Raw genomic sequence first — 115,343 nt, forward strand, 5'->3', positions numbered from 1 at the left:
ATGGTGCCTGCATGGAAGTCAACGCTTGAAAAGCTTAAAAATACACTAAGGGATCAAGAGTTTAGAACTTGGATTGAGCCACTAAAAATAACACATGAGGATAAATTATTCACAATTTATGCACCAAATAACTTTTTCCTTGATTGGATAAATCGTTATTATCGAAAGCAAATTGTGGATATTTTTAATCAACAGACTGAAACTCAGTGTTATCAAGTCTCTTTTAAAGTGGGTCAGCCAGATAAAGTTGTCCTTATAAAAGAGCCTGAGCTTATTGAAAAAACTGAAAAAGAATTACCTATTGTAGTAGATAGAACTGAAGTGAGTAAAGATAGAGTATTAAATCATCAACAGTTAAAAGCAACAAATGGTGCGCAGCTTGAAATTTTTTCTGATCCTAGTGAAGAAGCGCAAGGTTTAGCTGAGTCAATTAATACAAATGAGTATAAAAATAGGGCACCAACAAGCTATGAAGCTTATGAAAAAAAGGTAGTTACTGAAACCGTTGTTGAAAATAAACAAGCTGAACATAACATGGCACAACCTTATGGTATGTTATTAAAGCCATTGTATACATTTGATAATTTTGTCGAAGGTAAATCAAATGAAGTCGCTAAAGCTGCAGCAATTCATGTAACTGTCAATCCAGGTGCTCAATATAACCCATTATTTATCTATGGTGGTAGTGGCTTAGGTAAAACACATTTGATGCATGCTATTGGTAATAAAATTCGTCAAAGTCATCCGCATATGCGGATCTTGTATGTATCATCAGAGCGCTTTGTTAGAGACTTTGTTGATGCGCTAAGGTTACAAGCAATGGAACAGTTCCAGGATTGCTATCGTTCGGTTGATGTTTTATTAGTTGACGATATTCAATTTATCGCTGGTAAAGGTCGTTCTCAGGAAGAATTCTTTCATACCTTTAATGTATTATTAGATAATGGCAAACAAATTGTTTTATCCTGTGATCGATATCCAAAAGAGATTGAGGGCATTGAAGATCGTCTACGTTCACGTTTTGGTCATGGCTTAACTTGTACAATTGATTTACCGGATCTTGAGACACGTGGTGCAATTTTAATGCATAAAGCACGTCAATTTGGTATTGAAATTAGTCACGAAATTGCATTTTTTATTGCCAATAATATACGTTCTAATGTCCGTGAGTTAGAAGGTGCATTGAATCGAGTATTAACATTCTCTCGATTTGAAAGAAAACCAATCACAGTTAAATATGTTAAAGAGATATTACAAGATATAATCTCAGTGCAAGAACGTTTAGTTAAAGTGGATAATATTCAAAAGATTGTTGCTGATTTTTATGGGATTAAAGTGCAGGATTTACTCTCGAAACAAAAATCTCGTGATATTGCACGCCCACGTCAAATTGCAATGGCTTTAGCTAAAGAATTGACTTCTCATAGTTTGCCTGAAATTGGCAATTTTTTTGGTGGTCGAGATCATACAACGGTACTACATGCTGTTAGAACGATTGAAAAGTTAAGACAAAGTAATATTGATATCCGTGAAGACTATCAAACACTCTCTAGGAAGCTTGCTAGCTAAATATAATAAGGCACATTTTATTTTAAATTTTTAATTGATTTAATTTGGAGAAAACTATGAAATTTGCAGTTGATCGCAATGTATTGTTAAAGCCATTACAGGCGATTATTTCCGTTGCAGATAAAAAGCATACCATGACTATTTTAAGTAATATATTATGTAAAGTAGAAGACAATAAATTATTTCTAAAGGCATCGGATTTAGATACTGAAGTGGTCGCTGAGATTGATGTTGATTTAGTCTCTGAAGCAGGTAATGCTGCTATTTCAGCAAGAAAGTTAATTGAAATTGTAAGGCATTTATCTGAAGGTGCACAAGTTAGCATAGATACTAAAGATGCTAAAACTACAATTAAAGCAGATAAAGGTCGTTTTGTATTATCATCAATGGATCCAGAGAGCTTTCCTGATATGCAGCATGATTTATCAAAAACATCGATTCAGTTACCGCAAAGTAAATTAGCAAGCTTATTAAAGCGTGTTAGTTTTGCAATGGCGCATAATGATGTACGTTATTTTTTAAATGGTATGTTATGGGAGATTTCAGATACAACGTTTAAGGTTGTTGCAACAGATGGCCACCGTTTAGCAATGAGCCAGATTGATATTGATTCATTACCAACTGATCAAACGCAACGTATTATCGTTCCTCGCAAAGCAGTATTAGAGTTGATGAAGATGCTTGAAGATAATAATGATGAATTAATTGCTATTCGCTTTGGTAGTCAACACTTCCAAGTGAAATTGCCACAGTATATTTTTACCTCAAAATTAATTGATGGCCGTTATCCAGATTATAATCGTGTTGTACCTCAGGGGAATCGTAAGCTATTAACAGCACAAAGAGATAATCTAAAACAAGCCTTAGTTCGAACCGCCATTTTATCGAATGAAAAATATCGAGGTGTCAGGCTAAATATTGAACCAAATGTATTGCGTTTAGCCGCAACAAACCCTGAGCAAGAACAAGCCAATGATGAAGTTGAAGTAAACTATGAGTTTGATTCAATGGAAATTGGTTTTAATGTTAGCTATTTACTCGATGTCATTAATACATTAGATTCAGACGAAGTGGTATTAAAATTAGCAGATGATCCAACAAAAAGTATCTTAATTGAAGAGCAAGGCTTATGCCATAGTCAATATGTTGTTATGCCAATTCGTTTGTAATTTTTATCGCGCTTATTTTTTAATTTTATTCTTGTTTATTATTTTATTTTAAATTGATTGATTTTAAGGAATAACTTTGTTTTAATGTATTAATTGATTAATACATTGATGCAAGAATTAAGGTAATTGATAATGCAATCAAAACAAGCACAAAAAAAAGATTTACAAGCGTTATATCAAGCATTTACTCAGATAAAAACACCTAAAGAAGCTTATCAATTTTTAGAGGATTTATGTACACCAGCAGAGCTTTCAGCAATGGCTGATCGTTGGAAAGTTGTTAAAGAGATAAAACAAAATAAACCCTATCGCCAAATTTACGCACAAACCGGTGTTAGTGTGACTACTGTTGGAAGAATTGCACGTTGTATTACCCATGGCCATGGTGGTTATAACCTTATATATAATAGAATGCCATCTAATGATCAAGATGAATAAACTGTTTTAATCATAAAATAAAAGTTAATGAATTATTAAGGTGTTATAACTATGGAAATTACCTCATCTGGTAAAGTACTAACCTTATTTCGATTGGTTATGATTAATATTATTGCAGTCGATAGTTTAAGAAACCTATCTTTAACCGCCCAAGCAGGTTGGATGGCAATTAGTTTTTATGTGATTGCTGGGATATTATTTTTACTACCTTTAGCACTAATTGTTTCTGAATTAGCCACTAGATGGCCACAAACCGGGGGTATTTACTTATGGACAAAACAAGCCTTCGGCGCTAAATTTGGCTTTATTATTTTATTTTTACAATGGATTTATAATTTAGTCTGGTTTCCATCAATTTGTGGCTTTATTGCAGGAATTATAGCTTATTTGGTTGCGCCAGGTTTTGGCATTTCAGCTTTAAGTTTAATCAATAACCCCTACTATATGATTGCAATGAGTTTGTTGATGTATTGGAGTGCAACCGTAATTAGTCTTTTTGGTTTAAAAACATCCTCAAGTGTTAGTTTAATTGGTGCAATTGTAGGTACCTTAATTCCAATGATCATTATTATTATATTGGCACTAATCTGGTGGTTAAGCGGTTATCCAATTGCACACCCGCCTGTGGTTTCTCAAACCATTCCATCGGTGAATAATATCAGCCATTGGGCCGTTTTTTTAACCGTGATGTTTAGCCTTTTAGGCCTTGAAATGAGCGCAATTCATGCAGGTAATGTCAAAAACCCACAGAAAAACTTTCCCAAAGCAATGATGATTTCAGCTTTAGTGATTGTCTTATCGTTAATCTTAGCTAATTGTGCGTTGTTGGTTGTTTCATCAAACCTGAATCAGTCGGTTGACTCAGTTGCGGGTTTAATTGAAGCTTTTAGTTATTTCTTTGATCAATTTCATATTGGCTGGATGCGTTATGTCATTGCAGTTACTTTAGTTTTGGGCGCTTTTGCAACGATGTCTACTTGGATTATGGGATTATCACGGGGATTTTTAGTTGCAGGTGAAGATAAATTATTACCTAAATTATTGGTTAAACGTAATCGCAACAATGCCCCAAGCCGTATTTTAATTACACAAGGTATTATTTTTTCAATCTTATGTTTAAGTTATATCATTTTACCTTCAGTACATTCAGCCTATTGGTTTTTAAGTGCGCTGACCGCTCAGTTAGCTTTAATTGCTTATATGGGGATGTTTGTAGCAGCAATTAAACTTAAATTGAAATATAAAACCCTAGCCAATCAATTTGTTATTCCTGGTGGCTTAATTATGATGATTATACTTTCAGTTATTGCTTTAAGTGTGTGTGTTATTTCAATTATCGTAGGCTTTATACCAACACCTGATGTATTAATGTCTACTAAACATTTTGTTGAAATTTTATTAACGGGCATTTTAATTGCATTGATCATCCCGTATCTATGGACGAAATTAGTCAAAGTAGAAGCAAAGCCATTGACAAAATAAGCTTAATCTAAAGCGCTATAAGCGATTTTTTTCAATCACCTAACCCATCTGGTTAACTACGGCACTTAATGTCATATCAGGCTTTTCTGAGCGCATTAACAGCGTGCCAACTAAAATGCCATCAAATTGACAAGCGGTTCGATAAATATCTTCAGCTGTTTTGGCACCCGATAATGATAGGACAACAGTCTCTTTAGGTAGATGGCTTGATAGATTGGTTGCATTATTCATATCCATTTTTAAAGAGTCTAGGTTACGATTGTTAATACCAATTAATTTTGGATTTACTTTTAATGCACGCGTTAGATCTTCTTGATCAAAAATTTCAATTAAGGCTGTCATGCCTAAAGATTCAATTTCACTTTTTAATTCTACTAATTGCTTATCACTTAGAATACGAACAATTAATAAACAAGCACTGGCTCCAGATTCCCTAGCTAAATAGACTTGACGTTTATCTATAATAAAGTCTTTACATAAAGTTGGAAGATGAATATTTTCAGAGACTAGTTTTAAATCATCGAATGAACCATTAAAAAAAGCTTGATCGGTTAAAACTGAAATACAACAAGCTCCCCCCTTTTCATACAACTTAGCAAGTTTTAAGGGTTGGTAGTCTTCACAGATAACACCTTCAGATGGAGATTTGGCTTTTAGTTCAGCAATAATAGCAATTTTTTTATTTACAATTGCGCTAATAAAATCTTTATTGTTTTGCTGTAACTCATCTTTATCAATAGCTTTAATTGTACCAATATATTTTTTTGTTTCACTCACTATTTTTTCAAGTACTTTCATTTTTATTACCCTTAATTTAAGTGCAATTGTATTTATGCTTTATCTAATGGATTAAGTTTAGGTGAAACGCCACGCCAAATAGAAAAAATTTCTTTCGATAATTCATATAGCATGCCTGAACCATCATAAGCAATGCAGCTTTGATCTTTCATCCATTGAACAAATATTGTATCGTTGAGTTTATTATAGGCAAGATCATAACCAAATGATTTTTTTGTCATGACAAAATTTTTATTAACTGTAGGCAATTGATTAGAAAGAGATGATGATGTTGCATTAATAATAACATCAAATTTAAAAGGTATATTATTAATATTTAATAAATTTATATTATAGATACCTTTAAATTCATTAATTAAATCAACTGCTTTTTGTTGCGTTCTATTTAGTAGATAAATCGTTTTTGGCTTTTGGTGAATAATGGGTAATAAACAGCCTCGTGTTGCTCCACCAGCACCTAAAATAAGAATGTTTTTATTGGTTAAATCAATATGTTTTGCATGCATATCAAGTATCAAAGCATAGCCATCTAAATTATGACCATAGAGTTTACGGTTATTATCAAAACTAATATTACTGACTGCCTGGACTTTTTTGGCATATTCATCAGCATGGTCACACAATTTAAATGCTTCTTCTTTAAAAGGGACAGTAATGCTTAGACCTTTTACAGAGTGATCATCTTGAAGCTTGGTAATTGTGTCTTTAAACTTTGATGGTTCAACCTCAAGAAAGTCATAATTTAAATTCTGCTTTGTCTCTTGTGCAAATGCATGATGTATTTTTGGAGATAAGCTATGCTTAACCGGATAGCCAATTACATAGTATTGATCTTTTTTTGTCATGGCAAAATTTTCGCATTTAATGATTGATTAATAGACATTATATAAAACAATAAGCCGTAGAAGCAATGAATTATTGATGTAACGTTACAAAATATAATTTAAAATAGTTATTTCACATAAATAACTTTCAAAATAAAACGCAATGAGTTATATTTTATATAAGCAGTATTTTAGGGGCGAGCAATGATGATACAATATATCAGATTTATTTTATATGTAATTTCAATTAATTTATTATCTGTGACAATAGCTTATGCTGATAGAGACTGGTATATAGATTTAAAAAATAACGGTAATGTGACTGTAAAATTTAGCATTACAGGCTTTAGCTGTATGGAAAAAGTTGATGGTATGGATGATCAAGACTATTGGAATAATAAAATAATGACAGGTAAGTCAACGTATAGCATAGTATCTAAAGCATCGACACGAATTGAGTTTCGTGATAACAATGATGGTGGTTGTGATGATGAAGAAAAAAGTCTTTACTTTAGAGTTGAATTTTCAGGAGAAAATTCGAAAGATTATGTAGAATGGGCTCATAAAAAGTGGGATGGCCATTGGCATACAAGAATCTATGGGCCAGAGAGTTTAAATGAGACCTTTTCAGGTAGTGAGCCTGGTAATTTAATGGTTATTTCTGCAGTATGTGAAGGCCAAGATTGTTATGAAAAATGGAATGATAATAAAGATAAAAAAGATAATGTATTAACAGTAGCAAAAAGTTTTGATCAAGTGACATCAATTGGACTTGGTGATGTATATATTTATGATGGTGTAGGCCATCTTGTTGAAGAGCAAAATGATTTTTATATGGATAAAGAAAATCCTTATATTATTCGTTTTACTGCTTCTCAAGCTGCTTGTAGTTTAATTGCGGGTTTTCTAAGCTGTGATCATGGTATAAATTTTTCTTTTCGTACCAATTCACTGGTATTTTTCTGTAGACAAGGCGATAAAAATGATAGTGCTTGCCCTTGGGCTATGCCAAGCGGTGTAAGTGCTAATTATAATAACGTTAATATTTATTAACATTTGGTTAATCATTTTTATAAAATAGTTTTCAATGTTTATTTGATCATAAGCATTTTATACTGCAATTGGTTAATTATTTCATTGGGAGGTTGTATGTATGTTAACAGATACGTTTTATTATTATCGATTATTTTAGGTTTTGTATTAACATTTGTGAGTGGTTATTCTAATAATAACGGTTATGTAGAGATTAAAAATTACACAGATTATACTTTAACACTCAAACGTTATGAATGTGATGATTTAGATTGCTTGCATGGCGATGGTAATGAAGGCTCTGAATTTTATATTGGTCCATCGAAAGCTGTAACTAGGATGTTTTCTGATGATATTACAGATGAAGATGATCGTTATATTATCGGTTATAATGTCTATGTTGATGGGCATTTGGTTGCGAAATTTGAATTAGATAGTGAAGACTCAGGTAAGCACTTTAAAGTTCCTTCTTGTAGAAATGATGGTGATAAGATGCCTGATTGTAACTACTTTGAATCTGCAAATAGAAATACCTATCGTCAATATAGCTGGTATGTTAAATTTTTTAATAATAGTCTAAGAGATGGTGATGTTTATATGCCAAAGTCACTTGGGTTGGGTAGAGTTACTATTGAAAGAAATGCATTACCATATAAAAAGTCTACAATTACATTAGCTAGAGAGCATGCATATGACTTTTATTTCACAGGCAATACAGACATTTGTCATTTAAAGTTTAGAGAATTACACTATGTTTTGTATTGCGATGGTAATGATGTTAAACCGGTTTTACATCCACAGACAAAACATCTAGCTTTCTTATGTCAAAAACTAGATGCAAATGACTCAAATTGCCCAGTAGTTCATTCAATTACCTCATTAAACCAAAGCATCTCTCCAGTTAATTATCTATAAATGACATCTACATTGCTTTATTGGCATTAATCTAAGATAATAATAAAGGGTTCAATATAGATTGATAATAATTAGATTGTGATGCTTCGTGTTAAACTGATTCAAACTAGTGTTGATATTTTAATGTATATAACAATGATTATTTTCATTGTCTTATTGTTTTGCACTTTTCAGCTTAAAGCGCAGTTTAATTTTCTCTATCAACATCTGTGGGTAATGCTTGTTTTTCCGATCTTTTCAGCTTGGCTTGTATTTGCACGTAACCGTTTAATTGATCATTTTACTAGTGTAGATAAAGTAGATGAAAAAAGTGACCAACTAGAGCCATCAACGCTTGAATCTGACCCTGCTGTGACAGCGGATAAAGACAAAAGCTAAACTTTACGGTATCATAGCCGCTTAAGATAAAAAGACTTCAATAAATTTATATTTTAAACTTAAAAATCATTTGAAGCTTACAAAATAGATAATACGTTAAGGATTGATCATGCGCATGTCACAGACATTATTAGCAACAAAAAAAGAAATGCCAAAAGATGCGGAATTAATTTCTCATCAGCTGATGTTGCGTGCAGGTTTGATTAGAAAACTAACATCAGGTATTTATAGTTGGCTACCAACAGGCCTAAAAGTGATCAAAAAAGTTGAAGCCATTGTCAGAGAAGAAATGAATCAATCGGGCGCCAGTGAAATATTAATGCCAAGTGTTTTGCCAAAAGAGTTAATTGATGAGACCAATCGTTGGCAGAAATTTGGACCAGAGTTATTAAAAATTAATGATCGTCATAATCGAGAGTACTGTTATGGTCCAACACATGAAGAAGTTATCACCGATATTGCACGTAATGAGATTAGAAGTTATAAGCAATTACCCTTAAATTTATACCAAATTCAAACTAAATTCAGAGATGAAATTCGCCCGCGTTTTGGTGTGATGCGTGCGCGTGAATTTATTATGAAAGATGCCTATTCTTTTCATATTGATAAACAATCATTAAATGAAACTTATCAAGTGATGTATCAAACTTATGTCAATATTCTAAATCGCTTAGGGCTTAAGTTTCGTGCGGTAGAGGCAGACGCTGGTGCCATTGGTGGCTCAACAACGCATGAGTTTCAGGTATTAGCAGATGCTGGTGAAGATCTAATTTTTTACTCAGATAGTAGTGATTATGCAGCTAATGTTGAAAAGGCAAGTTATTTACAGCCTGATTTAGAGACAAAAGCCAATGCGAGTGAGACTTTAACAAAGATTGAAACACCGGATATTAAAACCATTGATCAATTGGCAAACTTTTTATCGATTGATAAACAACAGACAGTCAAAACATTGGTTATTAAGGATCAGAAAGAGAAATTTTTTGCAGTCATATTACGTGGCGATCATCAATTAAATGAATTGAAGCTTGCTAATATTGATTTAATTTCGCAACCATTTGAAATGGCAACTGAGGCTGAAGTCCATGCATTATTTAATGCTAATATTGGCTCGATTGGACCGATTAACTGCCCAATTGATATGATTGTTGATTATGATGCTTTGATGTTAAGTGACTTCGTTTCAGGTGCTAATGAGGATAATTTTCATTATCGCGGTTGTAATTGGGATCAAGATATTAAAGACTATCATAGTTTTGATATACGTAATGTAGAAGAAGGTGACTTATCACCTGATGGTCAAGGGCGTTTAAAAAGTATTCGTGGTATTGAAGTAGGTCATGTCTTTCAGCTTGGTGATACCTATAGCGTTGATATGAATGCGTGTGTTTTAGATGAACAAGGCAAAGCAAAGGCGATGCGCATGGGCTGCTATGGCTTTGGTGTCTCAAGAGTAGTAGCAGCAAGTATTGAGCAATTACATGATGAAAAGGGCATTATTTGGCCTGAGGCGATTGCACCCTATCAGATTAACTTAATTGGTTTAAATGCGCATAAAAATGAACAAGTAAAAGCCGCTTGTGAAACGCTTTATGAAAAACTTATCAATGATGGGTTTGATGTGATTTATGATAATCGTAATGAAAGAGCAGGGGTTATGTTTGCTGATAGCGATTTAATTGGTATACCACATCGATTGGTTATTGGACCAAATGGCTTAAAAGATCAAACGATAGAATACAAGCACCGTCAATCAGATGAAAAGCATCATATCCCATTAGATCAAATAGTTGAGTATTTAAAAACGCGAATGAATCATTCATAACTTTTCTTATATTTTTTAAGGTATTTGTCATGGCAAAGTACTTTGATGTCATCATTATTGGTGCTGGTACTTCAGGGTTATCAGCAGCACTTAAATTAGCAGATGATCATATAAAGGTCGCTATTTTATGTAAATCTGAACTAGGTGAAGGTTCAAGTTTGTATGCACAAGGTGGGATTGCTACAGTAATGGATGAAGATGACTCACTTGATGCGCATATTGAAGATACATTAAATGCAGGTGGCGGGCTTTGTGATTTAGATGCGGTTCGTTTTACCGTTGAAAATGCAAAAAAAAGCATTCAATGGTTAATCGATCGAGGTGTTGAATTTACCTTAACAGAGCCACTAAATGATAAGCAGCCTTTTCATTTAACGCGTGAAGGTGGTCATAGCCACAGACGTATTTTACATGCAAAAGACCAGACAGGTCGCGCGGTTCAAAGTCGTTTAAGCCATTTAGTAAAACATCATCCAAATATTACGATTTTTGAGCATTATCATGTTATTGATGTGATTAAAAAAAGAAGCTTTTGTATTGGTGTTTATGCACTAAATACACAAACGACATTAATTGAAACGTTTTTATCTAAAGCAACGATCTTAGCAACAGGTGGTGCTTCGCGCTGTTATTTATACTCAACTAATCCAGCTGTCGCAAGTGGCGATGGCATTGCCATTGCTTATCGAGCAGGTTGCCGTGTTGCTAATCTTGAATTTAATCAATTTCATCCAACGTCTTTATATCACCCTAAAGCCGGTGCTTTTTTACTCACTGAAGCCTTACGTGGAGAAGGTGCTTATTTACGTCTAGCAGATGGTGCACGCTTTATGGAGCGCTTTGATTCAAGGCTAGAACTTGCACCACGTGATATTGTCGCTCGAGCGATTGATCATGAAATGAAACGTTTGGGGTCTCCTTGCGTTTATTTAGATATTACCCATAAAACGGATGAATTTATTCAAGCGCATTTTCCAGGGATCGAGCAGGCATTAAAACAATTTGATTTAAGCTTAAGTCGTGATTTAATCCCAGTTGTGCCAGCAGCACATTATACTTGTGGCGGTGTAATGGTTGATAAAAAAGCGCAAACCGATACACCAGGGCTCTATGCGATAGGAGAAGTAACTTATACAGGCTTACATGGTGCAAATCGCATGGCGAGTAACTCATTATTAGAATGCTTGGTTTATGCTGATAGTGCAGTGGAAGATATTAAAGAAAATATTAATAGCTTCCCTAAGGTTACTCATGTAAAAGATTGGGATGATGGTTGGGTTACAGATTCGAATGAAGCGGTTTTTATCCAGCATAACTGGCATGAATTACGCTATATTATGTCAAACTTTATGGGCATTGTTAGAAGTGATAAACGCCTAAAACGTGCTCAACGGCGTATTAAAGTATTAAAAGAAGAAGTTTTCGAATATTATTCTGATTTTAAAGTAACGCCTAATTTATTAGAATTAAGAAATTTAGTATTAGTCGCTGATTTAATGATTGAGTCGGCCAGAAGACGTAAAGAGTCTCGAGGACTTCATTATACATTAGACTACCCGAAAACATCAAAGCGCTTTTTATATCCAACGATTATCCAACCTGGTAGTCGTTGATAATAGTAATTTAAATAGTTGTAAAGCTTAAAAGGTTTTAATCATGATAGATAAAAAAATAACTCCAGATCCAACAGATGAGGATCAAACAGAACAAAGACCTTTAAGAAGTGTTAAAAGCTTTGTACAAAGAAAAGGGCGTTTGACTAAGGGACAAAAGCGAGCCTTAGAGTGCTTAAGCGATTTATATATGCTCCCATATTGTGCTGATAAGCCATTATCCTTTGATCAAGTCTTTGTAAAAGATCAAAAGATTGTTATTGAAATTGGCTTTGGTATGGGGGATTCTTTAGTTGAGATGGCAAAGAACAATCCAAAGGTTAATTATTTAGGCATTGAAGTACATCCACCGGGTGTTGGTAATATTCTCAATCAAATTCATCAAGATCAACTAGCAAATATAAAAGTGATTATGTATGATGCGATAGATGTATTAAAACAGATGATTGTTGATCATTCCGTTTTTGGCTTTCAAGTTTTTTTTCCTGATCCCTGGCATAAAAAGCGCCACCATAAGCGACGTTTAATTCAAGCTGGGTTTGTCGAATTAATGCTAAAAAAACTACAGCTAGGTGGGTTTATTCACTGTGCCACTGATTGGCAGGCCTATGCTGAACATATGTTAGATGTTTTATCTAAAAATCAAAAACTTAAAAATCAGTTTTGTGATTATGCACCACGCCCTGAATCAAGGCCATTAACCAAATTTGAAAAGCGGGGAGAGCGACTAAACCATGGCGTATGGGATTTGATATTTAATAAAATTTAGTGGCTTTTAATAAATTTTGTCATGACAAAATAAAGTTTATTTTGAGGTAATTTAAGGGAATAATAATGATAAATATTGATCAAAATCAAGTAATAAACTTTTGGTTTGAAGAGCTATCAAGCCGTGATTGGTTTAAAAAAAGTGATGCCTTAGATGCACAAATAAAAATGCGATTTTTGGATGTTTACAACCAAGCAATACAAGACGAATTGTGGCAGTGGCGAGAAAATGCTGAAGGTGCTTTAGCAGAGATTATTATTTTAGATCAATTCTCACGTAATATTTATCGAAATCAAAAAGAAGCATTTATGTATGATTCACTGGCATTAGCTTTAGCACAAAATGCGGTTAGTTTAAACTTTCATTTAAAGTTAGATGCTCCAAAGCATGCATTTTTATTGATGCCATATATGCACAGTGAATCAATAGTCATACACCATCAAGCGATTAAATTGTTTGATGTGCCTGGTTTGGAAAATAATTTAGCTTATGAATATAAGCATTTTGAGATTATTAAACAATTTTCTCGTTATCCGCATCGAAATGAAATATTAGGCAGAGAATCAACTGCAGATGAACTAAAGTTTCTTCAAACACATGGTGGCTTTTGATAATAGTTTGAAAGCTAATAAGGCGACTAAAAAGAAATTAGCTTAAATTAAAAGGATATATTGATGGATCAAGTAAGAAAAACTGCTCTTGTAACAGGTGCTTCTGGTGGTATTGGTATGGCAACGGCAAAGCTATTTGCACAAAATGGTTATGACATTATTATCCATTATCATCATCATGTTGAAAAAGCACAAAAGCTTTATGATGAGATTATTACAATTGAATCTGAGGCACTCATTGTTAAAGCTGATCTTTCATCAGAAGTTGAAGTCAAACAGATGTTTGATCAAATTAAAAGCTTTAAGGGTAGAATTGATGTATTGGTTAATAATGCTGGAATTTTAGATAAGACATCCAGATTAGATCAAATGAATCAAGCTCGCCTAGAGAAGATCTTTAAAACAAATATCGTTAGTTATTTTTTGTGTTCTAAGTATGCAGTTTTACAAATGTCTACAAAATATAATGGCTTAGGTGGTGTAATTATTAATGTTTCATCAAAAGCATCAGTGTTAGGTTCAGCCAATGAATATATCGATTATGCTGCATCAAAAGGTGCAATTGATACCTTAACAAAAGGCTTAGCACAAGAGGTCGCCGAAGAAGGCATTCGTGTTAATGGCATAAGGCCTGGTTTTATCGATACGGCAATTCATCTAGATCCTAATCGTTTAGAAAAAGTTAAAAATAATATTCCATTAAAACGCATTGGTAAGCCTTTAGAAGTTGCCGATGCAATTTTATTTTTAGCATCAAACCAGTCATCTTATATTACAGGTAGCATGATTGATATTGCCGGTGGCAGATAGGTTTTCTTTAACCGTTATAAATATTGCCAATGCTACTAGCATCACCACTGCCTTTTTTAAATAGCCATGGGCAAGCACTTTCACCATTAGAAGCTTGCTGACAGGCAAAAATAACATCGCGGTTAGTATCATAAGTATAACCAATACTAGTATGATCACATGTAGTTGATTTAATATTACCTGATTGATCGACTAAAACATTGCATCCCCAGCCAGCGGTATTTGAAAAAGTTATACGTAAGGTATTAGTGACATCAGTCCCAGCATTGGTACAGTCAATATAAGGTTTGCCACTAATCGGCGCTAGTAATAAAGTTTGACCGCAAGCTGATTCAAAAACCTTACCTAAATTACCAATGGTCTTAATTTGAAAGTTTAATGGCGAACCTGGTGGGTTGATCGTAATATTTGCACTTGCTTGATGACCACTATATGGTGTTGCTCCATTACAATTAACAGAGGTGGTTACAGCAGAATTGTTTGATGAAATATGGCAGTCATCTGAACCTTTGATTTGTACTGATGCATTCGTTCTTTGGTCACTAACTGATAGATTAATCGAACCATCACCACTATAGACTGGGAATCCAATATAGCAGCCACCTGAATTTTTTTGTTCGGTATAAAAACCTTGGCTAGCTCCTGGTTGAATTGTATGACTACCATCTAAGTCTTTTGCATACCAGCAATCAGTACCACTATTAGAGATTGTCACAGGCCATGGTGCATTATTCGTAATCGTCACATTCCAGCCTTGCCCAGCAAAAGCATTATAGCTAACTAAACTACAACAGATGATTATTAAAATTTTTAATTTCATTAGATAGCAACCCCTTAAATTTGCTTATGCTAAATCGTAGATGATTGTAACATTAAATTTAGGCATAAAAAAATCAGTCATATTGCATAAAATTGTTTCATGTATTTAAAGGATGTATATCAATAGATTAATTTAAAAATAATCAGACAAATATTTCAATTTTATCAAATATAGTAACAATTAAGTATAGTTAAAATAATTGTGTCATATTTGTATATGGCTAAGCATTTTAGTGCTGTATTAATGCTAAGCAGGATTGAAAATAGCATGATTTTAGACTACATCTTTAATAAACAATCAGCTGATAAAAAAGGATATATTAATGATTAAAGTACATTTAACCAGAAAAAATAATCCTATATCGTGGATTTTATGTGTTGGTATGGCCTCAAGATATTCACATTGCGAGATTGAAATTAATGGTACTTGCTATGGTTCAGTACCAATGAAAGGGGTTTATAAGCATCCTGTTGAGGATTTAATGGGACAATATGATGTAATAGAAACTTGGCAGATTCAATTAAGTCATCAAAATGATGAAAGTCAGATTGAAGATCAATTAATTCAGTGGTTAGAAAGTCAAATCGGTGCAGGTTACGATTACTTACCGGCATTGGCACTAGGATTTTTAAGAAGAAACTGGCAACAAGATCAACGCAAGTGGTTTTGTTCTGAATTAGTTGATGCCGCCTGTAAGGAAGTTGATTTACCACTAACTAATCAACATTTCTTACCCTTTCGAGTGACCCCCAATGATTTACGTTCGAGTATTCGTCTTGATTTAAAGTCACTGATTAAGCATAAAAAGTAAGTCACCTCTTTTAACATTAGCGAATAAAAAAATAATTTGTTAGAATAAATTTCCATCAATTTAATTCAATATAGAAAAATAGAAAAGATTATTAGTATGATTAGTATTGATCAGGCTTACGATGTGATGACTGCACATATTCCATTATTATTAGCAATTGTCGCAGTACTATGGATTGTCCATATTATCAATGTATCTATGAATCATCGTTTGAATGTTTTTGGAATTATTCCTAGGCGGCGTATTGGTTTATTTGGTATTATCTTTAGCCCATTTTTACATGGGGATTTTGGTCATTTAATTACCAATTCTGTGATGTTTCTTCTTTTGGGTATGTTGGTTGCTTCATATGGGCTTGATATCTTTATTGCAGCATCTATTTTAATTATTCTATTTAGTGGTATCTTAACTTGGCTTTTTGGCCGCAAAGCCATTCATATTGGCGCATCATCATTATTAATGGGCTATTGGAGCTTTTTATTGGTCTTGGCATATTTTTACCCATCAGCCTTTACAATTTTTGTTGCAGCAATTTGTATTATACAATTAGGTTATTTGGTATATAGTTTGTTACCAACAGGTGGACAAGTCTCTTGGGAAGGGCATTTATTTGGTTTTATTAGTGGTATAGGCGTATGTTTGCTTTTACCTTTGATCATGCCTTTTATTTATCAGTTAGTACACTAACATAAGGGTAATTGACAATTTAGCGTGATCACTCCACTATATGAAGCTAATTAAATATGTGATTAATTAAAGGTTGAACTTATGAAAATTTTAAGTGTTGATTATAATGATGCTAATGCATCTAAAGACTTTGCAACATCGTTAAAAGAAACAGGCTTTGCAGTATTAAAAACACACCCAATTTCTTGGCAATTAATTGAAGAGATTTATCAAGAATGGCGTGAATTTTTTAATTCTCAAGCAATTAAAAAATATCATTACTGCTCTGAGAAACAAGATGGTTATTTTCCAATGGATGTATCTGAAATTGCCAAAGGTGAGACCGTTAAAGATATTAAGCATTATTATCATTTATATTTTCCATGGGGGCGTTATCCAAGCGAAATCTCTAAAAAAGCTGAAGATTTGTTTAAAGCAATGTTTGATTTAGGAGCAACTTTACTGCAGTGGATTGATGATCATATGGATGATCAAGTACGTCAAAAATTACCACATGCGCTAGTTGATACGATATCTTATGAAAAAACCTTACTTAGAATTTTACATTATCCAGCACTAACCGGTGATGAAGAAGTCGGTGCCATTCGAGCAGCAGCGCATGAAGATATTAATTTGATTACCCTTTTACCGACAGCCTCATCACCTGGCTTGGAAGTTTTTTCACCCTATGATAAGAAATGGTATCAAGTGCCTGTGCATGAACAATCAATTATCATCAATATTGGGGATATGCTTCAAGAGATGACACAAGGTGAGTATATTGCAACAAAGCATCGTGTTGTGAAACCACAAGGTGAAGCTTCAGGCATTGATCGCTTATCAACGCCATGCTTTATCCATCCTAAAGCAGATGTTTATCTATCCAAGCGTTATCCAACTTCACAGGATTTTTTAGATGAGCGCTTGCGTGAATTAGGCGTTAAAGTATAAATTCACCTTTAATTAATGTGATAGCGCTACCTGTTAAATCAACACGATCACTATGGTATTGGATTTGAATTTCACCACCTCGTTTTGAAGCTTGATAGGCAAATAAATTATTTTTATTTAATACCTTGGCCCAATAAGGTGCAAGCATACAGTGAGCTGAACCGGTAACAGGGTCTTCATTTAAACCAATATTTGGGCAGAAAAATCTTGAGATGAAGTCATACTTTTGATTAGACTTAGCTGAGACAATAATTTTATCTTGATCTTTAAGGGCATTAAAATTAGGCTCCATCGTTAAAATATCTGTCTCATCATCGTAGATAAATAAATAGTCACGACCCTTATAAGCTGCAATTGGTTTTTTTTCTGATAAGGCATTTAAAATGGATGGATCAATACGCTCAATTGCGAGCTTTTGGTATTCGTAGCAGGGAAAATCAAGTGTATAAGCCTTATCTTTTTTTGTGATTGTCAGTGGACCTTTCGTCAATGAATCAAAGGTAATACTGCCTGCTTGAGGGTTAATTTCATTAAAATAAATATGGCTTGATGCAAGGGTTGCATGACCACATAAATCAATTTCATAGCTTGGTGTAAACCATCGAATCAATGGGTTTTGCTGATCGCGCATTTCAACAAAGGCGGTTTCAGCTATATTATTTTCAAAAGCAATCTGTTGCATGGTTGTTTCATCTAATGGTGAGTCCAAATAAATTACCGCTGCTGGATTGCCATGAAATGCTTTAGATGTAAATGCATCGACTTGCCAAAATTTCATTGTTCTCATAAAGTGGTTGCTCCTAGTAAAACTTAAGGAAAATAATTTATATAAATAAGTGTGGTTTTAAATTTTGAATGTTAAAAAATATATGTTATTTTAAACAAATTTGTCAAATAAAATAAGGTTATTTTTATGGCTAATCACTATATTGATGAAGTTAAAAGTCAGTATCAGAATTTAGCAAGCTATGTCAGAAAAACACCAATACTACCATGGCAAAGTAAGCTTAAAAATAGCTTACTTGGTGAAGGTACACAAATTTACTTTAAGTGTGAGTTATTTCAACAAACAGGTACATTTAAATTCAGAGGTGTATTATCACGCCTATTAAGTCTAACAGGTGAAGAAAAGAAACCAGGGGTTATTGCGGGCACTGGCGGCAATCATGGTATTGCCTTAGCTTATGCTGCATCTCTATTAAATATTGATTCAACAATTATTATTCCTAGGTCAATTAACCCATTAAGGTTAACACGTATCAAGGCTTATGCAACTGAAATTATTCAAGTAGATAATATTAATGAAGTCTTAGATACCATGCATAGTTTAGCTGAAAAAAAAGCTAAAACCATTGTCCATCCATTTGATCATCCATTAACGACTTTAGGTACAGCCACACTTGGCTATGAATGGTTAAATCAATTACCTAAGCTTGATGTATTATTAATTGCAACAGGGGGCGGTGGCTTATTATCAGGAGTGGCAAAATTTGCCAAGCTATTTAACCCAAACATTCAAGTTTTTGGTATTGAGCCTGAGCTTGCACCAACGATGTCATTATCCTTTGAAAAAAATAAGCCAATAAAATTAATCGATGGTGCTAAAAGTATTGCTGACTCATTAAATGCACCGAATACGTTAGACTATAGTTTTGGTATTTGTAGAGAGTATGTAGATGATATAATCTTAGTCAATGATAAGGCAATTAAACAAGCCATGAAGTTATTAGTAGAAGAGACAAATTTAGTCTGTGAGCCAGCTGCAGCTGCAACAACAGCAGCTTTAATCGGACCATTAAAAAATAGATTATCTGGATTGAAAATAGGTAACTTATTATGTGGTTCAAATATAGATATAAATACATTTTATCAGTACTGTAACGAGGTTGAATCAATTTTGCCATGACAAAAAAAATAGCCGAAAAATTTCAAATTTTAGTCGATGCTGATGCATGTCCTAAGCCGATAAAAGAAATTATTTATCGTGCTGCAATTAATCGAAAAATCATAGCGCTTTTTGTTGCCAATCAATATCTTAACTTACCAGATTCCGACTATGTATTATCAAAAATCGTCTCTCAAGGCTTTGATGTGGCAGATCAGTATATTATCGATCAAGCTAAAGCTTGTGATTTGGTGATTACATCCGATATTCCTTTAGCTGATGCGGTGATTGAAAAAGGTGCTTTTGTTATTACGCCTTATGGTAAAGTTTATGATCAAAATAATATTAAACAAGCATTGGCAAAACGTAATTTTTTAACTGAGATGCGTGATGCAGGTTTAATACAAAGTCGCACCAAAGCATTTTCAAATAAAGCATCTTATGGTTTTGCAACGGCCTTTGATCGTTATCTAACGCAAATACTTAAGATTAACAATTAGATTTATTTCTCAAGTAATACGCCACCTGGTGCTTTTGTCGCTAGATGATCATCTGCATTGATTAATTGATATTTTTCAACTGAAAGACAACCGCAGCCAATGCAGCTAGTTAGTTGATCTCTAAGACGCGTTAATTGAGTAATGCGTAGGCTTAACTCATCATGTCATCTAGCTGATAACTTTGCCCAATCTGCTTTTTTTGGTGTTCTATTTTGAGGCAGTGTTTTAAACGCTTGTTGAATTGATACAAGTGGCATACCAAGATTTTTTGCAGCTTTAATAATTGCTAATCGTCTTAAGGTATCACATTTAAATATACGATTATTGCTTAAGTTTCGTTGACTTATAATAAGGCCTTTAGTCTCATAGAAATGAATGGCAGAAATACTCAGTCCCGAACGTTTTGCTAAAGTGCCAACAGTTAAATATTCATAAGTTATTTAATATAGATTACCTCTTAATTTAAATTATTTATTTGAAATATGCATTTTTTACTTTACCTCAAGTTAACTTAAGGTTGTAGGCTAAGTATAACCTAAATTTTAAAATTAATAATGATTCATAAATAAAAATAAAATAGGTAAATGATATGACTAAAATCGCAGTAGTTTATTTTTCAAAAACAGGTTTAACAGAAAGTTTAGCACAAGCTGTTGTTAAAGGAATACAATCACTAGATAATACAGAAGCTTTGATCTATTGTATTTCAGAAACAGATATTCATGGGGCGTTTATTCCATAGATAAAGGCTATAAAAGTGATCGCTAATTTTAATGTTTAATCGATTGTTTGTTAATCATATACATTTTAGGTAAAAAACCATCATTTATAAATCGTAGATTTTTGTTTTTTCTGTATTTTCTGATTAAATTTCCTTGCAATTGTATCAGTAATCAGCCATAATCAAATTCAAGGTAAAGACTGGTTGAACTTGACCGTTATCAGCTAGCTTACCAGGAGAGCGATTGATACGATGCCAGGATGGAACCATAGCTTGAAAAGCTCTCCTAATTTTAAGTTTTGAAATACCCTAAGAGGCTAAATTAAAGAGAGAGGGTATGGTAGTAACCTAACTACCAGGAATCAAGAGTCAATTAAATTAATTTCAGATGGACAGTTAATTTAGTTGATTCTTAATTCCAAATATCACATTTTATGCGCTTATATATTGTATTTATTAATTATCGACTAAACTAATTAATGTGTTTGATAAACTAGGTTTAGCGATTATGTGTTTTTCGGCTTCAGCAAGCTTTACGGCAGGGACATTTTTAATTCCAATTGGTGTTTATTGTGTTTATTCGGCATTTACTTTAAAACGCTATCACTACATTATGTTTGCCTTTGTGCCGATATTTTTTGGTATTCAACAATTGATTGAAGGAGGGGTTTGGCTTGCATTAGCCACAAGTTCACAACATTGGATACGTCATTTTTCAGTAGGTTTTGTCTTTTTTTCACACTTTTGGTGGCCATTTTGGATTCCATTGGCAGCTTATTTTGTTGCCAAAAATAGGCTGTGTGCAAGAGCTTGGATTAAGCTTTTATTTGCAATTGTAGGTGCACTATTAGGCCTTATTGCCTTTATTCCTTATTTAATCAATGAGCATATGGTACAAACCAACATGTGTGCAAGCTCAATTCAATATAGTTATACAACGATTTATGATGCACTTTTAGGCACATCGATTCCAAAATATATGTATATTGCCATTATCATTATACCGTTATTGATTAGTCGTGATATTGCGATGAAAATTTTTGGTCTTTTAATTTTATTATCAGTGATTGCAACCTATCTTTTTTATAGTTATGCCTTTAATTCAGTTTGGTGCTTTTTCTCAGCGATAATCTCAATGTATACTGTTTATTTGATTCGAAGGACTAAAGATCATGGGCGTAATTTTGTTATCAAAGAGACTAAAGATTAATGACCATGACAATAATTTTATCAATTATCTATGCCAATAGTTATTTTATCTTATTATTAGCCGCTGCATTTAATAGTGCAACGGTTGCAATTATGGGAGGTGTTGCAGCACATGCAGGCTATGTTGATATTTTTTTAGGTATTATGTTTTTAACCTTAGGTGCAGGCTTATTTAATCAAGTTTATTTTTATCTAGGTAAGCGTTCAGTTGATTTTCTAAATAAAGATAAATTACAGTCTAGTAAAGCAAATAAAGTAATGCACTTAATTAAAAAGCATCAAATTGGTTTTATTTTTATTTATCGATTTCTACCTGGAATTCGCTTTATATCACCTTTTATTTTAGGTGCATCTGTACCCTTATCGATGATTAAGTTTTTAATTTATGATTTGATTGCATCTTTTATTTGGAGTTGTATTTTTTTTAGCATTGGCTTTCTTTGTGGTGCTGTTGCCAAACGTGCTTTTGCTCATGTTCAACACTATGAGAATATAGCATTCTTAATCATTATTTTGGTTGTTTTAATGATTTTTATTATCAAAAAATTTTATCTTAAGAAAAATAAATCTTGAAAAATACGGTCAGAGCGATCAACATCCATGTTGATAATTCCTTAATCCTTAAGAAACCTCGCTCTTTCCTAGGGGGTTGCAATTGTTATTGTTACATATCATAAGAGACTCTGTAATGGTAAATTGCTATTTATGCTTTGAGAGATTGTCCATTGCTTGTAAGTGATTAACTTAATATTCATAAAAAATATTTATAAATTAACAGTTTATATATTCTGAAAAACACGTTAATCATAATCGTTAAATTATTTGATAGGTTAACTTTTTAATGCTTCTAACTCAGCCCATAAGTCATAAAGACTTTCAAGTTTTGCCTCTAATTCGGCCAATTTTAACTGTGCTTGTTTAATTGTTTGAGCGTCATTTTGATAGAAGGATGCATCTGCTAATGATTCAGAAATGGCCTTGATTTCTGTTTCAGTTGTTTCAATTTCTATGGGTAATGACTCTAATTGCCTTTTTTGCTTATAGCTTAATTTGCTTGTACTTTTTTTCTCTATTTTCTTTTGGGTTTTGTCAACTTTAGGCTCGGGTTGTTTTTGATCTATTGTTTCTATTGCCTGTCTTTGTCTAAGCCAGTCATCATAACCACCAACATACTCTTGTAATTGGCCATTGCCTTCAAAGACAATGGTGCTTGTGACTATATGGTTGATAAATTTTCGATCATGGCTGACTAATAGTAGTGTACCTGGATAGTCAACGAGCATGCTTTCAAGAATTTCTAAAGTCTCAATATCTAAATCATTGGTTGGTTCATCTAGGATTAATAGATTATTTGGCTTACTTAAGACTTTAGCTAAAAGTGCACGGTTTTTCTCACCACCAGATAGAGCATTAACAGGTGTTCTTGCACGTATGGGTGAAAATAAAAAATCACTTAAGTAGGATAAGATATGCTTTTTCTTATTATTAACATCGACATACTCACTACCTTCGGCAATATTATCAATAATGGATAGTGATTCATCGAGTTGCTCTCGTAGTTGGTCAAAATAGGCAAGCTCTAATTTACTACCTAAGGTGACACTACCTTCTGTAGGTTGAAGTTTTTTAAGTAACATATTTAATAATGTGCTTTTACCACAGCCATTGGGCCCTAATATACCAATTTTATCACCGCGTTGAATTTCAGTTGAAAATTCTCTAAAGAGCCAATCATGGTTATATTTAAAGCTAATATTCTCAGCTAAAATAACATTTTTACCTGAGCGTTCAGATTGTGATAATGCAAGCTTAGCTTGGCCTTGTATGTTACGTCGATCACCACGTTTTTGGCGCATTGCCTCTAATGCACGCACACGCCCTTCATTTCTTGTACGTCTGGCTTTAATGCCTTGGCGAATCCATTTCTCTTCTTGTTGTAATTTTTTATCAAACAATGCATTATGCGTTTGCTCGACTTCAAGTAAATGTTCTTTATGACGTAGAAATTGTTCGTAATTACCATCAAAGTCGATTAAATGACCACGATCAAGCTCAAAAATACGATTAGAAAGCTTCTCTAAAAACACCCGATCATGGCTGATAAATAAAATACTACCTTGATACTCGGGTAGGAAATCTTCTAACCATTGAATTGATTCAATATCTAAGTGATTGGTTGGCTCATCTAATAATAATAAATCTGGCTGGCTAACGAGTGCTTTAGCTAATAATACACGTCGCTTTAAGCCACCAGAAAGTGCACTAAACTCTATTTCACCATCAAGGTTTAATTTAGAGAGTACTTTTTCAACATGGTGGGTTAAATCCCAAGCATTATTAGCTTCAATGACTTCCTGATAATCTGCAAGTGCTTGATAATCATTAACACTTAAATTATCTTGTTTAATTAACTTTTCATAGGATAAAACCGTTTGTGAAATATCACCTAGACCAGATAGTACAACATCAAAAATCGTACCAATTGCATCATCTGGTACGGCTTGTTCAAGGGTATGAATTTTTAGATTTTTTTGATAGATAATTTGACCACTATCAGGGTTTAATAAGCCTTGAATTAGTTTTAAAAGACTACTTTTACCAGCACCATTACGACCAATTAAACAGATACGTTCGCCTTCATTGATATTAAGGTTGACTTGATCTAATAGTATTTGATCACCATAGTTTAAACTGACTTTATCGAAACTAACTAATGCCATTGTATGATAACTTATATTTATTTTGATGACAGTGTACTTGAGAATGTTAAATACGTATAGGCTTAATTGTTGTAGCTACTTGTAGTAGTCAAAAAATTGCTTTAATTTTATGACTAAAAACTTGATCGTGGTATGAGTGATTTATGTGAGATTTAAATATTATTACTCTGACCAATTAAAATAGGCTTTTTCAGTTGTACAGTTAATAAGCTTTGTTTTAAGTGTATTTTGATTAATATAAATCTGTTTATAATTAGAAGTTGGATATTGTAAGTACTCTGAACATTTTATACTTTGACCAGTACCGATAATTAATGTGGCACCTTCTGTAATAGTACAGCTTATTAGTCGATCTAATGGAGACCACTGATAGCATATACCATAGTTAGCTCGATAGTCAGAGATAAGGCCTTGAGGCTTATCAAATACCCACCAGTGGCCGAGTTGACTGTTATTATTGGTACTATTCCATAGTCGATATATTGTAAAACGCTTAACAACCTGATACGTTCTACCTTGGCATAATGCACCACTTAATGGCTCTTTAATCGCTTTATGATGCCGCTTTTTATCATTAATCGATTTTAAGTTGTTAGATAACTGACTGGGGGGACTAAGATCACCAGTGCATTGGTTTAAGTTTGTAGTTAACGGTTTATAATTTGTACAAGCAGATAACAAAAGCGTGCTGCTAAATAGTGTAATAAGTTGAATCTTCATAAATAAGCCTTGCTGCCTTCTTAATTTAGCATAGCAAATTAAGATCAAATGACATTAAAATATATACCTTCTAGCAAATTGCTAAAATAGCGTGTACTTAGTTTATCAATAGTCCATCTTTTAGATGATAACGATGACCAATGCCAATAGCTTGTAGAAAAGCATCTTCATGAGAGATAATAATCATTGCAGTTGGATAAGCTTTTAGTACCTCAATGACATGGTTTTTCGTTTCGATATCGAGATTATTGGTAATCTCATCTAATATAAGTAGGCTGGGTGTTCTAGCTGCAATAAGAGACAGTGACAGTCTAACTTTTTCACCGCCTGAAAGCACCTTAGTAGATTTAGCAATGTCAGTATTATTTGAAAATAAAAAATCATTTAAATGGCATCTTAACTGTTTTTCATCCCACTGTGGTTGTATTTCTCTAAGATGATCAATGACTGAAAGATTAGCTACTAGATGATCATAGTGTTGGTCCAAATAACCAATATTTTGATTGTTAGGTGTCTGCCACTGGCCTTGTCTAACAATCGCATCATCATTTAAAATTGCCTTTAACAAGGTCGATTTTCCAGAAGCATTATCACCGAAAATTGCAATACGTTCATCTGCGCCAAGCGTGAGATTGATATTTTTAAGTATTTTATCTGTTTGGCTATAACCAATTTCAGCATTATAGATAGAAAGTATATTACCTTGAGTCATTTTATTTGAGGTAAGTGAAAATTTAGCTTTGATGACTTTAGGCACATGAAGTGACGTCTGTTGATTAATTAAATTATCTCGTTTTTGGTTGATAAGCGCTCTTTTTTTATTCGATGTTTGTTGAGATCTTGAAGCTTTTGTATGACTTACAACGGTTGGCCATTTTTTCTGATGAATGCTTTTTTTACCCTTTTGTTTACTTTTTGCTGCACGCTGTTGTTCTTTCATTAAGTCAGTATGTAGTTGCTTTTTTTGTTTTTTTAAAAGTAATAGTTCTTTTTCAATAGCAATATGTTTTTGCTCAATTTCTCGGATGTAATCAGCATAATTACCAGAAAATGGTGTAATTGTTTGATGATTAATATGCCAAAAGGTATCGATACAACTATTTAATAGCGCGATATCATGAGTAACGATAATCAGCGTGCCGTGATAATGCGCTAGCATGCGCATTAAACTTTTACGATTGGCATAATCTAAATGATTGGTTGGCTCATCTAATAATAATATATCAGGCGATAAAGCTAATGCTTGTGAGAGCTTTTTATTTAATCGTTGACCACCACTTAAGTTGTGATATTGACTGATTGTTTGTTCAACATAGCCCACTGTTAAATCGGCAGGTCTTATTATCTGACCACTTGTTGGGGCTAGTTTACCAGCTAAAATATTTAATAAGCTTGATTTACCACTACCATTATTACCAATAATAGCAATGCGACTAAAAGGGTGTATATGATTTGTAAAATCTTCAAAGCAGCAGTGATCAGCGAATGATAGACTAATTTGATTCAGGAATATTGGTTGATGCATGTAGGATCTCTCTTAAATCTTTGGGCGTTACAAATTATGTGAATAGGTTAAAAAATATATTCAACTAGCATTGCCCGTTTATATGGGCAGATTTAAGCGATCGTGTTCATGGTCTTAACTCAACCTTAGCAGTAATTGGAAAATAATTATTAAACATTATTAATATTTTTCACTGTAATGTCAAAGTAATTTTAAGCATTTTTAGTAAAATTGATCAAAAATGTGTGTTCAACTAATAAATTGTATAAAAACATTCTAAAATAAATCCTTAAGTTAGAGATAAGGAGGTTAGATCATATGCTTAAACAAATTATAGCATCTTTGTTGGCATTGGCTTTAGGGGTTACATCAAGTGCATCTTTTGCAGAAACTCAGCCAAAAACTAATGAATATTGGTGGCCTAAAAAGCTAAATTTAGACCCATTACGTAATCTTAATCCAATTGATAGCCCGATGAGTAAACATTACCGTTATCAAAAAGCATTTAAAAAGTTAGATGTTAATGCCTTAAAAGCAGATATGATTAAATTACTCACCACATCTCAAGACTGGTGGCCGGCTGATTTTGGTAATTATGGACCATTTTTTATCCGACTGTCATGGCATAGTGCGGGTACTTATCGTGTATTTGATGGTCGAGGTGGTGCTGATGGTGGACAGATTCGCTTTGCGCCTTTAAATAGCTGGCCTGATAACGTTAACTTGGATAAAGCAAGACGTCTATTATGGCCAATTAAACAAAAATATGGTGATGAAGTTTCATGGTCAGATTTAATTGTTTATGCAGGTACCGTTGCAATGGAGTCGATGGGTGTTAAAACCATAGGTTTTGCCTTTGGTCGTGAAGATGATTGGCAGAGTGATCAAGTTAATTGGGGTACAGGTGATCAGTGGCTTACAAGCAATCTTAATAAAAAGTCAGATCTTAAAAAACCATATGCTGCCACACAAATGGGCTTAATCTATGTTAATCCTGAGGGACCAGGCGGTAATCCTGACCCTCTATTAGCAGCAAAGCAAATTCGCCAGACATTTAAACGAATGGGGATGAATGATGAAGAAACAGTTGCCTTAATTGCAGGTGGTCATTCATTTGGGAAAGCACATGGCGCTGCAAGTGCTAAATACCTTGGAGCTGCACCGGAGGCTGCGCCCATTCAAGAACAGGCACTGGGTTGGAAGAATAGTTTTGGTACAGGTAATGCAGATGATACCATTACCAGTGGTCTTGAAGGTTCTTGGACTGTAACACCAGCTAAATGGAATGAGACAAACTATTTTGAAAATCTTTATACATTTGAGTGGGTTAAAACTAAAAGTCCAGCCGGAGCTACGCAATGGCGACCAAAAAGTAAGTCAGCAGATAATCTAGTTCCAGATGCCTTTAATCCAAGTAAGCGACATGCACCAATGATGTTTACGACAGATTTATCGATGAAGATGGATCCACAATATAATAAAATCTCTGAATATTTTAAATCTCACCCTAAAGCATTTGAAGAGGCATTTGCAAAGGCTTGGTTTAAGTTAACGCATCGTGATATGGGGCCTCGTTCAAGATATTTAGGTCCATGGGTGCCTAAAGAGGTTATGCTTTGGCAAGATCCCGTACCTGTGGCGAATTATAAACTAGTTAGCCCTAAAGATATTGCTGCCTTAAAAGTTATGATATTAAATACTAACGTAACCATGCCAGATTTAATTAAAACTGCCTGGGCTTCGGCTTCATCTTATCGTAAAACAGATATGCGTGGCGGGGCTAATGGTGCAAGAGTTGCCCTTTTACCACAAAAGAATTGGCCTGCAAATGAGCCAAAAGAACTAGCAAAGGTTTTAGCGCAATTAAAAGCCATTCAAATGAAGTTTAATCAAAGTAAAACAGATGGTACAAAAATTTCACTAGCTGATTTGATTGTTTTAGCCGGCGATACAGCAATTGAAGCTAGTGCTAAAAAGGCAGGTTATGACATTATTGTACAATTTATTCCAGGGCGTACGGATGCTACACAAGAGGAGACGGATATTCAGTCTTTCTCTTATCTTGAGCCTACAGCGGATGGGTTTATCAATTATTTTGATTCTGATAAAACCAAACTTTCACCACCACAAGCCTTGGTTGAAAAAGCCAGTATGCTTAATTTAACAATTCCACAGATGACGGTGCTAATTGGTGGTATGCGTGTGCTAAATACTAATTATGATGGCTCTAAAGATGGTGTTTTCACTGATAAAGTTGGCAGTTTAACGAATGATTATTTTGTTAACCTATTGGATATGTCAACGGTTTGGAAACCATCAAAGACAGTGAAAGGTCAGTATGATGGCTATGATAGAAAAACAGCAAAACTTAAGTGGAGCGCAACTTCTGTTGATTTAATTTTTGGTTCTAATTCTGAATTAAGAGCCGTTGCTGAAGTTTATGGTTCAAAAGATGCCAATAAGAAATTTATTAAAGATTTTGTTAGAGCTTGGGTGAAAGTGATGAATCTTGGTCGTTTTGATCTACCTCAATCAGTGCTTAAACATTCATCGTAAGTGTTAATTTTTAATGTTGCTTACTTTTTTCAAAAATCACAATAATGGCAAGTCCAAGTAATGCTACGATTAATAACAACCACATACTACTGCTATAACCTTTAATAAAAGCATCTTCAAATAGCTGTTGTGCGTGTTGATAACCAAATTTTATATGGCTAGAGATTAAGCTAGTTGCATTATTTGGATCAGCAATGGCTTCTGTTACCCAGGATCCTGTTTGAATATGTAATGTTTTTAAGCCACTGATTAATTGATTAAAACTAAAGTGGCTATAAATAACTGTGCCTAAGGCTAATCCTAAAGCACCGCCAAAATTATGTAATGTGCCAAGTGTTCCCATCGCAACACCACCAATTTCTTTTGGCAGCGTACTTAAAGCAACGACAAAAGAAGGACTGACAATCAATGCCCAGCCGATACCAAATAATAAAAATGATAGTTCAATAAACCAAAGTTGTGTTTGTGATGAAAAAAAGATCTGCATGAAAGCAGAGCATGCAAATAAGAAAAATCCACAGGCTAAAACAACTTTTGGCCCGCTATGATGTAACCAAGATCCAACAACAGGGGATAAAATAGCAACCATTAACGATGCAGGTAATAATGCTAAACCGATTTTATAACCACTTAAATGATGGATGTTATGTAAATAAAGTGGCATTAAAAAAAATGCCAGCGTATAAAAGAAAGCTAATAAAAAGTTAGCTGAAAGCCCAATACGAAATAATGCATTATTAAAAAGCTTAAAGTTAATAATTGGATCTTTTATTTTAGATTCAATTTGATAAAAGGCAATCAATAGGATGATGGATAAGGCATAGAGAGATAATACAGGCACCGATGTCCAACCCCAGTGACTGCCCTGTACGGTCGCAAAGACAATACACGGTGAAATAATCATTAAAAGTAGTAAGCCCCACCAGTCAATTGATTTTTGATCTTGATTAATTTGATCCTTAGGTAAATGGAAATAGCAAAACATAAAGCCAATGATAATAATGATTGGATTAACTAAAAATATCCATCTCCAGGATAGTACGCTTAAGATGATACCGCCAACAACTGGACCCAAAGCAAGACCAAAACCATTAGCACCGAAAAGAATGCCAGTGGCTTTGCCACGGTAATTATCAGGGAATAACGATGGAATGATTGCAACAGGTATTGTATAAGTAATGGCAATACTAATCCCTTGTATAAGACGAGAAAATAATAACCAGTTAATACTCGGTGATAGGCCTGCGCCAATCGAGGATAAAGCAAATAATCCCATGCCAATATATAAGATTCTACGATGACCATGATGATCACCCAGTTTACCCATCACCACCATAAAAGCGGTTAAGGCTAATAAAAAGATATTCACCACCCATTGTAATTGGGTGACTGTGACATTAAGGTTCTCTTGTATGCTCGGTAAAGCTGTATCAACAATGGTAAAATCAATACAGCCTAAGAAACTGATTAAACTAATGCCAAGTAATGAAAACCATGCTGATTTTGAAGGTTTTTCTTTTGTTATATTCATGGTGCTTTCCTTATATTTGTTATTGTTTTATGCTTATTTTTAGTTAAGTGGCTAAATAGTATTAGGCTATCAATTAGATTGATTGTTTGTATTTATTATTTAGGCATAGACTATATCACTTTGAATCTATACCGAGAATACGCTATACTGAAAATCATTGTTTCCATATAGAAACATAATAAGGCAAAGGTCATGCTATTAGATGAAATGAGAATTTTTTATTACGTTGTACAACAACAGAGTTTTTCAAAGGCTGCAAAACGCTTAGGGGTTTCTAAATCACATGTTAGTAAAATGATTACTAAACTTGAAGAAGATATACAGAATCGACTGATTTCAAGAAGTACACGTAAACTATTATTAACAGATGCAGGTGAAAGCTTTTATCAATATTGTGCTAAAGTCGTTTCAACGGGTGAACAAGGTTATGCCTTAATGAATGAATTAAATGCTAAAGCAAGTGGCGTATTAAAAGTTTCCATACCGCCTGCATTAGCATTTAATGCACTGAATCATATTTTTGCTCAATTTTTAGCTGATTATCCAGATATTATCTTAGATATTCAACTTGAGACTCAAATTGTTGATCTTATCAAAGATGGTTATGATTTGGCATTACGTTCAGCTGTATTAGAATCATCTAACTTAATTGCGCAAAGAGTCTATCGTTTTAAGCAGGTTATCTGTGCAACAGAGAAATATTTTAACCATAAAGGCATACCAAAAACACCTCAAGATTTAGTTAAACATAATTTTGCTATCTATGGTGATGCTAAATTATCTACGAGTATTACCTTAAAAAAGCAAAAAAAGCATCAAGTTGAAGAGACTGTCATAGTTAAAGGTAATTTTATTTCTAATCAATTAGATTTAATAAAAAAGTTTATGCTAGAGGATGCTTGTATGTGTATTTTGCCAGAATTTATGCTTATAAATGAGCTAAAGGATCAAGTTGTTGTAAAATGCCTAGAAGATTATACATTTCCAAGCAATAATCTATATGCGATTTATCCTGAACGGGAATTTATGCTACCTAAAGTGAACCTATTTTTACAAAGATTAAAGCAGTATTTTGATCAATTACAGTACTAACAATTAGCACCTAAATTATTGGGTATAATAATTTTATAAGCGATAATGAATAACTAATTGAAAGTTTTGTGCAACTTTTAAGTAATTGTCTGCTTTGATAAATGGTTCTGCTGTATGAATGGTATCAATTGCAGCGAGGTTAAGCACTTCAGAGTCACTGGGTTGGATAATTTTTAAATGTTCTATCTTACCATTAGGTAATAAAGTAAAAAATACGCCCACATCACCCTCAATACCCATCTTATAGGCAGGTCTGGGATATTTTTTATATTGATTAATACGTTGATATAGATAGTTTACAAAAGCATCATATTTTTCACCTGAAATTTTCTCTTGTTTTAGTTGTTTATGCGTGCTTTTTGCATGCTTTATTTGATCTGCAAGCTTTGCTTTAGGTTTTGGTTTTTGGGGTTGTTTTGGTTGTTTTGATTGTTTTTTTATAACTTCTATCTTTTTAGTTTTTTTATTTATTGGTTGATTTTGATGCATTTGCGCAATTTGTTGATTTAACTTTATAGTTGATGGTATTGGCATGAGTTGATTAATATTAAATTGGGCTAAATGAGTTGGTTTAGTCGAAGGAGTTGATTTTTTTTCTATTTGCTTATGGCTATCAGATTTGATTAAGCTTGCCATAATCAGTTGATTATTTTTTTTAGCAATTTGATAGCTTGTCTTTTTTGTAAGGTAATGGCCAATGACTATAAAACTAATTAAGACTAGGTGAATGATAAGGCTAATTAATACGGCTTTTTTCATAAGCTTATCTTTTCTTTCTTTTAAGATAAATGAAACACTAAGCTTACTAGTACACTGATGCCATCACCAGAGTAATAGTTAATATCATTAGCTGAATAAAAATCAGCATAGCGAACATAGGATTGGTTAAATAGATTTAACACCCTTAGATTAAGGCTAAAATACTGCCATGATTTCTCAATATTAAAATTTGTTAGAAAGTAGCCTGGCATTTTTGGCCCTTGGTTTTCAATATCATTGGAGGCATAAAAGCTGCTATGGTAGGACTCACTAAGATAAAGGTGCCAGCTGTGATAATCTAGCATTAAAGCTAATAAAGCATTGAAAGGCGATACAGCTGGTATTTGCTTACCTTGGAAGCTGCCTGATGAAATTTCTGCATTAACATAACTTAATTGCGTATTAATACCAATGTAAGGATTAAAATAGCTGGAGAAATTTATATCACTGCCAATGCGTTGTGTTGGTGTTAAATTAGACATCTGACCAAAGCTGCCAACTGTTGGGTCATAGGCTAATTCATTATCTAAATTAAGAATATAAGCGCTTAGTTGTAGTTGGTTTGCACCTTTATGATAATTAATGCCTGTTTCATAGGAGACGCCAGTTTGTGTTTTAAGGTCAGTATTAATTGAACCATCTGAAGTCATAAATAATTCATTGCCTTTGACAAAGCGAAAATTAGTATCACGCCTTAGGTAATAATCAAGGTGCGCTGTTTGTTGGTATAGTAAGCCAAGGCTATAGACAAAAGCATCATTATCATCATTACTCGTTGGGTTATTATTACCTTGTGCTTCTAAATATTGTTTAGCATAGCGACTGCCTAAAATTAGCTTTAATTTTTCAAGATAGGGCATCGGCAATTTGACATTACTATACAGTGAGTAAATTTCTTCATCTGCTGTATTATCTTTAGCCGTATTGTAATTATGATAATGATTTTTTTGTAGGTTAAAGCCTGTCGTGAAATACTCTGAATAACGAAGTTCATTTTCAATTAAGCCACCTGTTTGATCAATGGTATTATCAAAATTTGTTAAGTGTGCTGTCGTATTCGCATTAACGAACATCGCATCACTTTTTAATGACCATTTGGGGGTGAATCGATACAGATTAGTTAAATAGAAAATCGCATTCGTAATTTCAGATGACTGCGTCATAGAAGGGATGCTTTGATCGGTATCATAGTTTTTTGCTTGCGGTAATTGAAGGTCATTATGAAAGGCTAGAAGATTAAGGCTTGTGGTATTATTTGTCCCTAAATAATCTAACTTGGCATTAAGATTATAATTTGTCTGATCATTATGTGGTTGATCGCCATCGCTATGGCTTGTCATTGCACCTAAATTTATACCAACATTCGATGGGTAACGCTCACTATAAAAGCCATAGGCTTGTGCTTGGCCATTATTACCAAGGCCAACACCTGATGTGATGATGCGTTTTTGTGGTGTGTGTGTTGTGATATCAACCACACCACCAACGGCTTGATTACCATATAAACTGCCATAACTACCAGGTAGGATTGTAATATCATCAATATTATCAACTAAGATGCTATTAAGATTCGGTCCTATGGTTGTAAAGCTTGTTAATGGAATACCATCGATTAATAGTAGGCTATTGCTACTGGCATTATTGCCAAATCCACGAATTGAGATTGCACTTTGATCTTGTTGTGATGATGAGGTATTGACTTGTATGATACTTTGATTTTGTAAAAATTCACTGGTTGTTGTTGCACCTTGTTGCTGTATATCATCTTGAGTAAATGTTACATCAGCACCATTAGCATTTGAACTATCTGTGTTGGCTTGATCACTTTGCACATTTATATCTGGAATGGTTAATGTATCTGAATAGGCTTTTGAAAAGTTAATGATAATAAAAAGCAGTGTAAAATATCGAAAGAAAGTTAATTTTAAATGCATTGTATTTGATTCTAACGGTGTTTTTTGGTTAAAATACATGGCGCTAGTATACAGAATAAAAGTAAAAAGGAAATAAAATGTTTGATGAATCTCAATTGACTGAAGCACTATTTGTTAAACCAAGTAATGAAGAAAAACAAGGTAAGTTTGTCAGTATTGCTACTGAAGAAGCTCAAGCGGGTTGTAGTGGTAACTGTGAAAGTGGATTTTGTCGAGGTTAAGTGTGCCAGAATTAATCGAAAGCACACATAAAATCAATAAAAAAATTGATTTTCAAGCTATAGAGCGCTTAGATTTATCTTATATCGTCTTACAAATGTGCTCAAAAGCATATCCACTACCTAGGTGGAAATTAGAAGATGCGAAGACTTGTCAGTTATTATATAAGCGTTTTTTATGGTTATTAATTCTCTATCCAGATCACTCATTAGTACCAACAAAAGAGATTGATGAATTTTGGCATAATCATATCTTACATACTAAACGTTATATTAATGATTGTTATCAACTAGCAGGGCGTTATATTCATCATCATCCAGCAGATCTTGAGACAGTTGATCAAAAGCAATTACTTGAAAATTTTAAGCTTACACAAAGTTTATATTTGAAAGAGTTTTCTCAAGAATTAGAGGTTTTTGTTTAGGGTACTTTTGATTTGAATGAGTGAAAAATTAACTTTTCAGCTGATTTTTAATATTTTCCATATCAACAACAGCCCAGTAGTCGACTACTTTGTCTTCATTAAAATGATAAATTGTAATTCCAGAGTAGTGAATGTTTTTACCTGTTGGGCTAAATTCTAAAAACTGACCTTCGTGTATTCCTTTGGCATGCCAACGACAGACTATTTTTTCATCTTGTTCAATAAAATCATCCCAGTAGACTTTAAGTGATGGAAAGCCACTATACCATTGTTGAATAATGTTTTTCATTTTTTCAGTACCACAGACAGATTCTAAAGGGCTATGAATCAATACATTCTCATCGAAAAGTAGGTCAATACTGTTAATATTTTGATTATCCCAGAGCTCTTGATGAAATTGTTGTATTTGTGCTAAGTGACTCATTTAAGTTTTTACTTATATTTAATATGAAAGTACCCGTTATCATACACAAGCTTGGGGTTTATATGTATAGGTTTTTGTGAATGAAATTTTGAAATTGTGTTTAATTGGATATAAGGATGTTGCTTAACAGATTTTCATTAGAGGTTTTTTTGCATAAAATTTGATTGGTTACAAATTTATTATTATCTGTATTAGGTGCTTTGCCGAGTTTGAAAGAGCTTTAATAAAAGAACGTCAATTGGAAGGCATAGCTTTAGCTAAAAAAAGAGGTATTTATAAAGGTAGGAAACGTACTTTAAGTGATGAACAAACTAGCAGAAATTAAAAATAGAGTTGAAAATGGTGATAAGAAAAGTCATATAGCAAAGGATTTCAATATTAGTCGTGAAACTTTATATCAGTATTTGAAGTTGTGATTTTACTCATGATGTGATTTGCAAAGTTAATTAGTATGGTGATAGCTATAATCTAATTAATACAATACTAGGGCAAACTAAAATGAATCTTGAAGAATATAGGCATAAACAGTTTCTTTACGAAAAATTTTCTGTAGTTGTAAAAAATATATTAGAAAAAGTTATTTGTTCTGAAGTTCATACTGATAAGTATCATCTACAGCAAATTCAGAATAGAGCAAAAACTTACGAGTCATTATCTAAACGACTAGCTGAAAAAAGTAATCAAGATTCAGATTCAATTGAAGAACTTAGACATGATTTAGCTGGCTGTAGAATAATTTTTTATTATAACAGTGATGTTAATAGGTTCCTTGAATCTAGAATAATAGAAAATAATTTTAAGGTTGATAGGGAAAAATCTAAAATTCATGGCCAAGGTTTATCTCCTGATAGCGCAAATGATTATTATACAGCTAATCATTTTGTAGTAGAGCTAAGTGAAGATAGGTTAAAACTTTCAGAATATGCTGAGTTTAATAATCTTAAATGTGAAATCCAAATACACACAGTTCTGAATCATGCTTGGTCTGAAACTGCTCATGATATTACCTATAAAAAAATAGATGATTCAAATTTTGGGCAACGTATTAGAGATAAGATAGATACTAGATTAGTTAAAATTATGAAGGATTATTTAAAACCAGCTGGCTATGAATTTCAAAAGATTCAAATTGATTCTAACAATTTACTAAATGGTAAAAAAATATTTGATCGTGATATTAAAGCTGAAATTATTGACTGCAATGATAATAACAAACTCTATGAAATATTAGAGGGTTATGAAAATTATGTATTGCCAAATTTGTCATCAGATTATTTAGATAATGAATTATCTTTAATACTTGAGTTTTTAACTATAGCAATCGAAAAATCAAACAAAATTAAACCCATTGAAATTGATACCCCATTAGGCTCATTTCAGGGAAAAACATGGAAAGACATTTTAGATATATGTTTATTAATCATCAATGCATTACGTTATGTTGACCGAAAAAGTATCTTTTCTTGGCTAGTAAAACTATACATCACATTAGATGAGGATGATGCTAAGAAAAACGTAATTGAGTCTGTTGAAAAGATAGCTGGTTATAATATTGATGTATTAGAAAAAGTTGGCCTTCAAGTTCAATATGAAATACTTGATGTTCTAAAAATTTTAGATTCTAACTATTTATCTTCAATAAAAGAATTTATTGCAATTATTGGAGGCAATTTTTTAGTTTCTACTGCTAAGGGGTACTCAAGTGACTATGAGTCAATTTCATTTAATAGCGCTAGTATTGAAATAGGTGAGCCATTTGCAAATCTTCGTAAAGAGATGTTAAATTTTTTGTTTGAACAATATGATATAAATGATGCTGAAGATATCAAGCGCTTATTTATTTCAACCTTTAACAAAGCAACCAGTATGCCAACTAGAACTAACTACTCTAATGAATTACTTGGAATAATTTTGAATAACTGCCTTAGTATTATTGAATTTTATACTAATGAACTAACTGATGAACAATATGAAATTCTTGAATCAATTGAAGCTGATGTATGTCACCTCTATCATAGAGCACTAGATATAATAGATAGCAATACAGATTTTGATGAAAACTGTAAAAAGATTAGCAAATTAATAGAACAAAATGCCATTGAATTTCGTGATAAATTAAATAGTAATGAAAACTATTTGATATATAAAACTTTAGTGGGATATGAAGGTATTTTTCCTCAAAGTTGGGTAGATTATAATTGGAATTTTACAACAAAAAAAAATGAGTATCGCAGCAAGCAAGCAGAACAATATCTTAGTAGCATAAAAGGTAATGAAGAGTACTGGAAAACTATTATCACTCGATGTACAAAGATAGAGTCAAATGATGCAGCAACATTTCCAATGTTTTGTAAATTCTTAAATAATTTAGCAATCAAACATCCAATTTATACACTTGATTTGTTAAAAGAAAATGAACAAGCATTTATACCGTTTTCTAATGCAATTTTTAGTGGATTATTAAAAAGTAAACAGCGTGACATATTTTTAAAACAAATGAATACATGGGTAGATAATAATAAATATTTAGTTGAGTGTGTAGCGTGCTTTAAATCTAATGAACAATTTGATAAACCACTCTTATTAAAGGTTTTAAAAAATGCGTGTGAAGATACAGCTACGCTAACAATATTAGTTGTTGTTGCGATAACTATCTTTAGTGATACTAGGCAAGACATTATAAAGCTATTATTTTTACCTGCTCTTGAAAAATTAACAAGCTTAAAAGCTACTGACTGGGTTTATGAAACTTGGTTTATGAAAGATCAAGTTAATAGTATTTTTGCAAAACTAAATTCAGATGAGAGGCATAAAATATTATCAAATTTGCTTTGTTTAGAAAGAATTGATTATAAAGCGGAAGCAATTCTTATTCCGATTGCCAATAACTTTCCAAAGGAAGTTATAGAATTTTTTAAACAGCGTATTGATACAGAAAAGAACCAAGATGATGCAACAAATAATTATGAATCAATACCATTTAATTTCCATCAGTTAGGGAAATCACTTTCTAACCATGTTGATATCATATTAGATAGTGTTAGCAATTGGTATAATGAGAATTATGAGTTATTTCGCTTTTATGGTGCAAACTTGGTATCTAATATTTTTTCACAATATACATTTCTATTAGACTTTAAATTACGCATATTAATATCAAATAATATTGAAAATAATTATAATATAGTAATGGCAATTTTACACAATTATAAAGGTACACTTAAAATAAACGATATCTGTAAATATCTTGTGTCATCTTTGCCAGAAGATAGTGAGTTATTAGATCGGGTTTTTAGTATTTTTCTTTCCACTGGTATAGTGGAAGGAGATTTTGGCTTAGCTAATAAATGGAATCAGACAAAAAATGAACTTTCTTCTTGGCTTGAAGATCCAAACTTGAAAGTAAAAAACTTTGCTAAAAAGTATACAAATATACTAGATCAGCAAATCAAACAAGAACAAGGGAAGGCAGAAGAACGTTTAGAACTTAGGAAAAGAAGTGACGATTAGTGATAGTTTAAAACTCTCCGTAAAACAGACATTGAGGCTATTTTTTATTCAACATATCAAAACAGTACAATAACAATATAAAACTGACGTATGCAGTTTTGACATATTAGCCTGCTTGATATATAGTATCATTATTGATACTATTATAATGAGCGATATTATTATTATGGGTACTAAAAAAGTTTTGCTACAAATGAAGAACAACCCCAATAATGTTCGTTTTAATGATCTTGTAAAAGTGTGTGCAGAATATTTTGGTGAACCTAGGCAATCTGGTAGTAGTCATATGATATTTAAAACGCCTTGGGTTGGCGATCCCAGAATTAATATTCAAAACGCCAATGGGAAAGCTAAAGCATACCAAGTAAAGCAAGTGTTATTAGCTATTAAAAAACTGGAGGGTATTGAAAAATGAATACTGATCACTATACATATCGTGTTACTTGGTCGAAAGAAGATAATGAGTATATTGGCTTATGTGCTGAATTTCCTTCTTTGTCTTGGCTTGATACATCTCCAGAGAAAGCATTAGAAGGGATACGTGCTGTTGTACGTGATGTTTTGTTAGATATGCAAACATCAGGTGAAAAAATTCCATCACCATTATCTGAGAAAAATTATAGTGGTAACTTTATGGTAAGAATACCACCAGAGGCACATAGAAGTTTGGCCATTAAAGCTGCAGAAGAAGGGATTAGTCTTAATCGACTTGTCAGTTCAAAATTAACAGCTTTGTAGTATCTATATGTTTAAACTTTCCGTAAAACGAACGTTGAGATTAGTTTCTGTTTCTAAAATAATACGAATTAATATCAATTAGATATAATTTTAAAATAGTCAAAACATTCCGTAAACGGGTTATTTTACGGAATGTTTTAAGCAGAATTAATAAAATAAAAAATTAACGTTTCTTTTGATTATCAATAACTTTTCTTAAAGAAACAACAGTATCTATTTCAAGGCCAGTACAATCAGCGACCAGTTTTGAATCTAAGCCTTTAGCCAACATATTCCTAGCTGTTTCTTGAGCTTTTTGGATAGCACCTTCTTGGCGACCTTGTTGTTTTAATTGCTGTGCTACCGTTTTCATTGCATCTTCCAAATTAGGTTCTACACTAATAATTTTATCACAAAATAAGCTATATTCTAGTGCCGAATATTTACTCATATAGCGTATAAGCGTTTTTGTTACTATTTCATCATACGTGACAAGGTACTTTGAGACAATGTCTAAATTGCCATCAATATCGCCTTTTTGTATATGTTTTAGGATAAGTTCAAAGCCAGCAATATCACCATGCTTAGCAATTTCTTCATCACTTAAGTCGCCAAGATCAATTAATTGATTGGTGAATGCATATTTTTTTGCAAGTTCAGGGTTTTCAAAATAATCATAAATATTAAGGCTTTGTTTAAATGGTTTTTCATCGGCATAGAGTAATAGACTAAAGATTAGTGGTAACTTTTTAGTGCCTTTATTTTTTTTGATAAAATCTAAAAGAAAGCTTGTTTGATAATGGCGTACTCTAATAATGAAAGTGACATCATCACTGGTTTGTGCTTCTATATGGACTAGAACAGCGCCTAATTCACCATTTTTAAATTTAAATAGGAAAGCTAAATCAGATTGTTCTTTAGTTTTTACATTATCTTTATTACCTTGCCTGACGTGTTCAACATTAGCGGAATCTAGCTTAACAGTGCGCCAGTCTACTAACTTAGTTAAAGTACTCGGCATATGGGTTTTAAGAAAAGCAATGGCCATTTCTCTATTAGATAATATATCTTTAGTTACAAGATCATGTATAGACATTGTATTTATTCATTTTCACTAAAATTTTAATTCCTTAAGTGTGACATCGACGGTAGAGAGAGGTTAGTCGATGCCACGGGATGGAACCTAAGTTCAATCAAGCATAAGCTTGATTAGAAATTTTGTAGCCGTCAATTTATAGAAGAGAAGGTTGACCGTTTGGGCGGCTACAGGGAAGTAAAAAACCACTTAAACTTTGAGGATGGACAGTTTAATATTAGTGGATTTTTGCTTCCGAAACTGTTTCTTGTATATTGCTGTGATCAGTCATGATATAAGTACAGCCAGCGAAATTTATAAATGCTAACATGATAATTGACAAAGCAGTCGTTAAATTATTTTTCCATGGCCTTATCAATTTCATTTAAATACTTACTACTTAATTATGATCCAATTCAAACAGCCTAATGTATTCTTTTTCCTTTAGTTATCATCTACTCCTTGTGTTGATGTTTTTCATTGTAACACCATAAAAAAGTATGGCAATAAAAATTATCCATATTTTTTTAAAAAATCTTAATACCTTGATATTTCAATTAATCTTTGCATTGACTAGAATAGATAGGATATAAATTTTTAAGGTTTTTTCCATGGGGATCGAGAAGCTAAGTTGGGATGAGTGCAAGCACTTAATTGAAGCGGTGAATGAACCGTTTTATCAGCTTTTAGCTGAATATCCTGGAATTGAAACCTACACATTTGAAAAATATAGTTATGCCTATGGGCAGATAATTAGTGATGAAAATTATTTTTATAATCCTGATGGAAAAATAGCATCTGATAATATTCCATTTAGTATTTTTTTAAGTAAAAATTTTGAAATGTTTTTGAAAATTGATAATTTTATTATGACAAAGAGTGTCCTGTCACCTGGAGATTTAATTTTTATAACTTCATTTTTAAGCAAACAATATGTCCCGAACGCATTTAGTAATATTTCTATTTGCGCTGGCACAAGAACACCAATTCTGATTGGTAACTTTGGTAATACAGCAAAATATCATGAAGTAAGTAATTACTTAAATCATAATGTTGTTAAGTATGCTGCGAATGAAGATAATTTTCACCTATTACGGGAAATTTGCATGGGATATCAGAGTAAATGGAAAGCTGAATTTTTAGCATTTCCTATTGAGTTACATCAAAAGATATATCAAAGAGTTGATAATTCCTCATTTAAAATATTAAATTACATATATAGCTACTTTTTGGATAGGGAGTCATTTTCAATAAATAGTGAATATTATAATTTAATTTTATCTCATATTAAACGATTTTATTCAAGCATGATGAATAGTTCGTATATTAACAATATTATTGTTGATATTTATAAGATGGCATGTGAATATAAACCATCATATACATTAGCGAATGATAATGAGTCGTTACCATTAGATGATTTACATTTTATTTTTAATGAGATATATAAAGCGGATAGTGCACCATTCATGATGGTACCAATAATTTACTCAAACTTTGATAAAAATAGTAGTTATTATTTTAGTATTCCTGTCCATACAGCTTCATATAAACCAGATAAAATTATTAATTTAACTGAATTCTCGATTAAGATTAAGAATTTATTTGAAGTGTATAAAGATAGTATTGATAAATTAAATTTTTCAGAACACACGTTATTTTATCGAATATCGCAATCTTTAGATTTAAAAATTATAACGGATAGAGTCAGTACAGCTAGTAAACAAAATCAAGTAACATTATTAAAAAATATTACTGAATTAGATCACAATTTTAATAATCAATTACTTAAATTTCAGCAACAAGGGTATAATGTATCCTTACCACAGAGGTCAAAATTTTTTTCTGGGGCTTTTAAATTGAATTTATAACTTTATTCAATTGCAATAATATTCATAGATTCTACAATGTATATAATATCTTCAAACATTGTATTGTATTATCCATCCATTTCAACCTCAAAAATATTATATCATGAAGAATAAGATATTTAAGAAATAATTCAAATTATTGAAATTTATAATTGTTATTTTCTAATACCTTAGAAAGGTAATAATAGAGGTTGAAATTTTGCCACTATAGCTTTACTGTCATAAATGATTATTATATCTTCAAACATTTTGTCCATCCTCAATCCATCCTTACACATATTATATCATTAAGAATAAAATATTAAAAAATAGTAATTAGAAATTAATAAAAATTTTCACACTACACGACAGTAACGGTGTAACCCATTGATTTTTCATTGTTATCGTTCATTCTTATAATCGCCAAAAAACAAAAAAGAGCGATATGATGAAACACATCAATGAATTACAACAGTCACTGAAGCACTATTTTAACTTATCTTTTTGGAATACTGAATGCCTAACTTACTTTATTATTGCCCTACAGATAATAAATGATGTTAATCTTTCACAAATTGCTAAATGTTTTCCATCAAAAGCATCAACTACGTCATGTTATAGGCGTCTTCAACGTTTTATCACAAGGTTTGAAATATCTTTTCTTAGCCTCTGGAAACTAGTCGACACCATTTTCAATTTATCTGATCAAGTCATATTATGCATGGATAGAACTAACTGGAAGTTTGGCAAGGTACATATTAATTTTCTAATGATTGCTATTGCTTATAAAGGTGTTGCAATTCCTGTGATTTGGTCACTGCTTCCTCAGCGAAAGAGAGGTAACTCAAAAGCCATTGATAGGCAGAGACTATTTGATCAACTACTTGAATTTATTCCTGCAACTAGAATTAAAACACTTTTATGTGATCGTGAATTTATTGATGGAAATTGGATAGCTTATTTGTCTAGCAAACAAGTTAAATTTGTTATTCGAGCCAAAGGTAATTATCTAGCTTCTAATAAAAAGATTTCAAAATTATTTCTAACTCTTAAAGCTTCACAAGCAAGAACACTTCATAATACAAAGTGTATAGTAGGCTGCGATTTATATGTTTCAGGACTGCGACTGCCTACAGGTGAATTAGTTATTGTTGTAACTAGAGAGTTTAACCTAAATGCACTCGATCAATATAAAATAAGATGGGAGATTGAGTCATTTTTTTCAGCTATTAAAAAACGTGGTTTTAATTTTGAGAATACCCACTTAACTGATATGCAAAAACTTTCAAGGCTTATGTTTGTTGTATCCATTGCATTAATATGGTCTTATCGTACAGGTGAAATATTAGAAAGCATTAAACCTATTAAAATTAAAAAGCATGGATTTAAAGCTAAGTCTTTGATTAAAATTGGTACTGAAACTATTGCTAAATCGCTAGCCAGAGCCATTAATTCTTCAGAGTATATCTGTAATATTATCAAAGCTACATTTAAACCTAAAATATCAATTAGTCAAAGAATGGCTCTGGTAGGTGTCATGTAGTGTGAAAAATTTTGAATATTAATATAATTTTTCTACAGACGGCGTAATTATTGAAAATCTTCCACCAATGAAATTAATTCCCAAAACCAGGCAAAATAAAATAGAAGCACTGATTGGTAATGCTTGATAAAAGTTATAAGAAAAATAGTGAGTGAGAGTGGATTGAAACCATAAAAATAATACAGGTGTTACACCCATAATAATCAAGGTAAAGTAAATATTAAAAAGCGTTGTCGTTTCTGTATCATAATGATTCTGTAATAAAGTCTGAATTAAATTAAATTGGATCACATATTCGATGGTGCTATAAGCTAAGAAAAATAAAATAGCACTAATTAAAAATGTATAGGTATTATCATAAGTCATAGCCCAAAGTAAAAATAAGCTTAAAAATGAGATAAGACCATAATGTTTTGTACTTTGAGCTAATGCTTGATCATTGGTTTTAATTCTTTTTTTGGCTAAGAAAAATGTAAAAATAATTGCAACTAGCGCTGATATAGGGCATTCAAATGAGTAAATATATTGATACAGTGGCTGTGTTTGATGATGATAGAGTAAAAAAATGATCAATGATGAAATAATTGGAAACAATAAGACAGAGTAGTTAAAACTACCCGCAATATAGTGATAAACATGTGCTTTATTTTTAGCTTTTTTAAGTAATTGTAAGGTTAAATAAATAAACATCACAAGTATCATGGCATAAACTGTAACAGTTGATTTAAACATAATAAAACTGATTACAGATGAAATACAGATACCTAAAATAAACACCATTAAGGCTAAGGCAAATGAGCTAATAGAGACAGATTTTGCTTTACTAAAATAGCCAAAATAATAATAAATACAACCAATCACAAGCATGGTTTCTAAAAAGGCAAAAGTTGATTGTGTAAGGAGAAAAAAGACAAAGGCAAAGTTAATAATAATCCCTAAAAAATTAATATTTAAGTGAATGATATTATTTGCCATGGTCATTTGATCATCTGAGATATGCTTCACCTTAAAATGTTTGGTTGCTAACACAACATAATTAGTTAAATAGCGTATGAGGAAAAAATGAGCGCCCATGATGGTGTATTTAACCATAATCGAGATATGCTCATTTAAAAGTAAATAAGTTGTAAGAAGTAATAAAAGTGGGCATAACAAACCAACTTTAGCAATTACATCATCACTTTGCTTAAGTTTACAGGCTTTGATGATGGCGCTTATAACAAAGTAAATAATAACACTAACAAAAGCACCAATGACAACGGTACTGACAAAAAAATAAAAACGACTGGCAACATCAGGAAGGGCTTCTTTATATTGGCTTATATACTCAGCTAATGTACGAATCGGTACATAAATTGGTAAGATAAAAAAATACATCATGCTTGGATGGCGTAGACAGTTAATGATCATATGCTTGATATATTGAATCATAATTATCCTTTTGATTCTAAAATTTAACTTAAGATGCGTTTAAGTAAAAAATAATCTTTAAATGTTTGCTCAATAACACTAAAGTCAAGTTGCTTTTTTTGACACCATAATTTAAATTCCTCTCCTTGTTGTAAATGATTGATTAACCTAAAACGCTCTAGGCTTTGCTTAAATCCAGTAGCTGTTAATTGCAGATCTTTATCTAAGATTAAATGATATGCTAGGCTTATTAGCGGTTTCTCTAAGTGTGTTAATTTCATTAACTCATCGATGCGCTTGTTATCTTGATGCTCTACTCGATCAGATTTAGCTTGGTTATTGGTTAAACTTTCTTTTAATTGACTAAATTCATCTTTCTGACTCACATCACTAATTAAACGCTTTAGAAAAAGACTATGAGGCAGATAAAAATCTTTATTTGCATGTCTCGATAAAAGAGCGCTTAAATTTTTTAGGCAATCAAAGGCATCTGTATATTTAATATCAACATAATTTGTTTTGATAAGATTAAATAATGGTGGGTCAAATAATGTTTCTAATGCTTGCCAAGTTCTTCTTTTATAAAAGACTGCTTGTATCTGTTTAAAACAATCATAGGCTGTCTGTGGCGTAATCTTTTTTTGTTTCTTCAAGCGCTCAAATAAATAGCGAAAATTAATTAAAGGCAGTGTTGCGAGCGTTTGCTTTTCAGTTTTGTAGTAATGAAGTGCAACTTCACTGTCATCATCTGTTAGCTTATTTTTATACGCATTATAAATATAGCCACAACCAATCATGCCAAAACTATCTAATTCACTAGCGCGTAATGCACCCATCGAGGCACAACCAACCACAGTAACACCTTGCTTAATTGCCCATAAAATCTCTTTATGCCAGATAGCGCGAGTAAAGTTAAAATAGCCATCGATAATAATAGCAATCTGATAACCCTGTGAAACTGCAGAAATTAAGCTTCCAGCTTTAATGGCACAATCGATAAAGGCATTCGGTAGAAGCTTAGTAATGGTATTTTTATCAATGCTTGTCTCTGCATAAATAATGATTTTTTTATTGATTAAGTTTGATGTATTCATAAGGCTAATAAATCATGTTTTATTAAAATCGACTTTAAAAAACACAGTGACTGTTGATGATAAATATAAACTAAAGCATCAAAACCATTTGTTTGTAGCATTGATTTTAAATGTTTTAAAATTGTATCAACCGAATCAAAAGATTCACTGGCAATTTCACTATAATTAATTGTTTTTGTGGCATTTGCTAATTGCTGTTGATTTACTGCCTGATAAGCAAACGCATCAATATCATCTCTTGAGCCTGCAATTAGGGTTAATTTAGCTTGAATGGCTTCAGTTAGTGCACGATTTAAAGCGATGTGCTTATCGAAATGACAGCCATAGCCAGAAAAAATAATCTGATTTTCATGCGTGCTTCTATGCTTAAAAAAGCAGCCAAAGGTATGACTATTAAATTCAGATTGATAATAACGGATTTGTATTTGATGATCTTTTGAAAGTAATTGATAGGTTGGGTGATCAATATCAATATTAACGACTTGGTAATCGCTTGTAATACTATCGCGCTCGATGCATTCAAACAAACTATGCACTAACGCTTCTTCTTTAGTATTACCCGATGCAAGGCCTGTGGTATCACTACCTTGTAGTAAAATAGCCTTATCTGTCGTATCGATTGATAAGAATTCCATCGGTATATAATAGCGTTTATGATTCAATAAAGATTCAACCTGACACCATTGATAGTTTTGTTTTCGACTGTAAATAATCTGTTTTGATAAGGTATTTGGGTTAATAAATAATGGATTATGTTCGTAAGGCTTATTAAGTATATCCGCTTGAATGTTTTCAGCAAAATACACTTCAAGTGATTCCATATAGGCGCTTATTTTAGCTTCACTCTCACTTAAACCCTTACCTTGGCTAACCGTTAATGAAGAAGCTAATGGGCGAATGGCGCAAAATACGGGTAAATTCATTTCATCTAAATGACTAATATTCGCTAGACGTGTAATTTGTGCATCATCTAAATAAGATTCTATTCGCTTTAAAGTCTCTAAGGGTGTGACGCTGCGTAGTGAATTAGCCAATCGCATCTTGATGATCCAAGTGCTGTTGATTGTAATAATCGATACCGCCAGTGAAATTATAAACTGCTTCAAAGCCGTTTGCTTGAAAGTAATAACAGGCTTCTTTACTGCGAATACCTGCTTTACAGATAAAAATAATTGGCTTTTGTTTTAAGTGTTCAAACGATGTAATAATCGATGTATCGGTTAATAAAATTTTTAATGGAATATCAATTGTCTCGACATTTAAGGGTTCCATAACTAACTCCCAAGGCTCTCGAACATCTACAATAATCGCATCATCGATCATATGATTGATTGCTTTGATTGGGGCTGGCTTTTTATTTGTTTTAATCATTTGGTAAGTTTTTAAGCAACAGGCAGGACAATTTGGATTGCCTTGAAAAGAAATTTTTTGCCAGTGAAGTGTTTTAGCATGATATAAATGTAAGTGATTGCTTGATTGGCCAAATTGACTGGTATCTATAAGATAATTTACCGCCAATTGAGCGGCAGTGGTACCAATAACACCAACAGTTACACCGAGGACACCGGCATCTGAACAGTTGGGGATTTGATCGCTTGGCGGTGGGTTAGGATAAAGACAACGATAGCAATTATTATGGCCATTAAATAATGCAACTTGACCTTGCGTTTGTAAGATACTGGCACTGATAAATGGTTTTTCAAGCTGACAACACACATCATTAATTAAATAGCGGGTGGTAAAATTATCACTGCCATCAATGATAAGATCATATTGTTTGAATAACTCAATTGCATGTGAATAATTTAATTTTAAATCAAATGCCTGAATATCAATTGTTGAATTTAATTGACTTAATTGATCTTTTGCTGTGTCTACTTTAGCTTGACCAATCTGATTTTCACGATAGAGAACTTGACGTTGTAGATTAGATATCTCGATGCGATCAAAGTCAACTAAGCCAAGTTTTCCAATGCCAGATGCAGCAAGATATAAGGCGACAGGTGCACCAATACCACCACAACCAATGATTAAAACAGAAGCATCTTCTAGTTTTTGTTGGCCATTGATGCCAATCACTGGGAAATGGCGTTGATAGCGTTGATAATCCATTTTAAAGCCTCCTTCTAGCCACCTTGTAATGGTGTAACTAGATTTAATTGATCACCATCTTTAAGCTTAATGCTATGGTATTGCTCTGGATAAAGTACAATTTCATTAAGGGAAATTAAGCCATAACCAATATCAATTTTCTTGTCATTTAAATAATCAGAAACAGAACAAGGTGTTTTTACTGCAGAGATTACTCCGTTATAAGTAATTTCAATCATCGCTTTAAAACCCTAAGTTTAATATCCATTTAAAATTTCACTGAATCATACGTGTTATTTTGACCGAACTCAAGATAGATGACTTATCATTAGGTTTGAAGCTTGTTATTTATCAGATGAATTTGCTATGCTAAATGACATAAACTGTATTTAATCAAATCACATAGGGATTACGTTTTGAAATTAGGAAGGCTATCTATTTATCTATGCACTGCAATTATTTTATTTTTTGTTTCATCTGAAGTTTTTGCCGTTAGCCAATCATTTTTAGAAAATAAAATTCAACAACAGGTCAAAAAATACAAGCTTGAAAATATCCATCTAGGTATTCAAGTAGAACGGACTAAATCGGGTAAAGTACTCTATTCGCATCATAGTGATCGAAGCTTTATTCCAGCAAGTAATAATAAGATTTTTACTGCAATTGCAACATTATTTAATCTACCGGCTTCATTTAGATATAAAACACAAATCTACGCAGATCCATCTAAAATTAATAAGGGTAATTATTCTGGTAATCTATATATTAAATTCTCAGGTGATCCATCATTAACATCATCGCGTTTAATTGCCTTAATTGAAGGGATAAAAAAACGTGGCATTCAACGTATTTCAGGTAATGTTTATATTATTGCTAATGATTTTAGTGGGCCATATTATCCGATTGGTTGGGGGCATACCGATATGACTTATTGTTATGCACCACCGGTTTCAACGGTTAATTTAAATCGTAATTGCTTTGTTATTGCACTAATTAAAGATGGTGATAAAACGACGGTTAAACGCATTACCAATACACAGTTTATGAAAATTGATAATTCAACGTGGTTGGCAAGTTATAAGCAATTGAAAAAATGTCAGTTTAATCCGATTATTGGTGTTGATAATCAGGTTGATTTAAAGGGTTGCTTGCCCAATCAAGCCGAATGGCAGTTTAGCTTTGCAGTAAAAAATCCAGCTTTAAAAATGAAAGAAGTGTTACCTTCATTGATTAAAAAAGCAGGTATTTCATTTACAGGTAATGTCTATTTTGGCTCTTTAGCACAAGGCTTAACCTTATTAGCTCAAACGCAATCCGATAGCCGTAATGATTTACTCGAGCGAGTATTATTTCATTCAGATAACTTATATGCTGAGACTCTAGCGAGAAGTGTAGGCTTAAAACGACTAGGTAAAGGTACGATTAAAGCTGGTACAACAGCGATTCGTGCAACCTTAGAAGATAAATTAAACGTTAATACCAAAGCATTACAGTTAGAAGATGGTTCAGGCTTATCGGTATTAGATTTAACATCACCTGAATTTATGGTTGATGTATTAACCAAAGCCTATTATTCATCAATTGGTAAAACATTGTATAATTTACTACCGACATCTGGCAAAACAGGCACTATTACTTATCGGATGAATAAAAATGGTATGCTTGGGCGTGTTCATGCAAAAACAGGCACACTTGATGGTAGTTCTACGTTATCAGGTTATGTACTAACAAAAAACAATCGTCGTTTGACATTTTCAATTATGATTAATGGTCTTAAAGAAGATCAACGTAGTAAATCAAGACAATTACAAGATCAAATTGTTAAACTATTTTATCAGTACCTTTAGACTACATTTACAAAAGAAAATCGACTATGATAGGGTTATGGTTTTTATAACAGATCAAATGGCAGTTTTAGTATGAACAATCAACAACACTATCAAATTGGTATTACTGAAAATTTAAGTCAATCAGCATATTATTTATTATTTTCCTTAGTAGATGAGTCAATGCTTTCTCAAGCAGTTGAGGTATTAGCTGAGGAAATTGATGGACAATCGGTTATTTTAGGCCTAGGTGAGGCATTGATGGATAAAAATAATGATGTGTTTTATCATCCTTATAAGGCTAAGGGTAATGCCATTAAGCTTGCACCAGAAGAAAAAGGCTATGATCTTGCATTATGGGTCAAAGCAAATGATTTAGGTGACTTATTCCATCGGGTAAATAATTTAATTCAGCAATTAGCGCCTGCTTTTGAAGTCAAAGATATTGTCCAAGGCATTACGCATCATTTCTATGAAAAAGATGGTGATATGATCAATCATGGCCTAGATGAGTTTGAAGATGGCACAGAAAATCCACAAGGTAATGATATTACCTTAACTGCTATTGCCGATCATGGTGCAAGTTATTGGAGTTTACAAAAGTGGCAACATGATTTTAGTAAACTTAATCGCATGCAACGCAATGAAAAAGAACGCCTAATCGGTAGAAGTCTTGAAGATAACCATGAGTTTGATGATAATGAACCGCAGGCTCATGTTAAACGCACAGGCCAAGAGAGTTTTGAGCCAGAAGCATTTCTTTGGCGTCGTTCGATGCCATGGATAGAACAATCAAATCAAACACTAATCGGTGGTTTAATGTTTTCATCGTTTGCCGCTTCATTTTATCCATTTGATGCGCAATTTAATCGTATGGTCGGCAATGAAGATGATATCATTGATGGTGTGTTTAAATTTTCAAAAGTATGCTATAGCGCATTTTTTTATTGTCCACCGATGAAAGATAATCAAGTTGATTTATCTTGTTTATTGGCATTTCAAGTCAATGAAGTGGCTAAAGAATCATAAATCATAAAAAATAGATTTCAGTATTAGCATAGATTTATTTAATTAAGCAACCTACAATAATCAATGTCAATTTAATGCTTTAATTAAGAAGCAAAGCGTTATATAATGTGTTTTTCTTGTGAGTAACCGTAGGGGTGTCGAGTGAATCGATATTGGGAGCTCAAAGTCGTACGCACTTATTGAGTTACAAAAAATCAATAGGTGCGTAGGGCGTTAGCAAATACTATTACTTCATTTGTATTACAGTGGAAATATATTTTTACTTTAAATAATCAGGCTTATATTTTATAGTACTTACCCTTATTACAACCTCCTCAAGGAAAGGAAAGCTATGAGATCATATACTAAAGGTGTTGATATAACAGAAGCAAATTTTAATCAACAAAAGCCTAAGTCACCCCATAACGAGATACAAGATGAAAATCGTTTTCATATTCTAAAAAGAATAGATGAAGGCGGTAAGCCTAAATATGAGAAGAGTTATTCATTAAAGCAATCTTTTAAAGATGAGTTAGCACAAACAAGTATGCTTTTTTATACACAAGGTCAAAGGCAGAATCAACAAGACTTAGTAGCAGATGTTGATACATCATTACCTAGTAGATAGAATTAAAGGTCTAATTGACTATGATTGTGAGTGTCAGCCCTATCAGTTGCTTGCTGTTGAAATAAAACGAGTCCATATTGACGATCGAATTCACTTTGTGAACGTTCTTTTAGCGCCATTGCTTGATCTATTTTTAATGATTCATTGTATTGTTTTGCTAATTTAGTTTCCAATTCAAGGTTAGGCTCTACTTGAACTTTTGGTATATTAAGCGTTAGCGTTAGTGGATTTTGTTGATGTAGCATTTCAAAGACATGCGGCACTTTGGGCACAATGCGCGTATTGGTATGCTTATAATCCATATGCTGAATTGTATGTGGATCACTAAATACTAAGCCAGCTTTAGCACCATCTGGGAAATCAGCTACTTTTTCATTAAGCATAAATAATCTATTATAGGCATTGACATCGTGTTGATTGACTTTTTCTAATAAGTCTAAAAGTTCTTGTTTGTTGAAAACTTCAGCATTATCTATGCAATGTTTTAAGTTATAATGCGTATTGCCATGGCCTGCAACATTACTTTGTAAAATAACAGCATCATCGCCTTTAAATAAAATAGCAAATGCATGGTTGTTACCGAGAGAAACACTTAAAATGTGATTAGTTAAATCAGCGGTATTTAAATCTTCTAATGCATTTGGCTTATCCACGGCACCAGTATTGAAATTTTTTCCTGTAAATGAATTAAACACATAGTTAGCCGTATCTCCACAACTAAAGTCACCATTGAGTGTTTGATCAATATATTGCTGTTCTAAGTCTTGATCTAAGTTCATTGCCTTAATATTTTGAATCAATTCATCGATATTTGTACCGTAAAGTCCAAAATAGTTTTGATTATTTGCTAAAGTGGAAACTGATTGTTGGATAAATGTTTGTAGTGTCATTGTTTGCAACCCTTATTTGTTTGATTATTTTAAGAATAATAATTAAATGAAAGCAGTATGTGAACTGTCTGATGAAACATAGTTTAGTTAATTTAAGTTAATTATAAATATTTATATATTTGATTATTAACATCTTAGTGATTTGCTATCTGGGCATTATTGGGTGAATAAAATGTAATATAAATAGTTTATTTTTTTATACTCATTAAATAAAATCTCAATTTGTGTATAAATAACAAACAAAAATAGTATTAAATGCATCGTTTAAGTATGAATACAAGCACTTAGATTATGTTGGACTTGTGTTAAAGGTGGAATCATTTTTGCACATTGATCGGATGCACAAGGGCAACGCGTCCTAAAGACACAACCTGAAGGTGGATTAACAGGAGAAGGTAAGTCACCTTCTAAGATTTGAATTTTTTTATTTCTCTCTAACTTTGGATCTGGTATAGGAACTGCTGATAATAAGGCTTTGGTATATGGGTGTTGTGGCTGTTCACAGAGTATTTTAGCTTGAGAAAGTTCCATAATACGCCCTAGATACATCACCACAATACGATCAGAAATATGTTTTACTACACTTAGATTATGCGCAACAAAGATGATCGTTAGCTTAAGCTCTTTTTGCAGTTGTCTTAATAAATTAACAACTTGGGCTTGAATTGAGACATCTAAGGCTGAAACTGGTTCATCACAGAGAAGAATTTTTGGTTTTAAAATAAGCGCTCTTGCTATACCTACGCGTTGGCATTGGCCACCGGAGAATTGATGTGGATAGCGGTTAATAAAACTTGCTGATAGACCAACTAAGCGCATCATCTCTTCTACTAATTGTTTGCGTTTTTCAGATGACAATTGCGGTTGGTGTACTTTTAATGGTTCCGCAATAATATTACCGATTGTCATTCTTGGGTTTAATGATGCAAATGGGTCTTGAAAGATCATTTGAATATCACAACGGATTTGCTGCCATCTAGGGTCAAAAGCTTTATATTGTGCAAGATTATGGCTTTTATAAATAATTTCACCATCAGTTGCTGGTGCATTTAAACCAATTAATGCGCGTAACAGTGTTGATTTACCGCAACCAGACTCACCGACAAGACCAAGCGTTTCGCCCTCAAATACATCAAATGAAACACCGTTGACAGCTTTAACATATCTTTTAGTTTGCCAGGGTAAGCGACGTTTTAAGGGAAAGTAGACTTTCAAGTTATCAATAGATAGAATCGACTTTTTTTGTTGAAGTTTAATATCAGTCATTAAAATATACTCCTTTTAAAGGCGCACAAAGCAGGCAGCTTGATGGCTTGGGTCATTCGTATGTGCTAATTGAGGTCGATTAACTAAGCAGCCATTATTAGCGTAGTCACAGCGAGGGGCAAAAGGACAGCCTTTTGGTAGATTGGATAAATCAGGTGGCTCGCCCATAATTGCATGTAATTGATTTTGTTGGCTATCAACACGCGGTGTGGCCTTCATTAAACCTTCGGTATAAGGGTGCTTATGTGATTGAAATAATTGATGTAGGTTGCCTGATTCTACAACTGAACCTGCATACATAACCATCACACGATCACAAATACCTGCAACAACACCAATATCATGGGTAATAAAAATTGTTGCCATGGCAAACTCTTTTTGTAACTGACGTAATAAGTCAAGAATTTGTGCCTGAACTGTAACATCTAATGCTGTGGTTGGTTCATCAGCAATGAGTAATTTAGGCTTACATAATAATGTCATAGCAATCATGACACGTTGGCGCATGCCACCTGAGAACTCATGTGGGTAAAGCTTAATTCTATTTTTTGCATCAGGGATGTGGACGGCATCTAACATATCAATGGATGCTTTAAATGCTGCTTTTTTAGATAAACCTTTATGTAGTGTTAAGACTTCTGTTAACTGGCTTTCAATGGTTAAATAAGGATTTAAAGAACTCATTGGGTCTTGAAAAATCATCGCAATTTCATTACCGCGAATTTGATTTAATGTTTTATGCGGTAGGTTAATTAACTCTTTTTGATTAAATAAAATAGAACCACTAACTTTAGCATTATTTGCTAAAATACCCATAATCGCTAATACAGTTTGGCTTTTACCAGATCCAGATTCTCCAACAATGCCGAGTGTCTCGCCCTTATTTAGCTGAAAATTCATATGATTAACTGCACAGATTAAGCCATCATGCGTCTGAAAATGGACATTTAAATTCTTTATGTTTAAGAGTGCTTCAGTCATATTGATTCCTTATTTTAGCGATGTTCGCGAGGGTCAAGTGCATCACGCATACCATTACCGACAAAATTAAAGCAAAGTAATGTTAGTGTTAAAAAAATCGATGGAATGACTAATTGCCACCAATAGTTAAATGGCATGGTTAAGACACCATCGCTGATTAGACCACCCCAGTCTGTCATTGGAGGCTGAATACCTAAGCCTAAAAAACTTAAAAAAGTAGCAGTCATAATCACAAGTGGTACGGTTAAAGTAATATAAACTGCAACAATACCGATTAAATTTCTAACGATATGGCGAAAAACGATTGTACGTTGACTGACGCCACAGACATAGGCTGCCTCAATAAACTCTTTACTTTTTAAGCTTAAAGTCTGCCCACGTACAACACGCGCCATATCTAGCCATGAAACTGCACCAATGGCGATAAAGACTAAGATAAAGTTGCGGCCAAATAATGTGATTAATAAAATAGCGAAAAATAGAAAAGGTAGGCCATATAAAATATCGACAATACGCATCATAATATGATCGGTTAAACCACCTAAAAAGCCTGCTAATGCGCCATAAATGGTGCCGATGATCACACTGACAACCGTTGCAATAAGGCCGACTTCTAGGGTAATACGTCCACCAATCATCACTCGAGTAAATAAATCTCTGCCTAAGGTATCGGTGCCAAAAATATGCTCAATAGAAGGTGCAAGACTAATTTGACTTAGATTCTGATCAGCATAATGATAAGGTGAAAACCAAGGAGTGATAATGACGGTTAAAGTCATTAAAAATAAGATAACTAGACTTGTCATCGCAACCTTATTGGCTTTAAAGCGAATCCAAGCATCATAATAAAGACTACGTCCTTTGGTTTGTTCATTGGTGTGATTTTCTGTAACTTTCAGTAAGAAGTCACTACGTTTTTTCTTTTGATTTAAGGTATAACTTTCAGTCATAAGTTGTCTCTTTAGTATTTAATTTTTGGATCTAAGAAGCTGTAGATAATATCAACAACGAGATTAAATAAAATAACCAAACCACTGTAAATCACCGTTAAAGCTAAGACTAAGTTATAGTCACGATTAGTAGCACCTTGGACCATTTGTACACCAATGCCTGGGATGGTATAGACTTGTTCGATAATCACAGAACCAGTTAAAATGCCAGCAGTTGCTGGACCTAAAAATGAAACAACTGGCATAATGGCTGACTTTAAGGCATGTTTGAAAATAATTTTATTTGTTGGCAAGCCCTTTGCTTTTGCCGTACGAATAAAAGGTGAATGTAAGGTTTCAATAAGGCTTGATCGCATAATCTGGGCGATAATTGATGCATAAGGTATGGCTAAAATAACAATCGGTAAAATCATTTGATGCCAGTTACCCCAACCATTGGCAGGTAATAGATGATAGTTTACTGCAAAAATTAAAACGGCTAAAGGTGCAGTAACAACAACAGGTGTTGAGATAAATAAAATAGCAATTGCACTGATTGCATTATCGATCCAATTAAACTTAGTTTTACGTGCGAGCGCTGAGAAAATACCTAATAGTGAGCCTACAAGCATAGCAATGAGAAGACTAAAAAAGCCTAATTGTGCAGAGACCCAAAAACCACCTTGATGGCTGTCAGGAAAAATCATATCACTGATTTGCATACCTTGATTTTTATAGGACATGCCTAAATCACCATGAAATAAATCTTTTAGATAAATCAAGAATTGTTGATACAGTGGTAGATCTAAATGATATTGGTGCATTAATGTTTTTAATATCTCAGGGGGTAATGCGCGATCAGTAGCAAATGGATTACCAGGTGTTAATCTCACCATTAAAAAGGCAATTAATATAACAACAAACAAAGTGGGTATGGCGCCAATAAAACGCCGTAGAGCATAAGTTAACATAAGATTCTCCTAGTATATGTAGATACTGCTTGAATTGGTTTCATCATTTAGAAAGTATTAGAAAATAAATAATTTAAGCGTCAGTGGCTGTCGTATTTACTTGATTATGCGCGCTCTTTTGAGGCTCGATTGGTTGGATGCGAAATGATAACCATTTATCATAAAGATGATCTAAGTGATTTGATTCCATATCATAGCCAACGACATAAGGTTTGACTAAGTGGGCGATCTGATCAGAGACTAATGGAATAATATTATAGTCATTCATCGCAACGTATTGTGATTCTCTGTAAAATTGCTGACGCTGTTTTGCATTGGCTGCTAATTGCGCTTGTTTAACAAGCTTGTCATATTTTAAATTACAATAACCTGAGTTATTTTGTGGGTTGTTACACATCCACATTGTGGCAAAATTATCGATGGTATTAAAATCAGCAACCCAAGAATCACGTGCAGTGCCTTGGTAATCTTTATTTTGACGGGTGTATAAAAAGACCTTCCATTCAGAATTTTCAATTGATGTTTCAACACCTAAATATTTATGCCACATGGCAGCTAAAGTCTCAGCGACTTTACGATTTTTATCTGCTGTATTATAAACATAAGAGATTTCTAATGGATGTGTTTTAGAGTAGCCTGCCTCTTTATAAAGTTCTTTTGCTAATTTAAGGCGTTTTTGCATCGGCCAAGTACTCCATGTATAGCTTATATCGCTGTAGATCCCATTGTCAATTTCAGGTGGGAAAAAAGCATATAAGGGTTGTTGGCCTTGCTTTAATACTTTTTCAGCTAAAAGTTTACGATTAATGGCAAGACTTAATGCTTTGCGTAATTTAAGATTATCTTTAAATGGTGGTTTGGTCATATTAAAATCAACATAAGTCATACTAAGCCAAGGGGTAGAATGTAGTTGATGACCATATTCAATCTTAGTTCTATGATAACCATCAACTGGAATATATTGGGTAAAATCGATATTACCTGCTGCATAGGCGCTTAATGCTGATGTTTCGCTGACAATCGGTAGAAATTTAACTTTTGCAATTTGTACTTGTTGGGCATCCCAGTAGTGTGGGTTTTTCTCAACTAAAATATGTCCGTTAACCACCCATGATTTTAGGCGATAGGCGCCATTAGAGACTAAGCGTCCTTGTTGGAAAGCACCTTCACCGTATTGCTCAACACTTGGTTTATAGACAGGATAGGCAACAGGATCTGCCATAATACCTAAGAAATAGTAACTAGGGTCGTTTAAGGTAATTTCTATTGTATGTGGATTTAATGCTTTAACGCCCAGAGATTCCTTAGGTTTTTTACCTGCCATAATCTCATTTGCATTAACAATGACCCCTAATTTATACGCCATAGGTGATGCTGTATTTGGATTGACAGCACGTTGTAGTGCATAAACAAAATCATTGGCAGTTACAGGTTGGTTATTTGACCACTGGGCATCATCACGTAAATAAAAGGTATATACTTTACCATCGTTTGAGACAGTCCATGATTGAGCAACACCTGGAGCTGGTGTATTTTTTTGTGTCTCTGAGACTAAGCCTTCAAATAAGTCATATAAAATCGCAGATGATGTCGTTGTTTGTGCTTTATGCGGATCTAAAGATTCAGGTTCAGCACCATTTGCACGCACAAAGGTATCCTTACCCTTTGGTGCATATTTAGAATCGGTATTTTTATCAACACTATGATTATTTGAACAGGCCGAAAGTGATAAAATCGCACCTGCTAATAATGTAATAATCGCACCTTTTGTCATTCCTTTCATGTAATCTCCCTGACTTAATCTCTCATGTAACTAAAGGATGGCTTAGATACCGAACTTATCAAATTTTTAAATTCAATACTAGCGTATTACTTCATATTGCATAAGATTTAATCATTATTGAGAGAGTCAATATGTTATATTTAATTAGTGATAGCTTGACCAGATAGAGCTTCTAAAGCAGGTGCAGGAATATCTAATGTTGTCGTAGAGAAGGCAATTTCAGCGTCATGAGATTCAATAATTTGGCCAATTTTAAGCATAACTTTATCTTGAATATTTTGAAAACGCACCCAGTTGGTTGTTTTAGTAAAGGTATAAACCATAAAATTAATACTGCTTGAGCCATAGCAGCCTTCAATGGAAGAACCTGTATTGGTATTACCGTTGATTAAGTTGACTAAAGTTGTACACGTTTGATCAATTTCAGGCGCTTCTTTAAGCATAGCTCTAACTGCATTCATAATGATTTCAACTCGGTGAAAATCACAATAACGCACACCAATATATTGTAAGATACGGCGATTACTCATTCTGGATGCATTGACAACTGCAGCAGATAAAAATAATACATTAGGAACATAGATTAAGCGTTTATCAAATGCACGTATTTTGGTTAAACGCCAGCCGATATTTTCAACAGTACCTTCAATTTTTCCATCGGTTGTATAGATCCAATCACCAATGGAAAAAGGGCGATCAAGATAAATACTAAAGCCGCCTAAAAAGTTTTCGATGGCATTTTTATTGGCAAAAGCAATTACCCCAGTACCAACTGTACCGAGTGTTAAAATACCAGTAATAGGAATACTTAATGTTGCCATTAAGGTTAAGACTGTAGCAATAATAATTAGAATTTGTGCAAATTTATAAATCGTTTCAATCACACTAAAATCACTATAACCACCATCAGTTCGAGTTACTTTTTTACGGCCAAATTTGCGAGCATGCTTAATAAAACGAAAGGCAGTCCAAGTGCAACAAAGAATAATACCCACTTGTAATGCTTTTGTAGAAAAAGTTGCAATACTTTCTGAAAAATTAAGCCAGCTGTTGATCATATCAAGAATAATCCACAGACCAATAAGCCACATGATAACTCGCAAGGGTTTATTAATAGAGAAATAAAAATAACCTATCCAGTCAGGTTTATCGTATTCAAGATCAAGACGCTTATCGAATTTACGTAAGATTAAGCGAATGCTTAGATTAACGATAATTACTAATATAAGGACAATTGCAACACTAATTAAATAATATAAATCTTTGTGTTCAGTAGAAAAGTTATCAATATACGTTGAAATTTGCTCAAACATAAATTTTCCTAAAGTTCAATGCTATGGCAGATATTCTAACGGTTTTTGCTTTTTTTTTAAACAACTTGTTTTTAATCATTAGAAGGTATTATCTTCAGAAGAAGATAGTGTTGTCTCTTTTGAACTATCATCGCTATCAGATAATAGTTGTTCTGATTTTTCATTAAATAATAGTTGTGGTTGACTCATAAGATCTTGTTTGGGAATTTGATCTGCATATCCTTGTCCAAATGTTAGGTTCTCAAAGTTGTGGCCAAGTTTTTCACAATAATAAAAAGCGAGTGACTTAAAATCCTTAAGTGTTAAGTTTCGGTTGAACTTATAGTGTGAATGAAAATTGTATTGTCCTCTCATTTTTAGATGGATAGCTGAATGCAATGTTTCATGTTCAGCATCTTCCCGAGCAATACGCTTGATTTCTTTTAAATCATTAATCTGACCATCTGGAAGTGTAGGAAAATTATCAAATAAGTTACACACGGTAATAACATTTGGTGCACCTTTTTCAATATGTATCGAAAAACCATCACAACGGTAGTGTAATTCATCAAATTCTTCAAAGTTAATACCATTATCTATAATCGCGATTGGTTTATCTTTTGGCATAGCAATTACCTTTTAGAAGCTGTGTATCTTATTTATATAATACACAGTATAATCAGATGTAATTTCAAAAAAAGTGAATGACTGAAATGTGAAATTGTTTTTTTAAAAGATTTTTAGTATTTAAAATAATAAGTTATTAGAGGCGTTTTATGTAATTTAAAAACTTAATTAGCTTTCGTGAAAAAGTTATCTAAGCCAACTTAATGTTTGTCTTTACATATTCTTTACTGGAGAAGAGTTTGGATACAATTTTTTATAAAGAATATTCATAGGGTTAGTACCATATACTTTCAATGAAGCTCCTGTAGTTGCAGACCATACTTTGTTTTCTGACAAATGACATGCAGAACTTCCTGTTGTACCTATTAAATAAGAAGTAGCTTGATTGACTGGGCAAACACAGTTAGCTACTTGCCTGTTTTTTTCATTAATATTAATTGTTTTAACCGTACATCTAACTCCATAACAATTAGCCCATGGATGTGGTTTAGTATACTTACACTGATGATTTGCTGATTGAGAAAAATTTGTAATATTAGCCATTGAATAATTAGATTGTACAGATTGTAAATTACCTTTTTCATCCATCGTTGGTTTAGCTGAAGTATATGAAGTTGGAGAGAGGGAGAGTGATTTCCATCCATTCGGATAATTTTCTAATTCACACTTACAATTAGCAAATTTTCCATCATTAGTTAGTGTACAAAGGGCTTTAGAGCATAATGCGTAGGGCATATTTGTAATAGCATATACAGCTGGTGCATTACCATTTTTAATAGATAGTACACACTGATTTATATTATTTATGCCAACTAGTTTACAGTTTATTTCTACATTATTGCCAGCAGCATAACTAACGTTCAAACCTATGAAAATGAATAATATTAACAATTTTTGTTTCATTTTCCTCTCCATTTAATAGTTTAATGATATACAATAAATAGCGTAGTATAAAAAGGCTCTTTGACAAGCTATGCCATATAAATTAATTTAAAGTTTTATATTTGTAAGTTGTGTTTGTGAATTTATTCACGGAACCTAGCTAGATGACTATCAACCATATCAAAGTCATTGCCAATGATAGCGATATCACAGCCACAAGCAATTGAAGTTTCAATACAATTAAATCGTCCTTTCGCTGCATTAATGGCTGCTTGCATGCCTAGATCGTCAGAAAAAATTAAGCCTTTGAAGTTTAATTGCCCACGTAAATAAGTTTGAAGCCAGTGTTTTGAAAAAGAAGCAATTTGAGTATCAATTTTTGGTAGTAGAATATGTGAGGCCATAATTGGGGTATTGGTCTGTTCAATATGATAGAAATAGGGCTTTAGATCATAAGCTTCGATTGTTTTTAAGTCTCTTAAATCGCTAACTGTTTCTTTGTGCGTATCAAGTGTTACTGAACCATGACCTGGGAAGTGCTTAATCACAGGAATAATGCCAACTTCAAGCATGGTATTAATATAGTATTTTGATAATTCAGTGACAATATCCGCTTGATCAGAAAATGCACGTTCACCAATCACTTGACTATCTTTATGATATAAATCAACAACAGGTGCAAAGGATAGATCAATATCACACTGCTGTAACTCAGTAGCCATCATCTTTGCATGATTAATGATTTGTTCAATGGTTTTTTGAGGATTTTTTGAGTAATGTTTGCCAATTGAATATAATGAAGGCAAATTACTAAAACCATCACCTTTTAAGCGTTGTACACGGCCACCTTCCTGGTCGATGCCAATAATAAGTTCTGGCTTTAGTTGGTGAATATGATTACATAATTTCATTATTTGTGATTTAGAAATAAAATTACGTGCAAATAAAATTACACCACCGACTTTAGTATGTAATAAACGCCTTTGATCATCTGGGCTTAATGTAGTTGACTCAATACCAATCATCAAAGGTCCAGAAAAATGTAAATGATTTAAGTCAATCATCAAATAACCTTATTTTATATAAATAGCTAAAAACTAGTTTGATAGTGATGAATTATCAATGGCCGTTTGCATGGCCTTATTCCAATTTTCATTATTGGTTGAGTTATTTAGGCTGCTATTTGGTGAGGTTGTTGTTATATCCGGTGTCTCTTTTTGAGCTGTTATTTCAGTTGTTTGATGCTCTATGGAGTTTGTGGTAACTGGTTGTGGAATATTGGTAGCTTCTGGCATTTGAGCCTGATGATCATTAGCAGTTTGTGTTGTAGCTATTGTATCTTGATTATTAGATTTTTGTATTAAACTAACTTGATTAGTTTGGCTGGTAGCTATTTGATTTGTCGCAGATGTTGGCGTGGAATTTGCGGGCTTTAATTGATTATCATCTGTTTGTGCTAGTTGATTGTGCGTATTTACTTGCGTAACCTTATGCGTGTTCTCTTGAGAATTAAGTAAAATATTTTTTTTAATTAAAACGAGGACATTATAAATTAACAGTGCAATAACAATAATAATGGCTAGGCGAATAATATAATCAAAGGCTGTTAAGTTAAGGCGGCTTTTACTTTTTATCGGTAATTCATAGCTTGGCAGTTCTTTTAAACCTAAAAATTCACCATAGCGTGTGATATACGCTTCAATCGTATGGGTTGGGATATCTAAAAGCTCGATTTCTCCTGTTTCTATAATATGTAATGTACTTTCAGAAATACCGGTTTTAGAAGCAACAAATGCTAGCGATATATCCTTATTTTCTCTCGTCTTTTTTAATAAGGAATAAACCTGTGACGACATAGATTAACCTTATCCATTGTGTTAATGATTAGGATTTAAAGTATAAAAAGACTCAAAGCGTAAGGCAAGTAAATAGTTAGTTTTGCATTTGATCAATTTGAAAATAAAAAGAATTCAATAAATTTTTGTACCTTTGGTTGGATATAGCGGTATTTAGGATAGTGGTAGTAGATATGTTCATTGGTTCTTTGATAAGGTTCAAGTACACTAATTAACTGTTTACTTTCAACAAACTCACCAATCATATAGATAGGTAATTGGATCATACCAATACCAGCAAGTGCACAGTCAATCATAGCACTGACGCTATTAATATATAAATAAGGCGTAAGATTAATATGGTAGCCTTTTTTAAATTTAATGGGTTCACAAGCACGACTACTATGACAAAGTATATGATGTTCTTTTAAGTCTTCTAGTGTTTTAGGGATTGCACGCTTACTAAAATATTCTTCTGATGCACATAAAAGATAGTCAGTTCTACCCATACTACGTTGAATAATAATATCTGAATCTGGCACAGGTAGTGAAAAGCCAATCGAAATATCGACTTGCTCTTTTTCAAAATCAGGAATTTTTTCACTGGTATCGATGGTCAAGTTTAATTTTGGGTATTGTTGAAGAAAGGATTTTAATTTAGGAAAGATCAATCGTTTGGCAAAATAGCTAAAGACAACAATATGTAGTCTACCTTGTGGTTCTTTATAGAACTGTTGGCAAATTGTTCTTGTATTGTCTAACTCTTTTTTAAGTCGTTGTGCTTGTTGGAGTAAGATTTCTCCTTGGGCTGTTAGCGTTAGTCTATAACTGGCACGTGAAAATAGATCGACTTTTAATTCAGTTTCTAGCCTTTTAATTTGTTTACTTAAGGATGCTTTACTTAAGTTTAAGATATTAGCAGCTTCAGTTAGGCTTTTGGCTTCTGCAACAACGATAAATAATTCAAAACGATCTAAATCAGACATCTAACTTGTTAACTAAAATGAAACATATGTTGCTTATTTTAGCTATATATTTCAAAAATGGAAATATTATATACTAACTACAAATAATAATAATAAATTTATAGGGGATGTTTCATGAAAAAAAGTAGCTTAAGTATCATTTGTTTAGGATTTTTTATGGTTGTTATGGATGTGACAATCGTTAATGTAGCACTGCCTAGTATTAAAGCTGCATTAAATACTTCAATGATGGGCCTAGAATGGGTAGTTGATGGTTATACATTAACTTTTGCAGCCTTTTTATTAGTTTCGGGCTTTTTAGGTGGTCAATATAACACGAAACGTGTGTTTCAATTTGGTATTATACTATTTAGCCTATCCTCTTTAGGCTGTGGCTTATCAAATTCTATTAGTCAGTTAGTACTATTAAGAGTCTTACAGGGTATAGGGGCCGCTTTTGTATTACCTAATTCACTAAATTTGATTAATCAATTATCAACGGATGAATTACAAAGAACGAAATTAATTGGTATTTGGGCAGCAATTGGTGGCATTGCAGCAGCTGTAGGTCCTATTGTTGGTGGTCTATTAACTGAATTAATGAGCTGGCGTAGTGTCTTTTTAGTCAATGTGCCGCTTGGTTTAATCTGTATTATTTACATTGAAAAAACGATACCAACAATCATTTTATCATCTAAGCGCTTAAATATTGATGTAATCGGTCAGATATTAGGTATTTTAAGCATTGCAGCATTGGCTTTTGCCTTAATTAGTGTTAGCGATTGTGGTTGGGTATCTGCTCAGTCTGTGATTCATTTTGCTTTATTTATTTTATTATTAATTGCCTTTATTTATAGCCAACTTAAAGTACCCTCTCCCATGCTTCCTATCCACCTTTTTAAATCAAAACACTTTTCAATTGCAGTGTTGGTTGGTCTTATTATGAATATTGCTTTTTATGGTGAATTATTTATTTTACCTTTGTATTTTCATCAACAGATGGGACTATCAATCGCTAAGACAGGCTTTGCTATGATCCCTTTAATGTTGGTAACAGGCATATCATCCTATTTATCATCTAAATTTATACAGGCTATTGGGGCTAAATTAGTTATGATGATTGGTTTTTTCATCGGGGTGATTGGTTTTATTAGTCTTTTAATGGTGATCGCTTTTCAATTCAGTTATCTATTATTTATATTGCCTTTAGCTTTGATTGGTTTTGGGATGGCATTTATAATGCCTGCAGCAACGGTTGTTATAATTAGCTCTGTTTCTAATCACTATCATGGGGTAGCATCGGGTGCTATTAATATGGCACGCCAAGTGGGTAGTTTAATTGGCGTTGCTATCTTTGGTAGCGTTATTACAAGTATGATTACATTTACTTTCGGTGTCGAAGTCACATTAATGCTTGCATGTGGTTTGTTTATGCTAGGATTAATTATTAGTTTGTTAGTTGATCAATGCTGAATGCTTCGTAACGACCCATACTGATAAACAACTTCTAATTTATCTGAGCGTGACATCATGCCAGGGTTGGTACCTTTTTTCCCTTCGGGGATGGGTTTATTAATTGAGTTAAAATAATTAACCCAGGCAGGTAGTGTTTGACCATTGTGCTTAAAGGTCATGGTATTTTCTTTAAAGATGGGTTTGTTATTATTAGCAATTAAAAAGGCATCATAAATCAACTGGGAACAATAAAATTCATTAAAGTGATTATTCGGATTAAAGTCGCTATTATAAGGTTTATTAAGCCATTTTTTCGCCTGTGTAGTCGCTTTGGCAATCAGCTTGTTATAGGGTGGCTTTAGTCGCATAACAATAACACGGGGTTTGCCAGATGAATCTACGCTTCGATTTAAAAATGCTTGTAGTGATGTTAAATGGACATTTTCCCCAATTGCTTCAATGACATAGGGTGTTTTGCCAGCCTCTATTAACATGGCAACATGAGAGATTTGTGTATTATCAATGCCATAGGTAACATCTGTAATGGCATTACATAGCTTGCCACAGTTTAAATCTTGAAAGTACAAATCACCTACTTTGGGCGTATAAGTAAAACCAATTTGGTAGATAAATAAAAGTAAGCTTAAAAGAATAGTTTTAGATAATTGATTTTTCATCTTATTTGATGCAAGTTACGGTTAATATTCATGCAAATTAATTGTTCTTGCAATGACTGTCAAGCAAAAGAGCAAATGACATCAACACCAATTCGTTTTAGAATAAGCTCAATCGTGATAAACGTTAAGCTAATACTGACCATGCAGATACCTATTGAATCATTGATTCCACATCGAAAGCCTATGTGTTTAATCGATCGCGTTATTCAAGCAGATAGTCAAACAGTTATCTGCCAAAGTGATATCCAAACTGACCATTTATTTTACCGAGATGAAATCAGTGGTGTTGATCACTGGGTAGGTATTGAGATGATGGCACAAGCAAGTGCTGTTTTAGCACGCTTTCAAGAGGGAAGAAATTTAGATGAAAAACCAAGATTAGGTTTTTTATTAAGTATTAGAAACCACAAGGCTTATATTCCCTATTTTACAGCAGGGACATGCTTAACTATAATAGCGTCAAAAATCTATATTGAAGATTCATTAGGCGCTTTTGACTGTCAGATTTTAGTTGGTGAGCAATTAGTTACTAGTGCAAAAATTAATGCCATTGAACCTAATGATCAAATGCTTGATGAAATCATAAAAGGATAATTTTTTCTATGCGTAGTATATTAGTGACAGGAGCATCTAAAGGCATTGGTAAACAGATCGCAATTAAATTAGCTCAAGCTAATTTTAAGATTGCTTGTCATTACCATAGCGACAAAGAAGGCGCTCAAAGAACATTAGATACAATTAAAAAAGCTGGTGGTGATGGCTATTTATTATCGTTTGATATTGCAAATGCTAAAGATTCCAAGGAAATATTATTAGAGACAATTGAGCAAAAAGGTGCTTTTTATGGCATTGTTAATAATGCAGGTATTGCAAGAGATGGTGCATTTCCGGCGTTAACTGAAACTGATTGGAATGATGTGATTCATACTAACCTAGATAGCTTTTATCATGTGATTAACCCATGCATTATGCCAATGATTAGACAAAGAGATGGTGGCCGTATCATAACGCTTGCTTCAGTCTCAGGAGTTATGGGTAATCGAGGTCAGGTTAATTACAGTGCTGCTAAGGCTGGTATTATTGGCGCAACAAAAGCATTGGCAGTTGAATTAGCAAAACGTAAAATTACCGTTAATTGTGTTGCACCTGGCTTAATCGAAACCGATATGACTAAAGATTTAGACTATCAGGATGAAATGATTAAACAGATTCCATTAAGACGTATGGGTCAAGCAGAAGAGGTTGCTGATTTAATTGCTTTTTTAGCATCAGATAAGGCAAGTTACATTACACGACAAGTCATCTCAATTAATGGAGGTTTAGCATGAGACGTGTGGTTGTTACAGGTACAGGTTGTGTGACAGCATTAGGTAATCGCTGGTCTGAAATTAAAGAAAATATGTTGTTAGAGAAAACAGCAATTAAAAAAATGCCCATGTGGTCAGATATTGATGGCTTAAATACGCAGTTAGGTGGCCCTGTTGTTGGCTTTGAATTACCAGAATATTATACACGTAAAAAAACACGCGCTATGGGACGCGTTGCACAATTAGCAACAGTCTCAGCTGAAAGTGCCCTAATCGATGCCAATCTATTAGATAACCAAGCGTTATTAACTTCTGGACGTTGTGGCATTGCCTATGGTTCATGCTCAGGTAGTACAGGCCCTATTAGTGATTTATCAAGAATTGCAACAGAGCGTGCGGTTAAAAATGTCACAGCAACAACTTATGTTAAGTTAATGAGTCATACCTGTGCGGTCAATATCGCATTATTTTTTAATTTAACCGGCCGAGTGATTCCAACTTCAAGTGCGTGTACATCTGGTTCACAGGCTATTGGTTATGCTTATGAAGCCATTCAACAAGGTAAAGCTGATATTATGCTTGCAGGAGGTGCTGAAGAGTTATGCCCAAGTCAGGTAGCTATTTTTGATACGTTGTATGCAACAAGCCTAAGAAATGATCAACCAGAAACGACACCAAGGCCATTTGATAAAAATCGTGATGGCTTAGTAATTGGTGAAGGTGCTGGCACATTAATTTTAGAAGAGTTATCACATGCACAAAGACGTGGGGCAACAATTTATGCTGAGATCGTTGGCTTTGGTACCAATTGTGATGCGAGACATATCACACAACCAACAGCAGAAATGATGCAAAAGGCCATTGAATTAGCTTTAATGGATGCGCATTTAGAAACAGATAAAATTGGCTATATTTCAGCACATGGTACAGCAACCGATCGAGGTGATGTTGCCGAATCACAAGCAACGAATGCACTATTTTCCGAAGATACGCCAATTAGTTCATTAAAGGGTCACTATGGCCATACTTTGGGTGCTTGTGGTGCAGTAGAAGCAATTTTAACGATGCATATGATGCATGATGGTCTATTTATGCCAACGGCGAATTTAGATGAAATTGACTCTAATTGTGCTAAGTTAGACTATATTATGGATAAGCCACGCCCATTAGATATCGATTATTTTATGAGCAATAATTTTGCCTTTGGTGGTATTAATACGTCATTAATCTTTAAACGTGAGATTTAAGTGTTTAATGATTAATTTATATTCTCTTAATTTAAACTTTTTTAATATTGAGCAAATTACACTTTTGCCTCATATAGAAGAAAAATATCAGACCTTTAAATCCAAAAAACGTCAAATAGAATATGTTGCATCGCAATGGTTACGTCATTATGTTTTTTCTAAGATTTTAGGAGTTGATCAGGGGCAATTAAGTTTTTTAAAAGACCAAAATAATCGCCCCTTTTTAGCAAATGATAGAAGTTATGACTTTAATATTACACACAGTGGTCATTGGTTGATTATGGCGGTGACAAATAAAGGTCATATTGGCATTGATTTAGAGTCTCTTAATAGAAAACATACATACTTAGCCATTGCCGAGCAATTTTTCTCTGATAAAGAATTTTACTTTTTAAAGGCGTTAAATAAACCAGAGCAACTCACTTATTTTTATTTGATTTGGACTTTAAAAGAAGCAAGATTAAAGTGTACAGGTCAAGGGATTGCCAATGGTTTAAAACAAGTTAATTATATTTTTGATGATGATAAAATTATACCTTTAGAGAAGAAAATATCTTATCAGTATATAAGCTTTATGTTAGATGATCAGCATATCGGTTCAATCTGTTTAAAAAGTGATTTAAGCTTAAAGCCTCAAATGATAAACTGCTATCAAGTTCAAAAGGGTAGTGAGCTAGTAGCGTTTGATTTAGATATGATCAAACAGAGTTAATTATCATAGTAGGTCATGGAATAGGTTCCGTTGCAACTATTTCTAATAAGTAAAAAATGCTTTTCTCCAGATACAATTAGGCTGCATAAATTCTAAATAGTTCATTAGGGCCTGTTGACATTTTATTTTAAGATATTAATTTTAAAAAGCAAACTCGTAAAATTATGATTCTCACAACACAACACAACACAACACAACACAACACAACACAACACAACACAACAAACGAGCTTGCTAATGATTCGACTAATGCTCACAAACGAGTACTGGTCAAAACTAAGGATTATCATGCACGAATACGGAATTTATGACAAGCCTAATTTACGAAATACTGTAGAAGGTATTTTATACCGTATGAGAACTGATCTGGTTACCATTAGGTAGACACTTTGTTATGGGATGAATTATCATCTTATCAACAAACCAGGAGAACTTTATGACAACTAGAAAACGTCATTCTTATGATGCTGAATTTAAACGTAATGCAGCATCGTTATATGTTAATGGTAAAAAAAGCTTATCAGAATTAACAAAGCAATTAGGAGTAGCAGAATCTACTTTATACAACTGGGTTAGTGAGTATCGTCAACGAGGAGATGAAAGCTTTAAACCCAAAGAACTCTCGGCACAAGAAAAAGAATTACTTGCGCTTAAAAAGCAATTAGCTGATGTTAGCATGGAGCGTGATATATTAAAAAAGGCGTTAACCATTTTCTCAAAGAAAAAGTAAAAAGAGCCGAGCTTTATGAATTTATTAATTTGTATCGGCGAGATTTCTCAATTGAGAGAATGGCAAAGATTTTTGGTGTTAGTCGTAGCGCTTACTATCAGTACAGTCGTGGTAACTTGTCTAAGAAAGAGATAATAAATAGCCAGTTACGCCCTCTGTTAATCAAAGCATTCATAAACTCAAAGGGAGAATATGGCACAAGGCGGTTACAGCTTTTACTTAGACGACTAGATATCTATGTCGGTCGTAAACGTATTGCTAAGCTAATGAAAGAATTGGGGCTTTATGCTAAAGCAAGAAGAAAGTTTAAGGTAACCACCAATCAAAGTAAAAGACCTTATTATGTTGCACCTAATTTGTTAAAACAAAAATTCATGGTAGAAGCTCCTAATGAGGTATGGGTGAGTGATATCACTTATGTGCCAACTAATGAAGGATGGTTATATTTAGCAACTGTTGTTGACTTATTTTCAAGGAAAGTTGTTGGCTTGGCTATGAGTCAGCGTATTACAGCTGATTTAGTTTTAAGGGCAGTTAATCAAGCAGTTAAAAGGCGACAGCCTGATTCAGGGTTGATATTACACTCTGATAGGGGATCTCAATATACAAGCCGAGTTTATCATCAATTAACTAAAAAGCATCGAATTAGATTAAGCATGAGTAGTACGGGTAACTGCTATGACAATGCTGTAGCTGAAAGTTTTTTCCATACTTTGAAATTAGCAGTTGTACATGATCAGAAATACCAAACTAGGAATCAAGCAATGCGCTGTATCTTTGAATATGTTGAAGTTTTTTATAACCGCCAAAGGATGCACTCAACGTTAAACTATTTATCACCAGAGGAGTTTGAAAGAAATTATTTTAATCAACCACAATATCCCATAGCCAAGTGTCTAGTAAAAGGTTGACAGATCAGTAGTTGGATGTGGCTACCTATGTGAATTGTCAACAGGCCCTAATAAATTGAGCTTCAGTTTGTCGTTTATTTTTCATCTAAAAATCAAAGATCCTTTTTTAAACATCGTAGAATAAAGATACTTTCAAATTGTCGATATTTAAATGGATTCATAAGTTAAGTCCAACTGTAAAAAGTCGTTAGAGTAAGTCAAATTAAGATAACTTGTCAAAGTTGCAACGGAGCTAATTTACCTGTTTTCGTTAATTTTTAAAAAGTTAACTTATTAATTCATAATCATTTAATTTTTCATAGAACGCTAAATACATGGCGATTGATTGGAATGGACTTCATCATGGCAATAACGCTTAGAGCTATGTCCTCCATTGGTATCATCATTATCTGCCTCTAGTTCACCTCTATTCCGTTTATTATTACTGTCATTTTCTGTTTGAAAAAAACAATGGCTTGGTGTATTAGAGTAATCCATTATTTCAGAATTACCACTTTTCCAGTCACTAAGTTCTTGATCTAGTGTTTTAAGTAACTTGTCTATTTTTGGTTTAATATCTTCAACAGTATTATTTTGAGAAATATTACATTCTCGTTGAATCATTGCTATAAAATCTTCTTTTTTAGAGCACTTTTTAAGCAATGAAATTGTATTATCATAAAAGTCATAATTATATTTTTTAGACATTTCTAATATCTGGTCGTATGTTGTATTAAGTAATCTTTGCATTGGGGTTGTTTCATGTAGAACTTTATATGTATATTGATCAACTATTCCAGCTAATTTTTCATCATCAATAGAATAATATCCATTGACATCTCTACTTAGTTCTCCATAAGCATTTGTTTGACATATAACTTTAGCCATTGCATCTGCACTATCTGTGCTTACCTGATTAAATGCAAATTCTATATATTTTGTCGTAGATGATTGATCATTACTATGTTTTATTTTTAATTTATTAGATTCATTTTGCCATGATTCCTTTAGGAAAATAGAATTTATAAGGCCTTGTGCTTGTTCTATGACATCCGTATCACTAAGGTGTAAGTTTGTTATATTATGAGTTATATAATCAGATATAGATAATTTTTCAAGCAGCCCTTTTGGAATTAGCTTGCCATCTTTTTTTAAGCTTAATATATATTTTTGAGTACATAAATCTGCAATAGGAGTTGAACAATCGTATTTCTTGCCTGGATCTGTTGATAACACGTTAATTTCTATTTCTTGTAAAATAGTTTCTTTATCTGCTTCTAATAATTGCTGCAATAAATAGGATAACCCTTGTTTTAGTAATTCTGGGTTGCTGCTATAAAGTGATGATGTACATGCTTTATAGATACATACTTGAACAATGGAATTTTTATATATTATTGGCATGATCTGGTGATTTTTATCAATAGAAAGTTCTTGTAAGAAAATTTCTATCTTTTCAATGTTTACTTCTTCCTCCTCATCATCTTCCTCTTCCTCTTCCTCATCAAATTCATAAACATAATCAAAATCATCTGGGTCTACTAAATTTAGTATAGAGGAAGGTACGTTTCTAATATGAAGATAATTTCCTCCTAACCTCAGCGTTGATAAATTGTTTAAATTTTCTATATTTTCAGGTATTGTATCTAGTAGATTAAGAGATAAGTCTAAAGTAGTTAAATTTGGTAAATTTGCTAGCAGCTTAAGTGTTTTTTCTAAATTTGATATGAGATAATTTCCTGACAAATTTAATATTTTCATATTTGTTAATTGTTCTATACTTGTAGGCAGTTGTTTGAACCCATTATCAGATAAATCAAGTTCTGTTAAAGCTTTTAGATTACCTATATTTTCATCGATAAGCATACCTAGCTCTTCTGTTGTTAAATCTGTATCACTTAAATCAAGACTTCCTGAGGTTGTATCATAATGTGATATTCTATCTTTTGCTGTTTCTATACTCATTTTTTATCCTTAATAAAATTTTCATAAAAATATAGTATTTAATATATATTATATACTATATTGATGAATTAAAGTATCCCTAAATTGTGGCTCTTTTCCATTTCTTGTTGGTGTGGAATATAGTAACTATAAGGGTTACAATTGTGTCATGAAAAATAAAAAATCTTGTAAAAATGGCCCAACTTACCTTACCTCTAGATATTGATTCTCTTGAAATAATTTCACAACATACTTTTTCCAAAGGAAATATTATATTTGCCGTTGAGAGTAAATGCACTAAAACCAAGTGTCATAAGTGTGGAAAAGATGCGACAAAACGCTATGGCTATAGTGCACCAATTGAGGTTAGACATACATCCATTGTGGATACACCTGTTATTTTAAGAATTAAACCTGTGCGCTATCAATGCGAGCATTGTGATGATCATCCAACAACTACAGAACAGTACGATTGGTTAGCCGAAGGCGGTAAAATTACCAAAGGTTTGGAACGCTATATTTTACGCTGTGTTATTAACAGCACAATTCAAGATGTAGCACGCAAGGAACGAATGAGTTACAAGACAATTAAACATACACTTGATCATTTAATTTCAAAGCAAATTGATTGGAACTTATATACTGATTTAGAAACGATAGGCATTGATGAAATTAGCAATCGTAAGGGGCATCAAGATTTTATAGCCATAATTAGTGCAAAAGATAAATATGGTGAATTATCAATTTTAGCGGTACTTGATAGCCGAAAAAAAGGCGATGTTTTAACTTTTTTAAAATCCATTCCACCTCACTTGAAAAAAACAGTGAAAAGTGTGTGTACTGACATGTATGAAGGCTTTGTTAATTCAGCGGTTGAAGTATTTGGTAAACAACGAGTTGTAGTTGATCGTTATCATGTATCAAAACTTTATAGAAAAGCTTTAGATCAAGTTAGAATTAAAGAGATGAAGCTTTTAAAAGAGTCTTTAAGTAGTGATGAATATAGTGAATTAGATAATATTATGTGGATTTTACGTAAACATCATGAATGTTTAACACAACAAGATAAAGATAAACTGAAAAAGCTATACAAGCATTCACCTATATTGAAACAGGCCCATCATTATGCTATCAAATTAACTCACATATTTAATACGCATGATGATAGAAAGTCAGCAATGGCTAAAATAGATAGATGGATTAGTAAAGTAGAAAAAAGTGATCTGAACTGTTTCAACACATTCATTAAAACCTTACAAAAACATAAAAATAGCATTGCAAATTATTTTAAAAATAGAGCAACTAGCGGATTTGTTGAAGGTTTAAATAATAAAATTAAATCACTTTTCCAAAGATTAATGGTTGATTTGAGAGGATATAAGATGCTTGGTATTTAACCAACAAGAAATGGAAAAGAGCCCTAAATGATTATCCATCTCTGATTCTAAAGCCCTTTCTACTAAACCTTTGGTTAGTTGCTTTAAAACTGAGGATAAATCTATGTTATGGGAAACTAATACATCAATCGCTTCTTGGATCGCTTTATTTGGTTTTTTACGCATTTATATAAACTCCTATAGTTCGTTGTAGTGTACAAACTAACTATCAAAATTTACACAATTAAATGATTAGACCCTTTACTACATATCTTGCAGACTTATATTAACATTATAAGATTGACCATTATTTCCAGTTGGTTTCTTTGTTATATTAAGGCCTGTTCCTTTATATGCTTTATCTATACAAACTGTTCCATTTTGACCTATTTTAGGATCGATTATTATATTAAATTCTTTATTATCATATTTGATAGTATATTTTGTTGGCTTTAATTTAGATATAGGAAGTAAATTGATACTGGCATTTGGAAGTGTGCTCTCATTGTACGTTGCAGCCCCTATATAACTATATTTATTGGTTAATGTATAAGCACAACCAGGTTTAATATTAAGATTTGCTGATCCACTTTCACATTTAGAGTTAGCTTTCCATCCTGTAATTGCTCTATATTTAGGCAACTCTAGATTCTTATATATACTAAAAAAGGTTATAGTAGCATAAGTTTTATAATTTGAAAAAATATTTTTATCCCCAACTTGTGGGTTTTCAGTTACCATGCCCATATCTGTACATATGCCTGATAAAGCTGAGAGTTTTGGGCGATTAGGGCCTGTATATTTATAATCCTTAGGCAAAATTTTAATGACTAAATTTGTGCTATTATCTAATTTTTGTAAAACGATATCATTCCTTGCTGTAGCATCTGAGTTTGGAGCAGAATATGCAGCGGAGTACTTATTTATAACCCAGCTATAATCTTGCAAATTTTTATCCATATTGTCCTTTAAGCCAGCAAGTAACTGTTGGCTGATAAAATTGGTAACCATATCAGCCTCACTTCCTGGAATATCAGTTGTACCATCGCCTATATTACCTAGTGTACCATCATAGGTATAAAAATACTTTCCTGGAGGTGCTGTATTTTTATACACAGCACCTGGGGTTAGATTGCCGCCACCTGTAGCAGCCTTAGCTACAAATAATGTTATTTTTTCAGGTGCAGTTACTGCTTTATTATAATTCCAAGTATTTTTTTTAGACCCATTATCAGTACAAACAACAGTATTTATGGCCCATTGACATGAATAACTAAGATGATAAGAAGATTTTTCTCCAGGAGCATATATCATATTAACACTTTGTTTGTCCCTATATGTTGTTTCAAAATAGTTATTGATAAAGCTTTGGGTTAGTAAATGATCCCAATTATTAGTCTTAACAGGACTTAAAATTCTATTTGGATACTTTAAATCTTTAACATCTTTACCCTTGCTAACCATTAGTAATTTATTATATATATTGTAATATGTATCATAATAAGACAAGACTACTTTTTTAGGGTTTTTATTATTTGTAATATCTAATTCAAATCGAATAGGTCCAAATGAGTCTACATTAGTTAAATCTATAACTTTACCGGCAGTATTGCTGTTGTAAGTTAATTCTGTATAGCCAATACTATATGATTTGAATGATGGTATCCAATTAGAATCTGAAGAAGGCAGCCCTTGAACATTATATGATGCATAAATTCTTCCACCAGTAACGGCATAGTTACTTTTTTCATTTAACGTAAATTTGTATTGTGATCCTTTTGGCATTATAACAATGTTACCGTCATGGGTTGGGAGCTCTCCTCCTAAAGCACTAGGTTTAGGGTCGTGCCAATTATGTATTAAAAATGTGCTTTGCTTTGGATCAGTATACGTATGCATTTTGCCTGGTTTACCTGTTGTTGCTGTGAGGTATATTGTTTCATTAGTGTTATTTTGAACAGTAACTGGAAGAGTACCCTTTGTAGGGGTAGATGTTGTTTGTTTAGGGGTAGATGTTGTTTGTTTAGGGGTAGATGTTGTTTGTTTAGGGGTAGATGTTGTTTGTTTAGGGGTAGATGTTGTTTGTTTAGGGGTAGATGTTGTTTGTTTAGGGGTAGATGTTGTTTGTTTAGGGGTAGATGTTGTTTGTTTAGGGGTAGATGTTGTTTGTTTAGGGGTAGATGTTGTTTGTTTAGGGGTAGATGTTGTTTGTTTAGGGGTAGATGTTGTTTGTTTAGGGGTAGATGTTGTTTGTTTAGGGGTAGATGTTGTTTGTTTAGGGGTAGATGTTGTTTGTTTAGGTGAGTAATTTGGTAATACTTTGCCATTAACTTTCATAGTACTACCAATATTTCCCCAAATAGGTATTTGTATCGGGCAGTTACCTGTAACTGTTTTTATTTGACTACTATCAGAAGTGAGAATTATTGTCATTGTACATTGACCATTTTCCCCCTGTGTTAATGTTAAATTAGCTTTATTATTAACAAATGTTGTTTTACAAGGGAAGGCATAGCCATTTCGTAAATTATTGCTATGTACTCCAGATATTTGTGGAGTACATGCACTACCAACTGTTATTGGTTTTGCTCCAGCAAGGGAAACTGTAGGTAGTATATAATAGGTAAAATTTCTCTTTTGTTCAGTAGCAGATAAGTTACTTATAGGTAAGAAACATAAAGAGGTTACAAGTGCAATTGATAGATTAGTAAGCTTGTTTAACATGATAATACCAAAGGTTTTATAATACATATAAATTAGTATAGCAAATTTAAAAAATAGTTGTTTATTCTTTGTACACGACATAACGCATTAGACAGTAGAAAAATCTTTTAGAAATCAATAGGCTCATTGATAATAACAGTTTTCACAATCTTCTTCAGGGATAATGGAAATGAGATTAACCAATGAGCTAACAGGAAGTTTAAACAAATTTTTAAATTGGGACAAGCGAAGAATGGATTGTTTTGTTAATCTTTTAGTTGCTTTAATGATGGTACAAACAGTCAATTTGAAAAAGTTAGCTAATGTAATGCCATTAAAAGTTAAGGTAGACTCAACCTATCGTCGCTTACAACGCTTTTTTAGCCAGTTTCATATTGACTATGTCAAATTAGCACAACTGATTGTATCCCTATTTGGCTTTAACCGAGGCAAACATTATTTAATTTTAGATAGAACTAATTGGAAATGAGGAGATCGTAATATTAACGTATTATTTCTTTGTATGGCTTACAAACGAATAGCTGTTCCCATATTTTGGCTTTCGCTTAATAAAAGAGGTAATTCTTCAACTCGAGAGCGTATTGCTTTAATTGAACGTTTCATTAGTGTTTTTGGCACAAAGCATATTGCTGGTATTTTAGGTGATCGAGAGTTTGTAGGAAAAAAATGGTTTAGTTACTTAAAAGATCGACAATTGCCTTTTTACATACGAATCAAAAGAAATAATAAAACAAAAGACCCAAAAGATGGAACTACCGAAATTGCTCGTTTATTTAGAAGTTTATCATTTCAAGAGGCAATATTACTTAAAGGAAAGCGACTACTTTATGGCCATCAAGTATTTGTAACTGGGGCAAAGATTGAAGGTGATTATCTAATTGTAATTAGTAACAAAAAACCACCTAAACATAATTCATTAGAAGCCATTGACATTTATGCAATTAGATGGCGAATAGAGACATTATTTGGGTGTTTAAAATCCAGGGGTTTTAACTTTGAAGATACTCATATCACCCACAGAAAACGAATTAAACAAATGATCGCTGTACTGACTATTGCTTTCTGTTGGGCTCAACTTACTGGACAATGGCGTTGTAATAATGAGAAGAAAATTATAATTAAAAAGCATGGGCGCCCTCAACATAGTGTATTTAGATATGGTTTAAATTGGATTAATGAAAAACTATTTAAGCGAGGTCAGCAGCTGCAAGTACTAACAAAAATAACACTTCGAATATTTGATATTGGGATAGATAGAGCTATGAATCAATGGTTATAGGAGATATGTCGTGTACAGAGTGTTTATTTTTAAAATCACACTACATGACACCTACCAGAGCCATTCTTTGACTAATTGATATTTTAGGTTTAAATGTAGCTTTGATAATATTACAGATATACTCTGAAGAATTAATGGCTCTAGCTAGCGATTTAGCAATAGTTTCAGTACCAATTTTAATCAAAGACTTAGCTTTAAATCCATGCTTTTTAATTTTAATAGGTTTAATGCTTTCTAATATTTCACCTGTACGATAAGACCATATTAATGCAATGGATACAACAAACATAAGCCTTGAAAGTTTTTGCATATCAGTTAAGTGGGTATTCTCAAAATTAAAACCACGTTTTTTAATAGCTGAAAAAAATGACTCAATCTCCCATCTTATTTTATATTGATCGAGTGCATTTAGGTTAAACTCTCTAGTTACAACAATAACTAATTCATCTGTAGGCAGTCGCAGTCCTGAAACATATAAATCGCACCCTACTATACACTTTGTATTATGAAGTGTTCTTGCTTGTGAAGCTTTAAGAGTTAGAAATAATTTTGAAATCTTTTTATTAGAAGCTAGATAATTACCTTTGGCTCGAATAATAAATTTAACTTGTTTGCTAGACAAATAAGCTATCCAATTTCCATCAATAAATTCACGATCACATAAAAGTGTTTTAATTCTAGTTGCAGGAATAAATTCAAGTAGTTGATCAAATAGTCTCTGCCTATCAATGGCTTTTGAGTTACCTCTCTTTCGCTGAGGAAGCAGTGACCAAATCACAGGAATTGCAACACCTTTATAAGCAATAGCAATCATTAGAAAATTAATATGTACCTTGCCAAACTTCCAGTTAGTTCTATCCATGCATAATATGACTTGATCAGATAAATTGAAAATGGTGTCGACTAGTTTCCAGAGGCTAAGAAAAGATATTTCAAACCTTGTGATAAAACGTTGAAGACGTCTATAACATGACGTAGTTGATGCTTTTGATGGAAAGCATTTAGCAATTTGTGAAAGATTAACATCATTTATTATCTGTAGGGCAATAATAAAGTAAGTTAGGCATTCAGTATTCCAAAAAGATAAGTTAAAATAGTGCTTCAGTGACTGTTGTAATTCATTGATGTGTTTCATCATATCGCTCTTTTTTGTTTTTTGGCGATTATAAGAATGAACGATAACAATGAAAAATCAATGGGTTACACCGTTACTGTCGTGTAGTGTGTTTTAAAATAAAAGTGTTATTATGAACTTACTTCTTATGGAATTTGTGGAGACTGTTCACCCAACTGTGCTACCCTAAATCTCTAAATTTAACCTTCCAGAGAAGTATAGCTGATGCAGTTTAATAGACGGTTGTATGATCAACTTGAAAACCACGTTCTAACAATAATTCTTCAACATCTCGATAACTTAACGAATAAGACAAATATCAATGAATGGCTAACATGATGATCATTTTATTAAAATGACGCCACTTAAAACTGATCATTTAAAATACCCTGTACTTAATTTGGCAGAAGTTTAGCAAAGTGACAGTTTTTGCTTCATTTATTGCAGTTTCCATTGCATTTGTTGATTTCTGGGTTGATGCATTAAAATTAACGGCAAAATTAAAGGGGCGCTTAGTTGCAGGGTTTTTGGTCTTTGTGCCTTCTTATTTAGCTGTGACTTTTTGTGGCGATATTTTTATTCATGCTTTATCAATTTCAGGTTATTTTGGTTTAGTTTATGCTTTGTTAATACCTTCACTTGCAGCATTTAAAACTTATAAAAAAACAACCAATCATTTAGTTTTTGGTGGTAAAGGCTTACGAAGTGCATTGGTAGTTATAAGCGTAATAATTATGTTGATTACGATTACTTGGATAGTCTAAGCTTTGATGTCATCTGCATTAAAACCAATAAAAATAAGCGACAATGGTTAAACTGACAAATACAATAAAATCTAGTGGTAAGCCAACTTTAACAAAATCAAATAGGTGGTAGTTACCTAAGGTATAAATATAGGTATTGGTTTGATAGCCCATTGGTGTAGAAAAGCTAGCGGATGCACCAAACATCACAGCAGCAATAAAAGGTGTCGGCTCAAAGCCAAGGCTTAATGAGATTTGTATGACAATTGGTGTAATTAAAATAGCAACGGCATTATTGGTTAAAATCTCGGTTAATAATGTTGTAATAATATAGATAAACATAAAAAGAATAATTGGGTTGTCAATTTCAATCATGCTAAAAGCATGATGGACAAGATAGTGAATAATACCTAGATTATTAGCAGAGACAGATAGCGCAAGCATAGCATAGATTAAAAGAATTAGTTTCCATTCAACAGCTTTTAATGCTTCTTTAATGCCAATACATTGACAGGCTAAGACAACAATCGCACCGATAATGGCAAGAGAAGCAATATTAAATAGGTTAAAAGTAGCTAGAAGAACAATTAAAGCTAATACAATTAAAGCAATGGATGCTTTTTTAGGGTGAAATTTAACTGAATAGAGTTTTAAATCTTTACCATCTATAATTCGTGTATTAGGAATATAACGCGTACCAACAAGCAATAAATAGATTGTTCCAATCGCAGCTGCAATCATACCTGGAATGGTAATTTCAAAGATATTAAAACTTTGTAAGCCTAATGAGGTTGCAACATCGTTAGTAATAATATTAGTTGATGTACCAATTAAAGTGCACATACCACCGAGTATTGAAACATAAGATAGGGGGATTAAGAATTTAGCAGGTTTTTTTCGATTGGCTCTGGCAATTTTGGCAATGACTGGTGCCATGACAAGTACAATCGGTGTATTATTAATAAAAGCAGATAAAATTAATACGCATGCAAATGCACAAATCCATGTTAAGTATTGATTATAATCATTCAGTTTTAATATCCAGCGACCGATTTGATAGATAAGCCCTGTTTTTCTTAAGGCTGAAGTAATAATAAATAAGCAGATAATGGTAATTGGGCCACTATTAAGGGCGACATGTTTAACATCGTGTAAGCTTAAAGTTTGACTGATAAACAATAAAATTGCTGCACAGATAACAATTGGATAAGGTGAAAATCTTCTACTAATAAAAGCACTTAAGACGATAAGAAGCGTGATAATTGTGATAACAACTTGAAATAAATACATCGCCTCTATTCTTAAATAATCCTTTTATTATTATTTAATAAATATAGCAATAGGCTTAAAAAATAGACAATATTTACGAGAAATTAGTCAGCAAAGGCAAAGCGTTTAATAAAGATTGTTGATAATTAACCACATTTTGAGTAGCCACAACTTAAACAGGTTAGGCAACCATCCATCATAATCATGGCCTTAGTTGAGCACTTAGTGCATAGTTGCGATTCAGGTGGGAATCCACTTTGGCTATCATTTGTGGCATGTTTTTGTGCAACTTCTTCTTTTTTATTGGCAATAAATAATCGCTGTTCATCACTTAATTCATCATCAGGTAGAATGCCAATTTTTTTCAAATGGCGTTCGATTACATCGGCAATTTCAGCAACAAGTGATGGTACATATTTACCACCACGCTTAAAATAGCCACCATTGGGATCAAAAACACTGCGTAACTCTTCAACTAAAAAAGTGATATCACCACCTTTTCGAAAGACTGCTGAAATAATCAATGTTAATGCAATCGTCCATTGAAAATGCTCCATATTTTTAGAGCTTAAAAATATCTCAAATGGGCGACGAGACTCATGATCTGTGCCTTTATTTAGAATAATATCATTGATAGTAACATATAAAGCATGCTCAGCATGTGGTGGTTTGATTTTATAAGTTTCACCAGCTAATGCTTCAGGACGTTTAACACGCTCACTCATATGCTCAAGATTTTTATCCTTTTTTGATTGTTTTTTTGCTTCTGCTTTATTATCATCTTCTTTTAGAATGCTAAAGCTTGTTATTTTTTTCTTAATTGGTACGCTCATGTAAATTTCTCCTAGAATTTTCCGTAATAACCTTCTTTTAGTGCGTCATATAAATTAGCTGCGGTATGGGTTTCACCATCATATTCAATATGCTCATTGCCTTTAACTTCAACGATTGATCCATCTTCTAGTGTAAAGCGGTAAGTTGTATTTTCAAGGTCAGCTTCTTTGACTAATACACCTTGGAAGACTTCAGGGTTAAAGCGGAAGGTTGTACAGCCTTTCAGTCCTTTTTTATAAGCATAAAGATAAATATCTTTAAACTCTTCATAAGAAAAATCAGTTGGCACATTGGCTGTTTTTGAAATACTTGAATCAATCCACTTTTGCGCAGCAGCTTGAATATCAACATGTGCTTTAGGGCTTACATCATCTGATGAGATAAAGTAATCAGGTAGTTTTGCATGACCATCTGTGCTATGTGGCATTGCTTCTGGATTAATTAATGAACGGTAAGCCAATAACTCATAAGAGTAAACATCGACTTTTTCTTTGCTCTTTTTACCTTCTCGAATGACATTACGTGAGTAATGGTGAGCAAAGCTTGGTTCAATTCCATTACTGGCATTATTAGCTAATGATAAAGAAATGGTACCTGTTGGTGCAATTGATGTATGATGGCTAAAACGTGCACCATGCTCACAAATTGCTTTGATCACATTAGGATCTTCTTTGCCGACTCGTTGCATATAACGGCTATATTTAGCATGCAGTACACGTCCCTTTAATACATCACCAGCTTTAACGCCATCCCTGAGCATTTCTGGACGTAGGCGTAGCATTTCTTCAGTGATGGTAAAATCGTCATCCATCACAGGCGCCATGCCTTTTTCTTTTGCAAGGGTGACAGCCTCTTGCCAACCAACAATGGCCATACGTTTTGCAACGTCAGTAGTAAATGCTAATGAATCTTTCTGGCCATACTGCATTTGTAACATCGTTACAGTTGAGCCTAGGCCAAGAAAACCCATGCCATGGCGGCGTTTATAGGTGATTTCATGGCGTTGTTTATCTAAAGGTAGGCCATTGATTTCAACAACATTATCAAGCATGCGAGTAAAGATTCGCACAACTTTCTCATAAGTTTCCCAGTCAAATTTCGCTTGATCTGTAAATGGGTTTAGCACAAAGCGTGTTAGATTAATAGAACCTAAAAGACACGAGCCGTAGGGTGGTAGTGGTTGTTCACCACATGGATTGGTGGTGCGAATTTTTTCACAAAACCAGTTGTTATTTTCTTCATTGACCTTATCAATAAGAATAAAGCCAGGTTCTGCATAGTCATAGGTGGATGACATAATCATATCCCATAAGCGTTTAGCCTTAATGGTTTTATAGATACGACAGGCAACTAATCCTGCTTTATCTTGGATATAATCTGCTTTAATTGGCCAGTCACGCCAGGTGACTTGTTTGGCATTATCAAGTTCAATACCGTGAGTAATACGTTCTTTTTCAGTAATAGGAAATGCCAAAGGCCACTCTTCATCAGCTTCAACCGCTTGCATAAATTCTTCAGTAATTAATAACGATAGATTAAATTGACGTAGGCGACCGTCTTCGCGTTTAACGCGGATAAAATCAAGTACATCGGGGTGTGATATATCAAATGAACCCATTTGCGCGCCACGACGACCGCCAGCGGATGCTACGGTAAAGCACATTTTGTCATAAATATCCATAAAAGATAATGGTCCAGATGTATTTGCACCAGCACCTGCGACAAAGGCACCTTTTGGTCTAAGCGTTGAAAATTCATAACCAATACCGCAACCAGCTTTTAAGGTCAGCCCTGCTTCATGCACTTTATTTAAAATATCATCCATTGAGTCATCAATGGTGCCTGAGACTGTACAATTAATTGTTGAAGTTGCAGGTTTATGATCAAGTGCACCGGCATTGGATATAATTCTACCAGCTGGAATGGCACCATTACGTAATGCCCATAAGAACTCATGATAATATTTTTCTTTTAAGGATTTCGTTTTTTCAACATCAGCTAATGCTTTTGCAACGCGCTGATAGGTATAATCAATACTTTTATCAACTGCAGCGCCTGTAGCTGTTTTTAATCGGTATTTATTATCCCAAATATCAACAGATGCATCCTGTAGCTCAATATGATGTTTTTCAATGGTATTAAAGGCCTTAATCTCTGCCATTTCTTATCCCTTTATAAAATCGATGTGTAACTGATATAACGTTAGTGTTATTTTAGCAAATTTAAAGTGCAATCATGACTGAAAAAGTTAAATTTAATTTAACGCTTAATATTGACTTTATGACATTGTAGTTATCATTTTGATTTTTTTAGGATAATCTTTTGCAGTAACCTTTGATTAAAAAATAGAGAAATAATGACTAATTAGCTATTTATTTGTAACAGTATTTTTTTTGCTATTTATCTATATAAATCATTAATTAAATCTTAATTAATAAATGTAATTATTGCAAAATAATTGATCATTTTAATTGTATGTGATTGATTATTTGAATAGATTGGATCTTGGGTTTAAATAGTATTTTATTTTTTATAAATTACTAAAATTGTGTAGTTTTGGTATTTGAGCATATAAGTTTATGGGGTTGCTTTAAATATCTTTTATTTAAGAGATGCAAATATGGCTAGTGCTAGTGAATTGCTTAAAAAAATTCGTGATAATGCGAAAAAAAATGATCAAAGCAGTGATGGTAATCCGTTTAAATTAGTAATATTGCTGATAAAAAAATACGGTAGTGATCCACAAAAGCTTAAAGAAGAAGCTGAAAAAACATTGAAGTTACAAGAACAACAGAAGCAAGAAGAGCAACAAAAGCAGCAAGACCAACAGAAACAACAAGATCAGCAACAATTACAACAAGACCAGCAACAACAGGATCAAGACCAACAATCGACTGATGGTCAAGATAATGATGATAACGATCAAAAACATATGACAAAAAAGTTGGTAGAAGAAGCACAACAAGAACAGGATAAAGTGCAACAAGATAAGCAACAACTTGAGCAAAATAAGTTAGATCAGAGCCTTCAATCTAATAATGATCCTAATCAAACATTATCAGATCAACAATCAGATCCAAACCAGGCAAAATTAGATAATGAAAACGCTCAATCTACAGAACCTCCACAACCGTTTTTACAAGCTGATAATGGAGAAAATCCAGAAGCTAACGCTGCAATGGAAAAAGGAGCAGAAGCAGAAGCTAGTGAAGGCATGATGATGGTTCCTGTCTAAGTAAATTTATGATTGGATTTATTTGTAAATTATAATAACTTTTATTACAAACTAATCGCTATGATTTGCTTGTTAGATTATATGCAAAAAATTTTTTACTAAAAAATTAATCTCTGATTTATATGGGCTTAAAATTGGTTAAGTTGTTTTTATGTTTGATTTTAATAATTGGTAATTACTAAAATTTTCATTAAAATAAAACAAACTTTTATAAAAACAAATGACTTCTTGACCATAAATCGCTAAGCTAGTAAGCGTTAATAAGAATTATAATGTAATGATTAAACATATTTAATATTATATTAAGCTAAAACTTACATAGTAAGAGGATAAAAGGCTTATGTTTACGGGGCTTGTAGAAGATATTGGGCAATTAGCATCATTCGAGATGTATGGTGGTGATGTCCGTTTAGGTATAAAACCTTCAGTTTTAGATTTTAAAGATATCCATTTAGGTGATAGTATTGCTATTAATGGTGTCTGTTTAACTGTTGTGAATCAAAATAATCAAACGCTTTCATTTGATGTATCCAATGAAAGTTTACAAAAAACATCCTTAAGTCGCTTAAGACCAGGTGATTATGTTAATTTAGAGCAGGCATTAGCCTTTAATCAAAGATTAGGTGGTCATTTGGTTTCAGGGCATGTTGATGGCTTAGCTGAACTGATTTATATTAGAGAGGATGCCCGTTCATGGCGTTTAATTTATAAAGCACCTGAGCACTTAATGCGTTATATTGTTGAGAAGGGATCGGTTTCATTAGATGGTATTAGTTTAACGGTTAATGAGGTTAGCGAGCAGACTTTCAGTGTTAATATTATTCCACATACACGTAATAAAACGGTGATTCAATACTATAATGTTGGCCAGAAAGTGAACTTAGAAGTTGATATGGTAGCGCGCTATCTTGAAAGGCTTGTCTCTACAAATAAGCCTGCTACTAATAAGGAAGAGCCTTCTAATGAAGGGGTGAGTTATATCAAATTAATTAAAGCAGGATTTTAACGCTCAGTTTAAGCTATGCTTATTTTCTTTTGGTTTTGATATTGTAAAATTGTTATACTTAGTGCTTATTGAATGACTTTAAGTTTTAAGAAGGTATGATATGGACATAATGCCAGTAATATTAACTTCTGATAATGGTTGTTATCGCCTAAAATTAAATCGTATAGAAGCGCATAATGCACTCAATCCTCAAATGCTTGATGGTATTTATCAACATTTATTAACGGTTCAAGAAGATAATACAGCAAAAGTGTTAATTATCGAAAGTAATAGTGAACACTTTATGGTTGGTGGTGATATTTATTATTTTGGCAAATTGATTATAGAAGCGCCCGAGATGCGGTGTCAAATTATAAAACCTATGCTTGATCAAGCACAGCTTATTATTGAAATGATTGCAAGTTTAAGCATTCCAGTTGTAGCTGTCACGCGTGGTATTGTTGCAGGCTATGGTTTAAGTTTGATATTAGCTTGTGACTATGTTCTTGCATTAGATAATAGTAATTTCCATTCATCTTATATTGGTATTGGTTTAACCGCTGATGGTGGCCAGCTATGGAGTTTAAAGCAAGCATTAGGTTTAAAGTATGCTAAGCGGATGTTATTATTTAATGAGCAATTGAATGCTACTGATGCACAAGCAATTGGCTTAGTTGATTGTCTATGTCAATCTACTGAAGCATTAGATATAGAGTTAAATAAGCTGATTAAAAAAATGTTTATGATGCCAGCGCATGCATTTAGCGCACTTAAAAAGCATTTAAACCAAATTGATGCATTATCAGAGACTTTAGAAGCTGAAAAGGCCCTCTTTTTAACACAAATTGCATCTGATGAATTTACAGCGCGTATCAGCGCATTTATTGAAGCTAAAAAACATAAAAAAGTAACAACTTAAAATAAATATTATAACGAAATAAATTAGAGACTTAATAAGAAGGGGGATCTAGTGGTTAATGATTCAATTAATTTAAATGAAATAAGCTTAAATAAAGTATTATCCATTCATTTTGTTGGTATTGGTGGAATTGGTATGAGTGGTCTTGCTAGTGTATTACATCAATTAGGTCATCAAATTAGCGGTTCAGATTTAAATGATTCTCAAATTACGCATCGATTAGCAAAAAAAGGCATGCGTATTGTTCGCGGTCATTGCCAGAGTCATATTCATGATGTGACTGACTTAGTTGTGATTACTTCAGCATTATCACCTGATAATCCAGAAATTACAAAAGCTAAGCAATTACATATTCCAGTAATAACACGAGGAGAGATGTTAGCATTATTAATGAATCGTCGCTATGGTATTGCAGTTAGTGGCACACATGGTAAAACAACAACAACTGCAATGCTTACAAGTATCTTTAAGCATGCCAAGCTTAAGCCAAGCTTTGTTGTTGGTGGTGTTATTCAAAGCTTAGATAAAACAGCGGATGTGGGTGAAAGTTCTTTTTTTATTGCAGAAGCAGATGAGAGTGATCAGTCATTTTTAGCATTGCAGCCACAAAATGCAATTATTACCAATATTGACTACGACCATATGTGTCAATATGACCATGATATAACTAAGGTTAATCAAAGTTTTATCGATTTTGCACAAAATGTGCCACAATCTGGCTTATTAGCAATTAATATTGATTGCCCTAAAATACAGCTGTTACAACGTAAGTTTACACAGGCGAAATTAATATCATTTGGCCTATCATCTGACGCAAATATCCAAGCGGTGAATTGTACCTATCACGCATTAACCAGTCAGTTTGAAGTCATTGATAAAATTAATCAGCAGTCATTTGAAGTGATATTAAATATGCCGGGCGAGCATAATGTATTGAATGCATTAGGTGCGATTGTCATTAGCCTATTTCATGGTGTTAAAGCTACAGCGATTCAAACAGCATTAGCTCAATTTCAAGGGGTGGCGCGTCGCTTTGAAGTCTCTGAAATAGTCAATCAATCAACAAGTTTTACATTGATTAATGATTATGGTCATCATCCAGCTGAAATTAAGGCAACATTGAGAACCATTCGTAGTGCTTTCCCAGGTAGGCGAATTGTGCATTTGTTTCAACCGCATCGATATAGCCGAACGAGTGAACATTTTAAAGCCTTTATTAATGCCTTAGCAGATGCCGATCAAAGCGTTGTTTTAAAGACATATGCTGCCAGTGAACAACCAATTGAAGGGATTGATGCTGAAACATTAGCTAATGCGTTATCTAATAAAGGTAGCACTTGTTATTATGCCGGCGATCACAACAAAGCAGAACAAATACTTAAGTCCTTCGTTAATCATAAGGATGTTGTTTTAATCCAAGGTGCTGGCGATATTAATCAAATTGTGCCACGTTTGAAATGTTGGTAATGGCATAGTTGATCAAATTCACAGAATGTACATTGTGTATTGGGTGTAATATCCAATTTTCCTTGTGTAAACTCATTTGACAGTTCAGTTAAATGCTCATTCCAGTAATGAATTAATTGTTGCCAATTATCATATTCCATTGTTATGGTTTTATACCGGTGCTCAATGAACTGTGTTTTTATATCAATACGGGTTTCACATAACTGAAGTGATGAATGATAGGTGCTTAATGTACTTAATTTCATTGATTGGCCATTTATCTGTGCAAAGCTAATCCCAGTTACATTATCTAATGCAATGGCATATAGAGGTAATTGAGGTTCAGATAACGTATCGTTATACCAGCCTTTTGGGTTTGTCATATAGGCAGATTTATAATCGATTAACCATAGGTTTCCATCATCTAGTTGATCAATGCGATCGATGCGTAATTTAGTCGTTAATAAGCCTACTTGTTTCTGTGTGCTTTTTTCATGACTAAGTACATGAAAAGGGATCTCTCTTTGTTTTTCTAAATAAAGCCATTGCTTAATTAATAAGGTAATACGATTTGTTTCAATCATAGCTAAATAATCTAGTTGTGAGGGAAATAGCTGTTTATTTTTATATAGTGCCTGTTTGATTGCTTGTTGAATTATATGTTCTAATTCAGTATCAGTCAGATTATTTAATGCTTGTTGAGTTTTTAATTGCCGCCAGATAATTTCCATCATTTGGTGAATTAAAATTCCTTTATCCTTAGCATTGAGTGGTTCTTTAAACTCAATCAATGGCTCTAGTTTCAAGCGATACTTCATTTGTGCTTTAAAGGGGCAATGGCTAAAATCCTTATACAAATAGCTATTGGCATTATAGGGCTCTTGTAAGGCTTCTAAGCTTAATGTTGTTTCTTTAAATTTAACCTCTGGTAGTAATTGGTGTTTTTTAAAGTCATCAGATTGTTTAATCAGATTGATATTGGGTATTAAAGTATGCATGATAGGCGTTAAGCTTTGCGTGATTTCACCGTCAAAAAGGCTATAGCTAATAAAAAGCTTATGACATTGATAGAAAAAAGCACGGCTTATTTGCATTGCATAATATAATTGGCGCTCATAAGTAGCATGTGGCATTTGGTATTGTTTTTGTAATTCTATTGGTAGTAGCGTATTTGGCTTGGGTTGAGATGGCCACAATCGATTATGCATGCGCATAACATACAAACGATCAAAGTAATGCCCACTTGCTTCTAATATACCTAAAACAAATATCGATGCATTTGGATTACTCTGTGCTTGGAAAATCGTTTGTTTGGCAAGTTGTTCTAATTGTATAATCGTATTGATTGAATCACTCTGGTTGACTATATTGTGTAACTTTTTTAATTCAGTTAGTAGTTGATAGAACTGTTCAACAGCTTGATAGTTTTCACTAGATAGTGATTCATTGCCAGGGAAATTGAATAATTGTAGTTTAGTTTGTATGGATAATAGTGGCTTTGAAGCATAGTTAACTGATTGGTTGATGATTTTTTCAAGCGGTAGTTTAAATTCAGATAAATGTTCTACTAAATCAGGGTCAGAGAGAAGCGTCTTTATCGTAGTTGATTTAAAATACTTATGTTTAATTAAGTCAATTAATTGTTGGCGTTGATCAAAGGATGAATTAACGCTATAGGTAAATGGTGACTCAAGAACTCTAATAAGGTGTTCAAGATTTGATGAAGCATTTAATTTTAAAATCATCAAGGCAGTTTTAATAATTGGCATTGTAGCTAATGGCTTACCACCAGAGATCATATAAGGCTTATCGGTATTATTAAGCGCTTCTAAGCGATTGTGTTTAGAAAAAAATTGCACATCAAATATTTTTTCTATTCTGTGACGAATAAGATGTAAATCTGGAATGATTAAGCCAATTGTTTGGTTTGGGTAGCGATAAAAATTTTCATAGATCATTTTTGTTATGGCTATAAGCTCATTTTCTGTTTGTTCAAAAGCATAGATACTTGTTGTTGCTTGAGGTAGTTTAGGTGTACTAATTAGAAATGGCGTATTGGGGTCACTAAAATCATTAGGTGATTCTAATTGCCAGTGTATTAATTCAATACTAAGTTCTTTTAATTGCTCTAAAAGTTTTTTCAGTGCTAAAGAATAATCATTAAAACCAATAAAAATCAATCGTTTGAAAGGAAGTTGTAAATTTTTAAGCTTTTTAATGATCATAGCTAATTTGAAAGTTTCCGGATAAATATGATGATCATTACAGTAAGCTTGAAATTGTATAAGCCACTGTTTAAAGCGTTTAAAATCTAAATGCTCAGACGGATATGAAAAAATATCCATATCAGTGATCCAGTTGCAACATAAATCATAGGCAGTTATCGCATCTTTGGTAGCATCAAATACATTTAAAAATACATCATCCTTCTGTGTATTTTTATCATTTTCAATAATTTGCTGCCATAGTAGTAGGTTTTGGTTACTATTATAAAAAAAAGGTGGTATTTCATCTGTTTTTTGATTGAAATAAAGACAATCAATCATCTGATCAAAGAATTGATAAAGCGTTAGAATACGTTGATTAACAACAGAGCGATTGGTTTTTGTTTTAAGGTGATAAATAAAAAGTTTATTTAAGTGTTCAGTCAGGCGTGAATTGACAGCAATAATTTGCGTATCATCATCTAAATATTCCCATAAATGTTGATAGGGCGCATAAGCTGTGCGCATAATCGCTATCCAAAAGTCGCTTGTTAATTAATGTTAATATCGTTAGCTAATTGTAACAAAAATGCACCCAGATGTATTCTCTAGTTGCTTAGTTTAGTATTTTATTTTTTAATAATAGGCGTATGAATAGTTGAAAAGTAGAGAGCAATTTTATATGGATGATAAAGAGCTAGATAAACTAAAAGCGGAACTTATTCGGATTCAAGCACAATTAAAATCTTATATGTCAGCAAGGTTCTTACAAGATGGTGTCGCTGAAAAAATTATGCTATTAGAGAAAAGAGAGCAGGAAATTATTGAAAAGATTAATACCGATGAACATGAAAAAAAACGTCAAACTCGCCACTAAAAAATAAATAAATTATTCAAATGGCCCACAAGGGTTGGCTGGAAACTCACCTTGTGCTTGGCAAAGCCAATTTGTTGTACCATCGGTTGCAATAATAGGTTTTAAGCTAATTGAATTGCCAGCGAGTTTTTTATCTGTAAATGTATAGGTTATAATGCCATCTCGATTAAATCTAACGTTTCCATATTTACCATTGGTAGTTGTTTTGGATGTGTTAAGTTGTTGAAGTGTTATATTATCTATATTACCACTTGAGATCATTTGACTTACAACGTCATCTTGTTTAGAAGATAAAAGGGTATAGGCCTCAGCTAATTTTGCGCGATCAAGATGTGCCATATAACTTGGGATTCCAATTGCTGCAACGATACCAATAATTGCTGTGATCATGGTTGCTTCAATATAAGAAAAACCATGCTCGTTGTGAAAAAGTTTACTCATAGCTAGCTCGTGTATTATTTTATACTATCTCATAATTAACTTTAATAGGCTAATTGAGATATTGCCAATTTAATTTGATAGAGTAATATACTTTTAATCAAATTATCGTTTTAAAATAATATAAAATTGATTCATTTAATATTAAGGCCTTTATGTTAGAACTATGTGCTGTCATTGCTTCATTTTTAGGTGTTTATCTAGCAGCTAGAGAAAATATTCTCAATTGGGTTATTGGTGTTGTTCAAGCATCGCTATATGCTTATGTGTTTTATCAAAGTCAATTATACTCTGACATGATTTTAAATATTATTTATGTTCCGATACAAGTTATTGGCTTTATCAGTTGGGCTTGGCGTGATCAAAAAACACACCAAAAAGTGTTAATTATTCATCGATTAAAACCTTTAACAGTAATCGTTATTTTTTTGATGATTATACTATTAGCTTATTTATGGAGTCTATTTGATGCTTATTTCTTACATGGTGAAGACCCATATTTAGATTCATTTGTTTTAATCGCCGCACTATTTGGTCAAGGACTATTAATTAGAAAAATACTCCAATGTTGGTATATTTGGATTTGTGCTTCTTTGGTATCATCTTATATCTTTTTTTTAGAAGCTTTATATCTTTCTTCATTGGCTAGACTAGCCTTTTTTGGTATTGCAATCTATGGTTTAATATTTTGGTATAGGTGTTATAAAAATATGTGAATATACAGATGATAAATAAAATTATCTATCATCAAATTTTGTGGATATTTATGGGTGGGCTGTTAATGTAGTCGGTGTTGGTGGTGTTGCTGAATTAACAGTAAAATGATTAGTAAACCCACTTGAACACGCTGATGTGTCTACTTTGCCGCCATCTTTAAGTATGACTTGATTGCAGTTATATGTACCAGGACTTGCACCAGCTTTAGCATCAATGGAAATTGTAACAGTATGTGGGTAATCTCCAGAAATATAGAATAATCCACTTGAACTAACAGCTGATACAGAAATAGAACTCATTGGTGCATAATTAGGTGCAGGGCCTGCAAAGGAAGCACCTGATATTTCTGCAGATGTGCCACCACCAGTTGCTAATGTCCATGGAGTTAAGTTTGTTGGTTTGCTACCTTTTGTATCTCCAATGGTTGCTTGGTTGCTTGTATTACAACTTAGTGTGCTGACAGGTAATAACCCCTTTGTATTAGAGCTTGGGTTTAGAATGCTTTGATCACAGTTAAAGTAAAATGACTGTGTACCATTAGCATTACCTGCATAGTAGCCGTTAACTGTAATTTCACCTTGACTAGGTGTTATGACCGTTTGTGATTGTTTTAACCAGTAAGGAGAAGCATACACAAGTTGATTGCTTGTATTTACTGTAACTTTTGTTTTACTTGTATCAACGGTAGTTGGTGCAATAATTTTTGCTGTATCTGATGGTGTACTGCACGTACCATCACCACCAGTAAATTCAACGGTATAACTTACGCAGCCTTCTCTTGGGCAGTTAATTAGGCTGCTATTTTGTGGCTGTTGAGTTAAGGCGGTATTTCTTGGGAAAAAGCATGCTGATTGTATCGATAGCGTTATATTATCGGTATTACTAAACATTTTATATGCTTTATAGTTATCAAAGGCTGTGGTATAGCTATATGGCTGACCATTAAATTTAATATTATTGTTGTTATTACACAGTGCATAAGGTGGTGTTATAGGGTTAGTTGTTGCAACGGTTTTGGGGTCACCAAGTTGTACCATATTAAAGTACAATATACCGCTTGTTTGATCAAAGTAATAAGACTGATTCACTACATCTCCAGGGTTAAGTGCTGATAAAGTAATAAATTCTTTGTTAATATCAGTTAGTGAGTTAGCCTTTGATATTGCTGAAGCATTTGCTTTACAGGTATTCCACTCACTGGGATCTTTAAAGATTGCTGTGCAATTATCCTTGTTTTGCATTTGACTAATATAAGGTGATACATTCAAATATCGGACATCATCTCCCCACTGCCTTAGTAGCCTTCCTACTTCAGTAACTTGTGCTCCGGTGCCTAAGCAAATACCAATACGATTGATAAATAGGCTATCTACGGGGGCATCTGAATAACTTAATAGGATATCTGCATTAAATGCAGTTGGTTGTGCATTATTTTGTGGGTATATTGTATACCCCATATTGTTCATAAAAAAGGTTTCAAATATTGGCTGTCCACCACGGCCATATAAGTAAATATCAGAGATTTGGTTTGTATATACTTGCATATCTCTAATAATTTGTAAATTAAAGTGGTCATTGCCCAATGCACCATATTTAGGGGCTGCAGCAACGCTTTCTGCAACGGATGTCTCAATGTTAATAGTTGCATATTTATGTGGTGACATCATGGCACTGGCAATGACATTATTTCTACCAATGGCATCAGGCTCATCGACTGTATATGGTGTACCATAGAAATTTAAATTATTCAATGAAATAGGGAAGTGATTAATGTCATCATCACAGCCTGTTGCATTACAAACTTGGTAGCCGGCGAGTGTTGCATCTTTATCGAGAATAATCGTTTGCTTGTCACCATCTGAAATGCCAGCATTCATATTAACAGTTTCGGTAAATACCTGGTGTTTAAAATCAGTATTATCCCAAATGTTGTTAAGTGCATACTGTGTTGGTGGTAAAGATTGGCTATTTCCTTTAATCCAGGCCATTGCAGGATCACCAACATAACCATAGTGCCCAGTTCCTCCAGGCTGCCCATAAAGGTTGATGCCAAACTGATTGATATTTTTGTTCTTATCTAACATTTTTCTTGCATCAACACGTGTTGCCATATAACGCGTTGTTTGATTTTCCAATGTTTGTTGGTCGGTTGCATCAACTCTAAAATTAATAAATCGTGTATCTTCCATTCGTGCAGGGCCATCATAATAGGTATATCCTTGAATATTACCATTAACAACAGAACCTTCTCCAACAATAGCATTGACTGAATTAGCTGATTGATCTCCTCCGTGTAGGCCTAAATAAATAGTTGCATCATCTCCAACTAAAGGCTGGGATGCAAAGGCAACACATTCAGATGCTTCGTTATAGACTTCAACACCCAGAGCTGTCATATCTGTGCCTTGAGTAGATATATAGTTATTACAATCATAAAAGCGTTCAACATTGTTATTGGTAATACCAGCGATAACATTGTCTTTAACAAGTCCCCAGAAACCCAGCAAATTACCTTCAGGACCACCACCACCTAAGATTGTAATGCCTTGTTTGTTAGCAGCAAATCGACTATTTAATAATATAGTGAATAAACTTCTTGTCCAAAATGCTTTATAACGGATACGAGTGAAAGTTAAATCATTAAAAATGACACCTGGTGCTAATGCTTGGTCATTAACAGCAATGTCAGGTGATACTGGATAAGGTGCGCTTGTTGTTGCATTGGAGAGGCCTAAATCCATGCGTGCATCGGTATCTAATCCTGCATAGCAGCCATGAGCCCTATTACCCTGAAACACTGGATAAGTTGTTTGTTTAGGAAATCCTGAAGGCTGATAAATACTTGGTAATGCTTGTTTAACAAGCCAATAGCCTCGACCTTGAATTTGACAACCTGCAACAGAGTTATTAAGAAATAAATTTGGTGTTAGTTGACCACCAAAATTGGTAATCCAAAAACCATTTGGATTGAGTGAGTCGATAGGGTGACCTGTATTAGCACCTGAATTTGAGGTATCAGGAATATTTGCAGGGTTGTATCCACCAGCAATAAATTTTTGACTATTAGTCTTATAGTCGCCAGCCCAGAATAAATTTTTACCAGTGCCTGGAGCTGGAAGGTTTGCACCTGGTGCATATGGTGTATAATCAAGTGATGCGCCCATCACGCCAGCTACTAAATTTCTCACAAATTGATTATCTTCAATTCTGTAGCCATCTTCAAGATAGAAACCTTGTCCAATGGCACGGACACAAACATTATTATAGAATTTAATGCCCTTAGTTGCATGCGGTACAAAACATTTATTATAACTGTGGTGGACACTTGTATCTTGTACTAAAAGATGCGTATCTTCAGTTGTGCTATCACTATTAAGTCGATGGAAATGAATAGGATAGCGGCCAACTAATGGTTGACCAAATTTTTCAATTTCAACACCAACTAAATGTACTTGCTCACTAGGTGTGCCTCCCTGATGATTCATAACAGCTAAATGCCCACCAAAGTATTGTGACGTTGGATAATTAGGTTGCGATGGGCTGCCATCATCGGCTGTTGAGGTTAAGTGAATGTTTCTTGATAATAAAGCAACTTCTGCCCGTTCATCTATGCCAAAATTCCTTAAAGCGCCGTCATAAAAACTATAAGCTTGGCCTTTTATAACATCAGAAAAAGTAGTGCCATCAGAATTAGTATAAGATGTATCACTAGAGAAATAACCAGGTGTTGGCATTAGCCCGCCAAAGTGATAATTAACAAGTGGTGTGCCTGTATCTGTTGATTTAAAATCATCTGTTGCACAACCTTCACCTGCTAGGCGTAAAACACTAACTGCATTATTTAAGCCTAGCGCTTGTGTATATTGTGTATGATTGGTAGTTTGCCCTTTATAAAAAGGGTCTTGGGATAATTGAGGATAAACATTGGTATCTTGCTCAGAATTTTGTGCATAATAAATATCGCAAACTTGTACAATTTCAGTTTGATGAGATGAAAAACTTGTTGTTGAAATACTAATCCAATCGCCTTTTTGCCAGCCTGTGCTGCTATCACTAGTAACATCTTTAGATAATACTAGGTAATATGCTGCATTTGCTGAAGTAATTTGAGGTGCTGGTGTTGACAATGTTGAGTCTGTATAAATTTTTAAATTAGTGTAGTTAACAGGTGCTTGAATCCAGTTATCAGCGCTGAAATAGCTAGCACCTGCAGGCATTGCAAGATAACTCCAGCTATTAGAACCAGTTAATATATTAAAATAAGGGTCTAAATTAAGGTTATGTGTGTCTGTGCCAAAGCTTGTTTGACAGCTTCCTGAGGTATAACAGGCACTAAATGTTTGCCCGCTTAAAAGGTCATGAATATAGTTGCCACTTGCATCCTTTGTGAGTCCTTTTGCGCCATATAATAATAGTTTCCCACCATCAGTGACTGTAATATCACGAGCATTATTGGTATTACTTGAAGTAGTTGCAATTGCTGAGCAAGTAATTTGTGATCCTGGCTCTTTACATAAGGGTACAGGTGCCATAGCACTACTTGCTGCTCCTGACATAATAATAGTTACTTTTTTATCACTGCTAATTGGTTTTTTTTCTTCACCAATTTGAAATGTTCCGCCATTAACCCAAAAAGATTGAGCGTAAATTTTAACTGGTCCCTTTAAAGTCTTATTAGTAATACATAATGTACCTTTAATTTCAATCGGAGGTAATAATGAAGTGCTGCTACCAATTGATTTTGAAGCGGTATCGCTATTTGAAATTTTATATGTTGTACCTGATGTTAATGTGCAGGGAGTAGTTGAACCAGCTGAACAGGTATCAGTTAACTCTTTGGCTGAAGCTAAGTTATCACAAGGATCATTAGCATATAAAGAATATCCAAAAGTATATAAAGCGATAAAAGCGATAATTGATTTATTCATTTTTCCACCATAACTAATTAACTAGGGCAATATTCTAATTTTAGTTCTTGTTTATTACTTTTGCGTTGAAAAAACTGAAATAGTTGAAAATATTTTTATAAGTCATTGAATTTTGTAAAAGTCAAAATAGAAAAACTTGATGCCATCATGTCTTTTTTTTAATTGAGAGAGCAGGGAAGTAAGAAAATAATGGCATAAGCTTTTAAACATGGCGGACCGGACGGGACTCGAACCCGCGACCTCCGGCGTGACAGGCCGGCATTCTAACCAGCTGAACTACCGGTCCGCGAAAAAGTGGTGCTGGCAGTAGGACTTGAACCCACAACCTGCCGATTACAAGTCGGCTGCTCTACCAGTTGAGCCATGCCAGCGAACGAGTTTGAATTATAGCGATGTGGTTGTATAAATCAAGTCTATTTTAGGACTTTTTTTATATTTTTTAAGAATGATTAGATTCTATTCAACAAGAATAAGATTTAAAATGATGAAAGTATTTTTATTACCCATTATCCTTTTTATTGAAAATAGGCTATAACTAAGACTAAAGAGATTGTTAATATTGATAATATGGTTGTAGTATAAGGAGATATTATCTATGAAGTCATCTCGAGCAAAAGAGCGCGGGTTTACACTAATTGAATTACTAATTGTCATTGTTATTTTAGGTATATTATCGGCTATTGCAATTCCAGCATATAATAATTATGTCATTAAATCAAAAGTTGCGGATGCTTTAAGCCTTGTAACAGGCGCTAAAACGGGGATTGCCGTTTATTATAGTACTTCAAGCACTTTAGTTGGTGCAGATAATGCGGCAGTTGGCTTAGAAGATGCCACTGATATTGCTTCGAATTATGTCTCTAGTGTTAGCGTCTCTGATGGGGTGATTACGGCAACTCTAACAGGTATTGATACTGATGTAAATGGTGATGTGATAGTCTTAACACCGCAAGCAACAAAAGGGCGCTTAACTTGGTCATGCACAACCAATGTGCCTGTACAGTTTGCACCACAAGGTTGTAGTCAGATATCGAGTTAGTGAATCATAAAGCTTATATTTTAATAAGGTAAAGATAATGGCTTTAGTTGATCAATTACAAGGTATGAGTTCATTTTTAATTAAAGAGTGTGCATTAGACCCACAAGCAATTACTGATGCAAAACGCGCCATTGAATCTTCCAAGCAAGGCCTCATTAGTTATTTAAGTCAAAATCATTTATTAGATGAGGTTGAGTTTGCTTATCGGGCTAGTAAGTTTTATGCATTACCTTTAATTGATATTAAAACATTAGATCCTTCTGTAATTCCTGATCAATACCTAGATGATAATTTGGTTAAACGCTATCATGTGATTCCGATTTTTAAACGCAATAACCGTTTGGTTTTAGCAACTTCCCAACCTTTAAATGTTGAAGCAATGCAAAGCTATCGTTTTTTTAGTGGTATGGAAGTAATTTGTGTGATGTGTATTTCATCTGAACTAGAGAAATTTATTAATAAGGCGACACAATTTTATGCGCATCAGGTATTAGCTGATTTTTCAGATGAAAACTTAAGTGAAATTGAATTTGATATTGCATCAGCTACTAAAGATAAAGCAGATATGCAAGCGGATGCACCCATTGTTAAATTTGTTAATAAAACCATTATTGATGCGATTAAAAAAGGTGCTTCCGATATCCATTTTGAGCCATTTGAACGACAATATCGAATTCGTTATCGACTCGATGGTATTTTATATGAGCAATCTAAACCGCCTGTACATTTAGCCAAACAATTAACTTCTCGTTTAAAAATTATGGCAAATTTGGATATTGCTGAGAGACGTATTCCTCAAGATGGTCGTTTTAAAATGCAAATATCGAAACGTTCAGCGGTTGATTTTCGTGTTAGTACTTGTCCAACACTTTATGGGGAGAAAATTGTTTTAAGAATTCTTGATTCAGGACAATTAAATTTAAATGTACATGAGTTAGGGCTAGAAGCATACCAAAAAGCACAGTATTTAAATGCATTGAATTTATCTCAAGGTATGGTGTTGGTGACAGGTCCTACAGGTTCAGGTAAGACGGTGACTTTATACAGTGGCTTAAGTATTATTAATCAATTAGATAAAAATGTATCCACTGCAGAAGACCCTATTGAGATTAATTTACCAGGGGTTAATCAGGTGAATATTAACCCTAAAACAGGTTTAACATTTGCAAGTACCTTACGGGCTTTTTTACGACAAGATCCAGATATTATTATGATTGGCGAAATCCGTGATTTAGAAACAGCTGAAATTGCAATTAAAGCTGCACAAACGGGACATTTAGTTTTATCAACATTACATACAAATAATGCATGTGAGACGATTACGCGTTTAGCATCAATGGGGCTAGCTTCTTATAATATTGCAAGTTCTATTACGCTTGTGATCGCACAGCGTTTAATTAGAAAGCTTTGTGACTATTGTAAAGAAGAAGATCATATCCATTCATCTGCACTAAAAGAGCTAGGCTTTCAAGAAACACAGCTTATCGATGATGTCACTATTTATAAAGCTTGTGGCTGTGAACATTGTAATCATGGTTATAAGGGTAGAATTGGTGTATTTGAGATACTTGAGATTACACCTGAGATTCAGCAATTAATTTTAGAAAAAGCCAATGTTGCTGAATTATTAAAAATGGCTAAATCACAAAAACTGATTACTTTGAAAGATGCAATTATTTTAAAAGTATTACAAGGTATTACATCATTAGAAGAATTAAACCGTACAACATAGCATATATAATTTTTTAAGAGAAAAGTATTAATATCATGTCAAAAAGGTTAAACAAACAACATATATTTCTATGGAAAGGTAAAGATGAAGAAGGCTTAATGATTCAGGGGCAAACCGCTGCATCAACGCTACAAAGTGCGCGTACATTATTGATTAAACAAGGTATTACAGTATTATCAATTCGTAAACAATCAAAATCATTATCTATTTTCGAGCCGCCGATTAAGGCAGTCGATATTGCATTTTTTTTCAGACAAATGGCAACGATGTTAACTGCAGGCATTCCAATTATCCAAGCTTTGGATATGTTAGTAGAAAGCTCAAACCATCAAAAAAAATTAGCGAGTATTTTAGTTGATATTCGTCATATGGTTTCATCGGGTCGAACACTATCAGATAGCTTAACGAAGTATGCCAATTATTTTGATGTATTATCGATTAATCTTGTCAAAGCTGGTGAGGCCTCAGGGCAACTAGATCATATGCTAGCACGCATAGCAACCTATAAAGAAAAACATGAAACATTAAAGAAAAAAGTTAAAAAAGCACTGTATTATCCGATTGCTGTTTTAGTGACAGCAATTATTGTTACAGCCGTTATGTTAATTTATGTTGTACCAACATTTTCTGATTTATTTGATAGTTTTGGTGCAACGCTACCATCGTTTACACAGATGATTATTGATCTATCTAATTTTGCTCAAGCCTATTGGCATGTGATTGCTCTATTAATTTTATTTAGTATTATCGTATTATCACAACTAAGACGTAAAAATTTTAAATTTCACTATTTAACAGATCAATGGTTATTAAAAACACCAATTGTTGGTAAGATTTTAAAAACAGCCGCTGTGGCACGTTTTGCTAGAACACTAGCGACAATTTTCTCTTCTGGTATGCCAATGATTGAGGCATTAGAAGTAGTTGCCAAATCAACCGGTAATTTAGTTTATGAGCATGCCGCATTAAGAATTCGAACTTTGGTTAGTCATGGTGCGACATTGCATAGTGCAATTGAAGAAGTTTATATTTTTCCGAACTTTCTTGTACAGATGGTCGCAGTGGGTGAAAATTCTGGCAACCTTGATCATATGCTGAATAAAGTTGCTGATATCTATGAAGAAGATGTTGATCATGCAGTTGAAAGCTTAAGTAGCTTAATAGAACCTGTGATTATGATTATCTTAGGTGGTTTAATTGGCGGATTAGTTGTTGCAATGTATTTGCCAATTTTCCAACTCGGCTCTATTATGTAATCATTCAAAGTTAAATAGTATTTAAATAAAGTTAATGATTTCATTACATGGTAAAACAGTATTATTAAGTAAAACCAATCAAATTGGTGATGTGATTATGACATTACCAGCAGCGACAGAGATAAAAAAGCATTATCCTGATGCACGTATATTATTTTTAGCCTCAGCATCAAAAACGAAGGATATTGTTAATCGTTATCAAGATGTTGATCAGCTGATTAATTGGGATGAGATTCAAGAGATGCCTGAAGAAAAGGCTATTGAATATATTCGTTCACTTGGTATTGATTCAGTTATTCATTTTCACCCTAATAAGGCAATTGCACGTTTAATGAAAAAAGCTAAAATTCCTATTCGTGTTGGTACATCTCGAAGAATGTATCACTTTCTTTATTGTAATCGTTGGCGAAATGTCAGCCGTAGTCAGTCAAATTTACATGAGACTGAATTGGATATGATGCTATTAAAACCATTTACAAATAAGGCCTATTATACAAAAGATGAAATTATAGCCTTGAGAGAATTTAAAAGCGTTAATGCGAATGAAAAAGTGTCATCTTTAATTGATAAGGACAAATTTAATTTAATTATACATCCTAAGACACGTGGTGAGCATATTGAATGGTCACCATCATTTTATGCAGAATTAATTTGCCAACTACCACAAGATAAATTTAAAGTCTTTATCACAGGTAGCCAAAAAGAAGGAGAGAAAGTATATCAAGAGCTCATAGAGCCTGTAGCTGAGCTTGTTACTGATCTTACTGGAAAGACAAGCTTAGGTGAAGTTATTGACTTAATCGCTTTATCTGATGGCTTAATTGCAGGTAGTACAGGGCCTGTACATATTGCAGCAGCCTATGGTATTCATACCTTAGGTATGTATGCACCAATAAAACCATTTCACGCTGGTCGTTGGGGGCCTGTAGGTAAACAAGCTGAGAGTTTATCAATAGAAAAAGACTGTAGTGACTGCCGGATTAACATGCGCTGTCATTGCGTAAATGAAATTCCAGTTGATCAAGTAAAAACCATTGTATTGGGTTGGCAGAAAAATAAAGAAAATTCTTAAAAGCAAAGTGTTGACAAGTCTGCATTATGCGCATAAAATGCCATCTCGTTAGCTATTCCCCGATAGCTCAGCAGGTAGAGCAAGTGACTGTTAATCACTGGGTCGGCGGTTCGAGCCCGTCTCGGGGAGCCAGCTAAACAAATTTCATGTTTATTGAATATCGCTGGAGGAATGGCTGAGTGGTCGAAAGCGGCGGTCTTGAAAACCGTTGAGGGTAACACCTCCGGGGGTTCGAATCCCTCTTCCTCCGCCATTTTAGTGTTTTTTAAAGTCTCAAATCATCCCAAAAACAGCTTCAACCCCTTGATTTACCGTTGATTTTACGTCTTATATCGTTTTTTATGATCTTATAGCCACTTTTAATAAAGTGGGGTAAGTTTGGGGGTAACTGTTATAATTTACTATATATGAGATTTTGGAGTTACCCCAACATGCCCTTGAACACCGCTAAAATACTAGCCTTAAAGCCGAAGGAAAAAGACTATAAAGCTTTTGATGCAAATGGCCTCTTTATGATTGTTAAAAAAAATGGCGCTCGTTGGTGGCGATTTAAATATCGTTATTGCGGTAAAGAGCAAACTTTATCGTTAGGCATCTACCCTGATGTTTCATTAAAGGACGCTCGAATAAAACGTGATGAATATCGTAAAATGTTAATCGATGGTGTTAATCCAGCCGAGACAAGAAAAAAAATGAAAGAAGATATTCAAGGCGAAAATTTATTTGAAACAATCGCGCTAGAATGGCATCAAATGAAAAAAGATCAATGGTCGCTTAAATATGCTGAAATTGTTCTTAGTTCGCTTAAACGTAATATCTTTCCTTATGTGACAAATAAACATATCAATAGTATTACACCAACACAAATGCTGGCAATTTTAAAAAAGCTTGAGAGTAAGGGTAAAGTTGAAACAACACGTAAAATTAAACAGACGTGTGGTCAAATTTTTCGTTATGCTGTTGCATTGGGTAAATGTGATCGTGATCCGACACGTGATATTGGTGATGCTTTAAAAACAGCTAGAGCCACCCCCTATGCATTTTTATCGCATCCTGATGATATAGCAAAACTTCTAAGAGATATTGATCAATATCATGGTCACTTCATTGTTAAATGTGCATTAATGCTAGCACCACTTGTATTTGTAAGACCAACAGAGCTTGCTCAAGCCCAATGGCAAGAAATTAACCTTGATGCTTGTGAATGGCATATTGCTGAGCAGCGTATGAAGATGGGGCAAAAGCACATTGTGCCATTATCACGCCAAGCGATGGAAATTATCAATGCAGTACGATTATATACAAACACCAGCCGTTATGTTTTCCCAAGTCCAAAAGATTTTGACAAGCCCATGAATAGTGAGAGTTTAAGGCGAGCCTTGCGACTTTTGGGATATTCAGCCGAAGAAGTGACAACTCATGGTTTTAGGCATATGGCATCGACGCGCTTACATGAAATGGCTTCTGATTTTGGTTGGCATTCTGATGCAATTGAAAGGCAATTAGCTCATGCTGAACGTAATAAAATCAAGGCAGCTTATAATCATGCGGAGTATTTATCTGAAAGAAGACGCATGATGCAAATCTGGTCAGATTATCTTGATGAGCTAAAATTTGGCACGAATGTAGTAGCTTTGAGTTCTAAGCGTTAATAAAATATAGTGCATTTAATAGATTGATGGAACTTAATTTAAAACTAATGGATTTAGAATGCTAAAAGAAATTAATATACCAAGTCCTTTAACATTATCATATGATCAGCTGGTACGTAGATGGGATTATAAAAAAGCTTATTATGATGCTTCTGATATTGAAGTATTATATGAAATACTTAATTTAGTTTCCCATGATGGTCTTGCAATGCGTGGATCATTTAGAAAACTAACGTTGGTGGATACGTGTATATACAAAATAAAATTATTCGCCACCAAAACAGAAGAACCATCAGAATATCTTGAGTGGTCTATGTTAGCTCATGCTTTAAGTCGAAAACTATCTAAGGAATATGCTTGTAAAAAGTATAAATTTTGTCAAGCTGGATTTATTTATGTTCCTATGTTTAAAGAGTATATTTTACAAACTCTTAAGTCTTTCCAGCTGAATGATATTAAAATAAGAAATGATGAAGTTGATGTTAGTGTTGAGGATGTTACAGATGTAAATTTATCTGAATGCCTGCTGAATATGTTGGAAAATGGCTCAATAGAAGTTAATAGCGATAATCCATGTCAACATGCTAGTGATGAAAATCATATAATCATATATTTTTATGATGAGAGAGTCTTTTTAAGTAAAAATGATGATGATCTTCCAGTTAAAATTATTTTGCGTCCTTTAGTATTTAATAAAAATCATTTGTATATAAATACGTTAGACTTATTACAGTTTGAACAAAAACATTCTGAGTCTGACTTATCAAATAATATAGACCCAAAACTTTATAATGAACTATCAGATAAATTTTTTAACCCTAACAGTCGCTATTACCTAGAAGAAATGCATATTGCATTACAAGCTGCACATGCAATATATGTTGAAAACTATGGAAACCCAAAACATGGAACACATAGACGAATTAAAACATGGATTCATGAACATTATCCATTTTATGCTGAAAAGGATTTTGATGGTGAGTTTAAGGAAACAGCACCTTTGAAAAGATTGTGTACCATTGCAACAGCTAAGCTAGATAAAAATAAAAATTATAGGTGATCTTAAAAAATATATTATATATTAATTAGTTAGATTTAAAAATTCCATCTGGTTCACCCATGGTTCACCTATTTGGTTGATCTATTCAAGCTTTTTTTCCTGTCTTAGGATTGTCATTGAGCTAATAACAGCTCAGACAAAACTTTAACAAGGAAACATGTATTATGAATAGTATCTTAAGATTACCACAAGTTATATCCGTAACTAATCTATCACGTGCGACAATTTATCGCTTGATTAATCAAGGTGAGTTTCCAAGACAAATTAAACTTGGTGAACGTTCAAGTGGTTGGGTTCAAGATGAAATCAATCAGTGGCTTGAAAGTCGTATTCATGCCAGAGATGAACAACTTAAAAAGACAAAAAATGATTCAGTTTATTTACATCAATTAAATAAAAAGGGGGTGTGCTATGAGTAATGATCAAGTAGAGAAAATCAGAAGTGCATTAACTTATTTATCAGCGGATTGTTCGCGTTGTGAGTGGGTTGAAATTGCAATGGCAATTAAATCAGAAATTGATAATGAAATAGGTTTTGAGTTATTTAATCAGTGGAGTAGTTTAAGTGAAAAATACAATCAAAAAGAAGCATGCAGTGTCTGGAAGAGTATTCAATCAAATGGCAAAATTAGTATTGGTACATTGTTTTTTATGGCTAGAGAAAACGGTTGGAGTAAGCAGGTTTCGAATAATTTTGAATATTCTATTCATAGTGATGTTAATGATAACTGCAATAGACCTAATGGGCAGAGTAATGATATTAGAAGAAGAATTACTAATAACAACTCAGAATCTAATGTTAGCGAGAGCTGCGTAAATGATAAAGAAATTCAATATCAGAAAATGGCGACTATTGCTGAGAAAATTTATCAATCTGCAAAAGATGCATCCAATGATTATCCATATTTAAAGAAAAAGGGCGCACTAACTCATGGTGTAAAAATTCTGAATGAGGATGTTAATGTATTTGCTTGTGGTTTTGGTAAAAAGGGGAATTTAATTATTCCTTTATTTAATATTAAAGGCAGTATGCTGAGTCTATTGAGTATTTTACCGAGTAAAAAAAACGGTCAACCCGATAAATGTTTAATGCGTGGTGCTAAAAAGTCAGGTTGTTTTTATCCAATTGGCAACTATCAAAAGGATAAACCAATTATTGTTAGTGAAGGCTTTGCAACGGCATCGAGTATTTATCAGGCAACTGGGCTTTATACGATTATGGGTGTCGATGCAGGTAATCTAAAGCCAGTAGTCGATAATTTAAGCGGGCTTTATCCTGAGAATAAAATTATCATTGCCTGTGATAACGATCAATATAAAAGCACTAAAAATACAGGGATTGAGCAAGCAAAAAAAGCCGCCCAATCAAGAGCAAACGTAAGTCTTATTATACCAGAATTTAAATCAACTGTATCTAAACCGACTGACTTTAATGATCTGCATTTATTAGAAGGCTTATCGGTAGTCAGAGAGCAAATTATTGGTGCGACAACAATTATACCAAAGGGTTATTTCTATGCTAAAGATCGTCTTTATTACCAAGATGAATCAGATGAAGCTCCATTATATTTAGCGGATGAATTAAAAGTCACAGCGGATATTAAAGATCATGATAATCAAGGTTATGGTATGCGTTTAAATTGGTATGATAAGTATCATCAAAAGCATGCTTGGTCGATGCCATCAAAGTTATTAGCTGCTAGAGGATTTGAGCCAATTGAGCAAGAGTTACGTGATGGTGGTTTAAATATTTCTGATAGCCCTGATGCAAAACGTTACTTAAAGCGTTTTTTAAATCATGTTCAGCCTCGCCAGTGTTTAACTTCGGTGTATAAAACAGGTTGGTATAATCAAAGCTATGTCTTAGCTGATAAGGCATACAACCAACCAAAAGAATTACCTTATGTATTTAGCCAAGGTGGAGCTACTACATTGAAACCGTCTTCAACGAAAGGTGATTTAGCAAATTGGCAAAAAGAGATTAGTCGTTATGCGATTGGTAATCCATTAATGATTTTAGCGATATCTTTTGGTTTTGTTGGGCCATTATTAAATCGGATGGGTATGGATAATTTTGGCTTACACTTATATGGTTCATCATCAACAGGTAAAACGACGTTAGCATCTGTATTAGCGAGCATCTGGGGTGATCAAGATTTTATTAAGCGTTGGCGAGTGACAACAAATGGCTTAGAGGCTATGGCTGTGAAACATAATGATGGCTTGTTAATTTTAGATGAAATTGCTCAAGTCAATGGGCATGAAGTTGATCAGATAGCTTATATGTTGGGTAATGGTAGTGGTAAAGCTAGAGCGAATCGTAAAGGTAATTCTAAAAAAATTGAAACCTTTAGGCTTGCTTATTTTTCAACTGGTGAGTTATCGGTTGTTGAGAAAATAAAAGAGTCAGGTAAGCGAGTGCCAGCAGGTGCACAGATGCGCTTTATAGATATCAATATCAATCAGAAGTATGGCGTATTTGATAACTTACATGGTTTTCAATCTGGGGGTGATCTATCAAATCATTTAAAAGAATCTTCAAGAAAGTATTATGGTGTTGCCATTGATGCATTTTTGACTGAATTAACCAATGATCTTGATTATTGGAAATCAGAGGTAACAGAGTTTATGGATGATTTCATTGAAGAATTAAAGACTATGACTATTTCAAGTCAAGCTATGCGCGTATTAAAACCATTTGCATTAGTTGCTGCAGTAGGTCAAATTGCGACCATGATGGGTATAACTGGTTGGTCAGATCAAAAAGGTAATGCAGGGCAATCAGATGCATATCATGCGGTATTAGAGATATATAAAAGATGGCTTAATGACTTTGGCAAAGGTGATTTAGAAGAGCAAGAAATGATCACAAGGTTATTTGATTTTCTTGATACTAATCGCCAACGATTTCAAGGTGAAGGTAAGTTTGCCACTGTACCAGCCAATCGTGCAGGATTTATAAAGCCACATCATAGTAAGTTTGCTTATACTATTCATAATAAAGTTTGGAGTGAAGAGATATTCAAAGGGTTGTCAGTTAAAAATGTTAACCGAGCATTAAAAGCACGCGGTACGTTAATTGATAATGCTTCATTTTATTTTGATAAGCATAAAACTCGAGCTTACACCGTGGTTTATGAACACTAACTTATAAACTAATAGAACATATAGAACGTGGTTGTATTTTGATCATGTTCTGTTTTTTATTTCTGTATCCCATATAAACCAAGGGCTGTAGCGCTTTAGAACACTAGAACATGTAGAACACGTAGTTTTGGTAGAGTTTGTAATAATAGTCCAACATAATTTGGCTTAATTGACTATATTTAATTTAGTGTCAAAAATAAACTAACTATAAGTATCATATGATGAAAAATAATGTTTTAAAATTTGTATGCCACAGTAAAAAAACGCTTGATATAGCAGCGGAATTTGGTTGGCTAGCAGGAGCTAAATATACAAACCTACGTGACATTAAACATTGTAGTCAAGTTGGGTTTATAGATATTGACTGGGAGAATTACTGCTTTCAAAAACATATTAATGCAGTAATGAAAACAAAGCCTTTGTATACAGTAGCTAAAGATATAGTAGATATTAATGAGCTTGATCAAATCCTTTATGAAGCGGAAGAATTGTCAAATTATGCTGAGAATGTCATTCTTGTTCCAAAAGACCAAAAATTAAAAAATAAACTAGAATTACTACCTAGAAAATATGTATTAGGTTACAGTGTTCCAACGAAGTATGGAGGCACTGAAATTTCAACAAAGTATTTTAATAGACCTGTTCATTTATTAGGGGGGAGACCTGATGTCCAGAGAAAATTAGCTAATGAAATGCCAGTGGTGTCTTTTGATTGCAATAGATTTACGCTTGATGCAAAGTTTGGAGATTATTTTAATGGCAAAAAATTTATTCAACATCCAATTGGGGGCTATGAAAAATGCTTATATGATTCAATAAAAAATATCACGAAATTATGGAGTCAGTATGAATAAGGAAACTGCGAGAAATGAATTTTTAATGCGGATGTATGATCAAATGTTTAATGATATTAACCGTCATATAATGGTTGTTTGGCAACCTATTATTATGTTAGGTGGAACTATTGCTGCGTTGATTTTGCAAGGTAAAAATATATTGCCAATTAGTATTTCAACTACTATGATTATTTTAGTTGTAGCTTGGGTAATAGCTCATGTATATGATAGTAGTTTTTGGTATAACAGGAATTTGGCTATTATCTCAAATATTGAAAAACAGTTTCTTCATAAAGATGATGTCTCTGAAATATGTTTCTATTTTGCTAGCCATAGAAGGAACAATAAAATGATATCTCATTTACGTATTCAGTATTATTTAGCAGTAGGCATTGGAATTATGGCAGTAATTTATCAACTGTTTATCGACTTGACTAATGGCTGTAGAAATTATTTGTTTATCTTGCCAATATTAGTGTTGATCATTGTTTGTTGCATGTTATATAGCTTTAAGAAAGGGAAAGATAAACGATATGATGAGTTTATTAAGATGTCACCTGGGAAAACAATAAAATCTGAATCTTCCAATAATACAGTTGGTCATTCAGGTAGTGGGTGACTTTTAATAAGCTTGCCAATATCAGTCTATTCTAAATCCAAAATTTCTTTGTCTTCATATTTTTCTCTTAAGTCATCAAAAAAAGAATTTAGGTCATAAAAATTATCATTTATCATTTTAAAGTGAGATAAATATTCTTTAAATTTTTTAAAATAAGATACTTCTATCCAAAAATAAGCTAAAGGAGTCGAATGTGATAAATGAATTGGATTACTGTTTTTTATATTCCAATTGATGATTCTATCACCACATTCTTTATCTCTACGATCTTTTTTAAATTTCTGGAAAACGTATTTAAATCTTTTGGGTGCTACTCCTCTAAATGAACTAAATTTAACAACATTATTATCCTTATCATTTGCTTTATCCTTAATTATTCCTTCAAATAACTTTTCTGATAGACTTTTGGGATATGGCTCAATGTAAACTACTTTATCAATGCCTGATGCAATAATATGTTTAGCACATAAATGACAAGGAAATGTAGTGGTATAGAGGGTTGCATTTTTAATTGATATTCCCCTATTAGCAGCATCGCAAATTACAGCTTGCTCAGCGTGAACAGCTCTGTAAAATTCTAATGAATCTTTCCACTCTTCATCTATTTCTTCACACTTAATTTGTTTTACTCTATGAGATAAAGTAAATCTGTTTTCATCTACAGTTTTGAAGTCTCTCAAATCTGGCTCTGAATCACACCAATAAGCGCCACCACCAAATTTAGGAACTTCATTGCATCCTGTTGATATAACATTACCATTAATATCTAGCGCACATGCTCCAATTTGTTTAGATGGTTCACTAGTACGTAATGAAGCAACGTATGCATGCATCATACCTATTTCTTCTTGTGTTGGAGTTATAAAAGGAGCATTAAAAATTAAATTGGTAAATCTATCTACATCATCCTTGATAGTTTCCATATGTAGAAAATAATGCGCTTTATGATAGGTTGCTAATGTATTACGCCCATAGTTATCACAATTTTTATCATTTTCATCTGTACTCATTAATTTCTGTATTTTATTTTTGTCATCATCTAATAATATGTCACACTTTTTCTTATCTGATAATGCTAGATTTTTCAGATACTGTTCTCTTAAGCTTTTAGTTTGATATACAGATAAAAAAATAAAATTTCTTCTATAAACATGGCGTAAAATGTTATATTCATCAGGGTGCTTAAAGGAATCTATTATATAGATAACAGGCTTACTATTTTGAGCTTTCTTATCTTTTTCCACTTGCTCATGTCTTAATTGCATAATTCTAGCAATTGCTGCATAAGCCATAATACCTTTATTTTTCTTTCTTAAGTAGTTAATTTCATCAATCTTCTTGAATATATAATCGATTTCTGAATCATTTTCATCTTTTTTAATATTTAATAATTGTGTCAGTTTTATTTTATGTACTATACACTCTGCACTTTTAAATGATTTAACTAATTCAGAATAAACCTGATCAAAATCTGTTCCAACACCACCAACTAAGCCAATAATAAGTTCAAAGGCCTCTCGTTCACCAGTCATTTTAGCAACCCCTCTTTTCTAGAGACAAAAATAAGTATACTGAATAAATATAAAAATTTTGCAAAGTTGATTAAAAAATCATGTTCTACGTGTTCTAATGTTCTAAAACGGCCGCACCCCTTATTCTATATGACTTTTTGGTGATGAATAATAGAACATGTGCAGAACAAATAGAACATTTACGGGGGTGAAGGTACTTCCTACAGTTATAAACTTATCAGGTTGATTACGCGCAAATAAAACTTTCTGCGTTGTATTTTGAGACTGCAAACTAGGACTGAGTGATTTAGAAATTTAACTGTTAAATAGGTGGGCTCAAATTTGAGCCCATTAAAAATAGGCCATGCTCCAGTGGAGTGTGGCATGTAATCTTAACTAGGTTTACTCCATTAGAGATCATTATATTAAGCCTGAGTTACTCACCCCAAATCTGGGGGCACTAAATTAGTTTTACCGCAACGCGGCTAAACCCCTATTGGTAAGGATTTTATTAACGTTCCTTAATTTTCAGGAGCGTTAGGGTATAGATTTAGTTTAATATTTTTCTTGCTATGGATTGTAATAATGCTACTTCTATGAGGAATAATTTAAACCAAATTATAAAAAGGTACTTTCAACCTAAAACTTAGTGGGGGTGATTCACCCGCCGAAAGCCTATTCTGCATCACAAAAAAAATTGATTTCGTTTCGCTTTTTTATTCTAAAAATATGAGTCCATAAATGATCATTAAAGAGTATGAGTGATCATGGCGTCTTAAAATTTTAGGTATAATTTGATCAAAAAAACGAAATGGTTTATAACTTATAGGCATATACAGTTTAGGTATTAAATGATTGCTTAGTTAGCAATATTAGTTTTAAATGTACTTGATGTGGTATGACTTTGAGTGGATGGATGTGAGTAAAAAAAATACTAATATTTCTGATAAAAATTTACCATTCTATGAGCAAATTCCTATTTCATATTTTCAACAAGCCGCAAAAAAAATTGGCTTAGATAGTTGCTGTGATATTAAAGAAGTAAATGATTTAATTCAACAATCTGATGCTATATTAGACATTGGAGCTGGCTGGGGGAGAGTAATAAATTATTTAATTTCAAGTGGCTATCAAGGGGAAATATTTGCAGTTGAGAGAAGTGCTCAATTTTATAATTATCTGAAAAAATATGAAAATTTAGTTTCTATATTAAAAGGTGATATTCGTTCTGTTGAAATTAAACGGCAGTTTCCACTAATTATCTGGATGTGGGGAGGAATTGCGGAAATGAATAAGCCTGAACAATTAAAGAGCGTACAATATATAATTTCATCAACTTTAGCAAATAATGGATATCTAGTTATTGATACTGCAGAATATATTAATAGGCCTCCCAAGGAAGTTACTATAAGTGCTATAGATACTGAAGATAGAGATGCAATTTTTGATGTAGAAATAGAAAATAAGCACATGCAATATCACTGCTATATGATGTCAAGCTCTCAAATGTCGGAATTTGCAGATGTCTTAAGTTTAAAAAGCTTTTTTCAAAAAAAGTATATAACAGATACAGGTGTTGCAAGGGTTTTACATATCTTTCAAAAGTAGCCTTTTCAAAGCTATTAAAGCCACAATGCTACTATATGATTGCTAAATTTTGTACTATATTTTAAGAAATAGTACTTTAAATAGATATTGAATATATGAAAAAGAAAGAAGTCATAATAATTATAGATGGGTTTTCTACAGGTGAAGATCTAGTAAAAGTTATATCGTCTTTAGTTAAGATAGAATTCATTCATATTATTACTCCTAGTTGTAGTTATAATTTAAAACAAAAATTAATAGATATACATGTAAATAAAGATGAATTTATTGATGAATTAGTTTATGACAATAATTTTCAATGTTTAATGGAAAAATTATCAAAATATGACATTAAGAATGTTGTGTGTGGCTTAGAAGGTCAAGGGGTAACATTAGCTGAAGAAATATTAGAAAGCTTAGGAATGAATAAAAATAATTATACTAAGTTACAGAGTAGGCGAAATAAACATGAAATGAATCTCGAGCTTAAAAGAGCTGGCTTATCAACAATTCGTGAAAAAATAATATTAAAGGATACATCTATTGACCAAGCAATCAATGAAATTGGTAATAAATACCCAATGGTTCTAAAGCCAATCAATAGTGGAGGTAGTGATGGTTTTCATTTATGTATAAGTGAACCAGAAGTTTATAATAGTGCAGAAATATTGTTTAATAAAAAAAATACATTTGGTGAAGAAAATACTTCATTGCTTTTACAGGAATATTTAAGTGGTAAAGAATATTGTATTAATACAGTTTCAAATGGCGAGTTTAGAGTAGTTACAGATATTTGGTGCTATGATAATTTTTTTACAGATGATGGCAGACGGTTATGTTATTCATCAACTTTGGTAGACCACAAGAAAAAACAGGATTTAATTGACTATACATACCAGTGCTTAGATGCTTTAGGGTGCTATTATGGAG

102 protein-coding genes, 4 tRNA genes and 3 pseudogenes (1 of these 109 running past the window's edge) are annotated in these 115,343 nt (G+C 33.2%); 65 read left to right on the top strand and 44 right to left on the bottom strand.

What is annotated here, in order from left to right:
* The 4 genes from dnaA to KFE69_00020 all read left to right on the top strand — a co-directional run bounded on the left by dnaA (window position 1) and on the right by KFE69_00020 (window position 4,658).
* Complete coding sequence (dnaA, locus tag KFE69_00005; protein UTW42571.1) at window positions 1–1,569, top strand: chromosomal replication initiator protein DnaA; 1,569 nt, start codon at window positions 1–3, stop codon at window positions 1,567–1,569.
* 56 nt (window positions 1,570–1,625) lie between these two features.
* On the top strand, window positions 1,626–2,738 hold the full coding sequence (locus KFE69_00010) for a DNA polymerase III subunit beta (protein UTW42572.1): 1,113 nt from the start codon (window positions 1,626–1,628) through the stop codon (window positions 2,736–2,738).
* 132 nt (window positions 2,739–2,870) lie between these two features.
* On the top strand, window positions 2,871–3,176 hold the full coding sequence (locus KFE69_00015) for a His repressor (GenBank protein UTW42573.1): 306 nt from the start codon (window positions 2,871–2,873) through the stop codon (window positions 3,174–3,176).
* A 99-nt stretch (window positions 3,177–3,275) separates the two neighbouring features.
* Window positions 3,276–4,658, top strand: a complete 1,383-nt coding sequence (locus tag KFE69_00020) for an amino acid permease (GenBank protein UTW43930.1) — start codon at window positions 3,276–3,278, stop codon at window positions 4,656–4,658.
* A 39-nt stretch (window positions 4,659–4,697) separates the two neighbouring features.
* Here the strand turns inward: KFE69_00020 and KFE69_00025 are convergent, their stop codons facing one another.
* Both KFE69_00025 and aroE read right to left on the bottom strand, forming a co-directional pair.
* Entirely contained in the window at window positions 4,698–5,456 is a 759-nt protein-coding gene (locus tag KFE69_00025; GenBank protein ID UTW42574.1) for an indole-3-glycerol-phosphate synthase, read from the bottom strand.
* A gap of 32 nt (window positions 5,457–5,488) precedes the next feature.
* Window positions 5,489–6,301, bottom strand: coding sequence for a shikimate dehydrogenase (gene aroE / locus KFE69_00030; protein UTW42575.1), 813 nt, complete (start codon window positions 6,299–6,301; stop codon window positions 5,489–5,491).
* A 183-nt stretch (window positions 6,302–6,484) separates the two neighbouring features.
* Here aroE and KFE69_00035 point away from each other — a divergent pair, with 183 nt between their 5' ends.
* From KFE69_00035 to KFE69_00070, 8 genes are all read left to right on the top strand, one after another.
* The gene (locus KFE69_00035) at window positions 6,485–7,333 is read left to right on the top strand and encodes a hypothetical protein (protein UTW42576.1); all 849 of its coding nucleotides are present in this window, start codon (window positions 6,485–6,487) and stop codon (window positions 7,331–7,333) included.
* A gap of 96 nt (window positions 7,334–7,429) precedes the next feature.
* Window positions 7,430–8,227: a hypothetical protein gene (locus KFE69_00040; protein UTW42577.1), complete on the top strand. Its 798-nt coding sequence runs from the start codon at window positions 7,430–7,432 to the stop codon at window positions 8,225–8,227.
* Between the two features lie 81 nt (window positions 8,228–8,308).
* Entirely contained in the window at window positions 8,309–8,605 is a 297-nt protein-coding gene (locus tag KFE69_00045) for a hypothetical protein (GenBank protein ID UTW42578.1), read from the top strand.
* A 109-nt stretch (window positions 8,606–8,714) separates the two neighbouring features.
* Window positions 8,715–10,430, top strand: coding sequence for a proline--tRNA ligase (locus tag KFE69_00050; protein ID UTW42579.1), 1,716 nt, complete (start codon window positions 8,715–8,717; stop codon window positions 10,428–10,430).
* 29 nt (window positions 10,431–10,459) lie between these two features.
* On the top strand, window positions 10,460–12,043 hold the full coding sequence (gene nadB, locus KFE69_00055) for an L-aspartate oxidase (GenBank protein UTW42580.1): 1,584 nt from the start codon (window positions 10,460–10,462) through the stop codon (window positions 12,041–12,043).
* A 43-nt stretch (window positions 12,044–12,086) separates the two neighbouring features.
* Complete coding sequence (gene trmB, locus KFE69_00060) at window positions 12,087–12,812, top strand: tRNA (guanosine(46)-N7)-methyltransferase TrmB (protein ID UTW42581.1); 726 nt, start codon at window positions 12,087–12,089, stop codon at window positions 12,810–12,812.
* Between the two features lie 65 nt (window positions 12,813–12,877).
* A complete protein-coding gene (locus tag KFE69_00065) occupies window positions 12,878–13,423 on the top strand; it encodes a DUF924 domain-containing protein (GenBank protein ID UTW42582.1) in 546 nt (181 codons plus the stop codon).
* A gap of 63 nt (window positions 13,424–13,486) precedes the next feature.
* Window positions 13,487–14,233 carry an SDR family oxidoreductase gene (locus KFE69_00070; GenBank protein ID UTW42583.1) on the top strand — a complete coding sequence of 249 codons (747 nt, stop codon included), beginning with the start codon at window positions 13,487–13,489 and terminating at the stop codon, window positions 14,231–14,233.
* Window positions 14,234–14,240: 7 nt separating this feature from the next.
* On the opposite strand, the gene KFE69_00075 is transcribed toward KFE69_00070, so the two are convergent.
* Window positions 14,241–15,053: a hypothetical protein gene (locus KFE69_00075; GenBank protein UTW42584.1), complete on the bottom strand. Its 813-nt coding sequence runs from the start codon at window positions 15,051–15,053 to the stop codon at window positions 14,241–14,243.
* A gap of 322 nt (window positions 15,054–15,375) precedes the next feature.
* On the opposite strand from KFE69_00075, the gene KFE69_00080 reads away from it, so the two are divergent.
* From KFE69_00080 to KFE69_00090, 3 genes are all read left to right on the top strand, one after another.
* Window positions 15,376–15,864 (top strand): hypothetical protein, encoded by a 489-nt coding sequence (locus tag KFE69_00080; protein ID UTW42585.1) that lies wholly within the window; start codon window positions 15,376–15,378, stop codon window positions 15,862–15,864.
* A 96-nt stretch (window positions 15,865–15,960) separates the two neighbouring features.
* A complete protein-coding gene (locus tag KFE69_00085; protein ID UTW42586.1) occupies window positions 15,961–16,551 on the top strand; it encodes a rhomboid family intramembrane serine protease in 591 nt (196 codons plus the stop codon).
* 81 nt (window positions 16,552–16,632) lie between these two features.
* On the top strand, window positions 16,633–17,481 hold the full coding sequence (locus KFE69_00090; GenBank protein ID UTW42587.1) for an isopenicillin N synthase family oxygenase: 849 nt from the start codon (window positions 16,633–16,635) through the stop codon (window positions 17,479–17,481).
* On the opposite strand, the gene KFE69_00095 is transcribed toward KFE69_00090, so the two are convergent.
* Complete coding sequence (locus tag KFE69_00095; GenBank protein UTW43931.1) at window positions 17,471–18,259, bottom strand: PhzF family phenazine biosynthesis protein; 789 nt, start codon at window positions 18,257–18,259, stop codon at window positions 17,471–17,473. The genes KFE69_00090 and KFE69_00095 overlap by 11 nt on opposite strands.
* Before the next feature lie 135 nt (window positions 18,260–18,394).
* Here KFE69_00095 and KFE69_00100 point away from each other — a divergent pair, with 135 nt between their 5' ends.
* Window positions 18,395–19,387, top strand: a complete 993-nt coding sequence (locus KFE69_00100) for a threonine/serine dehydratase (GenBank protein ID UTW42588.1) — start codon at window positions 18,395–18,397, stop codon at window positions 19,385–19,387.
* Window positions 19,384–19,866: a YaiI/YqxD family protein gene (locus KFE69_00105; GenBank protein ID UTW42589.1), complete on the top strand. Its 483-nt coding sequence runs from the start codon at window positions 19,384–19,386 to the stop codon at window positions 19,864–19,866. Before KFE69_00100 ends, KFE69_00105 begins: the two co-directional genes overlap by 4 nt.
* Before the next feature lie 2 nt (window positions 19,867–19,868).
* Here KFE69_00105 and soxR read toward each other — a convergent pair.
* A pseudogene (gene soxR / locus KFE69_00110) lies at window positions 19,869–20,306 on the bottom strand (redox-sensitive transcriptional activator SoxR).
* 149 nt (window positions 20,307–20,455) lie between these two features.
* Here soxR and KFE69_00115 point away from each other — a divergent pair.
* From KFE69_00115 to KFE69_00125, 3 genes are all read left to right on the top strand, one after another.
* Complete coding sequence (locus tag KFE69_00115) at window positions 20,456–20,608, top strand: hypothetical protein (GenBank protein UTW42590.1); 153 nt, start codon at window positions 20,456–20,458, stop codon at window positions 20,606–20,608.
* A 460-nt stretch (window positions 20,609–21,068) separates the two neighbouring features.
* Window positions 21,069–21,797, top strand: a complete 729-nt coding sequence (locus tag KFE69_00120; protein UTW42591.1) for a hypothetical protein — start codon at window positions 21,069–21,071, stop codon at window positions 21,795–21,797.
* A 5-nt stretch (window positions 21,798–21,802) separates the two neighbouring features.
* A complete protein-coding gene (locus tag KFE69_00125; protein UTW42592.1) occupies window positions 21,803–22,369 on the top strand; it encodes a VTT domain-containing protein in 567 nt (188 codons plus the stop codon).
* Between the two features lie 257 nt (window positions 22,370–22,626).
* Here KFE69_00125 and KFE69_00130 read toward each other — a convergent pair whose 3' ends face one another.
* From KFE69_00130 to KFE69_00140, 3 genes are all read right to left on the bottom strand, one after another.
* Entirely contained in the window at window positions 22,627–24,516 is a 1,890-nt protein-coding gene (locus KFE69_00130; protein ID UTW42593.1) for an ATP-binding cassette domain-containing protein, read from the bottom strand.
* Window positions 24,517–24,678: 162 nt separating this feature from the next.
* Complete coding sequence (locus KFE69_00135; protein UTW42594.1) at window positions 24,679–25,236, bottom strand: hypothetical protein; 558 nt, start codon at window positions 25,234–25,236, stop codon at window positions 24,679–24,681.
* A gap of 97 nt (window positions 25,237–25,333) precedes the next feature.
* On the bottom strand, window positions 25,334–26,761 hold the full coding sequence (locus KFE69_00140; protein ID UTW42595.1) for an ABC-F family ATP-binding cassette domain-containing protein: 1,428 nt from the start codon (window positions 26,759–26,761) through the stop codon (window positions 25,334–25,336).
* Between the two features lie 297 nt (window positions 26,762–27,058).
* On the opposite strand from KFE69_00140, the gene katG reads away from it, so the two are divergent.
* A complete protein-coding gene (gene katG / locus KFE69_00145) occupies window positions 27,059–29,296 on the top strand; it encodes a catalase/peroxidase HPI (protein UTW42596.1) in 2,238 nt (745 codons plus the stop codon).
* Between the two features lie 10 nt (window positions 29,297–29,306).
* On the opposite strand, the gene KFE69_00150 is transcribed toward katG, so the two are convergent.
* Window positions 29,307–30,827 (bottom strand): MFS transporter, encoded by a 1,521-nt coding sequence (locus KFE69_00150; protein ID UTW42597.1) that lies wholly within the window; start codon window positions 30,825–30,827, stop codon window positions 29,307–29,309.
* A 192-nt stretch (window positions 30,828–31,019) separates the two neighbouring features.
* On the opposite strand from KFE69_00150, the gene KFE69_00155 reads away from it, so the two are divergent.
* The gene (locus KFE69_00155) at window positions 31,020–31,919 is read left to right on the top strand and encodes a LysR family transcriptional regulator (GenBank protein ID UTW42598.1); all 900 of its coding nucleotides are present in this window, start codon (window positions 31,020–31,022) and stop codon (window positions 31,917–31,919) included.
* A gap of 33 nt (window positions 31,920–31,952) precedes the next feature.
* Here the strand turns inward: KFE69_00155 and KFE69_00160 are convergent, their stop codons facing one another.
* Together KFE69_00160 and KFE69_00165 are read right to left on the bottom strand one after the other, a co-directional pair.
* Window positions 31,953–32,678: a TonB family protein gene (locus KFE69_00160; protein ID UTW42599.1), complete on the bottom strand. Its 726-nt coding sequence runs from the start codon at window positions 32,676–32,678 to the stop codon at window positions 31,953–31,955.
* 20 nt (window positions 32,679–32,698) lie between these two features.
* Window positions 32,699–34,612 (bottom strand): TonB-dependent receptor, encoded by a 1,914-nt coding sequence (locus KFE69_00165; GenBank protein ID UTW42600.1) that lies wholly within the window; start codon window positions 34,610–34,612, stop codon window positions 32,699–32,701.
* A 77-nt stretch (window positions 34,613–34,689) separates the two neighbouring features.
* Between KFE69_00165 and KFE69_00170 the strand changes: the two genes are divergently transcribed.
* Both KFE69_00170 and KFE69_00175 read left to right on the top strand, forming a co-directional pair.
* Window positions 34,690–34,833 carry a hypothetical protein gene (locus KFE69_00170; protein ID UTW42601.1) on the top strand — a complete coding sequence of 48 codons (144 nt, stop codon included), beginning with the start codon at window positions 34,690–34,692 and terminating at the stop codon, window positions 34,831–34,833.
* 95 nt (window positions 34,834–34,928) lie between these two features.
* A complete protein-coding gene (locus KFE69_00175) occupies window positions 34,929–35,255 on the top strand; it encodes a hypothetical protein (GenBank protein UTW43932.1) in 327 nt (108 codons plus the stop codon).
* 28 nt (window positions 35,256–35,283) lie between these two features.
* On the opposite strand, the gene KFE69_00180 is transcribed toward KFE69_00175, so the two are convergent.
* Window positions 35,284–35,679, bottom strand: a complete 396-nt coding sequence (locus tag KFE69_00180; protein UTW42602.1) for an ester cyclase — start codon at window positions 35,677–35,679, stop codon at window positions 35,284–35,286.
* A gap of 164 nt (window positions 35,680–35,843) precedes the next feature.
* On the opposite strand from KFE69_00180, the pseudogene KFE69_00185 reads away from it, so the two are divergent.
* The 4 genes and pseudogenes from KFE69_00185 to KFE69_00200 all read left to right on the top strand — a co-directional run bounded on the left by KFE69_00185 (window position 35,844) and on the right by KFE69_00200 (window position 39,927).
* A pseudogene (locus tag KFE69_00185) lies at window positions 35,844–36,095 on the top strand (helix-turn-helix domain-containing protein).
* Between the two features lie 82 nt (window positions 36,096–36,177).
* Entirely contained in the window at window positions 36,178–39,189 is a 3,012-nt protein-coding gene (locus KFE69_00190) for a RelA/SpoT domain-containing protein (protein UTW42603.1), read from the top strand.
* 148 nt (window positions 39,190–39,337) lie between these two features.
* On the top strand, window positions 39,338–39,604 hold the full coding sequence (locus tag KFE69_00195) for a toxin HicA (protein ID UTW42604.1): 267 nt from the start codon (window positions 39,338–39,340) through the stop codon (window positions 39,602–39,604).
* Entirely contained in the window at window positions 39,601–39,927 is a 327-nt protein-coding gene (locus KFE69_00200) for a type II toxin-antitoxin system HicB family antitoxin (protein UTW42605.1), read from the top strand. The genes KFE69_00195 and KFE69_00200 overlap by 4 nt, the downstream gene beginning before the upstream one ends.
* A gap of 163 nt (window positions 39,928–40,090) precedes the next feature.
* Here the strand turns inward: KFE69_00200 and KFE69_00205 are convergent, their stop codons facing one another.
* On the bottom strand, window positions 40,091–41,002 hold the full coding sequence (locus tag KFE69_00205; GenBank protein ID UTW42606.1) for an Rpn family recombination-promoting nuclease/putative transposase: 912 nt from the start codon (window positions 41,000–41,002) through the stop codon (window positions 40,091–40,093).
* 590 nt (window positions 41,003–41,592) lie between these two features.
* Between KFE69_00205 and KFE69_00210 the strand changes: the two genes are divergently transcribed.
* Together KFE69_00210 and KFE69_00215 are read left to right on the top strand one after the other, a co-directional pair.
* The gene (locus tag KFE69_00210) at window positions 41,593–42,852 is read left to right on the top strand and encodes a hypothetical protein (GenBank protein UTW42607.1); all 1,260 of its coding nucleotides are present in this window, start codon (window positions 41,593–41,595) and stop codon (window positions 42,850–42,852) included.
* 424 nt (window positions 42,853–43,276) lie between these two features.
* Window positions 43,277–44,374 carry an IS4 family transposase gene (locus KFE69_00215; protein ID UTW42608.1) on the top strand — a complete coding sequence of 366 codons (1,098 nt, stop codon included), beginning with the start codon at window positions 43,277–43,279 and terminating at the stop codon, window positions 44,372–44,374.
* A gap of 18 nt (window positions 44,375–44,392) precedes the next feature.
* Here the strand turns inward: KFE69_00215 and KFE69_00220 are convergent, their stop codons facing one another.
* The 5 genes from KFE69_00220 to thiS are packed head-to-tail and all read right to left on the bottom strand — an operon-like array spanning window position 44,393 to window position 49,208.
* The gene (locus KFE69_00220) at window positions 44,393–45,805 is read right to left on the bottom strand and encodes a hypothetical protein (GenBank protein ID UTW42609.1); all 1,413 of its coding nucleotides are present in this window, start codon (window positions 45,803–45,805) and stop codon (window positions 44,393–44,395) included.
* A 23-nt stretch (window positions 45,806–45,828) separates the two neighbouring features.
* On the bottom strand, window positions 45,829–46,878 hold the full coding sequence (locus KFE69_00225; GenBank protein UTW42610.1) for a hypothetical protein: 1,050 nt from the start codon (window positions 46,876–46,878) through the stop codon (window positions 45,829–45,831).
* Complete coding sequence (locus KFE69_00230) at window positions 46,875–47,918, bottom strand: YcaO-like family protein (protein ID UTW42611.1); 1,044 nt, start codon at window positions 47,916–47,918, stop codon at window positions 46,875–46,877. The genes KFE69_00225 and KFE69_00230 overlap by 4 nt, the downstream gene beginning before the upstream one ends.
* On the bottom strand, window positions 47,905–48,990 hold the full coding sequence (locus tag KFE69_00235) for a HesA/MoeB/ThiF family protein (protein ID UTW42612.1): 1,086 nt from the start codon (window positions 48,988–48,990) through the stop codon (window positions 47,905–47,907). The genes KFE69_00230 and KFE69_00235 overlap by 14 nt, the downstream gene beginning before the upstream one ends.
* A gap of 14 nt (window positions 48,991–49,004) precedes the next feature.
* On the bottom strand, window positions 49,005–49,208 hold the full coding sequence (gene thiS, locus KFE69_00240; GenBank protein UTW42613.1) for a sulfur carrier protein ThiS: 204 nt from the start codon (window positions 49,206–49,208) through the stop codon (window positions 49,005–49,007).
* A gap of 177 nt (window positions 49,209–49,385) precedes the next feature.
* On the opposite strand from thiS, the gene dacB reads away from it, so the two are divergent.
* The 3 genes from dacB (at window position 49,386) to KFE69_00255 (ending at window position 52,431) form a co-directional block, all read left to right on the top strand.
* Window positions 49,386–50,816, top strand: coding sequence for a D-alanyl-D-alanine carboxypeptidase/D-alanyl-D-alanine-endopeptidase (gene dacB / locus KFE69_00245; protein ID UTW42614.1), 1,431 nt, complete (start codon window positions 49,386–49,388; stop codon window positions 50,814–50,816).
* A gap of 72 nt (window positions 50,817–50,888) precedes the next feature.
* The gene (locus tag KFE69_00250; protein ID UTW42615.1) at window positions 50,889–51,824 is read left to right on the top strand and encodes a Dyp-type peroxidase; all 936 of its coding nucleotides are present in this window, start codon (window positions 50,889–50,891) and stop codon (window positions 51,822–51,824) included.
* A 331-nt stretch (window positions 51,825–52,155) separates the two neighbouring features.
* The gene (locus KFE69_00255; protein ID UTW42616.1) at window positions 52,156–52,431 is read left to right on the top strand and encodes a hypothetical protein; all 276 of its coding nucleotides are present in this window, start codon (window positions 52,156–52,158) and stop codon (window positions 52,429–52,431) included.
* Window positions 52,432–52,433: 2 nt separating this feature from the next.
* Here the strand turns inward: KFE69_00255 and KFE69_00260 are convergent, their stop codons facing one another.
* From KFE69_00260 to KFE69_00315, 12 genes are all read right to left on the bottom strand, one after another.
* Entirely contained in the window at window positions 52,434–53,321 is an 888-nt protein-coding gene (locus KFE69_00260) for a hypothetical protein (GenBank protein UTW42617.1), read from the bottom strand.
* Between the two features lie 264 nt (window positions 53,322–53,585).
* Window positions 53,586–54,587 carry an ATP-binding cassette domain-containing protein gene (locus KFE69_00265; protein UTW42618.1) on the bottom strand — a complete coding sequence of 334 codons (1,002 nt, stop codon included), beginning with the start codon at window positions 54,585–54,587 and terminating at the stop codon, window positions 53,586–53,588.
* Between the two features lie 15 nt (window positions 54,588–54,602).
* A complete protein-coding gene (locus KFE69_00270; GenBank protein ID UTW42619.1) occupies window positions 54,603–55,568 on the bottom strand; it encodes an ATP-binding cassette domain-containing protein in 966 nt (321 codons plus the stop codon).
* A 14-nt stretch (window positions 55,569–55,582) separates the two neighbouring features.
* On the bottom strand, window positions 55,583–56,518 hold the full coding sequence (locus tag KFE69_00275; GenBank protein ID UTW42620.1) for an ABC transporter permease subunit: 936 nt from the start codon (window positions 56,516–56,518) through the stop codon (window positions 55,583–55,585).
* A gap of 11 nt (window positions 56,519–56,529) precedes the next feature.
* Window positions 56,530–57,468, bottom strand: coding sequence for an ABC transporter permease subunit (locus tag KFE69_00280; protein UTW42621.1), 939 nt, complete (start codon window positions 57,466–57,468; stop codon window positions 56,530–56,532).
* 73 nt (window positions 57,469–57,541) lie between these two features.
* Window positions 57,542–59,251, bottom strand: a complete 1,710-nt coding sequence (locus tag KFE69_00285) for a peptide ABC transporter substrate-binding protein (protein UTW42622.1) — start codon at window positions 59,249–59,251, stop codon at window positions 57,542–57,544.
* Between the two features lie 140 nt (window positions 59,252–59,391).
* Window positions 59,392–60,564 carry a mechanosensitive ion channel family protein gene (locus KFE69_00290; GenBank protein ID UTW42623.1) on the bottom strand — a complete coding sequence of 391 codons (1,173 nt, stop codon included), beginning with the start codon at window positions 60,562–60,564 and terminating at the stop codon, window positions 59,392–59,394.
* A 78-nt stretch (window positions 60,565–60,642) separates the two neighbouring features.
* Window positions 60,643–61,170: a hypothetical protein gene (locus KFE69_00295; protein ID UTW42624.1), complete on the bottom strand. Its 528-nt coding sequence runs from the start codon at window positions 61,168–61,170 to the stop codon at window positions 60,643–60,645.
* Between the two features lie 213 nt (window positions 61,171–61,383).
* The gene (locus KFE69_00300; GenBank protein UTW42625.1) at window positions 61,384–62,073 is read right to left on the bottom strand and encodes a hypothetical protein; all 690 of its coding nucleotides are present in this window, start codon (window positions 62,071–62,073) and stop codon (window positions 61,384–61,386) included.
* A 122-nt stretch (window positions 62,074–62,195) separates the two neighbouring features.
* Window positions 62,196–63,116 carry a beta-N-acetylhexosaminidase gene (gene nagZ / locus KFE69_00305; protein UTW42626.1) on the bottom strand — a complete coding sequence of 307 codons (921 nt, stop codon included), beginning with the start codon at window positions 63,114–63,116 and terminating at the stop codon, window positions 62,196–62,198.
* Window positions 63,117–63,149: 33 nt separating this feature from the next.
* Window positions 63,150–63,908: a helix-turn-helix domain-containing protein gene (locus KFE69_00310; protein ID UTW42627.1), complete on the bottom strand. Its 759-nt coding sequence runs from the start codon at window positions 63,906–63,908 to the stop codon at window positions 63,150–63,152.
* 92 nt (window positions 63,909–64,000) lie between these two features.
* Complete coding sequence (locus tag KFE69_00315; protein ID UTW42628.1) at window positions 64,001–64,873, bottom strand: LysR family transcriptional regulator; 873 nt, start codon at window positions 64,871–64,873, stop codon at window positions 64,001–64,003.
* A gap of 114 nt (window positions 64,874–64,987) precedes the next feature.
* On the opposite strand from KFE69_00315, the gene KFE69_00320 reads away from it, so the two are divergent.
* Window positions 64,988–66,325 (top strand): MFS transporter, encoded by a 1,338-nt coding sequence (locus KFE69_00320; protein UTW42629.1) that lies wholly within the window; start codon window positions 64,988–64,990, stop codon window positions 66,323–66,325.
* On the opposite strand, the gene KFE69_00325 is transcribed toward KFE69_00320, so the two are convergent.
* Window positions 66,316–66,984 carry a hypothetical protein gene (locus KFE69_00325; protein ID UTW42630.1) on the bottom strand — a complete coding sequence of 223 codons (669 nt, stop codon included), beginning with the start codon at window positions 66,982–66,984 and terminating at the stop codon, window positions 66,316–66,318. The genes KFE69_00320 and KFE69_00325 overlap by 10 nt on opposite strands.
* Window positions 66,985–67,014: 30 nt before the next feature.
* Between KFE69_00325 and KFE69_00330 the strand changes: the two genes are divergently transcribed.
* The 7 genes and pseudogenes from KFE69_00330 to KFE69_00360 all read left to right on the top strand — a co-directional run bounded on the left by KFE69_00330 (window position 67,015) and on the right by KFE69_00360 (window position 71,891).
* Complete coding sequence (locus KFE69_00330) at window positions 67,015–67,578, top strand: 3-hydroxylacyl-ACP dehydratase (protein UTW42631.1); 564 nt, start codon at window positions 67,015–67,017, stop codon at window positions 67,576–67,578.
* A gap of 8 nt (window positions 67,579–67,586) precedes the next feature.
* Entirely contained in the window at window positions 67,587–68,312 is a 726-nt protein-coding gene (gene fabG, locus KFE69_00335) for a 3-oxoacyl-ACP reductase FabG (GenBank protein UTW42632.1), read from the top strand.
* Window positions 68,309–69,538 carry a beta-ketoacyl-ACP synthase gene (locus tag KFE69_00340; protein UTW42633.1) on the top strand — a complete coding sequence of 410 codons (1,230 nt, stop codon included), beginning with the start codon at window positions 68,309–68,311 and terminating at the stop codon, window positions 69,536–69,538. Before fabG ends, KFE69_00340 begins: the two co-directional genes overlap by 4 nt.
* A gap of 7 nt (window positions 69,539–69,545) precedes the next feature.
* On the top strand, window positions 69,546–70,250 hold the full coding sequence (locus KFE69_00345; GenBank protein UTW42634.1) for a 4'-phosphopantetheinyl transferase superfamily protein: 705 nt from the start codon (window positions 69,546–69,548) through the stop codon (window positions 70,248–70,250).
* Window positions 70,251–70,487: 237 nt separating this feature from the next.
* Window positions 70,488–70,619, top strand: a pseudogene (locus KFE69_00350) (IS5/IS1182 family transposase).
* A 67-nt stretch (window positions 70,620–70,686) separates the two neighbouring features.
* Window positions 70,687–70,980, top strand: coding sequence for a transposase (locus tag KFE69_00355; protein UTW42635.1), 294 nt, complete (start codon window positions 70,687–70,689; stop codon window positions 70,978–70,980).
* A complete protein-coding gene (locus KFE69_00360) occupies window positions 70,941–71,891 on the top strand; it encodes an IS3 family transposase (protein UTW43933.1) in 951 nt (316 codons plus the stop codon). Before KFE69_00355 ends, KFE69_00360 begins: the two co-directional genes overlap by 40 nt.
* A 306-nt stretch (window positions 71,892–72,197) precedes the next feature.
* On the opposite strand, the gene KFE69_00365 is transcribed toward KFE69_00360, so the two are convergent.
* A complete protein-coding gene (locus tag KFE69_00365; protein ID UTW42636.1) occupies window positions 72,198–73,835 on the bottom strand; it encodes a hypothetical protein in 1,638 nt (545 codons plus the stop codon).
* A 173-nt stretch (window positions 73,836–74,008) separates the two neighbouring features.
* On the opposite strand from KFE69_00365, the gene KFE69_00370 reads away from it, so the two are divergent.
* Complete coding sequence (locus tag KFE69_00370) at window positions 74,009–75,211, top strand: ISL3 family transposase (protein UTW42637.1); 1,203 nt, start codon at window positions 74,009–74,011, stop codon at window positions 75,209–75,211.
* On the opposite strand, the gene KFE69_00375 is transcribed toward KFE69_00370, so the two are convergent.
* Window positions 75,170–75,376 (bottom strand): hypothetical protein, encoded by a 207-nt coding sequence (locus KFE69_00375; protein UTW42638.1) that lies wholly within the window; start codon window positions 75,374–75,376, stop codon window positions 75,170–75,172. The two genes, KFE69_00370 and KFE69_00375, sit on opposite strands and share 42 nt — an antisense overlap.
* Window positions 75,377–75,454: 78 nt before the next feature.
* Window positions 75,455–77,914 carry a hypothetical protein gene (locus KFE69_00380; GenBank protein UTW42639.1) on the bottom strand — a complete coding sequence of 820 codons (2,460 nt, stop codon included), beginning with the start codon at window positions 77,912–77,914 and terminating at the stop codon, window positions 75,455–75,457.
* 169 nt (window positions 77,915–78,083) lie between these two features.
* Between KFE69_00380 and KFE69_00385 the strand changes: the two genes are divergently transcribed.
* Both KFE69_00385 and KFE69_00390 read left to right on the top strand, forming a co-directional pair.
* The gene (locus KFE69_00385) at window positions 78,084–78,383 is read left to right on the top strand and encodes a hypothetical protein (GenBank protein ID UTW42640.1); all 300 of its coding nucleotides are present in this window, start codon (window positions 78,084–78,086) and stop codon (window positions 78,381–78,383) included.
* A gap of 33 nt (window positions 78,384–78,416) precedes the next feature.
* Window positions 78,417–79,193: an IS4 family transposase gene (locus KFE69_00390; protein UTW42641.1), complete on the top strand. Its 777-nt coding sequence runs from the start codon at window positions 78,417–78,419 to the stop codon at window positions 79,191–79,193.
* 40 nt (window positions 79,194–79,233) lie between these two features.
* Here the strand turns inward: KFE69_00390 and KFE69_00395 are convergent, their stop codons facing one another.
* A complete protein-coding gene (locus KFE69_00395; protein ID UTW42642.1) occupies window positions 79,234–80,331 on the bottom strand; it encodes an IS4 family transposase in 1,098 nt (365 codons plus the stop codon).
* A 395-nt stretch (window positions 80,332–80,726) separates the two neighbouring features.
* On the opposite strand from KFE69_00395, the gene KFE69_00400 reads away from it, so the two are divergent.
* Window positions 80,727–81,071 carry a hypothetical protein gene (locus tag KFE69_00400; protein UTW42643.1) on the top strand — a complete coding sequence of 115 codons (345 nt, stop codon included), beginning with the start codon at window positions 80,727–80,729 and terminating at the stop codon, window positions 81,069–81,071.
* 18 nt (window positions 81,072–81,089) lie between these two features.
* On the opposite strand, the gene KFE69_00405 is transcribed toward KFE69_00400, so the two are convergent.
* The 3 genes from KFE69_00405 to KFE69_00415 form a co-directional block, all read right to left on the bottom strand.
* On the bottom strand, window positions 81,090–82,340 hold the full coding sequence (locus KFE69_00405; GenBank protein UTW42644.1) for an SLC13/DASS family transporter: 1,251 nt from the start codon (window positions 82,338–82,340) through the stop codon (window positions 81,090–81,092).
* Between the two features lie 125 nt (window positions 82,341–82,465).
* Window positions 82,466–83,152 carry an NrdJb gene (locus KFE69_00410; protein ID UTW42645.1) on the bottom strand — a complete coding sequence of 229 codons (687 nt, stop codon included), beginning with the start codon at window positions 83,150–83,152 and terminating at the stop codon, window positions 82,466–82,468.
* Window positions 83,153–83,163: 11 nt separating this feature from the next.
* The gene (locus tag KFE69_00415; protein UTW42646.1) at window positions 83,164–85,314 is read right to left on the bottom strand and encodes an adenosylcobalamin-dependent ribonucleoside-diphosphate reductase; all 2,151 of its coding nucleotides are present in this window, start codon (window positions 85,312–85,314) and stop codon (window positions 83,164–83,166) included.
* A gap of 459 nt (window positions 85,315–85,773) precedes the next feature.
* On the opposite strand from KFE69_00415, the gene KFE69_00420 reads away from it, so the two are divergent.
* The 4 genes from KFE69_00420 (at window position 85,774) to KFE69_00435 (ending at window position 89,759) form a co-directional block, all read left to right on the top strand.
* Window positions 85,774–86,388, top strand: coding sequence for a hypothetical protein (locus KFE69_00420; GenBank protein ID UTW42647.1), 615 nt, complete (start codon window positions 85,774–85,776; stop codon window positions 86,386–86,388).
* Window positions 86,389–86,728: 340 nt separating this feature from the next.
* The gene (locus KFE69_00425) at window positions 86,729–87,394 is read left to right on the top strand and encodes a riboflavin synthase (protein ID UTW42648.1); all 666 of its coding nucleotides are present in this window, start codon (window positions 86,729–86,731) and stop codon (window positions 87,392–87,394) included.
* Window positions 87,395–87,494: 100 nt separating this feature from the next.
* Window positions 87,495–88,292 carry an enoyl-CoA hydratase/isomerase family protein gene (locus KFE69_00430; protein ID UTW42649.1) on the top strand — a complete coding sequence of 266 codons (798 nt, stop codon included), beginning with the start codon at window positions 87,495–87,497 and terminating at the stop codon, window positions 88,290–88,292.
* A 51-nt stretch (window positions 88,293–88,343) separates the two neighbouring features.
* Window positions 88,344–89,759 (top strand): UDP-N-acetylmuramate--L-alanine ligase, encoded by a 1,416-nt coding sequence (locus KFE69_00435; GenBank protein ID UTW42650.1) that lies wholly within the window; start codon window positions 88,344–88,346, stop codon window positions 89,757–89,759.
* Here the strand turns inward: KFE69_00435 and KFE69_00440 are convergent.
* Complete coding sequence (locus KFE69_00440) at window positions 89,729–92,470, bottom strand: PD-(D/E)XK nuclease family protein (GenBank protein ID UTW42651.1); 2,742 nt, start codon at window positions 92,468–92,470, stop codon at window positions 89,729–89,731. The two genes, KFE69_00435 and KFE69_00440, sit on opposite strands and share 31 nt — an antisense overlap.
* Window positions 92,471–92,600: 130 nt before the next feature.
* On the opposite strand from KFE69_00440, the gene KFE69_00445 reads away from it, so the two are divergent.
* Complete coding sequence (locus KFE69_00445; protein ID UTW42652.1) at window positions 92,601–92,819, top strand: hypothetical protein; 219 nt, start codon at window positions 92,601–92,603, stop codon at window positions 92,817–92,819.
* Between the two features lie 12 nt (window positions 92,820–92,831).
* Here the strand turns inward: KFE69_00445 and KFE69_00450 are convergent, their stop codons facing one another.
* Window positions 92,832–93,260 (bottom strand): pilin, encoded by a 429-nt coding sequence (locus KFE69_00450; protein UTW42653.1) that lies wholly within the window; start codon window positions 93,258–93,260, stop codon window positions 92,832–92,834.
* A gap of 152 nt (window positions 93,261–93,412) precedes the next feature.
* Between KFE69_00450 and pnuC the strand changes: the two genes are divergently transcribed.
* The gene (gene pnuC / locus KFE69_00455; GenBank protein UTW42654.1) at window positions 93,413–93,973 is read left to right on the top strand and encodes a nicotinamide riboside transporter PnuC; all 561 of its coding nucleotides are present in this window, start codon (window positions 93,413–93,415) and stop codon (window positions 93,971–93,973) included.
* 48 nt (window positions 93,974–94,021) lie between these two features.
* Here the strand turns inward: pnuC and KFE69_00460 are convergent, their stop codons facing one another.
* From KFE69_00460 to KFE69_00470, 3 genes are all read right to left on the bottom strand, one after another.
* Entirely contained in the window at window positions 94,022–98,902 is a 4,881-nt protein-coding gene (locus tag KFE69_00460) for a hypothetical protein (GenBank protein UTW42655.1), read from the bottom strand.
* A 209-nt stretch (window positions 98,903–99,111) separates the two neighbouring features.
* A tRNA-Asp gene (locus KFE69_00465) sits at window positions 99,112–99,188 on the bottom strand.
* 9 nt (window positions 99,189–99,197) lie between these two features.
* Window positions 99,198–99,273: transfer RNA gene (locus KFE69_00470), tRNA-Thr, on the bottom strand.
* A gap of 224 nt (window positions 99,274–99,497) precedes the next feature.
* Here KFE69_00470 and KFE69_00475 point away from each other — a divergent pair.
* From KFE69_00475 to KFE69_00530, 12 genes are all read left to right on the top strand, one after another.
* Window positions 99,498–99,941 carry a pilin gene (locus KFE69_00475; protein ID UTW42656.1) on the top strand — a complete coding sequence of 148 codons (444 nt, stop codon included), beginning with the start codon at window positions 99,498–99,500 and terminating at the stop codon, window positions 99,939–99,941.
* Between the two features lie 37 nt (window positions 99,942–99,978).
* A complete protein-coding gene (gene pilB, locus KFE69_00480) occupies window positions 99,979–101,673 on the top strand; it encodes a type IV-A pilus assembly ATPase PilB (protein UTW42657.1) in 1,695 nt (564 codons plus the stop codon).
* A 35-nt stretch (window positions 101,674–101,708) separates the two neighbouring features.
* Window positions 101,709–102,929 (top strand): type II secretion system F family protein, encoded by a 1,221-nt coding sequence (locus tag KFE69_00485; GenBank protein UTW42658.1) that lies wholly within the window; start codon window positions 101,709–101,711, stop codon window positions 102,927–102,929.
* 34 nt (window positions 102,930–102,963) lie between these two features.
* On the top strand, window positions 102,964–104,001 hold the full coding sequence (locus KFE69_00490) for a glycosyltransferase family 9 protein (protein ID UTW42659.1): 1,038 nt from the start codon (window positions 102,964–102,966) through the stop codon (window positions 103,999–104,001).
* 56 nt (window positions 104,002–104,057) lie between these two features.
* Window positions 104,058–104,133: transfer RNA gene (locus KFE69_00495), tRNA-Asn, on the top strand.
* Window positions 104,134–104,166: 33 nt separating this feature from the next.
* Window positions 104,167–104,254: transfer RNA gene (locus tag KFE69_00500), tRNA-Ser, on the top strand.
* A gap of 178 nt (window positions 104,255–104,432) precedes the next feature.
* On the top strand, window positions 104,433–105,653 hold the full coding sequence (locus KFE69_00505; GenBank protein UTW42660.1) for a tyrosine-type recombinase/integrase: 1,221 nt from the start codon (window positions 104,433–104,435) through the stop codon (window positions 105,651–105,653).
* A 58-nt stretch (window positions 105,654–105,711) separates the two neighbouring features.
* Window positions 105,712–106,713 carry a hypothetical protein gene (locus KFE69_00510; GenBank protein UTW42661.1) on the top strand — a complete coding sequence of 334 codons (1,002 nt, stop codon included), beginning with the start codon at window positions 105,712–105,714 and terminating at the stop codon, window positions 106,711–106,713.
* 164 nt (window positions 106,714–106,877) lie between these two features.
* Window positions 106,878–107,132, top strand: a complete 255-nt coding sequence (locus KFE69_00515; GenBank protein UTW42662.1) for an AlpA family transcriptional regulator — start codon at window positions 106,878–106,880, stop codon at window positions 107,130–107,132.
* On the top strand, window positions 107,125–109,860 hold the full coding sequence (locus tag KFE69_00520; protein UTW42663.1) for a DUF927 domain-containing protein: 2,736 nt from the start codon (window positions 107,125–107,127) through the stop codon (window positions 109,858–109,860). The genes KFE69_00515 and KFE69_00520 overlap by 8 nt, the downstream gene beginning before the upstream one ends.
* 221 nt (window positions 109,861–110,081) lie before the next feature.
* Window positions 110,082–110,714 carry a hypothetical protein gene (locus KFE69_00525; GenBank protein UTW42664.1) on the top strand — a complete coding sequence of 211 codons (633 nt, stop codon included), beginning with the start codon at window positions 110,082–110,084 and terminating at the stop codon, window positions 110,712–110,714.
* Window positions 110,707–111,315, top strand: a complete 609-nt coding sequence (locus tag KFE69_00530; protein ID UTW42665.1) for a hypothetical protein — start codon at window positions 110,707–110,709, stop codon at window positions 111,313–111,315. Before KFE69_00525 ends, KFE69_00530 begins: the two co-directional genes overlap by 8 nt.
* 26 nt (window positions 111,316–111,341) lie before the next feature.
* Here the strand turns inward: KFE69_00530 and KFE69_00535 are convergent, their stop codons facing one another.
* Window positions 111,342–112,847, bottom strand: a complete 1,506-nt coding sequence (locus KFE69_00535; protein ID UTW42666.1) for a cytidine deaminase — start codon at window positions 112,845–112,847, stop codon at window positions 111,342–111,344.
* Window positions 112,848–113,744: 897 nt separating this feature from the next.
* Here KFE69_00535 and KFE69_00540 point away from each other — a divergent pair.
* Together KFE69_00540 and KFE69_00545 are read left to right on the top strand one after the other, a co-directional pair.
* Window positions 113,745–114,434: a hypothetical protein gene (locus tag KFE69_00540; protein UTW42667.1), complete on the top strand. Its 690-nt coding sequence runs from the start codon at window positions 113,745–113,747 to the stop codon at window positions 114,432–114,434.
* A 95-nt stretch (window positions 114,435–114,529) separates the two neighbouring features.
* Window positions 114,530–115,343, top strand: partial view of an ATP-grasp domain-containing protein gene (locus tag KFE69_00545; GenBank protein ID UTW42668.1) — the 5' portion only. Its footprint extends 443 nt past the window's final position; the window shows 814 of its 1,257 coding nt (coding positions 1–814); it begins with the start codon at window positions 114,530–114,532; the stop codon falls past the right edge of the window.

This window comes from bacterium SCSIO 12844, assembly GCA_024397935.1.
Lineage (GTDB): Bacteria > Pseudomonadota > Gammaproteobacteria > Francisellales > Francisellaceae > M0027.

Coding starts and splice junctions, on each gene's coding strand:
- dnaA (UTW42571.1), top strand. CDS start 1: ATGGTGCCTGCATGGAAGTCAACGCTTGAAAAGCTTAAAAATACACTA.
- KFE69_00010 (UTW42572.1), top strand. CDS start 1,626: ATGAAATTTGCAGTTGATCGCAATGTATTGTTAAAGCCATTACAGGCG.
- KFE69_00015 (UTW42573.1), top strand. CDS start 2,871: ATGCAATCAAAACAAGCACAAAAAAAAGATTTACAAGCGTTATATCAA.
- KFE69_00020 (UTW43930.1), top strand. CDS start 3,276: ATGATTAATATTATTGCAGTCGATAGTTTAAGAAACCTATCTTTAACC.
- KFE69_00025 (UTW42574.1), bottom strand. CDS start 5,456: ATGAAAGTACTTGAAAAAATAGTGAGTGAAACAAAAAAATATATTGGT.
- aroE (UTW42575.1), bottom strand. CDS start 6,301: ATGACAAAAAAAGATCAATACTATGTAATTGGCTATCCGGTTAAGCAT.
- KFE69_00035 (UTW42576.1), top strand. CDS start 6,485: ATGATGATACAATATATCAGATTTATTTTATATGTAATTTCAATTAAT.
- KFE69_00040 (UTW42577.1), top strand. CDS start 7,430: ATGTATGTTAACAGATACGTTTTATTATTATCGATTATTTTAGGTTTT.
- KFE69_00045 (UTW42578.1), top strand. CDS start 8,309: ATGCTTCGTGTTAAACTGATTCAAACTAGTGTTGATATTTTAATGTAT.
- KFE69_00050 (UTW42579.1), top strand. CDS start 8,715: ATGCGCATGTCACAGACATTATTAGCAACAAAAAAAGAAATGCCAAAA.
- nadB (UTW42580.1), top strand. CDS start 10,460: ATGGCAAAGTACTTTGATGTCATCATTATTGGTGCTGGTACTTCAGGG.
- trmB (UTW42581.1), top strand. CDS start 12,087: ATGATAGATAAAAAAATAACTCCAGATCCAACAGATGAGGATCAAACA.
- KFE69_00065 (UTW42582.1), top strand. CDS start 12,878: ATGATAAATATTGATCAAAATCAAGTAATAAACTTTTGGTTTGAAGAG.
- KFE69_00070 (UTW42583.1), top strand. CDS start 13,487: ATGGATCAAGTAAGAAAAACTGCTCTTGTAACAGGTGCTTCTGGTGGT.
- KFE69_00075 (UTW42584.1), bottom strand. CDS start 15,053: ATGAAATTAAAAATTTTAATAATCATCTGTTGTAGTTTAGTTAGCTAT.
- KFE69_00080 (UTW42585.1), top strand. CDS start 15,376: ATGATTAAAGTACATTTAACCAGAAAAAATAATCCTATATCGTGGATT.
- KFE69_00085 (UTW42586.1), top strand. CDS start 15,961: ATGATTAGTATTGATCAGGCTTACGATGTGATGACTGCACATATTCCA.
- KFE69_00090 (UTW42587.1), top strand. CDS start 16,633: ATGAAAATTTTAAGTGTTGATTATAATGATGCTAATGCATCTAAAGAC.
- KFE69_00095 (UTW43931.1), bottom strand. CDS start 18,259: ATGAAATTTTGGCAAGTCGATGCATTTACATCTAAAGCATTTCATGGC.
- KFE69_00100 (UTW42588.1), top strand. CDS start 18,395: ATGGCTAATCACTATATTGATGAAGTTAAAAGTCAGTATCAGAATTTA.
- KFE69_00105 (UTW42589.1), top strand. CDS start 19,384: ATGACAAAAAAAATAGCCGAAAAATTTCAAATTTTAGTCGATGCTGAT.
- KFE69_00115 (UTW42590.1), top strand. CDS start 20,456: ATGACTAAAATCGCAGTAGTTTATTTTTCAAAAACAGGTTTAACAGAA.
- KFE69_00125 (UTW42592.1), top strand. CDS start 21,803: ATGACAATAATTTTATCAATTATCTATGCCAATAGTTATTTTATCTTA.
- KFE69_00130 (UTW42593.1), bottom strand. CDS start 24,516: ATGGCATTAGTTAGTTTCGATAAAGTCAGTTTAAACTATGGTGATCAA.
- KFE69_00135 (UTW42594.1), bottom strand. CDS start 25,236: ATGAAGATTCAACTTATTACACTATTTAGCAGCACGCTTTTGTTATCT.
- KFE69_00140 (UTW42595.1), bottom strand. CDS start 26,761: ATGCATCAACCAATATTCCTGAATCAAATTAGTCTATCATTCGCTGAT.
- katG (UTW42596.1), top strand. CDS start 27,059: ATGCTTAAACAAATTATAGCATCTTTGTTGGCATTGGCTTTAGGGGTT.
- KFE69_00150 (UTW42597.1), bottom strand. CDS start 30,827: ATGAATATAACAAAAGAAAAACCTTCAAAATCAGCATGGTTTTCATTA.
- KFE69_00155 (UTW42598.1), top strand. CDS start 31,020: ATGCTATTAGATGAAATGAGAATTTTTTATTACGTTGTACAACAACAG.
- KFE69_00160 (UTW42599.1), bottom strand. CDS start 32,678: ATGAAAAAAGCCGTATTAATTAGCCTTATCATTCACCTAGTCTTAATT.
- KFE69_00165 (UTW42600.1), bottom strand. CDS start 34,612: ATGCATTTAAAATTAACTTTCTTTCGATATTTTACACTGCTTTTTATT.
- KFE69_00170 (UTW42601.1), top strand. CDS start 34,690: ATGTTTGATGAATCTCAATTGACTGAAGCACTATTTGTTAAACCAAGT.
- KFE69_00175 (UTW43932.1), top strand. CDS start 34,929: ATGTGCTCAAAAGCATATCCACTACCTAGGTGGAAATTAGAAGATGCG.
- KFE69_00180 (UTW42602.1), bottom strand. CDS start 35,679: ATGAGTCACTTAGCACAAATACAACAATTTCATCAAGAGCTCTGGGAT.
- KFE69_00190 (UTW42603.1), top strand. CDS start 36,178: ATGAATCTTGAAGAATATAGGCATAAACAGTTTCTTTACGAAAAATTT.
- KFE69_00195 (UTW42604.1), top strand. CDS start 39,338: ATGAGCGATATTATTATTATGGGTACTAAAAAAGTTTTGCTACAAATG.
- KFE69_00200 (UTW42605.1), top strand. CDS start 39,601: ATGAATACTGATCACTATACATATCGTGTTACTTGGTCGAAAGAAGAT.
- KFE69_00205 (UTW42606.1), bottom strand. CDS start 41,002: ATGTCTATACATGATCTTGTAACTAAAGATATATTATCTAATAGAGAA.
- KFE69_00210 (UTW42607.1), top strand. CDS start 41,593: ATGGGGATCGAGAAGCTAAGTTGGGATGAGTGCAAGCACTTAATTGAA.
- KFE69_00215 (UTW42608.1), top strand. CDS start 43,277: ATGATGAAACACATCAATGAATTACAACAGTCACTGAAGCACTATTTT.
- KFE69_00220 (UTW42609.1), bottom strand. CDS start 45,805: ATGATTCAATATATCAAGCATATGATCATTAACTGTCTACGCCATCCA.
- KFE69_00225 (UTW42610.1), bottom strand. CDS start 46,878: ATGAATACATCAAACTTAATCAATAAAAAAATCATTATTTATGCAGAG.
- KFE69_00230 (UTW42611.1), bottom strand. CDS start 47,918: ATGCGATTGGCTAATTCACTACGCAGCGTCACACCCTTAGAGACTTTA.
- KFE69_00235 (UTW42612.1), bottom strand. CDS start 48,990: ATGGATTATCAACGCTATCAACGCCATTTCCCAGTGATTGGCATCAAT.
- thiS (UTW42613.1), bottom strand. CDS start 49,208: ATGATTGAAATTACTTATAACGGAGTAATCTCTGCAGTAAAAACACCT.
- KFE69_00250 (UTW42615.1), top strand. CDS start 50,889: ATGAACAATCAACAACACTATCAAATTGGTATTACTGAAAATTTAAGT.
- KFE69_00255 (UTW42616.1), top strand. CDS start 52,156: ATGAGATCATATACTAAAGGTGTTGATATAACAGAAGCAAATTTTAAT.
- KFE69_00260 (UTW42617.1), bottom strand. CDS start 53,321: ATGACACTACAAACATTTATCCAACAATCAGTTTCCACTTTAGCAAAT.
- KFE69_00265 (UTW42618.1), bottom strand. CDS start 54,587: ATGACTGATATTAAACTTCAACAAAAAAAGTCGATTCTATCTATTGAT.
- KFE69_00270 (UTW42619.1), bottom strand. CDS start 55,568: ATGACTGAAGCACTCTTAAACATAAAGAATTTAAATGTCCATTTTCAG.
- KFE69_00275 (UTW42620.1), bottom strand. CDS start 56,518: ATGACTGAAAGTTATACCTTAAATCAAAAGAAAAAACGTAGTGACTTC.
- KFE69_00280 (UTW42621.1), bottom strand. CDS start 57,468: ATGTTAACTTATGCTCTACGGCGTTTTATTGGCGCCATACCCACTTTG.
- KFE69_00285 (UTW42622.1), bottom strand. CDS start 59,251: ATGAAAGGAATGACAAAAGGTGCGATTATTACATTATTAGCAGGTGCG.
- KFE69_00290 (UTW42623.1), bottom strand. CDS start 60,564: ATGTTTGAGCAAATTTCAACGTATATTGATAACTTTTCTACTGAACAC.
- KFE69_00295 (UTW42624.1), bottom strand. CDS start 61,170: ATGCCAAAAGATAAACCAATCGCGATTATAGATAATGGTATTAACTTT.
- KFE69_00300 (UTW42625.1), bottom strand. CDS start 62,073: ATGAAACAAAAATTGTTAATATTATTCATTTTCATAGGTTTGAACGTT.
- nagZ (UTW42626.1), bottom strand. CDS start 63,116: ATGATTGACTTAAATCATTTACATTTTTCTGGACCTTTGATGATTGGT.
- KFE69_00310 (UTW42627.1), bottom strand. CDS start 63,908: ATGTCGTCACAGGTTTATTCCTTATTAAAAAAGACGAGAGAAAATAAG.
- KFE69_00315 (UTW42628.1), bottom strand. CDS start 64,873: ATGTCTGATTTAGATCGTTTTGAATTATTTATCGTTGTTGCAGAAGCC.
- KFE69_00320 (UTW42629.1), top strand. CDS start 64,988: ATGAAAAAAAGTAGCTTAAGTATCATTTGTTTAGGATTTTTTATGGTT.
- KFE69_00325 (UTW42630.1), bottom strand. CDS start 66,984: ATGAAAAATCAATTATCTAAAACTATTCTTTTAAGCTTACTTTTATTT.
- KFE69_00330 (UTW42631.1), top strand. CDS start 67,015: ATGCAAATTAATTGTTCTTGCAATGACTGTCAAGCAAAAGAGCAAATG.
- fabG (UTW42632.1), top strand. CDS start 67,587: ATGCGTAGTATATTAGTGACAGGAGCATCTAAAGGCATTGGTAAACAG.
- KFE69_00340 (UTW42633.1), top strand. CDS start 68,309: ATGAGACGTGTGGTTGTTACAGGTACAGGTTGTGTGACAGCATTAGGT.
- KFE69_00345 (UTW42634.1), top strand. CDS start 69,546: ATGATTAATTTATATTCTCTTAATTTAAACTTTTTTAATATTGAGCAA.
- KFE69_00355 (UTW42635.1), top strand. CDS start 70,687: ATGACAACTAGAAAACGTCATTCTTATGATGCTGAATTTAAACGTAAT.
- KFE69_00365 (UTW42636.1), bottom strand. CDS start 73,835: ATGAGTATAGAAACAGCAAAAGATAGAATATCACATTATGATACAACC.
- KFE69_00370 (UTW42637.1), top strand. CDS start 74,009: ATGGCCCAACTTACCTTACCTCTAGATATTGATTCTCTTGAAATAATT.
- KFE69_00375 (UTW42638.1), bottom strand. CDS start 75,376: ATGCGTAAAAAACCAAATAAAGCGATCCAAGAAGCGATTGATGTATTA.
- KFE69_00380 (UTW42639.1), bottom strand. CDS start 77,914: ATGTTAAACAAGCTTACTAATCTATCAATTGCACTTGTAACCTCTTTA.
- KFE69_00385 (UTW42640.1), top strand. CDS start 78,084: ATGAGATTAACCAATGAGCTAACAGGAAGTTTAAACAAATTTTTAAAT.
- KFE69_00390 (UTW42641.1), top strand. CDS start 78,417: ATGGCTTACAAACGAATAGCTGTTCCCATATTTTGGCTTTCGCTTAAT.
- KFE69_00395 (UTW42642.1), bottom strand. CDS start 80,331: ATGATGAAACACATCAATGAATTACAACAGTCACTGAAGCACTATTTT.
- KFE69_00405 (UTW42644.1), bottom strand. CDS start 82,340: ATGTATTTATTTCAAGTTGTTATCACAATTATCACGCTTCTTATCGTC.
- KFE69_00410 (UTW42645.1), bottom strand. CDS start 83,152: ATGAGCGTACCAATTAAGAAAAAAATAACAAGCTTTAGCATTCTAAAA.
- KFE69_00415 (UTW42646.1), bottom strand. CDS start 85,314: ATGGCAGAGATTAAGGCCTTTAATACCATTGAAAAACATCATATTGAG.
- KFE69_00420 (UTW42647.1), top strand. CDS start 85,774: ATGGCTAGTGCTAGTGAATTGCTTAAAAAAATTCGTGATAATGCGAAA.
- KFE69_00425 (UTW42648.1), top strand. CDS start 86,729: ATGTTTACGGGGCTTGTAGAAGATATTGGGCAATTAGCATCATTCGAG.
- KFE69_00430 (UTW42649.1), top strand. CDS start 87,495: ATGGACATAATGCCAGTAATATTAACTTCTGATAATGGTTGTTATCGC.
- KFE69_00440 (UTW42651.1), bottom strand. CDS start 92,470: ATGCGCACAGCTTATGCGCCCTATCAACATTTATGGGAATATTTAGAT.
- KFE69_00450 (UTW42653.1), bottom strand. CDS start 93,260: ATGAGTAAACTTTTTCACAACGAGCATGGTTTTTCTTATATTGAAGCA.
- pnuC (UTW42654.1), top strand. CDS start 93,413: ATGTTAGAACTATGTGCTGTCATTGCTTCATTTTTAGGTGTTTATCTA.
- KFE69_00460 (UTW42655.1), bottom strand. CDS start 98,902: ATGAATAAATCAATTATCGCTTTTATCGCTTTATATACTTTTGGATAT.
- KFE69_00475 (UTW42656.1), top strand. CDS start 99,498: ATGAAGTCATCTCGAGCAAAAGAGCGCGGGTTTACACTAATTGAATTA.
- pilB (UTW42657.1), top strand. CDS start 99,979: ATGGCTTTAGTTGATCAATTACAAGGTATGAGTTCATTTTTAATTAAA.
- KFE69_00485 (UTW42658.1), top strand. CDS start 101,709: ATGTCAAAAAGGTTAAACAAACAACATATATTTCTATGGAAAGGTAAA.
- KFE69_00490 (UTW42659.1), top strand. CDS start 102,964: ATGATTTCATTACATGGTAAAACAGTATTATTAAGTAAAACCAATCAA.
- KFE69_00505 (UTW42660.1), top strand. CDS start 104,433: ATGCCCTTGAACACCGCTAAAATACTAGCCTTAAAGCCGAAGGAAAAA.
- KFE69_00510 (UTW42661.1), top strand. CDS start 105,712: ATGCTAAAAGAAATTAATATACCAAGTCCTTTAACATTATCATATGAT.
- KFE69_00515 (UTW42662.1), top strand. CDS start 106,878: ATGAATAGTATCTTAAGATTACCACAAGTTATATCCGTAACTAATCTA.
- KFE69_00520 (UTW42663.1), top strand. CDS start 107,125: ATGAGTAATGATCAAGTAGAGAAAATCAGAAGTGCATTAACTTATTTA.
- KFE69_00525 (UTW42664.1), top strand. CDS start 110,082: ATGAAAAATAATGTTTTAAAATTTGTATGCCACAGTAAAAAAACGCTT.
- KFE69_00530 (UTW42665.1), top strand. CDS start 110,707: ATGAATAAGGAAACTGCGAGAAATGAATTTTTAATGCGGATGTATGAT.
- KFE69_00535 (UTW42666.1), bottom strand. CDS start 112,847: ATGACTGGTGAACGAGAGGCCTTTGAACTTATTATTGGCTTAGTTGGT.